103 protein-coding genes, 4 tRNA genes, 2 pseudogenes and 1 other annotated feature (2 of these 110 cut by a window edge) are annotated in these 114498 nt (G+C 62.9%); of the genes and pseudogenes, 41 read left to right on the top strand and 68 right to left on the bottom strand.

Annotated elements, in window-relative coordinates:
• The 4 genes from holA to ACAty_RS02270 all read right to left on the bottom strand — a co-directional run.
• Positions 1 to 305: the beginning of a DNA polymerase III subunit delta gene (holA, locus tag ACAty_RS02255; RefSeq protein ID WP_004870540.1), read on the bottom strand. Its footprint begins 685 nt before the window's first position; only the first 305 of its 990 coding nucleotides appear in the window; the start codon lies at positions 303 to 305; its stop codon lies off the left edge, out of view.
• Entirely contained in the window at positions 305 to 820 is a 516-nt protein-coding gene (locus tag ACAty_RS02260; protein WP_004870541.1) for an LPS-assembly lipoprotein LptE, read from the bottom strand. Before ACAty_RS02260 ends, holA begins: the two co-directional genes overlap by 1 nt.
• Positions 820 to 3291: a leucine--tRNA ligase gene (gene leuS, locus ACAty_RS02265; RefSeq protein WP_004870542.1), complete on the bottom strand. Its 2472-nt coding sequence runs from the start codon at positions 3289 to 3291 to the stop codon at positions 820 to 822. Before leuS ends, ACAty_RS02260 begins: the two co-directional genes overlap by 1 nt.
• Positions 3292 to 3379: 88 nt before the next feature.
• Positions 3380 to 3721: a YhbY family RNA-binding protein gene (locus tag ACAty_RS02270; RefSeq protein WP_004870543.1), complete on the bottom strand. Its 342-nt coding sequence runs from the start codon at positions 3719 to 3721 to the stop codon at positions 3380 to 3382.
• An 18-nt stretch (positions 3722 to 3739) separates the two neighbouring features.
• Here ACAty_RS02270 and ACAty_RS02275 point away from each other — a divergent pair, with 18 nt between their 5' ends.
• The 4 genes from ACAty_RS02275 (at position 3740) to ACAty_RS02290 (ending at position 7275) form a co-directional block, all read left to right on the top strand.
• Positions 3740 to 4441: an RlmE family RNA methyltransferase gene (locus ACAty_RS02275; protein WP_014002272.1), complete on the top strand. Its 702-nt coding sequence runs from the start codon at positions 3740 to 3742 to the stop codon at positions 4439 to 4441.
• An 88-nt stretch (positions 4442 to 4529) separates the two neighbouring features.
• Positions 4530 to 4606: transfer RNA gene (locus ACAty_RS02280), tRNA-Arg, on the top strand.
• A gap of 111 nt (positions 4607 to 4717) precedes the next feature.
• Positions 4718 to 5791 (top strand): site-specific integrase, encoded by a 1074-nt coding sequence (locus ACAty_RS02285; protein ID WP_004870545.1) that lies wholly within the window; start codon positions 4718 to 4720, stop codon positions 5789 to 5791.
• A 428-nt stretch (positions 5792 to 6219) separates the two neighbouring features.
• Positions 6220 to 7275: an IS5 family transposase gene (locus tag ACAty_RS02290; RefSeq protein WP_014002136.1), complete on the top strand. Its 1056-nt coding sequence runs from the start codon at positions 6220 to 6222 to the stop codon at positions 7273 to 7275.
• Between the two features lie 176 nt (positions 7276 to 7451).
• Here the strand turns inward: ACAty_RS02290 and ACAty_RS02295 are convergent, their stop codons facing one another.
• The 11 genes and pseudogenes from ACAty_RS02295 to ACAty_RS02330 all read right to left on the bottom strand — a co-directional run bounded on the left by ACAty_RS02295 (position 7452) and on the right by ACAty_RS02330 (position 16649).
• Positions 7452 to 8744, bottom strand: coding sequence for a DUF2130 domain-containing protein (locus ACAty_RS02295; RefSeq protein WP_004870547.1), 1293 nt, complete (start codon positions 8742 to 8744; stop codon positions 7452 to 7454).
• A 29-nt stretch (positions 8745 to 8773) separates the two neighbouring features.
• The gene (locus ACAty_RS02300; protein WP_004870548.1) at positions 8774 to 9958 is read right to left on the bottom strand and encodes a GIY-YIG nuclease family protein; all 1185 of its coding nucleotides are present in this window, start codon (positions 9956 to 9958) and stop codon (positions 8774 to 8776) included.
• A complete protein-coding gene (locus ACAty_RS16820) occupies positions 9945 to 10250 on the bottom strand; it encodes a hypothetical protein (RefSeq protein ID WP_226047704.1) in 306 nt (101 codons plus the stop codon). Before ACAty_RS16820 ends, ACAty_RS02300 begins: the two co-directional genes overlap by 14 nt.
• Positions 10166 to 11995 carry a DEAD/DEAH box helicase gene (locus ACAty_RS02305; protein WP_226824466.1) on the bottom strand — a complete coding sequence of 610 codons (1830 nt, stop codon included), beginning with the start codon at positions 11993 to 11995 and terminating at the stop codon, positions 10166 to 10168. The genes ACAty_RS16820 and ACAty_RS02305 overlap by 85 nt, the downstream gene beginning before the upstream one ends.
• A gap of 8 nt (positions 11996 to 12003) precedes the next feature.
• Complete coding sequence (locus ACAty_RS02310) at positions 12004 to 12402, bottom strand: type II toxin-antitoxin system VapC family toxin (RefSeq protein WP_004870549.1); 399 nt, start codon at positions 12400 to 12402, stop codon at positions 12004 to 12006.
• The gene (locus ACAty_RS02315; RefSeq protein WP_004870550.1) at positions 12402 to 12614 is read right to left on the bottom strand and encodes an AbrB/MazE/SpoVT family DNA-binding domain-containing protein; all 213 of its coding nucleotides are present in this window, start codon (positions 12612 to 12614) and stop codon (positions 12402 to 12404) included. Before ACAty_RS02315 ends, ACAty_RS02310 begins: the two co-directional genes overlap by 1 nt.
• Positions 12615 to 12686: 72 nt before the next feature.
• Positions 12687 to 13652 (bottom strand): type IIL restriction-modification enzyme MmeI, encoded by a 966-nt coding sequence (locus ACAty_RS16825; protein ID WP_319025229.1) that lies wholly within the window; start codon positions 13650 to 13652, stop codon positions 12687 to 12689.
• 15 nt (positions 13653 to 13667) lie between these two features.
• Positions 13668 to 14477 (bottom strand): annotated as a pseudogene (locus ACAty_RS16830) (DNA methyltransferase); the annotation flags it as partial.
• A gap of 15 nt (positions 14478 to 14492) precedes the next feature.
• Positions 14493 to 15479, bottom strand: coding sequence for a type IIL restriction-modification enzyme MmeI (locus tag ACAty_RS16835; protein WP_004870552.1), 987 nt, complete (start codon positions 15477 to 15479; stop codon positions 14493 to 14495).
• Between the two features lie 499 nt (positions 15480 to 15978).
• Positions 15979 to 16407, bottom strand: a complete 429-nt coding sequence (locus tag ACAty_RS02325) for a type II toxin-antitoxin system VapC family toxin (protein ID WP_004870553.1) — start codon at positions 16405 to 16407, stop codon at positions 15979 to 15981.
• Positions 16404 to 16649: a type II toxin-antitoxin system Phd/YefM family antitoxin gene (locus ACAty_RS02330; RefSeq protein WP_038471530.1), complete on the bottom strand. Its 246-nt coding sequence runs from the start codon at positions 16647 to 16649 to the stop codon at positions 16404 to 16406. Before ACAty_RS02330 ends, ACAty_RS02325 begins: the two co-directional genes overlap by 4 nt.
• A gap of 155 nt (positions 16650 to 16804) precedes the next feature.
• On the opposite strand from ACAty_RS02330, the pseudogene ACAty_RS02340 reads away from it, so the two are divergent.
• Together ACAty_RS02340 and ACAty_RS16610 are read left to right on the top strand one after the other, a co-directional pair.
• Positions 16805 to 18023 (top strand): annotated as a pseudogene (locus ACAty_RS02340) (IS3 family transposase).
• Positions 17083 to 17199 (top strand) — a sequence feature (AL1L pseudoknot). It overlaps the preceding pseudogene by 117 nt.
• 526 nt (positions 18024 to 18549) lie before the next feature.
• Positions 18550 to 18744 carry a DUF2256 domain-containing protein gene (locus tag ACAty_RS16610; RefSeq protein ID WP_081254410.1) on the top strand — a complete coding sequence of 65 codons (195 nt, stop codon included), beginning with the start codon at positions 18550 to 18552 and terminating at the stop codon, positions 18742 to 18744.
• An 18-nt stretch (positions 18745 to 18762) separates the two neighbouring features.
• On the opposite strand, the gene ACAty_RS02350 is transcribed toward ACAty_RS16610, so the two are convergent.
• The 9 genes from ACAty_RS02350 to ACAty_RS02390 all read right to left on the bottom strand — a co-directional run bounded on the left by ACAty_RS02350 (position 18763) and on the right by ACAty_RS02390 (position 26644).
• The gene (locus ACAty_RS02350) at positions 18763 to 20427 is read right to left on the bottom strand and encodes a cation:proton antiporter (RefSeq protein WP_004870556.1); all 1665 of its coding nucleotides are present in this window, start codon (positions 20425 to 20427) and stop codon (positions 18763 to 18765) included.
• Positions 20428 to 20595: 168 nt separating this feature from the next.
• Positions 20596 to 20853 (bottom strand): hypothetical protein, encoded by a 258-nt coding sequence (locus ACAty_RS02355; RefSeq protein ID WP_014002284.1) that lies wholly within the window; start codon positions 20851 to 20853, stop codon positions 20596 to 20598.
• An 83-nt stretch (positions 20854 to 20936) separates the two neighbouring features.
• A complete protein-coding gene (locus ACAty_RS02360) occupies positions 20937 to 21269 on the bottom strand; it encodes a hypothetical protein (protein ID WP_004870558.1) in 333 nt (110 codons plus the stop codon).
• 261 nt (positions 21270 to 21530) lie between these two features.
• A complete protein-coding gene (gene argC / locus ACAty_RS02365) occupies positions 21531 to 22565 on the bottom strand; it encodes an N-acetyl-gamma-glutamyl-phosphate reductase (RefSeq protein ID WP_004870561.1) in 1035 nt (344 codons plus the stop codon).
• 85 nt (positions 22566 to 22650) lie between these two features.
• The gene (rpsI, locus tag ACAty_RS02370; protein ID WP_004870562.1) at positions 22651 to 23037 is read right to left on the bottom strand and encodes a 30S ribosomal protein S9; all 387 of its coding nucleotides are present in this window, start codon (positions 23035 to 23037) and stop codon (positions 22651 to 22653) included.
• Positions 23038 to 23050: 13 nt separating this feature from the next.
• Entirely contained in the window at positions 23051 to 23479 is a 429-nt protein-coding gene (rplM, locus tag ACAty_RS02375) for a 50S ribosomal protein L13 (RefSeq protein ID WP_004870565.1), read from the bottom strand.
• A gap of 64 nt (positions 23480 to 23543) precedes the next feature.
• Entirely contained in the window at positions 23544 to 23894 is a 351-nt protein-coding gene (locus ACAty_RS02380) for a hypothetical protein (protein ID WP_004870567.1), read from the bottom strand.
• Between the two features lie 132 nt (positions 23895 to 24026).
• Positions 24027 to 25115 carry a cytochrome d ubiquinol oxidase subunit II gene (cydB, locus tag ACAty_RS02385; protein WP_004870568.1) on the bottom strand — a complete coding sequence of 363 codons (1089 nt, stop codon included), beginning with the start codon at positions 25113 to 25115 and terminating at the stop codon, positions 24027 to 24029.
• A gap of 71 nt (positions 25116 to 25186) precedes the next feature.
• On the bottom strand, positions 25187 to 26644 hold the full coding sequence (locus tag ACAty_RS02390; protein WP_004870570.1) for a cytochrome ubiquinol oxidase subunit I: 1458 nt from the start codon (positions 26642 to 26644) through the stop codon (positions 25187 to 25189).
• A 378-nt stretch (positions 26645 to 27022) separates the two neighbouring features.
• Here ACAty_RS02390 and pgi point away from each other — a divergent pair, with 378 nt between their 5' ends.
• The 4 genes from pgi to ACAty_RS02410 all read left to right on the top strand — a co-directional run bounded on the left by pgi (position 27023) and on the right by ACAty_RS02410 (position 32629).
• Positions 27023 to 28645 carry a glucose-6-phosphate isomerase gene (gene pgi, locus ACAty_RS02395; protein WP_004870573.1) on the top strand — a complete coding sequence of 541 codons (1623 nt, stop codon included), beginning with the start codon at positions 27023 to 27025 and terminating at the stop codon, positions 28643 to 28645.
• A gap of 94 nt (positions 28646 to 28739) precedes the next feature.
• Entirely contained in the window at positions 28740 to 29900 is a 1161-nt protein-coding gene (locus ACAty_RS02400) for a D-alanyl-D-alanine carboxypeptidase family protein (protein ID WP_004870575.1), read from the top strand.
• 62 nt (positions 29901 to 29962) lie between these two features.
• Positions 29963 to 32440 (top strand): penicillin-binding protein 1A, encoded by a 2478-nt coding sequence (locus ACAty_RS02405; protein ID WP_038471535.1) that lies wholly within the window; start codon positions 29963 to 29965, stop codon positions 32438 to 32440.
• A 9-nt stretch (positions 32441 to 32449) separates the two neighbouring features.
• A complete protein-coding gene (locus ACAty_RS02410) occupies positions 32450 to 32629 on the top strand; it encodes a hypothetical protein (RefSeq protein WP_004870580.1) in 180 nt (59 codons plus the stop codon).
• Here the strand turns inward: ACAty_RS02410 and ACAty_RS02415 are convergent.
• From ACAty_RS02415 to ACAty_RS02465, 11 genes are all read right to left on the bottom strand, one after another.
• Positions 32621 to 35662 (bottom strand): efflux RND transporter permease subunit, encoded by a 3042-nt coding sequence (locus tag ACAty_RS02415; RefSeq protein ID WP_004870582.1) that lies wholly within the window; start codon positions 35660 to 35662, stop codon positions 32621 to 32623. The two genes, ACAty_RS02410 and ACAty_RS02415, sit on opposite strands and share 9 nt — an antisense overlap.
• On the bottom strand, positions 35659 to 36714 hold the full coding sequence (locus ACAty_RS02420) for an efflux RND transporter periplasmic adaptor subunit (RefSeq protein ID WP_004870584.1): 1056 nt from the start codon (positions 36712 to 36714) through the stop codon (positions 35659 to 35661). The genes ACAty_RS02415 and ACAty_RS02420 overlap by 4 nt, the downstream gene beginning before the upstream one ends.
• Positions 36711 to 38153 (bottom strand): TolC family protein, encoded by a 1443-nt coding sequence (locus tag ACAty_RS02425; RefSeq protein ID WP_226824247.1) that lies wholly within the window; start codon positions 38151 to 38153, stop codon positions 36711 to 36713. The genes ACAty_RS02420 and ACAty_RS02425 overlap by 4 nt, the downstream gene beginning before the upstream one ends.
• Positions 38143 to 39501, bottom strand: coding sequence for an ATP-binding protein (locus tag ACAty_RS02430; RefSeq protein ID WP_004870587.1), 1359 nt, complete (start codon positions 39499 to 39501; stop codon positions 38143 to 38145). The genes ACAty_RS02425 and ACAty_RS02430 overlap by 11 nt, the downstream gene beginning before the upstream one ends.
• Positions 39498 to 40169 carry a response regulator gene (locus ACAty_RS02435; protein ID WP_004870589.1) on the bottom strand — a complete coding sequence of 224 codons (672 nt, stop codon included), beginning with the start codon at positions 40167 to 40169 and terminating at the stop codon, positions 39498 to 39500. The genes ACAty_RS02430 and ACAty_RS02435 overlap by 4 nt, the downstream gene beginning before the upstream one ends.
• A 43-nt stretch (positions 40170 to 40212) precedes the next feature.
• Positions 40213 to 40512, bottom strand: coding sequence for a PepSY domain-containing protein (locus ACAty_RS02440; RefSeq protein WP_004870591.1), 300 nt, complete (start codon positions 40510 to 40512; stop codon positions 40213 to 40215).
• A 182-nt stretch (positions 40513 to 40694) separates the two neighbouring features.
• Positions 40695 to 41642, bottom strand: a complete 948-nt coding sequence (locus tag ACAty_RS02445) for a ribose-phosphate pyrophosphokinase (protein ID WP_004870593.1) — start codon at positions 41640 to 41642, stop codon at positions 40695 to 40697.
• A gap of 46 nt (positions 41643 to 41688) precedes the next feature.
• Positions 41689 to 41763: transfer RNA gene (locus ACAty_RS02450), tRNA-Gln, on the bottom strand.
• A 4-nt stretch (positions 41764 to 41767) separates the two neighbouring features.
• The gene (ispE, locus tag ACAty_RS02455; RefSeq protein WP_004870597.1) at positions 41768 to 42616 is read right to left on the bottom strand and encodes a 4-(cytidine 5'-diphospho)-2-C-methyl-D-erythritol kinase; all 849 of its coding nucleotides are present in this window, start codon (positions 42614 to 42616) and stop codon (positions 41768 to 41770) included.
• Positions 42613 to 43224 carry a lipoprotein insertase outer membrane protein LolB gene (gene lolB / locus ACAty_RS02460; RefSeq protein WP_004870599.1) on the bottom strand — a complete coding sequence of 204 codons (612 nt, stop codon included), beginning with the start codon at positions 43222 to 43224 and terminating at the stop codon, positions 42613 to 42615. The genes ispE and lolB overlap by 4 nt, the downstream gene beginning before the upstream one ends.
• Positions 43221 to 44873 carry a tetratricopeptide repeat protein gene (locus tag ACAty_RS02465; protein ID WP_038471540.1) on the bottom strand — a complete coding sequence of 551 codons (1653 nt, stop codon included), beginning with the start codon at positions 44871 to 44873 and terminating at the stop codon, positions 43221 to 43223. Before ACAty_RS02465 ends, lolB begins: the two co-directional genes overlap by 4 nt.
• A gap of 176 nt (positions 44874 to 45049) precedes the next feature.
• Here ACAty_RS02465 and hemA point away from each other — a divergent pair, with 176 nt between their 5' ends.
• The 5 genes from hemA to ACAty_RS02490 are packed head-to-tail and all read left to right on the top strand — an operon-like array spanning position 45050 to position 51011.
• The gene (gene hemA, locus ACAty_RS02470; protein WP_004870605.1) at positions 45050 to 46258 is read left to right on the top strand and encodes a glutamyl-tRNA reductase; all 1209 of its coding nucleotides are present in this window, start codon (positions 45050 to 45052) and stop codon (positions 46256 to 46258) included.
• Positions 46255 to 47352 carry a peptide chain release factor 1 gene (gene prfA, locus ACAty_RS02475; RefSeq protein ID WP_004870606.1) on the top strand — a complete coding sequence of 366 codons (1098 nt, stop codon included), beginning with the start codon at positions 46255 to 46257 and terminating at the stop codon, positions 47350 to 47352. The genes hemA and prfA overlap by 4 nt, the downstream gene beginning before the upstream one ends.
• Positions 47352 to 48224, top strand: a complete 873-nt coding sequence (gene prmC, locus ACAty_RS02480) for a peptide chain release factor N(5)-glutamine methyltransferase (protein WP_004870608.1) — start codon at positions 47352 to 47354, stop codon at positions 48222 to 48224. Before prfA ends, prmC begins: the two co-directional genes overlap by 1 nt.
• Positions 48208 to 49020: a bifunctional DNA-formamidopyrimidine glycosylase/DNA-(apurinic or apyrimidinic site) lyase gene (gene mutM / locus ACAty_RS02485; protein WP_004870609.1), complete on the top strand. Its 813-nt coding sequence runs from the start codon at positions 48208 to 48210 to the stop codon at positions 49018 to 49020. Before prmC ends, mutM begins: the two co-directional genes overlap by 17 nt.
• A 17-nt stretch (positions 49021 to 49037) precedes the next feature.
• Positions 49038 to 51011 (top strand): dynamin family protein, encoded by a 1974-nt coding sequence (locus ACAty_RS02490; protein ID WP_004870611.1) that lies wholly within the window; start codon positions 49038 to 49040, stop codon positions 51009 to 51011.
• Between the two features lie 5 nt (positions 51012 to 51016).
• On the opposite strand, the gene ACAty_RS02495 is transcribed toward ACAty_RS02490, so the two are convergent.
• The 3 genes from ACAty_RS02495 to rsmD are packed head-to-tail and all read right to left on the bottom strand — an operon-like array spanning position 51017 to position 52468.
• Positions 51017 to 51268, bottom strand: a complete 252-nt coding sequence (locus tag ACAty_RS02495) for a YfhL family 4Fe-4S dicluster ferredoxin (RefSeq protein ID WP_004870613.1) — start codon at positions 51266 to 51268, stop codon at positions 51017 to 51019.
• A 37-nt stretch (positions 51269 to 51305) separates the two neighbouring features.
• Positions 51306 to 51836 (bottom strand): pantetheine-phosphate adenylyltransferase, encoded by a 531-nt coding sequence (gene coaD / locus ACAty_RS02500; protein WP_004870615.1) that lies wholly within the window; start codon positions 51834 to 51836, stop codon positions 51306 to 51308.
• Complete coding sequence (gene rsmD / locus ACAty_RS02505) at positions 51833 to 52468, bottom strand: 16S rRNA (guanine(966)-N(2))-methyltransferase RsmD (RefSeq protein WP_238323808.1); 636 nt, start codon at positions 52466 to 52468, stop codon at positions 51833 to 51835. The genes coaD and rsmD overlap by 4 nt, the downstream gene beginning before the upstream one ends.
• A 28-nt stretch (positions 52469 to 52496) precedes the next feature.
• Here rsmD and ftsY point away from each other — a divergent pair, with 28 nt between their 5' ends.
• The 6 genes from ftsY to ACAty_RS02535 all read left to right on the top strand — a co-directional run bounded on the left by ftsY (position 52497) and on the right by ACAty_RS02535 (position 57844).
• A complete protein-coding gene (gene ftsY, locus ACAty_RS02510; protein WP_004870620.1) occupies positions 52497 to 53708 on the top strand; it encodes a signal recognition particle-docking protein FtsY in 1212 nt (403 codons plus the stop codon).
• Complete coding sequence (gene ftsE / locus ACAty_RS02515) at positions 53705 to 54373, top strand: cell division ATP-binding protein FtsE (protein WP_004870622.1); 669 nt, start codon at positions 53705 to 53707, stop codon at positions 54371 to 54373. Before ftsY ends, ftsE begins: the two co-directional genes overlap by 4 nt.
• Positions 54370 to 55275 (top strand): permease-like cell division protein FtsX, encoded by a 906-nt coding sequence (gene ftsX / locus ACAty_RS02520; protein WP_004870624.1) that lies wholly within the window; start codon positions 54370 to 54372, stop codon positions 55273 to 55275. Before ftsE ends, ftsX begins: the two co-directional genes overlap by 4 nt.
• Positions 55276 to 55413: 138 nt before the next feature.
• Positions 55414 to 56271: an RNA polymerase sigma factor RpoH gene (rpoH, locus tag ACAty_RS02525; RefSeq protein WP_004870626.1), complete on the top strand. Its 858-nt coding sequence runs from the start codon at positions 55414 to 55416 to the stop codon at positions 56269 to 56271.
• Positions 56268 to 56600, top strand: a complete 333-nt coding sequence (locus tag ACAty_RS02530; RefSeq protein ID WP_004870628.1) for a DsrE family protein — start codon at positions 56268 to 56270, stop codon at positions 56598 to 56600. The genes rpoH and ACAty_RS02530 overlap by 4 nt, the downstream gene beginning before the upstream one ends.
• A 305-nt stretch (positions 56601 to 56905) precedes the next feature.
• On the top strand, positions 56906 to 57844 hold the full coding sequence (locus tag ACAty_RS02535) for a mechanosensitive ion channel family protein (protein WP_233444834.1): 939 nt from the start codon (positions 56906 to 56908) through the stop codon (positions 57842 to 57844).
• Positions 57845 to 57916: 72 nt separating this feature from the next.
• Here the strand turns inward: ACAty_RS02535 and hslU are convergent, their stop codons facing one another.
• From hslU to dapF, 5 genes are read right to left on the bottom strand one after another with little or no spacing between them, the layout of a single operon-like run.
• Positions 57917 to 59242, bottom strand: coding sequence for an ATP-dependent protease ATPase subunit HslU (hslU, locus tag ACAty_RS02540; RefSeq protein ID WP_014002304.1), 1326 nt, complete (start codon positions 59240 to 59242; stop codon positions 57917 to 57919).
• A 2-nt stretch (positions 59243 to 59244) separates the two neighbouring features.
• The gene (gene hslV / locus ACAty_RS02545; protein WP_004870635.1) at positions 59245 to 59787 is read right to left on the bottom strand and encodes an ATP-dependent protease subunit HslV; all 543 of its coding nucleotides are present in this window, start codon (positions 59785 to 59787) and stop codon (positions 59245 to 59247) included.
• On the bottom strand, positions 59787 to 60740 hold the full coding sequence (locus tag ACAty_RS02550) for a tyrosine recombinase XerC (protein ID WP_004870636.1): 954 nt from the start codon (positions 60738 to 60740) through the stop codon (positions 59787 to 59789). The genes hslV and ACAty_RS02550 overlap by 1 nt, the downstream gene beginning before the upstream one ends.
• Before the next feature lie 6 nt (positions 60741 to 60746).
• Positions 60747 to 61436 carry a DUF484 family protein gene (locus ACAty_RS02555; protein WP_004870639.1) on the bottom strand — a complete coding sequence of 230 codons (690 nt, stop codon included), beginning with the start codon at positions 61434 to 61436 and terminating at the stop codon, positions 60747 to 60749.
• Positions 61433 to 62305 (bottom strand): diaminopimelate epimerase, encoded by an 873-nt coding sequence (gene dapF, locus ACAty_RS02560; protein ID WP_004870641.1) that lies wholly within the window; start codon positions 62303 to 62305, stop codon positions 61433 to 61435. Before dapF ends, ACAty_RS02555 begins: the two co-directional genes overlap by 4 nt.
• A 196-nt stretch (positions 62306 to 62501) precedes the next feature.
• Here dapF and ACAty_RS02565 point away from each other — a divergent pair, with 196 nt between their 5' ends.
• On the top strand, positions 62502 to 63416 hold the full coding sequence (locus ACAty_RS02565) for an NAD(P)-dependent oxidoreductase (RefSeq protein WP_004870642.1): 915 nt from the start codon (positions 62502 to 62504) through the stop codon (positions 63414 to 63416).
• A 93-nt stretch (positions 63417 to 63509) separates the two neighbouring features.
• Positions 63510 to 64208, top strand: a complete 699-nt coding sequence (locus tag ACAty_RS02570) for an SDR family oxidoreductase (protein ID WP_004870645.1) — start codon at positions 63510 to 63512, stop codon at positions 64206 to 64208.
• A 12-nt stretch (positions 64209 to 64220) separates the two neighbouring features.
• Here the strand turns inward: ACAty_RS02570 and ACAty_RS02575 are convergent, their stop codons facing one another.
• Together ACAty_RS02575 and ACAty_RS02580 are read right to left on the bottom strand one after the other, a co-directional pair.
• Positions 64221 to 64454: a hypothetical protein gene (locus ACAty_RS02575; RefSeq protein ID WP_004870646.1), complete on the bottom strand. Its 234-nt coding sequence runs from the start codon at positions 64452 to 64454 to the stop codon at positions 64221 to 64223.
• 132 nt (positions 64455 to 64586) lie between these two features.
• Positions 64587 to 64660, bottom strand: a tRNA-Gln gene (locus tag ACAty_RS02580).
• 264 nt (positions 64661 to 64924) lie between these two features.
• Between ACAty_RS02580 and ACAty_RS02585 the strand changes: the two genes are divergently transcribed.
• Entirely contained in the window at positions 64925 to 66160 is a 1236-nt protein-coding gene (locus ACAty_RS02585) for a porin (RefSeq protein ID WP_038471548.1), read from the top strand.
• Positions 66161 to 66430: 270 nt separating this feature from the next.
• Entirely contained in the window at positions 66431 to 69208 is a 2778-nt protein-coding gene (locus ACAty_RS02590) for a PilZ domain-containing protein (protein ID WP_038471551.1), read from the top strand.
• A gap of 78 nt (positions 69209 to 69286) precedes the next feature.
• On the opposite strand, the gene bcsZ is transcribed toward ACAty_RS02590, so the two are convergent.
• From bcsZ to ACAty_RS02620, 6 genes are all read right to left on the bottom strand, one after another.
• A complete protein-coding gene (gene bcsZ / locus ACAty_RS02595) occupies positions 69287 to 70393 on the bottom strand; it encodes a cellulose synthase complex periplasmic endoglucanase BcsZ (RefSeq protein ID WP_004870661.1) in 1107 nt (368 codons plus the stop codon).
• Between the two features lie 34 nt (positions 70394 to 70427).
• Positions 70428 to 71153 (bottom strand): cellulose biosynthesis protein BcsS, encoded by a 726-nt coding sequence (gene bcsS, locus ACAty_RS02600; protein WP_004870663.1) that lies wholly within the window; start codon positions 71151 to 71153, stop codon positions 70428 to 70430.
• 16 nt (positions 71154 to 71169) lie between these two features.
• Complete coding sequence (locus ACAty_RS02605; protein WP_004870664.1) at positions 71170 to 73707, bottom strand: cellulose biosynthesis cyclic di-GMP-binding regulatory protein BcsB; 2538 nt, start codon at positions 73705 to 73707, stop codon at positions 71170 to 71172.
• Positions 73704 to 75959, bottom strand: coding sequence for a UDP-forming cellulose synthase catalytic subunit (gene bcsA / locus ACAty_RS02610; RefSeq protein WP_169737308.1), 2256 nt, complete (start codon positions 75957 to 75959; stop codon positions 73704 to 73706). The genes ACAty_RS02605 and bcsA overlap by 4 nt, the downstream gene beginning before the upstream one ends.
• A gap of 236 nt (positions 75960 to 76195) precedes the next feature.
• A tRNA-Arg gene (locus tag ACAty_RS02615) sits at positions 76196 to 76271 on the bottom strand.
• Positions 76272 to 76324: 53 nt separating this feature from the next.
• A complete protein-coding gene (locus tag ACAty_RS02620; protein ID WP_004870667.1) occupies positions 76325 to 77332 on the bottom strand; it encodes a sodium:calcium antiporter in 1008 nt (335 codons plus the stop codon).
• A gap of 74 nt (positions 77333 to 77406) precedes the next feature.
• On the opposite strand from ACAty_RS02620, the gene ACAty_RS02625 reads away from it, so the two are divergent.
• Complete coding sequence (locus tag ACAty_RS02625) at positions 77407 to 78126, top strand: MBL fold metallo-hydrolase (RefSeq protein WP_004870668.1); 720 nt, start codon at positions 77407 to 77409, stop codon at positions 78124 to 78126.
• A gap of 79 nt (positions 78127 to 78205) precedes the next feature.
• The gene (locus tag ACAty_RS02630; RefSeq protein WP_038471554.1) at positions 78206 to 80044 is read left to right on the top strand and encodes a DEAD/DEAH box helicase; all 1839 of its coding nucleotides are present in this window, start codon (positions 78206 to 78208) and stop codon (positions 80042 to 80044) included.
• A 159-nt stretch (positions 80045 to 80203) separates the two neighbouring features.
• Here ACAty_RS02630 and ACAty_RS02635 read toward each other — a convergent pair whose 3' ends face one another.
• Positions 80204 to 80407: a cold-shock protein gene (locus tag ACAty_RS02635; protein ID WP_014002322.1), complete on the bottom strand. Its 204-nt coding sequence runs from the start codon at positions 80405 to 80407 to the stop codon at positions 80204 to 80206.
• Positions 80408 to 80740: 333 nt separating this feature from the next.
• On the opposite strand from ACAty_RS02635, the gene ACAty_RS02640 reads away from it, so the two are divergent.
• The gene (locus tag ACAty_RS02640; protein WP_038471557.1) at positions 80741 to 81808 is read left to right on the top strand and encodes a transporter; all 1068 of its coding nucleotides are present in this window, start codon (positions 80741 to 80743) and stop codon (positions 81806 to 81808) included.
• 81 nt (positions 81809 to 81889) lie between these two features.
• Here the strand turns inward: ACAty_RS02640 and ACAty_RS02645 are convergent, their stop codons facing one another.
• The 13 genes from ACAty_RS02645 to ACAty_RS02700 form a co-directional block, all read right to left on the bottom strand.
• Positions 81890 to 83341 (bottom strand): hypothetical protein, encoded by a 1452-nt coding sequence (locus ACAty_RS02645; RefSeq protein WP_004867981.1) that lies wholly within the window; start codon positions 83339 to 83341, stop codon positions 81890 to 81892.
• The gene (locus ACAty_RS02650) at positions 83338 to 84621 is read right to left on the bottom strand and encodes a glycosyltransferase family 2 protein (protein ID WP_238323809.1); all 1284 of its coding nucleotides are present in this window, start codon (positions 84619 to 84621) and stop codon (positions 83338 to 83340) included. The genes ACAty_RS02645 and ACAty_RS02650 overlap by 4 nt, the downstream gene beginning before the upstream one ends.
• 260 nt (positions 84622 to 84881) lie before the next feature.
• Entirely contained in the window at positions 84882 to 85574 is a 693-nt protein-coding gene (locus tag ACAty_RS02655) for a hypothetical protein (RefSeq protein WP_141738584.1), read from the bottom strand.
• An 87-nt stretch (positions 85575 to 85661) separates the two neighbouring features.
• Positions 85662 to 86372 carry a C39 family peptidase gene (locus tag ACAty_RS02660; RefSeq protein ID WP_004867971.1) on the bottom strand — a complete coding sequence of 237 codons (711 nt, stop codon included), beginning with the start codon at positions 86370 to 86372 and terminating at the stop codon, positions 85662 to 85664.
• Between the two features lie 65 nt (positions 86373 to 86437).
• Positions 86438 to 87769, bottom strand: a complete 1332-nt coding sequence (locus ACAty_RS14800) for a hypothetical protein (RefSeq protein WP_004867968.1) — start codon at positions 87767 to 87769, stop codon at positions 86438 to 86440.
• 53 nt (positions 87770 to 87822) lie between these two features.
• The gene (locus ACAty_RS15750) at positions 87823 to 87969 is read right to left on the bottom strand and encodes a hypothetical protein (protein ID WP_153801796.1); all 147 of its coding nucleotides are present in this window, start codon (positions 87967 to 87969) and stop codon (positions 87823 to 87825) included.
• A gap of 5 nt (positions 87970 to 87974) precedes the next feature.
• Entirely contained in the window at positions 87975 to 88874 is a 900-nt protein-coding gene (locus tag ACAty_RS02670) for an IS1595 family transposase (protein WP_014002140.1), read from the bottom strand.
• Positions 88875 to 88897: 23 nt separating this feature from the next.
• Positions 88898 to 89434 carry a hypothetical protein gene (locus tag ACAty_RS02675; RefSeq protein WP_004867966.1) on the bottom strand — a complete coding sequence of 179 codons (537 nt, stop codon included), beginning with the start codon at positions 89432 to 89434 and terminating at the stop codon, positions 88898 to 88900.
• 30 nt (positions 89435 to 89464) lie between these two features.
• On the bottom strand, positions 89465 to 89773 hold the full coding sequence (locus tag ACAty_RS02680; RefSeq protein ID WP_004867963.1) for a hypothetical protein: 309 nt from the start codon (positions 89771 to 89773) through the stop codon (positions 89465 to 89467).
• Positions 89774 to 90077: 304 nt separating this feature from the next.
• Positions 90078 to 91478: a sigma-54 interaction domain-containing protein gene (locus tag ACAty_RS02685; RefSeq protein WP_004867962.1), complete on the bottom strand. Its 1401-nt coding sequence runs from the start codon at positions 91476 to 91478 to the stop codon at positions 90078 to 90080.
• Positions 91479 to 91571: 93 nt separating this feature from the next.
• Positions 91572 to 93785, bottom strand: a complete 2214-nt coding sequence (locus ACAty_RS02690) for a primosomal protein N' (RefSeq protein WP_082179234.1) — start codon at positions 93783 to 93785, stop codon at positions 91572 to 91574.
• Between the two features lie 139 nt (positions 93786 to 93924).
• Positions 93925 to 94785 (bottom strand): 4-hydroxybenzoate octaprenyltransferase, encoded by an 861-nt coding sequence (gene ubiA, locus ACAty_RS02695; RefSeq protein ID WP_004870671.1) that lies wholly within the window; start codon positions 94783 to 94785, stop codon positions 93925 to 93927.
• Positions 94786 to 94787: 2 nt separating this feature from the next.
• Positions 94788 to 95306, bottom strand: a complete 519-nt coding sequence (locus ACAty_RS02700; RefSeq protein WP_038471562.1) for a chorismate--pyruvate lyase family protein — start codon at positions 95304 to 95306, stop codon at positions 94788 to 94790.
• Positions 95307 to 95450: 144 nt separating this feature from the next.
• On the opposite strand from ACAty_RS02700, the gene ACAty_RS02705 reads away from it, so the two are divergent.
• On the top strand, positions 95451 to 96428 hold the full coding sequence (locus tag ACAty_RS02705) for a cation diffusion facilitator family transporter (RefSeq protein ID WP_226824171.1): 978 nt from the start codon (positions 95451 to 95453) through the stop codon (positions 96426 to 96428).
• On the opposite strand, the gene ACAty_RS02710 is transcribed toward ACAty_RS02705, so the two are convergent.
• A complete protein-coding gene (locus ACAty_RS02710) occupies positions 96409 to 96990 on the bottom strand; it encodes a class I SAM-dependent methyltransferase (RefSeq protein WP_004870674.1) in 582 nt (193 codons plus the stop codon). The genes ACAty_RS02705 and ACAty_RS02710 overlap by 20 nt on opposite strands.
• A 230-nt stretch (positions 96991 to 97220) precedes the next feature.
• Between ACAty_RS02710 and glgC the strand changes: the two genes are divergently transcribed.
• From glgC to murI, 5 genes are all read left to right on the top strand, one after another.
• Positions 97221 to 98531 (top strand): glucose-1-phosphate adenylyltransferase, encoded by a 1311-nt coding sequence (gene glgC / locus ACAty_RS02715; RefSeq protein ID WP_004870675.1) that lies wholly within the window; start codon positions 97221 to 97223, stop codon positions 98529 to 98531.
• Between the two features lie 3 nt (positions 98532 to 98534).
• Positions 98535 to 100241, top strand: coding sequence for a glycoside hydrolase family 57 protein (locus tag ACAty_RS02720; protein WP_004870676.1), 1707 nt, complete (start codon positions 98535 to 98537; stop codon positions 100239 to 100241).
• Entirely contained in the window at positions 100242 to 102251 is a 2010-nt protein-coding gene (locus tag ACAty_RS02725; protein ID WP_004870677.1) for an alpha-amylase/4-alpha-glucanotransferase domain-containing protein, read from the top strand.
• Positions 102241 to 103188 carry an ROK family protein gene (locus ACAty_RS02730; protein WP_004870678.1) on the top strand — a complete coding sequence of 316 codons (948 nt, stop codon included), beginning with the start codon at positions 102241 to 102243 and terminating at the stop codon, positions 103186 to 103188. The genes ACAty_RS02725 and ACAty_RS02730 overlap by 11 nt, the downstream gene beginning before the upstream one ends.
• A gap of 108 nt (positions 103189 to 103296) precedes the next feature.
• Complete coding sequence (gene murI, locus ACAty_RS02735) at positions 103297 to 104121, top strand: glutamate racemase (protein WP_004870679.1); 825 nt, start codon at positions 103297 to 103299, stop codon at positions 104119 to 104121.
• Here murI and ACAty_RS02740 read toward each other — a convergent pair.
• Both ACAty_RS02740 and ACAty_RS02745 read right to left on the bottom strand, forming a co-directional pair.
• Positions 104108 to 104434, bottom strand: coding sequence for a hypothetical protein (locus ACAty_RS02740; RefSeq protein ID WP_004870680.1), 327 nt, complete (start codon positions 104432 to 104434; stop codon positions 104108 to 104110). The genes murI and ACAty_RS02740 overlap by 14 nt on opposite strands.
• Positions 104435 to 104632: 198 nt before the next feature.
• Entirely contained in the window at positions 104633 to 105922 is a 1290-nt protein-coding gene (locus ACAty_RS02745; protein WP_004870681.1) for a DUF445 domain-containing protein, read from the bottom strand.
• Positions 105923 to 106235: 313 nt separating this feature from the next.
• Here ACAty_RS02745 and ACAty_RS02750 point away from each other — a divergent pair, with 313 nt between their 5' ends.
• The 7 genes from ACAty_RS02750 to ACAty_RS02780 form a co-directional block, all read left to right on the top strand.
• Entirely contained in the window at positions 106236 to 107747 is a 1512-nt protein-coding gene (locus ACAty_RS02750) for a protein adenylyltransferase SelO (protein ID WP_004870682.1), read from the top strand.
• Positions 107748 to 107828: 81 nt separating this feature from the next.
• Complete coding sequence (gene miaB / locus ACAty_RS02755) at positions 107829 to 109178, top strand: tRNA (N6-isopentenyl adenosine(37)-C2)-methylthiotransferase MiaB (protein WP_077272691.1); 1350 nt, start codon at positions 107829 to 107831, stop codon at positions 109176 to 109178.
• On the top strand, positions 109178 to 110170 hold the full coding sequence (locus tag ACAty_RS02760) for a PhoH family protein (protein ID WP_038471570.1): 993 nt from the start codon (positions 109178 to 109180) through the stop codon (positions 110168 to 110170). Before miaB ends, ACAty_RS02760 begins: the two co-directional genes overlap by 1 nt.
• Positions 110167 to 110676, top strand: a complete 510-nt coding sequence (gene ybeY, locus ACAty_RS02765; protein WP_004870685.1) for an rRNA maturation RNase YbeY — start codon at positions 110167 to 110169, stop codon at positions 110674 to 110676. The genes ACAty_RS02760 and ybeY overlap by 4 nt, the downstream gene beginning before the upstream one ends.
• A complete protein-coding gene (locus tag ACAty_RS02770) occupies positions 110669 to 111547 on the top strand; it encodes an HlyC/CorC family transporter (RefSeq protein WP_004870686.1) in 879 nt (292 codons plus the stop codon). Before ybeY ends, ACAty_RS02770 begins: the two co-directional genes overlap by 8 nt.
• Before the next feature lie 46 nt (positions 111548 to 111593).
• Positions 111594 to 113120: an apolipoprotein N-acyltransferase gene (gene lnt / locus ACAty_RS02775; protein WP_004870687.1), complete on the top strand. Its 1527-nt coding sequence runs from the start codon at positions 111594 to 111596 to the stop codon at positions 113118 to 113120.
• 242 nt (positions 113121 to 113362) lie between these two features.
• Positions 113363 to 114498, top strand: partial view of a hypothetical protein gene (locus ACAty_RS02780; protein ID WP_238323810.1) — the 5' portion only. The gene runs 94 nt beyond the window's last position; only the first 1136 of its 1230 coding nucleotides appear in the window; the start codon lies at positions 113363 to 113365; the stop codon falls past the right edge of the window.

Below are 114498 nucleotides of genomic sequence, written 5' to 3' on the forward strand. Positions count from 1 at the left end.
GGGGCGGCGAGCCAGTGCGCCAGGGCATTGGTAGCGGCCCGGGACAATTTCAGCTGGTCCATCTGCAGGATCAGACAGCGTTTCTCGGCAAAGAGCGTGAGGGCGTCGCGCTCGTCGCGCAGCCGCTCCCAGGGTTCATCCTGTTGATAGAGCCGCTCGCGCGCGCTGAAGCCTTGGGTGTCGGCCGCCTTCAGGTAGTCTGCCAGGGCCTCCTCGCGCAAGAGGATCTCGTCGCTGAAGATGGCGGCAACGGCGGGTAAAGACCGCTGCAGGTGGGCCGACCACGTATCGCCTTTGACGCGCATCAGTGCCCGTCGCGCAGACCCTTGTCGTAGAGGATGCGACGCAGGATATCGCGGGCCGCCTCCCGGAACAGCAGGCGCTGGTCTTCCTCCTGCTGCACATTGGTGGCAAGGGGGTTGGAGCTACTGTAGCTGAAGCTGTGCTCCAACAGCAGGGGCTCGGGAGGGAGCAGTACCCGGTCGCCCTGGCGCAGACTGATCTCGGCGTGCAGGGTGTTGAGAAACTCCAGGGCGACGCCCGTACTCGGGCTGATACTGATGATGCGCTGGCTGACGTAGGCGTTGCGGATATCGAGGACGGGCGCCGTGGGCGAACTCCGATTGCCGTCCAAGGCAAGCTCCCGCTCCACCGCCGTGGCCAGGGATCCTCCCGCCGGTCCCGAGGCAAGAACCTGCAGACCCTGCAGGCGCGGCGGGATCGTGCTGCCCGTGGGCAGATGGAAGCCGCAGGCGCTGAGGCTCATCCCCAGCAACGTCACCGCAAGCCGCAGCGCCCAAGCCCAAGGCAAGCGTTGCATCAGGAGAGCACCAGATTGACGAGACGGCCAGGGACGACGATGACTCGCCGCAATTCCTTGCCCTCCATGTGTTTCTGGACCTGGGGATGCGCCAGGGTCAGAGACCGTATTTCCGCCTCATCGGCGCTGGCGGGGAAGTCCAGGCGCTCCCGCAGCTTGCCGTTTACCTGCACCACCAGGGTCAGGGTGTCGGCAACCAAGGCCTCGGGGTCTACCGTGGGCCAGGGGGTGTGTGCCAGAGCCGTTTTTCCCCCCAGCGCCATCCAGCAGGCCTCGGCCAGGTGGGGAGTGAAGGGTGCGAGCATCCGAACCAGAGCGCTCAGACCCTCGCCCAGGACTGCACGGAGTTCGGGATCCTTTCCGTCCACCCGCGCCAAGGTGTTGGTCAGCTCCATGCACGCCGCTATGGCCACATTGAAGTGGTGGCGCTCTTCGAGGTTGAAGGTTACGCGCTCTATACATTGGTGGATGGCGCGGCGCAGGTCCCGGGCAGCGCCCGAAAGTTTGGCGGGCAGGGGGGTGGGCTCGCCATCGTAGTCCTGCACCAGGCGCCAGACGCGCTGCAGGAAGCGGTAGGCTCCCTCGACGGCGCTGTCCGACCATTCCAGAGACTGCTCGGGGGGCGCGGCAAAAAGGATGAAGAGCCGCGCCGTATCGGCTCCATAGCGGTCCAGCAGCTCCTGCGGATCGACGGTGTTGCCCTTGGATTTGCTCATCTTGGCACCGTCCTTGAGGACCATGCCCTGGGTGAGGAGGCGACGGAAGGGCTCATCGAAGCGACCATCGGCGGGCAAGAGCCCGAAGTCGCGCAGCAAGCGATTGAAGAAACGCGCGTAGAGCAGGTGCAGGACGGCGTGCTCGACACCACCGACGTACTGGTCCACGGGCATCCAGGACCAAGCGCGGGCATCCAGCATGCTGGCAGCGTCGGGACAGGTGAAGCGGGCAAAATACCAGGAACTCTCGACGAAAGTGTCCATGGTATCCGTCTCGCGCTGCGCCGGGGCGCCGCACTGGGGGCAGGGGACGTCCCGGAAGCTTGGATCGTCCAGCAGCGGTGAGCGCGGATCGCGCAACTGGTAATGGGTCGGCAGAACCACCGGCAGCTCCGCCTCGGGCACGGGCACGACGCCGCAGTGCGGGCAGTGGATCATGGGAATTGGGGTGCCCCAGTAACGCTGACGCGAGATGCCCCAGTCGCGCAGGCGCCAGTTCACGGTCTTACGGCCGAGACCGCGGGCTTCCAGGGCCGCAGTGATGCGGCTTTTCGCCTCCACCGAATCCAGGCCATCAAAGGGCCCGGAATTATAGAGGCGCCCGGGGCCCGTGTAGGCGGCGTCTACGGTGCCCGCATTCTCTGCCTGGGCGGGCTGGATCACCGGGCGAATGGGCAGGCCATACTTCTGGGCAAACTCGAAGTCGCGCTGATCGTGGGCCGGCACGGCCATGACCGCACCTTCGCCATAGCCCATGAGCACGAAATTGGCCGCCCAAACCGGCAGGGTCTCTCCCGTCAGGGGATGGCGCACGGAGATCCCCAGGGGGCGGCCGGCTTTTTCCTGGGTCTCCACGGTGGCTTCGGATACGGCCACGTGTTTGCAGTCCTCGACGAAGGCAGCGAGGTCCGAATCGGCACGGGCACGGGCCAATACCAGAGGATGCTCCGGGGCGAGGGCCAGATAGGTGGCTCCCATCAGGGTATCCGGACGGGTACTGAAGACCTTGATCACCCCATCCTCGTCCACCAGCGGAAAATGGATCTCCGCGCCCTCGGAACGGCCAATCCAGTTGCGTTGCATGGTCAGCACCTGATCTGGCCACTGTCCCTGCAACTGCTCGAGACCCTGCAGCAGTTCGTCGGCGTAGGCGGTGATGCGCAAGAACCACTGGCGAATTTCGCGGCGTTCCACCAGCGCGCCCGAGCGCCAGCCGCGGCCATCCACCACCTGTTCGTTGGCGAGCACAGTCTGATCCACGGGGTCCCAGTTGACCGTACTTTCCTTCTGGTAGACGAGACCCCTTTCCCACAGTTTCAGGAATAGCCACTGCTCCCAGCGATAGTACTCCGGGGTGCAGGTGGCAAACTCCCGCGTCCAGTCGTAGGACAGACCCAGGCGTTTCAACTGGCCGCGCATGTGGGCGATGTTCTCGAAGGTCCACTGCGCCGGAGCGACTCCGTGTTTCAACGCCGCGTTCTCGGCGGGCAGACCGAAGGCGTCCCAGCCCATGGGGTGGAGCACGCTCTTGCCGCGCATGCGCTGATAGCGGGCGATGGCGTCGACGATGCTGTAGTTGCGGACGTGCCCCATGTGCAACTGCCCCGAGGGATAGGGGAACATGGCCAGGACGTAATATTTTTCACCCTCGGGCGTGGCTGGGGCGCGATGATCCTTGCGCTCTTCCCAAAATTTCTGGATTTCCGCCTCGAGGGTCTGGGGCTGATAGGATCGCTCGTTCAGGGTGTCACTCATGGTGTACTGGACTTCCGTCTCGGATAGGGTTGCCTGCTTGCGCGGCAGGAAGCTGTTCTGGAAAACGTGACGTGGATTGCGCCACGACTCAGTGTCGTGTCCGCCGCGCCGCCACCTTTCGGGCAGGTACCGGCGTGGCTGCACTGGCCAAGGTGCCGGGCTCGGGTGGGCGCGGACGGTAAAGAATGAGGATACGACCGATACGGGCAATGGCTTCGGCACCACTGGTGGCCAGGATCTCGGCCACCATGGCATCCCGAAGCTCGCGCTCCACAGCGGGCAGGCGCACCTTGATGAGCTCGTGGTGGAGCAGAACCCGATCCAGTTCCTCCATCAGTGCCGGACCGAGGCCTGCGCTGCCCACCAGGAGCACGGGCTGCAGCGGATGGGCGCGCGCCTTCAGGGCCTGTCTTTCTTTGCTGCTCAACATGCTATGCTTCCCCGACGGATGAGTGTGGAGAGTGTACGGCCCAGCCTGCGGGTGGTCAAAGTCGCGGGCCTTGGTGTGTTGTCCTGGGGAGAGCCGGTGGCGCGCAGTAAATCCAGTAAGCAATGGTTACGCGAACATTTTCAGGATCCCTTCGTGCAGCGGGCGGCGCGGGAGGGCTATCGTTCCCGGGCCAGCTACAAGTTATTGGAAATCCAGGAAAAGGACGGCCTCTTGCGGCGTGGGCAGCGGGTTCTGGATCTGGGCGCAGCACCGGGTGGCTGGACTCAGGTGGCCGCAGCCATCGTCGGATCTGAGGGACGTATCGTCGCCGTGGATCGTCTGGCCATGGATCCCGTCCCCGGAGCCTTGGTGATCCAGGGAGACATTTACGACGAAGCCGTCATCGCCCAATGCCGTGCCGCCTTTCCCGAGGGCGTTGATCTCATCCTCAGCGACATGGCGCCAAACCTCTCGGGCATTGCCAGCGCCGATCAGGCACGGGCCGTGGCCCTGTGCGAACTCGCCCTGGACTTGGCGCGGGAATGGCTGGTGCCCGGTGGCAAGCTGCTCATGAAAGTGTTCATGGGGGCCGGAGCGCAGGAGCTGCGCCGCGAACTGCAGGGTTCCTTTCGGCGCATCGTCGTGCGCAAGCCCGAGGCCTCGCGCGCCCGTTCGGCAGAGCAGTACTGGTTAGCCCTGGATTATCGGCCCCCATCGTGACGCTCCTGCCCACACGGTCCACCCAGCTCGCCTTGATCCCGGTGTCCCGTGGACAGGCTCCGTTGCTCCGCCCTATAATGCGGTTCAAGCGCGGTTAGCTCAGCTGGATAGAGCGTTGGCCTCCGAAGCCAAAGGCCAGAGGTTCGAATCCTCTACCGCGCACCAAGTAAATCAAGGCTCTAGGTAATGGTCTAGGGCCTTTTTCTTTGCCAGATTGATTTTCCGCGACACTGGCGCGACACTCCCAGAAGAGCGAGGGCTTTTCTGGGGTCCGGTATGGCAACCATCTCTCCACGGTACGATGACCAAAATATCCGCATCGGCTGGCAGGTGCGCATCCGCAAGCGGGGCTTTCCGCAGCAGGTCAGAACATTTCGCACCAAGGCTGAAGCCGAAGCCTGGGCACGGTCCATCGAGGCGGAGATGGATCGGGGCGTCTGGCAAGACCGCAGCGAAGCCGAGCGGACCACGGTAGGCGAGCTGCTGGATCGGTACGCAAGGGAAGTCTTGGCAGACAAGAAACACTGCACACCGGAGCTTTCCCGCCTCAAGACGCTCGATGATGCTTTTGGCCGCGTTGCTGTGGCCCGCCTCACGTCGAGCGCCATCGCTTCCTTTAGAGATAAGAGGCTCCGAGATGAGGGACGAGGCGGAAAGCCAGTCTCAGGTCAGACCGTCAAACACGAGATTGGGCTGCTGCATCGTGTGCTGAAGAAGGCAGAACGTGAATGGGGTATTGCGCTACCCATGGGCTTGCCGACAGAGAAGGTGCAGGCTCCAAAACTCCCCCAGGGCCGGGACCGTCGGTTACAGGGTAACGAGGAAGAAAGGCTCTTGGCCGCGTGCGCCAGGGCGCGCAATCCCTGGCTCCTGCCGTTGACCCGGTTCGCCATAGAAACCGCCATGCGGGCCGGTGAGATGCTGGAAACGAAGGGCACGGCAGACCCAGAGACCGGCGAGCGGCCCATCCAGACAACCGGCCTGCTCTGGAAGCATGTTGACCTCAAAAAGCGCACGGCCACGCTTCCCATGACGAAGAACGGCACGGCGCGGGTGGTGCCCCTGTCGAGTGTGGCGGTGGAGATTCTGCGAGGCCTGCCGCGAAGCATGGATGGTCGGGTGTTCGGGACGACCTACGAAGCCATCCACTTGAGCTTCACGAGGGCCTGCAAGCGCGCTGGCATCGAAGACTTGCGGTTCCACGACCTGCGGCATGAGGCCACGTCCAGGCTCTTTGAAAGGGACCTCAATCCCATGCAGGTAGCCGCCATCACGGGCCACAAGACTTTGCAGATGTTGAAGCGGTACACGCACCTCCGAGCCGAGGACTTGGCGAGGCTTCTAGGATGAAAATTTTTAACTCACCACTCCGATGCAGAGGCGACGTATTCATTCGTCCACCCCATGAATTATACCGTGAAAGGATCTACGGGCGGCCGTTGGGCTCAGGGCAGGGTATCCGCCAGCCTCCTTATGGCGGGATGCGGAACTGGCGTGTCCTTGGCAGAGGAGGTGCCATTGAACAATCCTCCCTCCTCGACGGCATAGCCAGGAGATTGATGGCCGAGCCAACCAGTCAGAGCGAAGGCCAGGATCAGCAACCCTGGCCATTGGCACTTTTTGAGCAGTGTTGCATTCGTTGCCTGCACGGTGAAAGCCCCCAAGACGATTACTGTACATTTATACAGTAATAGTTCGGCCCAGCGCAGTTCCCATTAGGAAGCTGCTGAAAAAGTCGGTGGTATACTGGGCAAAATGGTGCAGCGGGGGGTGGAAAGATGCGTGGAGCCAAGGTAGAGACTCAAGGGTTATTCAGCTACGTTTCCCCGGAGCAACGGGTGCCCCAGGACCATCCGCTGAGAGCGATCCGGGCTATCGTGGAGCGGTCCCTAGCGGAGATGGATAGCCACTTCAGCACGATGTACTCGAGCTACGGTCGCCCCTCCATTCCCCCGGAGTTTCTCCTGCGCGCACTGCTCCTGCAGGTCTTCTACAGCATCCGCTCGGAACGGCAGCTGATGGAGCAACTCAACTACAACCTGCTGTTCCGCTGGTTTGTCGGTTTGGGAATGGACGACGAGGTCTGGGTGCCCACGGTCTTTACTAAGAATCGCGATCGGTTGCTGGATCACGGGACGGTACGGGAATTCTTCCGATCCGTACTGGAACAGGCTCGCGGCCAGAATCTGCTCTCCGAAGAGCATTTCTCCGTCGATGGTACGCTGTTGGAGGCCTGGGCCTCGCAGAAATCCTTTCAGCCCAAGGATCCCGAAGATCGTAGCGGTGATGGCTCCGACTTCCGGGGCCAGGAGCGCAGCAATGAGACCCACGCATCGGTGACGGACCCCGATGCCCGGCTGTACAAGAAGGCTCCCGGAGAGGCGTCCCGTCTGGCCTACCTGGGTCATGTGCTCATGGATAATCGGCATGGATTGATTGCCGGGGAACAGGTGACCACCGCCGATGGCACGGCAGAAGTGGATGCCGCTACCCAATTGGTGGATGATCTGGGCGGGAACCAGCGCATCACCCTCGGTGCCGACAAGGGCTATGACCGTCACGGCTTTGTTCAGGATCTCCGGGACCGGAATGTGACCCCTCATGTAGCCCGCAAGCGGAAAGGCTCGGCCATCGATGCCCGGACTACTCGCCACCGGGGCTATGCCATGAGCATCCACGTCCGGCGGCGGATAGAATCCATCTTCGGCTGGATGAAGACTGTGGGAGGGATGCGGAAAACCCGATTCCGTGGTTTGGAACGGGTCGGTCTGCACTTCTCCTTGGCGGCCACCGCGTACAACCTCGTGCGGATGGCGCGACTGGCAGTGGCTTGATGGGATTCGTGCGTCCGGAATCCGTCCAAGGGCTACCAAAAGCTCAGAAAAACAACAAAACAGCTGCGCCCGCGCCTGTTTCCCGGGGTTTTGTGACCGAATATCCCAATCAAAAGAGATTTTTCAATATTTTTTCAGCGACCTCTTAGAGGGGCGCCCCTCCCCTGTTTGCTGACCTATTTCGACAGCTCATCAAACTTTGCCTTCATGGTTGGGTTGCCTCGGGTTAGGCGCTTGATGGTGACGTTCTGGGCCTTGTCGTTGGCCAGACGTAGGTTGCGATCGGCACCCAGGAGGGCGTCCTTGGTTTTCTGCAGGTGATCTATCGACTTGTCGATCTCGTCGATGGCGGTTTGGAATCGCCGGGCCGCCAGATCGTAGTTTTTGGCAAAAGCGTCCTTGAAGCCTTCCAGTTCGGCCTCGAAATTGGTGATGTCGATGTTCTGCGCCTTGACCAGGGCCAGCTCCTGCCGATAGCGCAGGCTGTTCAGCGCCGCATTGCGCAACAGGGTGATCATGGGGAGGAAGAACTGCGGCCGGATGACGTACATCTTGGGGTATCGGTGCGAGACGTCGACGATGCCGGTGTTGTACAGCTCGTTATCGGATTCCAGGAGTGAGACCAGCACCGCGTACTCGCAGCCCTTCTCGGTGCGGTCCTTGTCGAGCTCCTTGAAGAAATCCTCGTTGCGCTTCTTCGTGGTCGTGGTGTCTGCCTCGTTCTTCATCTCAAACATGATGGACACGATCTCGATGGGATTGGCGGGATCGGTGTGGTCGAAGTCACGGAAGATATAATCCCCTTTGCTCCCGGTGCGGGCGTCGGTGTCCTTCTCGAAGTAGGCATTGGGGAAGGCGGTAGCGCGAATTTGGTTGAAAGTGACCTCACAGTGCTGTTCCAGCGTCTCACCCAGCATCTTGGTGGAGAGGCGCGCCTTCATATCGCGTAGTCGCTCGATGGCCTCGTCGCGGTCGCGGATCTGGGTTTGGTATTTTTCGATCAAGGCTTTTTCAGCCAACTCTTTTTCCAGCGCGGCTCGGTCCAAGGCTGCGCGTAGGGCATCGCGTTCCTGCTGCACGCTCTCGATAGACTCCCGGATGGCCAGGGCCTTGCTCGTGTCGTGGGCCTGGACCTGGGCCTGGAGCTTCTGGATCTCGGCGTCCTTTTCGGCAGCGACCCGCTGGAGCTGGTTCAAGAGCTTGGCCTCGGACAGTTCGGATAGCGAAGCAATCTGGGCCTGGAGCCTCGCGATTACTGCCTCTTTATCGGCCACCGACTGTTGGCGCTCCTGCTCCCATTGCGCGCGGGCGAGCTGCAAGGCCGTCTCCTTGTCGTGCTCCGCCAGTGCTAGACGCTCGGTCACTTGCTTGTTGAACTCCTTATCGCGGACCTGTCGCAGTATTTCGGCATAGCCGGATTCATCGACTTGAAAGGCCGTATGGCAATGAGGGCAGACGATTTCTGGCATGGTATGGCTCCTTGGCGAACGCGGACTTTCTAAGGAAGGGGCTTCAGGCTGGCCGACTCCCGATCGTAGATATAGTGGGTGATACTGCCATCTTTGATGCGCTCCACCGCTTCGTCGATAACGAATAAGGGCACCAAAAACCATTCCTCAGGTTGTACCGGATGACCGAAGCGGTCATGGATGGTGATATCGAGGCGCGCGGGCGCGAACAGCCGGTGCATGAGGTTTTCCAGACGGGTCCGCTGGATGCCCGCGAGTTTATACGTGGCCACCACCTCGACCTTGGCAAGGAGATAGGTGGCCTCGTGTTCGGCGTTGGCGATGCGGCTTTCCACCTTGCCTCGCGTTACGCCGATCTTGTGGATGAGCTCGCGGTGGGCGGCGATATAGGGATCGCTCGACAGCGACCGCAAGACGTAGATGGTGCCGCTTTCCACGTCATCGGCATCGAACTCCCCGTCGAGGGCGAGCTGCCCGGTTTCGGGGGAAGCCAAGCGCCGGGCGGCAGGGTCATTGTAGAAGGCCCGCTGCAGGGAGCGCAGTAATAGATTGCTCTCCGTTCCGTTGGAGTAGATAACCCGTAGACGGCGGTCGATCTCCCCAGCAGTGGTTTTCAGAGGCTCCCCTACCTCGGCGATATAGAGGGTGAGCCCGCCCAGAACAAAAAAATCCCCGACCTCAATACCCCGGCGTCCCGCCTCTATGGGCTGGGACTGCCGCATACCCGTTTGGATATCGGTTTGTACCCGTTCGAAGAGCGGCCGAAAGGTCTCAAAGTCCTTGCACGGTGTGCGATCCGCGATTTCCTCTGCAGCGCGTTTCTCGGCACTGGCACGTACGTGGCGGAGCACCGTGATATCGTTGGTTTCCGTTACTTCCGACAGTTCCGCGGCCAGATCCTCGATATCTGGAGTTTCCACTGCCATCCGATCCTCGGGCGTGCCCGAGAGCAAGCCCTGATGATCCAGCGGCCGCAGCAGCTCCCGGCATTCTGGCAGGGCACGCAAGCGATCCAGGCGCACGGCATAGAGGCGTTCAAAGATATCCCGATCCTCCCCATGCTGCGGCACCCGCCCGTGGGTGGTGACAAAGCGTTGGATATCCTCAAATCCAGCAATGATGCGTTCTTCTCTGGCCGTCCTTCCTGCTTTTTTCTCGGGCGGCGCGAAGTCCGCGAGTTCTGCGGCTAGATCCTCGAGTTCACTGCTCGACATAGCGGCCCTCTGCCCTGAAGCGCATGAACGCCGTGGCACCCTCGGCCATGCGACGCTCCCAAGGATCGTGAGCCGTGAGCGCCGGCACCCGTCCCCGCTCTTTTTTGAAAAGCACAGCGCGGACGGCCAGTTCCTTCGCTTCCTCCGGCGTCAAGCTCGTGCGTTTCGCCGTAATGGCCGCCGCTACCTGCTTCAGACTCTCCTCACTCATGGCCTTGGCAAGAATGGCATAGGCCTCCCCGAAGGGATTGATGCGATCGATGAGGTCGATGTCCAGCTCCCGTACGTCCATGGTAAAGCGGCGGACTCCGTGAAGTAGGGCGGTGTTGGCGTTTTCCTTTGCTCACTCTCGTTGGTGATCCGCTTGGCCTGCTGAGTCAGGTTCAATGCGGCAATGGCGTGCTGACGCACTGCCTCTTGATTTTGGGTGTCGAGTTCGGGGTATTTTTCCTTGATGATCCTGCCCAAACGCAGCTGGGTCAGTTCTTCCGGTACCAGGTCTTCATCAAAGAGCCCGCGCTCGATGCTGGGCTTGTCCTGCACAAAGGCAGCGATTACCTCGTTCAGATCCTCCCGGCAGATACGCGCCGCCTCCGGGCTCTTGGGCTCGGCCAGGCCCTTGATCTCGATCTGGTAGGTTCCCGTCTGTTCGTTGACTCCGACATTGCAGCGATCGGGAAGGTAGCCACCCTCGCCATAGTCAAAGCCCGGTGTTGGGCCATTGTCGGGGTGCTTGGCCTTGAACTCTAAGCGTGGGGCCAGGACCTGTTCCATCAGGAGGCTCGCGGCGATGGCCTTCAGGGTATCGTTGACGGCCTCGGTGACGGCGGCTTCTGCCGCATCCGGCTCAGCAATGAGGTTGGTGAAACGCGCCCGGGTCTTGCCCGGCGCGTCGCGGGTGGCGCGGCCAATGATCTGCACGATCTCGGTAAGACTTGCCCGGTAGCCTACGGTCAGAGCGTGTTCGCACCAGATCCAGTCGAAACCCTCCTTGGCCATCCCCAGCGCGATGATGATATCCACGTGGTCGCGATGGTGTTTCTGCGCCGGATCTTTGAGTGCGGCGGCGACCCGGTCGCGTTTGCTGGCATCGTCGTCCACCAGATCGGCAATCCGTAAAATCCGCCCATCTGGGCGTCGGACCAGCTGGAAGCCCGTTGCGGGATCGACGCCTTGCCATTGCCCCAGGGCCTCGATGATGTGCTCCACCTCGCGCATCTTGTCCTTGGTGCTCTCGCGGGAGTTGACGTTGGGAATGTGCAGGATGGTTTTTTCGTTGGGGTCGAGCACCTGGAGGATCTCTTCGACGTAGGCTCCACTGTAAAAGTAGTAGCCGATGTCGAGCTGCTTCAGGTAGACGTAGCCGTTCAGTTGCTCATAATAGGTGTAGGTAACGGACTCGAACTTGGCCTCGTCGATGGGTGCCAGAACGGACTCGGCGTCGCCCCGAAAGTAGGAACCAGTCATGGCGACGATGTGCGCCTTGCCCCGCTCGATGAGTGCGCCCAAATGGGTGCCGAGCTTGTTGTCGGGATTGGCGGAAACGTGGTGAAACTCATCGATGGCGATGAGACGGTCATCGAAGGCCTCGATCCCGTAGGCATCGACGGCAAAACGGAAAGTCGCGTGGGTGCAGACCAACACCCGATCCCCACTCTCCAAGAAGGCGCCAACGGCTTTGACCTTCCCGCCATTGTCGTTACCCGGCGCATTGCAGAGGTTCCATCTGGGTTCCACCCGCCAGTCCGCCCAAAAGCCGTGCTGAGACAGCGGTTCGTCATGGAAGCTCGCACCAATGGCCTTTTCCGGGACGACGACGATGGCCTGTTTGAGGCCCTGGTTCATGAGTTTGTCGAGGGCGATGAACATGAGCGCTCGGCTCTTGCCCGAGGCCGGTGGCGACTTGATGAGGAGATACTGCTCACCGCGCTTTTCATAGGCTCGCTCCTGCATGGGGCGCATCCCCAAGGCATTGGCCTTGGTGGAGCTGCCGTTTTGCGCGTAGGTAACGGAAACGGAAGGGACGCTTTGGGTCATGCTGCGCTTCAATCCTTCGGACCAGTCTTGGCCAAGAATGTCACATGGGGTAGCCCCTGAAAATGCGCATCGCAGGTCAGCAGGGTCGCGCCGTGGTGGCGTGCCGTGGCGTAGACGATGGCGTCGGCAGTGGCCAGTTTGTATTCCCGGTGCATCTCAACGGCCAGGAGTGCGATGCGCGTATCCAGGGGCACGACGACGCACTTTTGCGAAAAGGCGATCACCTGATCGGCCTTATCCTCCCCCACCTCGCGCAGCAACCACTTGGAGAGCTCGAATTGCACCAGGGTCGGCACGATCCAGCGCGACTTGTCCGGAAAGTGCTCAGCCACTTGTGCACCCAGCGTGGTACCGGCCAACCACTCCACCCAGGCCGAGGTGTCCACCACACAGGGCGTAGCGGTCATCAGACTCGATCCGTCCGGTCACGCAGCGCCTCAGTACGTGCCCCTTTTGCGATGCCAGCGAGCTCCGCCGCCTCGGGCACGGGCATCACCAGCACACCCTTGCCCTTGGGAATGAAAACGAACTCTTGCCCGGCCTGCCAGTGCTGCTCTTCGCGCACCGCCTTGGGGATGGAGATCTGGTATTTGCTGGATAAGGTCGCCGTTGCCGTCATGGATCCTACTCCGTAAAAATCGATCAGCTGAAAGTAAGAATAGTCGATTCTGCCGTGACCTGCCAAAGCTCCTCAATGGTCCCTTACCTTCCTCCCGCGCTTACCCTTTACCGGCGTCGCCGCAGCGGTCATCTTGGTGTAGAGGTCGAAGAGCTTTTCCAGCCGCTCGGTGTCGTTCTTGAAGCGGCGGCCGATGTAGATGCGCTCCAGCACCTCGTCGTTGTGCTCGTGGGCGGCGCGCAGGTCGTCCGGCATGTTTGCGGGGTCGTAGAGCTCGGCGATGGTCGCCGGGAAATGATGCTCCCGCGCCAGCAGGATGTCCTCGGCGCAGCGGGTGAGATCGGCCTTGTTTTTCTCGGTCAGCGTCGGCACCGGGAAGGTATTCCAGCCAAGGGTGTTGGAGTAGGAAAAATCGGTTCGCATCCGGACACACACCGTGCCAATCCAGACCCAGTGTAGGCGCGAGGCAATGAGCGCCATGTTCCAGAGCGGGGTATCGTAAAGAGCAAAGTTCCGGTCTCCGATGATGGTTTGTCCATCCTCTAGGCCGACGGGCAAATATTCGCGGTTTTCCGAACTTACACGGGCTACGACCAAGGAGTAATTCTTAGCAATCGACTGAATTTGGCGAAAGCGATGCGGGAAAGCAGCAGCAGGGCGCGTTTCTTCCGCCTTGCTTTCCGCACGCATCCTTGCGACCGCCTCAATGCGACGTTTCAGCTCGGGAATCTTTTCAGCATCGCCTCGCTCTGCATTTTCGATCCATATGCAATATCGTTGTTCCCCACGGATGAGCTCCTGAGCACCAAGAAATCGTTTGATGAAAAGATCCGCCTCCGGAAATTCCCGCAAAACGGTATCCCGCTCATGAGGGGTCAGAAAGAGATTACCGCCGTCTGTTGGTTTGTTGCCCCATTCCATCAGGCCGCGTCCATCTGTCGGCCTCGGTATTGGCGAGACGATGACATCCCATCCTGGAACCAGGTAGGCGTTGATGAACTCGACCTGTTTCTCAATCGTCGAACCATCATCGGCCACTGAAAACAGCCTCCGTGATTTGGCTGGGTGATTGCAAATAGCCACGATAATTACCGTAACACCCGCATTATGGCTGGCGAGATTCGCCCACTTGAACGAGGTGTGGGCAAACGCAATCTGATTGCCCGTGGCAAATATCAGCGGCCACAGAATCGGCACTTGCTGACCTTGGCAAATAGAGTTGGTGGACACGAACGCGGCAGTGGTTGGTGTGTGTGTGCCGTAATCAGCGGCTTTCATGAACCAGCCGGCTACGTAATCCAGCGATTTCCAGGTTTTGCAGCGGTTGCCAAAAATCGCTTTGAGGTCGTCTTTTTGCTCGGCGGATTGCCAAGTACTGCCCAGATAAGGCGGGTTGCCACAGATGTACGTCTCACCGCCTTCGTTCTCGAAGTCGATCTCTGCCTGATCGAGCGGAGAACCGAACAAGTCGTCGGCCTGCACTTTCACGCCGGTGCCGGTTGGTGGGCAAATGCTCAACCAGTCGATTCGCAGCGCATTGCCGCAGGTAATCCAGTTCTCTTGGCGCAGGGGGAGAAATTCGGCTAGAGCCAGCTTCGGCCCCCGGTGCAGCACGTCGCATTGATACTCGGCAATGACCAGCGCCAGGCGGGCTATCTCTGCCGGAAAGTCACGCAGCTCTATGCCCCGGAAGTTCGTCAGGGGAATATCCGAGCGGCGATCTGATTCTCCCCGTCGTTGGTTGATCTCCGCCTCGATGGCGCGCATTTCTTTGTAGGCAATCACCAGGAAATTGCCGGAACCACAGGCAGGGTCAAACACCCGGATCCTTGCCATGCGCTTGCGCAGATTGAGCAACAGGCGGGGGTTGTCTCCCGCCTAGACAAGTTTCGTCCGCAGGTCATCCAGGAAAAGCGGATTCAATACCTTGAGGATATTGGGAACACTGGTGTAGTGCATCCCCAGCTCGCCCCTTTCCTCGTCTTCGGCGATGGCCTGGATCATGGAACCGAAGATATCGGGGTTGATCTTGGTCCAGTCCAAACCACCGACGTGCAGGAGATAGGATCGGTCGATCTTGCTGAACCTCGGCACATCCAAACTGCCCGAGAATAAACCGCCATTGACGTAGGGAAAGTCGCGACTGGCAGCCCAGCGTGGAATATTGGCTGTAGCCCGGTGATCGATAGGGGTGTTCATGGACAGAAACAGTTCGCCGATCACCTCATGGACATTGGCGGCGTCTTGGGTACTCATCTGCTGAATCGTCTCAGTAAACCGGCCTTGGCCACCAAAGATACCCGTATCCTCGGCAAAGAAGCAGAAGATCAATCGTGCCATGAAATGGTTCATGTCGTGGCGGCGCTCTGCCACCGCCCACTCGGGATTGTCCTTGAGTAGCTCCACATAGAGCCGATTCAGGCGCTTGGTGGCGCCGATGTCGAAGGCGTTCTCGCTGATCTGGCGGACGGTGCTGATGCCGGCCAGTGGCAGGAAGAAACCAAAATGGACCGGGAGGTCCGTGTAGGAGCAGGCGATGGTCTCGCCGCTCATGAGGTCTTCTGCTTCGATGTCCACGCCATCCGTGGCAAGGATGAACTTGGCCTTGGCCCTGGCCGTAGCAGGGCTCGCTCGTAGGGCCGTCATTGCCGACGGGATTTGTCCATCTGCGCATGTAAGGATGTGGATATTGTTGATCTGGAGCACACCGCCCAGGTCGGATTTGTTGGTCGCGCCACTGCGCAGGCGCTGGATAGTCGTGGTTTTGTTGCCGAAGGCTTCCAGAAACGCATAAGGAAACTCGGCCGGGTCAAAAGGCTGCCCGGCTAGGTCAGTAATGGCTTGTTCGATTTCTACAGCATTCATTCGACTGCAACACCGTTTCCTGCCGGGACGTTGTGGGTAGGGTGAGTATCGAATTTTCGGCAGAGAGCGAGGCCGTTGCGATCAGAATTTCCGTACCCGGGGCAGTTGGCCGGACCAAAGCACCGCCAAGACTTTGGGCGGATCAGTGTGGAGCTGGAATGCACTTTGGACGGTGCCGGGATGCAAGCGGAATTCACTGAGGGATGGGGCATGGATAGATGACTCCAGCTCGGCCACTTGATACCGCAGTGCATGGTTTGTCTTTTTTCCCTCCACCATTTGAGAGCTGACATTGTGGCCGAAAAGGCTGCCACCGGAAAGTCTGCTAGCCTGACAGGGTATTCACGACGGTGTTTGTGGTCATGAGGAAAGTTCCCTCTGTCGAAAGTCTGGTGGACCCCGAAAGGCCGGACGTCTAGTCGACTCGCACCGATGTAGATGTCCAGTAGGGTGCCCCACAGGCGTGCTAAAGGGTCCTTGTTGTCCACAGCAACGCACATTAGCCTTTACCGATGGAGGTGCTGATGCCTACCTTACTGGTCGCCTCCGCCAGGTCAGCATCGAGAGTTGCCAGTGGCAGCCCTTCGCGGAGGGCCAATTCCAGGTAGGCAGCATCGTAAACAGACAATCGGTGGCGGCGGGCTAGGTTAAGGGTATCCCCCGTGGCCTGCTTAGCGGTCGCTGAGTCTACCACGATGTTGAGTTGGCCCAGCAGAGCTAGATAACGCTGTGAATCCGCCTCGGTAAGTTGACCTTTCCCCTCCAGCTTGCAGATGACATTGCCCACCTCGAGAAAGAACAGGGAAGGCACCACGGAACGCCCCTCTTTCAGTTGCTCCAGAACGCCCTGGGCGTAGGGCACGCCAGCAGGCTGGGTACTCGGGATCAGCCAGAGAAGAGCGACGGAGGCATCCAGAACAAAGTTCATGCTCGCCCCTCGTCCCTGAGCGCACGGATATCGACCGTTGCTTTGGAGGGGCGCGACGCCATGAAAGACAACATTTCTTCTGCGGCCCTACTAAAGACGGCCTGATGGCACGTTTCTGCCGGAACCAGCTCGGCTATTGGCTCTCCTCGCAGAGTAATCGTGTAGCGCTTGCCAGTTTGTATACCCCGCAGCAACTCGGGTAGCTTTGTCTTCGCCTCATAGGATCCAACCTCGATATTCATCGCGCACTCCTCAGCCTAGTCGCTACAGACTAGCATACAGACTGGACTAGTTTATTCAAGGGGCCTACGAAACCGAAGCCTTCTCCGGAGCAGGACTGAATCCCCCCGGTTTTCGTGGAGGCTCTGGAGTGTGAAAAAATGGAGCCATGGATACCATGAAATCGAGTCAAAAGGTTCCGCGGGAAGTACAGTCTCGCGCAGTGCGATTGGTGGAGGAGCATCGAGAGGAGTATCCCTCCCTTGCGGCTGCGCTGCAGTCGATTGCGCCGAAGATTGGTTGCACCCCCAAGACGTTGCGGGTGTGGGTGAATCAAGCCGCAGTAGAGGCCGGCAGCCGGCCCGGGATGCCAGCGTCGGAACGACAGCGCATCCAGGAACTGGAGCGGGAGGTCAAGGCGCTGCGGCGAGCCAATGAGATCCTGAAGCTGGCCAGCGCGTTTTTTGCCCAGGCGGAGCTCGACCGCCGATGCAAGCGCTGAGGAGTTTTGTCGACCAACACCGCCGGTCCTATGGGGTCGAGCCTATCTGCCGGGTCTTGCAGATAGCTCCATCGGGATACCGCCGCGCCGTGGCGTGCCAGAAACATCCCGAATGGAGAAGCCGGCGAGCCAGGCGAGATGAGGAGCTCTTATCCGCTATCCGCTCGGTCTGGGAAGGGAGCCGGCGGGTCTATGGAGCCGTCAAGGTTTGGCACAAACTGCGCAAGGAGGCACGGTGGCACGCTGTACCGTCGAGCGCCTGATGCGCTCTCAAGGTTGGCAGGGGGTCCGACGCGGCAAGCGGCAAAAGACGACGATTGCTGACCAACAGCAGCCCTGTCCGCAGGATTTGGTGCAGCGAGATTTTCGTGCCGAGCGGCCCAACCAGCTCTGGGTGGCAGACTTCACCTATGTGTCGACCTGGGAAGGGTGGACCTACGTGGCCTTCATCATTGATGTTTTCTCCCGCAGGATCGTCGGTTGGCAAACCAGCACCACCATGCACACGGACTTTGTTCTGGATGCTCTGGAGCAGGCCATCCACTCCCGGCGCCCCGGCCAAGGACTCACGCACCATTCTGACCGAGGCTCACAGTACCTTAGCATTCGCTATTCGGAGCGGTTAGAAGAAGCGGGTATTGCGGCTTCCGTGGGCAGCAAGGGGGACTCCTACGACAACGCCTTGGCCGAGACCGTCAATGGTCTCTACAAAGCCGAAGTCATCCATCACCGCGGTCCCTGGAAGAACCGGACATCTGTGGAGTGGGCCACCTTGGAATGGGTCCACTGGTACAACACGGATCGGTTGTATGGACCCTTGGGATACATCAGCCCAGCAGAAGCAGAGGAGAACTACTATGCTCAGTTGAAACTGTCCACCTCAAAAGCAGCATGAGGAACGAATAAAGCCCTCCACAAAACTCGGGGGGATTCAGGGTGGCTTGAAGTCCGCCATGCTTGGCGGCACCCCGCTACGTCTATACTAGTATCTTTCCGTGAGTTTGCAAGTAGGCTTCGTGGGTGTCACGCGGCTGGCGTGGGTGCTCTGAAAGTCATATTATACGGGCGATGCAGGCGAATCCGGCGCGACACTTGCGCGACAGCGCGGAAGTGACGAGAGATGATTTAGGATGACGGGGAATGATAGTGTAGTGTTCAAATTATTGATATTGATGATGTCAGGAAAAGCGACGAATGGCGGGCATGGGGCAAAAATGGGCTACGTTGGACTCCGAATCCAAAGTTCACTGGTTCGAATCCAGTATCGCGCACCAATTACATCAAGGCTCCGGGAGGCATCCTGGGGCTTTTTTCTTTGCCGATTTGATTTTCCGCGATTCTGCCGATAGTAGAGAAAACCTCGGAGGATTTTCCCGTGTCCGGGTCTCTGACGAGTCTTCTAGACGGCCTCGGTTTTCGTCATGGTAGGGTCAGCCGCCGTGCACAAAGGTAACAAACAATCGCTACCCACCAAGATTTGCGCGCATTGCGGGCGGCCCATGACCTGGCGTCGGGCCTGGGCTCGCTGCTGGGACGAGGTGCGTTATTGCAGTGAGGCCTGTCGTCGGCGAGCGCGGCAAGGTCGCGCTGAAACGCCACCCTCGGGGAAGCGTTGACCGAGACCCTGCGCCGACCTATTCCGCGGACGGATCCGTGCCGCTTTCGGGGGACCGGGCAGCCGCAGCAGCGCCCGCCTCGCTTTCCTGGGTACGTAGCTCCTCGAGCCAACGTTCTCGCAGTGCGCGCGGCTGCGATTCCAGATCCAGGGTTTCCGCATCGAGATCGGCGCGCAGTTCGTCGAAGGTTCGCTGGCTGATGAGTCCCGCCTGCTGGGCGTCCAGGAGTCGCTTTTTCTGGCGCGCCAAAAGGCGCTGGTACAGGCGCGTAAAATCCCCCTGAAGGCGTTTGGCTGGGTCAAAGTCGAGGTTGCCGAGACTCGCCCGCGAGCTTTCCTGGATGGCGACAAAATGCTTGCGGATGAGTTCGACCGCTTCCTCGGAGTAGAACTCCTCGCGCCGCAGACGCTCCAGATCGTCCAGGGTCCCCTGGGCGAGGCGCAGGCGCATGCGGCGGGCCTCCAGAACACTCCAGCGATCGTTGGGATCGATGATGCCGAGGCTCTTGGCGATGGGAGTCATGGTCAGGCCCTGGATGAGGATGGTCAGCAAGACGACGCCGAAGACCAGATTGACGAGGATCTCGCGGTAGGGGAAATGGGGCGGTAGGCTGAGCACCAGAACCATGGACAGCGCACCGCGCACCCCACCCCAGAGGAGGATGAAATGCCAGATCCAGGGGATGTGCGAGCGGGTCTTGCTGAGCAAGGCGCCGACGCCATAGACCACGCTGGCGCGGGCAAGGGTGATGGCGACGTAGGCGGCGAGAATGAGCGGCCAGACCCGGAAAAGCTCCGGCAGGTGAATGGTAAAGCCCACCAGCAGGAATACCAGGGAATTGAGGACAAAACCCAGATACTCCCAGAAGGTGTTCACGGCCAGACTGACGCTAGGGGCCATGCCTTGACGAATGCCCGTTGCGCCGCAGACGAGGCCCGCGGCCACGGTGCTGATGACCCCCGAATACCCCAGCTGATCGGCAGCCAGAAAACTGCCGTAGGCGGCCAGGATCGTGAGGGTGATCTCCACCATGGCGTCGTCCACGCGCTTGATCCACTCTGCCGCCAACCAACCGATGAAGCCGCCAACCAGAATACCGCCGCCGACGATCTCCAAAAAACTGGTGGCCAGAGACGTCCAGTGGGCGGAGGAGCCCATGGCAATGCCGAGAAAAAGCGTGAAAAAGACAATGGCGGTACCGTCGTTGAGCAGGCTTTCGCTCTCCACGAGCAGGGTGAGGCGGGCGGGCGCCTGCAATTGCCGAAAGATGGCGACCACGGAAATGGGGTCCGTTGCCGCGACCATAGCCCCAAAAACCAGGGCAATGCCGAAGGGCATGACCACTCCCTCCAGGTCGCCCAGAAAGTGGCTGCTCCAAACGAAGACGGCGGCAGTCAGAACGATGGAGAGAAGCACTCCCGGCACCGCCAGACCAAAGATGGCAAGGCGGTCGCGCCAGAGGGCCGAAGCGGGAAGGTGATAGGCCGACTCAAAGATCAAGCCCGGCAGAACCACATTGAAAAGGAGATCCTGGCTCAGCACCGGCGCCTGAAAAAGCTTCAAGGACCCCAATAGCAGGCCGCCGAGGACGAGCGCCACCACATAGGGTATGCGCACCCGATTGGCGATGACGGCCAGGAGCGATGCGCAGACGAAGAGGATCAGAAGGGTTTCCGGATTCATGCTGAGGCCCTAACCCATTAGGTCGTTGGTGACGCTCAGGATACCGGAAATGGACGCGGGACGCCCGTCAGGCAGCGCCGGCGGCAGTTCACAAACGAAGAGCCCACACGTTGCCGACCGCGCAGGTGCAGGCTCTCCAGCGGCAGGAACCGCGCCGGGATAGTAGCCCTATTGGCCGTTGAGGGTTCTTTCGATACTGGGCAGTGCGGCCCCCACACCGGCGCCAACGGCGCCGCCAACGGCCGCGCCAAGCGCCGGATTACCGCCAGCGACGGCGCCCAGCACCGCACCGCCCGTGGCACCAATGGCACCGCCACTCAGGGCGCGTTGGCCCGTGGGGCTCATGTTTGCGCACCCGGCAAGACCGAGCACCGCCAGAGCCAGAATGCCCGCTCGCAGTATCGTTACGGGGTTATGCGTCGTCATAGTAGTCCTCTCTTCTCTATCCATATGCGAACTTGGACCTGGGGTCATTCCGAAGATTCCCAAGGCGGAATCGGAGTGTAAAGTCAATCGTCGTCCCAGTGACCCCAGTGCCCCTCGTGATGCCAGCGACCGGCCCAGGGCGGCGGACCATGCCGCTTCCAGCGACGCCCTTCCGGGACCACGTAGTATCCAGGCGCCGGAGGAGCTACGTAGTACACTGGGCGCGGCGGCGCCACCACCACCGGCGGGGCGTAGTAATAGCGTGGGGCTTGGCCCAGATACAGGCTCGCCCCGGGGATCGCCACACCCAGAGAAAAATCGTCCGCCCGCGCGCTCTGGCTGGCTACCGTGGCCAGCACCGCGCTGCTAAGCATCAGGCCGAGAATGACCGCACGGTACCCTCTGTGTGCTTTCATAGGTCTTGCTCCGTTAGAATCCTCAATATCAACATAAGCATAAACCATGCCATGCTGCACGGCGCCGTACCACGGGTGCTTTTTCGTACCTGTCGCCGCAAAGACTGTGGCAAGACGTCGACAATTCTCGTCGGAAAAGCTCAATATATTGAATATAATGAAAAATTATTGTCGCTAGGGAGATTCTCCCAGACCCTGGCCGGACACGAAAGCCCGTCCCCTTGCACCCATCACCCGGGGGGAGCGGTTTTCGCGCTGGTCTCAGGGAAGCAAGGCGATTGGTTCCAGACCGAGGGTCTCAGGAAAATCAAAAAGCAGGTTCATGTTCTGCAGGGCCTGGCCAGCGGCACCTTTGACCAGATTGTCGATGACCGAGAGGACGACCACCTGGCCCGGTCGCGGCTGGTGTATGGCGATGCGGCAGACGTTGGCGCCACGCACGGAGCGGGTTGCCGGATGGGAGCCCCAGGGCAGTACATCGACGAAGGGCTCCTGCGCGTAGCGGTGCACATACGTGTCCTGCAGCTCGGTATCGGCCACGGATCGATTCAGGCGAGCGTAAAGGGTTGCGTGGATGCCGCGGATCATGGGCATGAGGTGAGGGCTGAACTGCAGCTCCAGTTCCTGTCCGCTGCTGCGACGTAGCACCGACTCGATCTCGGGCCGGTGGCGGTGCCCACTGATGCCGTACGCCTGAACATTGTCGGCCGTCTCGGCGAGGATGAGCCCCAGACGCGCCGTTCGGCCTGCGCCACTGGCACCGGATTTGCAGTCGGCAATGAGACTGTCCGTGTGCAGGAGACCTGCCTGCAGGAGCGGATGCAGGCCGAGGATGACCGCCGTCGGATAACAGCCGGGGTTGGCCACCAGGCGACTATTCCGGATCTCCTCGCGAAAGAGCTCCGGTAGGCCGTAGCTGGCCTCAGCCAGAATATCGGTGGCGCTGTGGGCGAGGCCGTACCAGTGCTCGTAGCTGGCGGGGTCTTTCAGACGGAAATCGGCGCCGAGGTCGATGACCCGAACCCCTGCAGCAAGGAGTTCGGGTGCCATGTCCATGGCAACGCCGTGAGGCGTGGCGAAAAAGACGAGGTCGAGCCCGCGCAGGCGGGCGAGGTTCGGCTCCTCGTAACACAGCGTGGTGTGTCCGCGCAGGTTGGGGAAGTGATCGGCGAGGCTCTGCCCTGCCTCGGCGCGGGAGGTGACGATTTCCAGGCGTACCTTCGGGTGCCCCAGCAGGAGCCGTACCAGCTCAACACCCGTATAACCCGTACCGCCGACAATCCCGACTCGAATCATGGTGCCCACCTAAAAGCCTGCCAATCCGTCTACTGCCAATGAAAAAGCCGCCCTGGGGCGGCTTTCGGCTAGCGGCAATCCACCATCAGCGTTTGGAGAACTGATGGCTACGCCGTGCCTTGTGCTTGCCCACTTTCTTGCGTTCCACTTCGCGCGCGTCGCGGGTAACGAACCCGGCGCTGCGTAGCGGGCGACGCAGGGTTTCGTCGTAACGCATGAGGGCGCGGGTAATTCCGTGACGGATGGCGCCCGCCTGACCACTGGCACCACCGCCGCTGACGTTGACCAGAATGTCGAACTGGCTGCCGTGCCCCGTGAGTTCCAGAGGCTGGAGGACGATCATGCGCGAGGTCTCGCGGCCAAAGTACTCTTCAAGGCTACGCTTGTTGATGACGATCTTGCCCGAACCACGCCGCAGGTAGACGCGCGCCGTGGCACTCTTGCGTCGTCCGGTACCGTAATACTGTTCCATGGATTTCTTCGCCTTAAATGTCGAGAGGGCGGGGCTGTTGGGCCGAATGCGGATGCTCGGCACCGGCGTATACCTTGAGCTTGCGGTACATGGCCCGACCCAAGGGATTCTTGGGCAGCATACCCTTGACCGCGATCTCGATGACGCGCTCCGGATGCGTTTCCATCATCTTCTCGAAGGATGCGCTCTTGAGGTTGCCGACATAACCGGTGTGGCGATAGTACATCTTGTCCTTGGCCTTGTTGCCGGTGACGGCGACCTTGGCGGCGTTGACGACGACGATGTAGTCTCCGATGTCCGCATGCGGCGTGAACTCTGGCTTGTGCTTGCCGCGCAAACGACGGGCCAGCTCCGCGGACAGGCGACCAAGCACCTTGTCGGTAGCGTCAACAACGAACCAGTCCCCTTGTACCTCGTGGGACTTGGCGGAATAGGTTTTCATCGGGAAACTCCGGTTAGGGGTTCTTTGCCAAGGGTGCAGATACTACCCATCCGGCGAAGCCCTGTCAACGTAAGCTCTGATCCACCCTGGTGCTTCCTTCCTCCGCGCGGCGCTTGCTGGCGGCCTCGCGGACATCGGATGGCGCCGACGCTCCTTTGCTGGTGACGCGCAGGTTGGCGCGCAGCAGGGTCCAGAAGCGCCGGTAGCGTGCCCTTTCCTCATCCAGGGCGAGCAGGCGGCTGGTGATTTCCGCCGGCGAGGCTTCGGGCAAGGACTGGATGATGCTCTGCCACTGTCGCTCCAGCACGCTCTGACGCTCCGAGATGGCGGCGAGTACCTCGGCAAGGTCCGGCGTCCCCGGACTCTGACTGGTGTGGCAACGGCTCAGTCGACTGAGAAGGTGTATGGCGCTCACGGTGGGTCCTTTCAAGCAGGTCTTGCGGCAATATCTTTATGGTGGGTAGACCAGAGGAAGGCCATAAAGTTGCGTCGGAGGAAACGAAAAAGGGGCCACGCGGGCCCCGATGCGTTTTGCTCTGGACGATTACTAGTGTCCGCCGTAGACGCTCTTCTTGGTGAAGCGACCGCGGAAGACCCAGATCTGGTACCAGTTGTACATGATCATCACCGGCACGAATCCCGTCATGAACAGGGTGAACACCGCCAGTGAGTTGGCCGGGTTGGCTGCCGCCTCGATGGTCCAGGTGTTGGGCACGATGTAGGGGTACATGCTTGCCCACATGGCGGCCCAGAGGGAAACCACGACCGCCTCCCCCCAGAGCAGGGCAGTGAAGTCGTGACCGCTGCTGTGGTTGGTCATGGATTGATAGGCGAAGGAGAGGGTCAGCAACAGCCAGCCTGCCCAGATGTACCAGTAAGGGCCGGTCCACTTGGCAGCCGCCCAGGGGAAGACGGCGTAGGACCAGACGATGGTGACCACGATGGCGGCCAGTGCCAGGAGCGAAAAGACACTGGTCCAGGTCTTGGCCCGCTCGTGGATGACATCCCCGGGAACGAACCGGGCACAGAGATAGAGTCCGCCGGCAAGCCCCGCCGCTATGACCGCTCCCACCCCCGTCCACAGGGAGAATGGGCTGAGCCAGTGCATGGCCGTGCCGGAAAAGTGCAGGACCGGAGTGGTGTAGTTGCCGCTGTCCACCCCCCCGATGGCGAGGCCCGACGCCATGGGGAAGCCCTGCAGGGTGGCGCCCAGGGCGACCCCAGCAAAGAAGGTCGCAATGAGGCTGCCCAGCGCGAAGAACCAGCCCCAGATCTTGCGGCTGCTGCGTGCGTGGATATGGAACTCGAAGGCCACGGCGCGCATGATGATGGCCCACAGCGCCAGCATCAGCGGAACCATCAGGTAGTTGAAGGCAGAGCCGTAGACGAGGGGAAAGGCGCCGAAAAGGACACCGCCAGCCACCACGAGCCAGGTCTCGTTACCGTCCCAGAAGCCGGCCATGGACGCCATGATGGCGCCGCGCTCGTCCTCATCCTTGGAAAAGAGGGCAAAGATGCCCGCTCCAAGATCCGCCCCGTCCAGGGCAATGTAAAACAGAAACATCAGACCCAGCAGCAGCCACCACCAGGTGGATAGGGCAGAACTGATGTTTAGTATGTCGTGGCTTAATTCCATGATGGCGCTCCTTGTTTCTCACGGCGGGGCCGGCGCCGTGCCGACCCCGCTGCCGGGTTTCCGTTACGGCCTCAGCGATTCCGTTCCAGGACGGGCTTGGCGAAGCTCGGCCGCGCATGACCACCGCCAGCGTGGCTTTCGTCCTCTTCCGTGTGGTGGAACAGGGTATCCGAGGGAGCGATATCGTCCACACCCTTGGCAATGACCCGGGTGAAGAAGTACCAGGCGCCTGCCCAGACCACGAGTTCGAAGACGATGTAGCCCGCGAACCAAGCGATTTCCTGGGCCACGCTCATGTGACTCACGCCTTCATAGGTGCGCATCATGCCGTACACGAGCCAAGGCTGGCGACCGATCTCACGCACCCACCAGCCGGTCCAGATGGCCAGGTAGGGCAGGAGGCTCGACAGCACCAGGGCACGTAGGAACCAGGGACGCTTCTGCAACTCCCGCGCCGTGAGCTTGCCCCGCAGGCGCAGCCAGTTGCCCCACAGGGCCACGAAGAAGAGGAAGAAGCCGATGGCTACCATGACCCGGAAGGCATAGAAGGGTACCCAGACATCCGGGCGATCCTTGGCCGGGAACTGATCCAGACCTTTCACCACGCCGTTCCAGGTGTGGGTCTCCAAGAGGCTCAGGACGTGGGGGATGCCGATCGCAAAGACGTTGCCATCGTTCTGGGCATTGGGGATGGCGATGAGGTTCCAGGAGGTATTGGGGCTGCCATCGGGCAGGTAGGTGTGGTAATGCCCCTCCATGGCCGCCAGGGAGGTCGGCTGCGTGTCCGCCACATCCTTGCCGACACTGTCACCGATATAGATCTGGATAGGGGTGACGATGAGCAGCGCCAGGAGCGTGGGCTTCAGCAACTTGGTGAAGAGGTCGGCGTTGCGGTTCTTCAGGATGAACCAGCCTGCCACTCCGGCAAACACGAACAGGGACAACTCGACGGTCGCCACCCACATGTGTGGGAAGCCCCAGACGAAGTTGTCATTGAAAATGGCGTGCCACCAGTTGGTCACCTGGAAGAGGCCGTCCTTGAGCACCACGCCGTTGGGCGTCTGCATCCAGGAGTTGGCCATCAGGATCCACATGGCCGACAGGCTCGAGGACAGGCCCACGTTGAAGGTCGCAAAGGCGTGCATGGCCTTGCTCACCTTACCCCAGCCGAAGACCATGAGGCCGATGAAGCCCGCCTCGTACATGAAGGCAGTGATGGTCTCAAAGCCCAGGATGTTGCCGAAGAAGGGCCCTGCAGCCTGGGAAAAAGGCCCGTAGAGGATGCCGAAGGCCATCTCCATGGTCACACCGGTGGCCACACCGGCACCGAAGTTGATGATGAAGATCTTTTCGAAAAAGCGGTTGAGCTTGTACCAGCGCTCGTCACCGGTCTTGAGCCAGGCTATCTCCAAAGCGAAGAGCAGCCAGGACATACCGATGGTCAGCGGCGTCCAGAGGATATGCATGGTGGTGATCCAGGCAAAGTCCAGACGGCTGAGCAGGACCGGCAAGCTGTTTTCAATGATCATGATAGGTACCCCCCAGGTTACTTTTGACTTTTATCCAATTGAACCCATTACAAAAATTTCCGGACAGACAGGAGCAATCGCTGTGCCACGCTTTGGTGCAAGGCAAGGACCTGTAAAATCAGGAGATGGTAATATTCGGCGGGGTAGGTTTGTTCAAAAGCACCGGTATGTCGGTTCAAAAGACCCACCATCGAGCAAATCACCCAATATAATCATATATCAAGACCAACATGTCCTGATAATCCCCGCTTTTTTCCACGGGGTATCCCAGGTTGGCTTGCGCTTTTTTCTTGCCGCTACGCCGTGCCTCACCTAAGCTCAAGAAGACCCGCCCGGCAGTCCCGGTCGCGTCACCCCCGGAATCGGAAGAGGTGAGGTATGACGGAAAAAACTTTGGTAGATCTGGCCACTTGGCAGGATTTGCACAAGCAGGCGGCGGCGTGGCGCGGACGCCATCTGAAGGATCTGTTCGCCGAGGATCCGCAGCGTGGCGAGCGGTATCGCGCCGAGGCCTGCGGACTATACCTCGACTATTCCAAGAACTGGTTGGACGAGGCGGCTCTGGCTGGCCTCTTCAAGCTTGCCGAGGAGCGGGGTTTGGCGGCGCGGCGCGATGCCATGTTCGCCGGCGAGCATATCAACGTCACCGAGGACCGTGCTGTCCTGCATGTCGCCCTACGCCTGCCGGCCTCGGCGCACTGCGTGGTGGACGGCGCGGACGTCGTACCCGAGGTGCAGGCCGTACTCCAGCGCATGGCGGACTTCAGCGCCCGCGTGCGCGACGGCAGCTGGCTCGGGGCCAGCGGCAAGCCGATCCGGACGGTCATCAACTTGGGTATCGGCGGCTCTTACCTCGGCCCGGAGATGGCTTACCTAGCTCTGCGCCGCTTCCGCCATCCGCGTATCGAAGTGCGTTTTGTGGCTAATGTGGACGGCGCCGCCCTGGAGCAGGCCCTTGCCCGCCTCGATCCGGCGGAGACCCTCTTCATCGTCGCCTCCAAGACCTTCACGACCCTGGAGACCATGACCAACGCCCGCGCCGCCCGCCAGTGGCTGGTGGCAACCTTGGGAGAAGCGGCGGTCGCCCAGCATTTCGTCGCCGTCTCCACCAACGCCGAGGCAGTGCGGGCCTTTGGCATGGACACCGAGCACATGTTCGGTTTCTGGGACTGGGTGGGCGGCCGCTATTCCATGGATTCGGCCATCGGCTTGTCCACCATGATCGCGGTGGGCGCCGAGGCCTTTTTTGACCTGCTCGCCGGTTTCCATGCCATGGACGAGCATTTTCGAACTAGCCCCCTTCGGCAGAATCTGCCGGTGCTGCACGGCCTCATCTCCGTCTGGTACAACAACTTCTTCGGCGCCCAGAGCCAGGCCGTACTCCCCTATGCTCAGGATCTGCGCCGTCTGCCGGCCTACCTGCAACAGTTGCAGATGGAGAGCAATGGCAAGTCCGTCGATCTTCAGGGCCGACCCCTGCCCGTGGACAGCGGCATGGTCATCTGGGGCGAGCCGGGTACCGACGGCCAGCACTCCTTTTACCAGCTCCTGCACCAGGGTACCCGTCTCATTCCCTGCGATCTCATTGGCTTTCTGGAGCCTTTGGCGGAATCTGGCGCACAGCACGATCTGCTCATGGCCAACCTCATTGCCCAGGCAGAAGCGCTGGCCTTTGGCAGGACTGCCGAACAGTTGCGGGAGGAGGGCGCAGCGCCGGCGCAAATACCCTTTCGCGTCTGCCCCGGTAACCGCCCCAGTAATATCCTGCTGCTGGAGGCGCTGACGCCGCGGGCCCTGGGCATCCTGGTGGCCTTCTATGAGCACAGTGTGTTCACCCAGGGGGCCATCTGGGGTATCGACTCCTTCGACCAGTGGGGCGTGGAGCTCGGCAAGGTGCTGGCGCTGCGTGTCCTCGAAGATATCCAGGGCAAGGCGCAGCACGCCCACGACAGCTCCACCCAACAGATCCTCGCCCGCTATCGGGCAGCACGCAAGGGTTAGGCTCCCCGGGGCGCTGGCGCCCCAGGGCCGGGAACTTTCGGGCGGCTTCCGCCTTCCAAGGGACATTCCGACAAGCCGAATGTGCCGCACGACCATGAAGCCATCCCTGCCCGTTTTGGGTCTAGCCACGCTTTTTTCCACGCAGATTGCCCTGGGCGGTGTACCGCCCCTGCCCAGCCCACCGCCGCCACCGCCCATGCCAGCTCCGCAGATTTCCGGGGTGCAGGCGGCCGTGCTGTTGGATGTGCAGACGGATCAGGTGCTCATGGATGAGCACGGCAATCGTCCCCTCAACCCTTCGGGGCTCGTCAAACTGATGACGGCCTACCTGCTCCTGCAGGCGGAGCACCAGGGGCTGGTGCGTCCGGACCAGAACGTGCAGGTGTCGGATCGTGCGTGGCATGCCCAGGGTTCGCGGATGTTCATCCAGCCGGGCCTGCCGGTGACCGTGGCGCAGCTCGAACGGGGTCTGCTCATCGATGGCGGCAACGACGCCGCCATCGTCATTGCCCAAACCGTGGCCGGGAGTGTGTCGGGTTTCGTGGATCTCATGAATCGCGACGCCGCCGAGATGGGGCTGAAGCACACCCACTTTGCCAATCCCGATGGTCTGCCAGCGCCGGATCAGCGCAGCACGGCTCTGGACGTCGCGCGTCTTGCGCGGATCCTCATCGAGAATCACCCTTCGGTGCTGCAGGTGGCGGGGCAGCCCAAGTACACCTACAACCACATCACCCAGTACAACTACAATCCGTTGGCGGGTGAGAAAGGCATCAACGGTCTCGGTGTGGGGCTTGCATCCAGCAAGCATTGGGATCTGGCGGTGAGTGCCAGCCGCGACGGTCGCAGCCTCGTGGCAGTGGTCCTTGGAGCAGCCTCCCGCAGCAGTGCTGGAGCCGATGCCAGCGCCTTGCTGCACTACGGTTTTCACGGCTGGCAGCAGCACACCGTCTACGCCGCTGGGGCCCGGGTGGGAGAGATTCGCCACCTTTCCTGGAGTCCCGAGACCCTGGCGGTGACTACACCCAAGGCCATCGAGGTGGCGGTCCCGCGGGGCGGTATGGGTAAATTGAGCAGCCAGTTCGTTCCGGCGCCGGGACTCGCCTTGCCCATACGGGCCAGGGAAGTGGTGGGTCAACTGGAGCTGCGCTGGCAGGGGCGACTGCTGAAATCGGTGCCTGTGCAGGCGGCGCAATCCGTGCACCCTGCTGGTCTCGTCACCCGGCTCTGGCATCGCGTGCGGGCTTGGCTGTGAGATGGGTGCTGGACTGCAGATGCAGATTCTGATGCGTGGCCGCGTGGTGAGGGCGCTGGGGCATGGGTTCCGGCGTGCGTAGGCTGCGGCCTTGGCTCCTGTGGGGTCTGCTTTCCCTCGTCCCTCTATTTCTGTTGGTGTTGGCGGGCTTGGGGGTGTGGACCTACCGCCTCTGGGAGAGCCTGCCCGCCGTGCATCAGCTGGAGGACTGGCATCCGCAGGAGCCGCTGCGCATCTATGCCGATAATGGTCAACTGCTCGAGGTCATCGGTCCGCAGTTGCGTTATGCTCTGCCGCTGCAAAAGATTCCCCGCCACCTGCAGGAGGCCTTCATCGCCGCCGAGGATGCGAGCTTCTATAGTTCCAATCCCTTCTACTATCCGGTGAGCTTTCCCGGTATTGCGCGGGCCGCCTGGGTGGATCTCACGCACCTTGCGCCGGTGCAGGGGGCGAGCACCATTCCGGAGCAGGTGGCCCGGGATTTTTACCTGAGTCCCAAGAAGACGGTGACGCGCAAGGTGGCGCAAATCCTCCTGGCCTATAAACTGGCGGCGCACCTCGATCGCCAGCAGATTCTCGATCTCTATCTGAACAAGATCTATCTTGGTGAAGGTGCCTATGGGGTGCAGGCCGCCGCCAAGACCTATTATGGCAAATCGGTGGATCAGCTGACGTTGGGCGAGATGGCCACCCTGGCGGGTCTGCCGGCCGCACCCTCGGCCTTCAATCCCATTGCCTCGCCGGCGGCTGCCAAGGCACGCCGCGACTACGTCCTGCGCCGCATGGCCCGACTTGGCTTCATCACCGCAGCTCAGGCACGGGCGGCTAGCGCCGAGCCGATCCGCGCGCGCTATCATGCCCCCGCCAGCAATGTGGCGCCCTATGCCACGGCCTGGATACGGCACTGGCTGGAGTCCCATTTCGGCGCCGATTTCACCTATCGCAGTGGTCTGCGTGTCTACACCAGTATCAATCCCGTGGATCAGCGGGCGGCGGATCGCGACATGGCAACGGGTCTGGAGAATTACGCCATGGGTCTGGACAGCATGGACCCCAAGGCCTGGCACGGGCCCATCGCCCAGTTGCACGGCGCAGCACTGGCCAGCGCCGTACACGGCACCCGACCGCCCTTGCTGCCCGAACACGATCCGGCCAATCTCCACTGGGCAGTGGTGCTGAAGGCCTCGGCCCGGAGTGCAGAGCTTTCCCTGCAAGGACGTCAGCGGGTGACGCTCAGCCTGCGCGATGTGCGCTGGGTGCGCTTGCCTCCCAGTGGGCGGGCGCCACAGGCGGTCGATCAGGTATTGCAGCGGGGCGACCTGGTCTGGCTGCGTCACTATGTGGCCGCGGCGACGGCGGGGACGGGCAACCCAGTCTGGGGTAGCAAGGTCTGGCATTCCGTACCCCACGGGGGGTGGCAGCTCACCCAGATTCCCCACGTGCAGGGGGCCTTGGTCTCTCTGAATAGTCACAGCGGGGGCATCCTCGCCCTGATGGGCGGCTTCAGCTACGAACTCAGCCATTTTGATCGTGCCCTCTACGCCTATCGCCAGCCGGGCTCGGGTTTCAAGCCCTTCGTCTATGCTGCGGCCATCGATGCGCCGGCGCTTCTGGCCAGCGGTCACCGGGGCTACTTCACGCCGGTATCCCTCATTGCCGATACGCCGCTCGTCATCCATCTGGCCAACGGGCAGATCTATGCGCCCACCAACTACAGTCGAACGTTCTCGAAGACCCCCTTCCCCATCTGGGAGGATCTTGCGGACTCGCACAATGTGCCCAGCGTCCGTCTCCTCATGGATGTGGGCATACCCTACGCCCGCGCTTACGTGGAGCGTTTTGGCATACCGGCAAAACAGATTCCCGCCAGTCCGTCCATGGTCCTCGGTTCCGGCGACTTCACGCCCTTGCAGATTGCACGGGCCTACGCCACCTTCTCCAGCGGTGGCTTCCTGCCCCATCCCTACCTGATCCGCAAGATTCTGACCCGCAATGGAACCCAGGTGTCCTTACTGGATTGCCCGCTGGGCTACCGCCCACCGCCCAAGGATACGGTGATCCCTCCCGGAGTGGCCTATCTGCTCACGCGGATGATGGAACGGGTGATTCGGGAAGGCACCGGGGTGGCGGCGCAGATCCTGCATCGTCACGATCTGGCCGGCAAGACGGGTACCACCAACCACGAGGACAATGCCTGGTTCAATGGCTACAACCCCGACGTCACCACCTCCGTCTGGGTGGGTTACGACGACAATCACAGCATGGGCACCTGGGCGGCCGGCGCCCGCGAGGCTCTGCCCATTTGGATCCGCTACATGCACACGGCCCTCAAGCCCTATCCGGATATCGGCTTTTTCCAGCCACCGGATGTCGTGACCGCTCGTTACGATCCCAAGACCGGTACCCTGGTGTCCAAGGACGATCCCAAGCGCGGCAGCAAAATCGGCTATTTCCTGGCGGGCTACCTGCCGCCCTCGGCCAAGGCCGAGCGACGTTCGCAGCTGCGCAGCTTCATCCACGCCCTGATGCATATTTTCTAGGAGCTTCCCGTGACCGATCCGCGCGCAGAGTATTCCCGGCAACCGTCATCGCGTGGCCGCGAGATTCTGGCCGTGGTCGTCCTTCTGCTGGTTTTCGCCCTGGCCTATATGCTTCTTCACGCCTGGCTGGTGCAGGTCCCCGATCACCCCGACCCGCACCCTTTGCACGTCATCGCTCCGTCACGCTGAAGTCCTTTTCCCGAAGGCTTTGGTAAGGAGCGCATACATCGCGGGCATTACCAGCAGTACCAGCGGTATCTCGAACACCAGGCCAGCGATGATGGCTACGGCCAGGGGGGCCTGCATCTGGGCACCGGCGCCGATCCCCAGAGCCAGGGGCAAGAGCGCCAGGATGGCGATGAGCGCGGTCATGAGCACCGGCCGCAGGCGCACCTGTCCCGCCCGGATGAGTTCTTCGGGACGGTCGTTGCGCAGCTCGGCAAAGTAGAAAATGGCGGTTTCGGTAACGATGCCGACGATCATGGTCATGCCGATCATGGCCGTGAGATTGCGCTCGATTCCCGTAAGCCACAGGCCGATGAAGGTGGCGCCCAGGGCCAGCAGATCGGTGGCGAGGATGGCCAGGACCACGGAGAAGCGCTCGTAGAGAAAAAGCAGGAGCAAGGCGACGAGCAGTATGGCCGCCAGGAGCACCAGGGCCAGTTGCTGCATGGCACGCTGTTGCTCGGCATACAGACCGCCGTAGACCACCTGCACGCCCGCGGGCAGGCTCAGGCCGCGTACCACCCCTTTGACATCGGCCATGGTGCTGCCCAGGCTGCGTCCTTCGATGCGGGCGGTAACGGCCACCATGGGCTTGAGGTTTTCCGAGCGCAGTTCCGCCTGACCCGGCGCCACCCGGATGTCGGCCACATCGCGCAACTGGAAGTAGTGCCCGTCGGGGGCGAGGATGGGCAGGCGGCCGAGATCGTGGATGCGCTGCCACAGGGCGTGGGGGCCACGCAGGCGGATGCCGATGGTCTCTTCCGGCAACGGTATCCGGCTGGCGATCTTGCCATCCATCAGCACCTGCAGCTGACCCGTGATCTGTCCCGGGGACATGCCTTGAATCGCTGCGCGCACGGGATCGATGCGGATATCGACGCCGTCGCCCACCACCGTCACGCCATCGAAAATCTCCGTGACACCGGGCACGCGGGCAATGGCCTTGGCCACCCGCGGCGCAGTCCGCTCCAGCACCGCGGGGTCACTGCCAAAGAGCTTGATCTCGACGGGCTGCGGCACCGCGGTGAGGTCGCCGATCAGATCCTCCATGAGTTGACCCGTTTCTACCCGCAGGCCAGGCACGCGATCGTGGATCTCTTGGCGCAGGCTCGCCATGATCTGCCAGATGTCGCGCTGACGATGCTCCTTGAGGCGGATGAAAAAATCGCCGGTGTTGGCCTCGGTGAGACCGCCGCCCAACTGCAGGCCGGTGCGGCGCGAATAGCTGGCCACCTCGGGCGTATGGGCGAGGATGTCCTGCACCTGGTTCAATAACCGGTCGGTCTCGGCCAGAGAGGTTCCGGGTGGAGCGGTGTAGTCCAGGACGAAACCGCCCTCGTCCATCTCGGGCATGAAGCCACTGCCCACCTGGCTGTAGGCAAGGAGGGAGAGGACCAGGAGGGTGCCCACCGTGGGCAGGAGCAGCAGGGGACGGCGTAGGAGGGCGCCGATGCCCCGGCGGTACCAGCGCCCCAGGCTTTTCTGGAAACGGCCTTCGTGCTCCACCGCTTCGGCGTCGCGCTGACGCAGCAAGAGCTCGGCAAGCAGTGGCACGGCGATGAAGGCGACCAGGAAGGACACCACCAGTGCTGAGGCGATGGCGATGGCCAAAGCCTGGAAGAACGCGCCGGAAACGCCGGAGAGAAAGGCCAGCGGCGTGAAGATCACGATGGTGGCGGCGGAGGAACCGGCCAGGGGCCGGGCAAGTTCCAGCGCCGTCGGCAGGATGGGCAGGGGTCGTCCGGCCTCGCTGAAGCGGTGCATCAGATGCTCCAGCATCACCACGGCGTCGTCGATGATGAGGCCCACTGCCGCGGCCATGCCGCCCAGGGTCATGATGTTGAAGCTCATGTGAAAGACGTAGAGCATGAGCACGCTGGCCAGCAGTACGGCGGGCAGGGTGATGGCGACGATGAAGGTCAGCCGCAGATTGCGCAGGAATGCGAGCAGGACCAGGGCGGCCAGCACGGCGCCGATGAGGATGGCATCGCGCACACTGCCGGCGGCGGCGGTGATGAGTTGGCTCTGATCGTACCAGGTGTGAATCTGTACCCCGGCGGGCACGTGCAGATCGGGAGAGGCCAGGGCTGCGCGCAGGGCGCGGTCGATGGCTACGGTATTGCCGCCCATCTGCTGACGGATGTTGAGGAGCACGGCATTCTTGCCGTTGGCCGTGACCGTGGTCCACTGGGGCACCGTATTTGCCTCGACCCGCGCCACATCGCCAATATTCACCACGCCATTGGGACCGCTCTTGAGGATGATGGCGGCGATGGCCTGGCGACTGCGCACCGGACTTTCGCTGAGGATCTGGTACAGTCGGTAGTGGCGCTGCAGGCGGCCCACGGCAGTGATGACGTTGCCCTCCGCCAGGGCCTTTTCCACATCGCTGGGGGTCAAGCCGTAGGCCTGCAGGCGCATGGGATCCACCACGACTTGATATTCGCGCTGCTCTCCGCCCTGGACATCGACGCCTGCGACGCCCTTCAGGGCCAGCAGGCGCGGGCGCAGACTGTAGTAGGCCCAGTGCCTCAGGGCTACGGGATCCAGGTCCTTGGAGGTGAGGGAGATACCCAGCACCGGGAAAACCGTAGGATCCATGCGCTGGGCGTGGTAGGTGGTGTCTGGCGGCAGTTTGGGCAAGGTCTGATTGATGGCCGCCTCCGCCTGCAGGAGGGCTTCGTTCATGGGCGCGCCCCAGGCAAACTGGACGGAGATCTCGGCGGCGCCGCGGCTGGTGGTGGCACGGATCTTCTCGACCCCCGGCACGCCGCGCAGCGCCTGTTCCAGGGGCAGGGTGAGGGCCGTCTGGGTCTCGGCAATGGGCATGTTGCCGCTATCGGCAGACACCACGATGCGTGGGAAGGTGATCTGCGGGAACAGGGCGACGGGCAGGCGCAAGGCCGTGAAGGCACCGCCCAGGACCAGCAGCGCGAGCAGAAACAGCAGCGAGCGGCGGTGTTGCAGCAGCCACTCCCCGAGGGCTGCGTGCTTCATGGCTGGCCATCCGTGCGCAGCAACATGTGCTCGTGCAGCTCGTAATTGCCGAGCGTGACGACGGCCTCACCGACCTGGAGACCGCTGCGTATCCCTTGCCAGTGACCGTCCCGAGGGCCAAGCTCGAGCCAGCGCCGCTGGGCCCGGCCGTGTACGGCGATGAAGGCGTATGGCCGCCCCTTGTCGGTGAGGACGGCGCTATCCGGCACGGCCGGCATGCGCAGGGAGCGCAGGCGGATCTGCGCCGATACCATGCTGCCGGGCAGGAAGGGGCTATCTGCGGGCAGACTCACCACAGCTTGGGCCAGGTGGGTGCGTGGATCCACCTGCGCGTATATCTGGCGGATCTTGCCCGCGATCACGGCACTACCCCGCTCTAGACTCTGCACCCGCACATCGTCGCCAACGTGCACCCGGGCAAGATCTTCGGCTTCGATGCCCAGCACCACCCGCATCTGCCGACCTTTTTGCAGCTGGATCAGGGCCTGCCCGGCAGGAACGAGATCGCCGGCCTTGGCAAAGACCTGGGTGATGACGCCATTGCCCGGGGCACGCAGTACCCCGCCCTGCAGGGGCGCCAGGCGCGTGGCCAGGGCGTGGTAGTCCGCCGCTGCCTTGTCGCGGTTTTGCCGGGCGGTGGCCAGCTGGGCGTTGGTGGCCAGTTGTCGGGAGAGTAGGGATTCGGTGCGGTGCAGATCTTCTTCGGCAAAGCGCAGATTGATTCGGGCCTGTTCCAGCATTTGCCGATCGTTACTGGACGGATTCAAGCGCAGCAGGCCCTCGCCTTTGCGCACCTCTTGCCCAGGGGCCACCAGAACCTGCTGGATGAGGGCTTCCGCCTGCAGGCTCAGGGTCTGGGCTCCCTGGGGATCGAATTCCACTGTGCCGTAGGCGCGCAGATCCTCATGTAGCTCGTGGACCGCAACATCCTGGAGCTGGACTTTGGCGGAGACTTCCGCCGCTGCCGTGTTGGGAAGGCTAAGGGCAAGCCAGGGTGCGAGTACTAGGGTCGTGGCAAAGCGTTGCAGGTAGCGATGGCGAGGCTGGGTCATGGCGTTTTCCAGGTGGACCAGGGAGAACCGACGGCAAGCTCCAGGGCAACTTCCTGCTCGGCAAAGCTCTGCTCCAGGGCTGCCAGCTGCAGGGATTTGCTCAGGGCCTGACCGCGCAGGGTTTCGTAATCGAGGAGGGTGACGTTACCTTCGTTGAGGGCGGCGTCCAGGCGCTGGGCTTCTGCCTGCAGGGCCGGAACCTGCTCGCGCAGCAACTGGATTTCCCGACGCAGGCGTTGTAGATCGGCGACCAGGGCGTGGATGTCGGCGCGGGTCTGGAATAGGCGCGCCGTGTAGTCCGCGTGGAGCTTTGCCCGGGTGGCTTCGGCCTCGGCGATGACGCCCCGGTTAGCATTGAAAAGCGGCAGCGTGAGGCTCACGTTGGGTCCCCAGGTCTGGACGTTGGAGGTATCGGCGGCACGGGTCAGGCCGATGGACAGTCCCGGATACTGGCCAAGAATGGCGCGGCGCAGGCGCGCATCCTGGGCGCTGTAGCCAGCGCGCAGGGCAGCGAGGTCTAGGCGGTGGCGCAGGGCCAGACGATCCAGCATTTCGGTGGCGGGAATCGTCTCCCGCAATCGCGGGGGAGCGAGCTGCAAGTGCGCGTCGGGTGGTAGCCCCAGCGTTTGCAGGAGTTGGGCGCGTGCCTTGGTCACCTGCCGGGCCAAGGCCAGGGCGCGGTCCTCGCTATCGACGTAAGCAGCGCGCCGCAGGGCCGCCGTGGCCAGATCCAGATCTCCGCGCGCGAGCTCCGCCTCACTCTGCCGCCAGACCTTGCCGGTCAGTTGTGCAGCATCCCGGGCGATGGCCTCTTGCCGTTCCAGGTAGTACAGGCTGCGGGCCTGAAGACGCGCTTGTCCTGCCACGAGCCACTCGCGCCAGGCCACATCGTACCGCACCGAGCGGGCGTTGGCGCGCGCCGCCCGCAGATCCAGAGGGCGGGTGAAGAGACTGCCGATGCTCCAGTTGAGGCTCAGGTTGTAGGCGGTAAAGAGCTGTCCGTTGCCATTGCTGGGGAAGTCTGCGGCCAGGGAGATCTGCGGATCGGGCAGGAGTCCGGCCTGAAAGACCTGCGCCTCTGCCAGGCCCTTTTCCTTGCGCAAGGCGCGCAGGTCCGGGTTGAGGAGTACGGCAATCTGGGCGATCGCCTCACCGCTCAGGGGTGCGGCAAAGTCGATACCCTGGGTCTTCAGGGGCAATTGCGGAAGGGCCTGTGCCAGTTCGCGGTGCAGGCTGGCATCGCTGGGCGGGGCCTTGGCCAGGGGCAGGGCGGTGTAGTGGGCACAGCCGCCGAGGCCAAGGGCCAGGAGCAGCACGGGGAAAAGACCGCCGATCCGAAGCCGCCGGGGGGCTGCGGTTGGCGCCAGGGTGGCGGTAATGCCCGTATCGCGCCCAATCGGTCGCGACCTAAGACGGTGGTAGTCGAATCTAGGGGGCATGGCGGGTCTCCACTGCCGGGGCGGTTCCCCTGGGATGACGGTAAATGAGGCGCAGGCCGCGTCCCTGGGCACCATCGGCCAGTTCGATGGTGCCGCCCAGGCGTGCGGCGGCAGCTCGGATGATGGCAAGGCCGAGGCCGCTGCCCTCGCCCGGACTCTCCGGCAGGCGGAAAAAGGGATCGAAGACCCGCTGGCGCAGCGGCCCGGGAATCCCGGGGCCTTCGTCTTCCACCACGAACTCCAGGGCCGTGTCCGACTCGACGACGCGCAAGGTAACCTGGCTCATCGGCGGACCGTATTGCAGGGCATTGTCCAGGGCATTGGCCAGCAAGGTTTCCAGGGCGATGGGATCGGCGTCTAATGAGAGGCCAGCCGGTGCCGCGAGGCCAAGGTCAATGCGGCGGGCTTCGGCAATGGGTCCGCGCTCGGCAAGCAATCGGTGCAGGAAGGGCTCCAGGGCAAAGTGCTGCCAGATCGTGGCCCGCGATTCCTGCCGCTCGAGACTCAGCAATTGATCGAGCAGGTGGCGGGCGCGCTCCAGCCCCTTATCCACCTGCTCCAGGCGCTGACGGCAGAGGCCAATAGCTTGGGCATTGCGGGCGTTGTCCAACTGTAGGGACAGGGCCGCCAAAGGGGTGCGCAGCTGGTGGGCAGCATCGGCGACAAAGCGGCGTTCGCGCTGGCGCAGTTCGCCGATGCGCTGCAAAAGGTGGGAGATGGCATCGAGAAAAGGTCGCAGCTCCGCCGGCACCCGCCGTTGTGGCCAGTGTAGCGGTGCTTCCGCCGGCTGGCGCTCGAGGTAGTCGGCCATCTCCCGCAGCGGCGCCAGGGCGCGATCCACCAGCAGCCAGGACACCAGCACCAGAAAGGGCAGGAGGATGAGGAAGGGCCAGAGCGTGCGCTCGGCGCCATCTTCGGCCGCTTCGGCCCGCAGCTGGGTCGGCTGCAGGACCGCGAGACCCACTCCTTCGGGATTTGGCCGGACGAAAACCCGCCAGTGGCGCTCGCCGAGTTTCAGGGTATGAAAACCCGGGCCCAGGGATGCGGGCAGGGGGTGGGGCGAGTTCGGGTCGCCCAGGCGTTCCACCAGGAGGCGATTGTCCCGATCGATATCGCCGTAGAGGCGCTCCGGACTCGGGCTGGCGGCGGCGGCCAGGGAAACGTAGCGCGCCGTCTGTGCCAGGACATTATCCTGCATCTCCTGGGCGTCGCGATAGGCGAGCAGATAGGAGGCAACGGCCGCAAGGACACCAGCCCCTAAAATCCAGACGACGAGGGCCCAGGACAGGCGGCGGCGCAGGGAGAAATCGCCGGAACGCAAAGCGTCACGTCCGGTTTTGGTGCTCACCCGCGCCGCTCCACCAGCCAGCCGGCACCGCGGATGTTCTGGATGGCATCGCTACCCAGTTTGCGCCGCAGGCTGTGGATGAGAAAGTCTATGCTGTTGCTCTCCACCTCTTCCCCCCAGGGGTAGAGGCGCGTCTCCAGCTCTTGACGGCTGAAGATGACGCCGGGGCGGGACAGTAAGGTGGAGAGTAGGGCAAATTCCCGCTGGCCGAGGCGCTGTCGTTGCTCCTCTTGCCCCTCCCGCCAGGCTTCGAAGCTCGCCGGATCCATATGGATCTTGCCGTTGCTGAGGATGGCCTGACCGCTGCCGCCCTGGCGCCGCTGCAGCACGCGCAGGCGCGCTAGTAGCTCGCTGCTGGCGAAGGGTTTTACGAGGTAGTCGTCGGCACCGCTGTCCAGACCCTCGATGCGGGTTTCCAGGGCATCGCGGGCGCTCAAGATGATGACGGGCAGGGAGCTACCGCGCTCGCGCAGTTCCCGCAAGAGGTCCAGGCCCTCCCCATCGGGAAGGCCCAGATCCAGCAACAGAACCTCGTGTTCCGGGGGGTTCAGGGCGGTGCGCGCCGTCCTGGCGCTGCGCAGCCAGTCGACGGCATGACCGCCTTCGCGCAGGGCAATGACCAGGGCCTCACCCAGCATGACGTCGTCCTCGATCAGCAGAAGCCGCACGACCCCTCTCTCCCGGTTGTCATCCAGTGCCCAAGGACGAAACTCAGTCCTTGCCGTCGTCCACGGAGTTCTCGAGGAGCTTGCCAGTTATGGCATCCACCCCCACCTCGTGCACGACTTTACCGTTGCGGATGTCAAAAGAGTAGCGCAAGCCACTGCCACCCGCCTCCTTCTCCAGCTCCACATCTTCGATCTGGCCCGGGAAGGTCTTCAGGGCGGTGGCCTTGGCCTGCTCCAGCGAGACCTTGGCCTCCTTGCTGAATTGCTCGCCCTTGAAGGCCATGGCGGTACCACTGACCACGAGGCCGGCGAGGACGACACCAACAACAAGCGCTTTTTTCATGACAGACTCCTGCAGTTTTGGGAACGCCCCATGCGTTCACGAAGCAGAGTGTGCCGGTCGGAACTTAGGAGAAAATTAGCGCCGCCGCCCCCAAGTGGGCGTTGGAAGAACGGGAGGCGGGCGTACTGCCCATGGGCTTGGGGCAGTAGGCGGTGAAGGCAGTTACTGCGCGGTCTCGCCCCTCAGTCCATGAACAGGGAGCTGACGGAGTCTTCTTCGGCGATGCGGCGGATGGTTTCGGCCAAAAGCTCCGCAACGGACAGGACCCGGATCTTGCTGCAGTTGGCGGCGTCTTCCCGCAGCGGGATGGTGTCGGTGACGACGAGCTCGTCCAGATCCGAGGCGGCGATGCGGGCGGTGGCAGAGCCGGAAAGGACGGGATGGGTACAATAGGCGGAGACGCGCAGGGCGCCCCGTTCCTTGAGGGCGTGGGCGGCCTCGCAGAGGGTGTTGGCGGTGTCGACCATATCGTCCACGAGTACGCAACTGCGCCCGCGGACATCGCCGATGATGTTCATGACCACGGACTCATTGGGCCGGGGACGGCGCTTGTCGATGATGGCGAGATCCACCTCCAGACGCTTGGCGATGGCGCGCGCCCGCACCACGCCGCCGACGTCCGGCGAAACCACCATGAGGTCGGGATAATTCTGGCGCCAGATATCGCCCAGGAGAATGGGCGAGGCGTAGATGTTATCCACGGGCACATCGAAGAACCCCTGGATCTGGTCGGCGTGCAGATCCATGGTGAGGACGCGATTGGCCCCGGCGCGGGCGATGAGATCGGCCACCAGCTTGGCCGTGATGGCGGTGCGGGAGCGGGACTTGCGGTCCTGTCGCGCGTAGCCATAGTAGGGGATCACCGCCGTGATGCGATTGGCGGAAGCGCGTTTGAACGCGTCGATCAGGGTCAGCAGTTCCATGAGGTGGTCGTTGGTGGGCGCGCAGGTGGGCTGAATGGCGAAGACATCGCGTCCACGGACGTTTTCGAGAATCTCGACGAAGACCTCGCCATCGCTGAAGGTGCTGACGTCGGCCCGACCCAGGGGAATTTGCAGGAAGCGCGCCACCTGGGTCGCGAGGCGGGGATTGGCGTTCCCGCTGAAGACCATGAGATTACCGTGGGACATGCTGGAAGACTTCCTTTGACTCGGCCTCAGGGCGCGACAATGCAAATGGCTGGGGCGCCAGGATTCGAACCTGGGAATGCCGGAATCAAAATCCGGTGCCTTACCGCTTGGCTACGCCCCAAAAATCAATCCTCGACCAGGTGCTGCAGCGGGTGGATATTGCGGCCCTGAACCACCCACGCCCGCCAGCCCGACGGTAACTCGGCTTGGAGAGCTTCCGGCTCCACCGTGCCACCAAGTTGGCCGAAACAGCATGCACCACTGCCCGTTAGCATGGGCTCATGAAGACCCGCCGCCGACATCCAGCGCAGGCATTCGTCCACCGCCGGATACAACTGCCGTACCAGTGCCTCGAGGGTATTGGTCGGGGCCTCGGCCAAGAACGCCGATATTGTGATGGGGGGGTGTCGACGTGTCAATCGAGGGTGCTGGAACACGGCGGCCGTGTGCACGGAGACGCCCGGATGGATGAGGAAAAAGCGCGGTTCGGAAAGCTCTGGAAGGGCCTGTAGGCGCTCACCGATGCCCTCGGCCCAGGCGCTGCGGCCAAAGAGGAATACGGGCACGTCCGCACCGAGGCGTAGACCGAGCTCCATGAGGTCCGGGCGCTTCAATCCACAGCCCCAGAGCCGGTTGAGGACGAGCAGCGTGGTGGCGGCATCGGAAGATCCTCCACCCAGACCACCGCCCATGGGCAGCGTCTTGTCCAGGGTGATGGCAACGCCTTCACGGCAGCCCGTTTCCTCTGCGAGCAGGCGAGCGGCGCGCAGACAGAGATCCTGCTCCTCGGGGACCTGGGCGATCTTGGGGAAACGGCGAAACTGCCCGGCAGGAAGGGAGCGGAATTGCAGGGTATCGGCCAGATCCAGATACTGAAAAACCGTTTGCAGCAGGTGGTAGCCGTCTTCGCGTCGGCCCACCACCCGCAGCATGCGGTTGATCTTGGCGGGGGCGGGGAAGGTATCGCCGCTCACGAGTCGGCTCCCAATTGCCAGCGGGTCACCGCCAGGCGCAGGCGCACACCGTCCGGTCCGTCGGCCTGCAGCAGGCTCGGCATCTGTAATCCACCCACGGCCGCATAGCGCAGGTAATGAATGTCCCAGGCGCCCCGGCTCAGAGTTTCGGGCAGGCCCTGGGCATCGCGGTGCACGGCACTGGCGCCGTTGGTAAGGCCCAACATCCACAGGGGTAGTTCCCGGGCCGGCAGCTGCACGTGCAGAACGTCGTCGAGGAGGACCTCCAGACTCTCCGCCTTTTCCCGTTTGCCGTCGATGGTCTGCAGTTCGGCACCGTCCGGGCTGGCCGTCAGACGGGCAACGGTGCGCCCCAGGGGATCGTAGATGGAGAGTTCCTGGTGGGATGGACTTTGCCGCCAGCGATAGGAGAAGCTCTCGCTGCCCTGGGGCGTCTGGATCGAGGCCGAGCCGCTCGCCTGCCACTCCTTGAGGCTCTGCAAGACCTGGGTGCGCTCTTCGCTGGGCAGGGTCAGGGTGGGTTCGACCTTTGGCGGCGTCAGACTGGCGCAGGCATCCAATAGGAGCGGCAGGAAGAGCGCCAGCAGCAGAGTGCGGTAGTGCCTCACTGGTGCAGCGCCCTCTTCAGCGTGGCATTGTCGGGGTGGGCGCGCAGGGCTTCACGCCAAATGGCCCGCGCCTCGGTCTTGCGTCCAAGATCCCAGAGAACCCGACCCAGGTGCTCACCCACCTCGGCATCGGGGTGCAGCTGCCGCCAGGCCTCCTGCAGGTAGGGCAGGGCCTCCTTGTCCTTTCCCTGCCGGTGGAAGAGCCAGCCGACGCTATCCAGTATGGCCGGATCCTTGGGCGAGAGCTGCAGCGCTTTTTGGAGCAGGGTCGCGGCACGCTCCAGGTGCTGGTTCCGCTCCAGCAGGCTGTAGCCCAGAAAATTGTAGGCAGCGGCATCGTCCGGTTTAAGGCGGATGACCTCCGTCATGGCCTGCTCCATGGCGGGATAATCCTTGGCGAGTTCGGCCTGAACGCCCGCCTCGAACCACAGCCCGGCGTCCTCGGGGTGCTTGGCCAACGCCCCCTGCAGGACTTTGCGGGCGGCAGCGCGGGCCCCCGAATCGGCCAGCAGCTGGGCCTGAAAAAGCGCGATCTGGGTATTGTCCGGATGTTCTCGGGCGAGGCTGTCCAGATCCGCCAGGGCTTTTTCCCGCCGTCCCAGCCGGTACTCGGCCTGGGCGATATGCAGGCGCAGTTCCAGCGCTAGGGCAGAATCCTGGATCCTTTGGAAATATTGCAGTGCGGTGTTCCAGCGTGCCTGGGCCTCCGCTAGAAGTCCAAGATAATACAGAGGGATGGGGGACTGGGGGGCAAGCTCGCGGGCACGCTCGAGGGCGTTCTGGGCCACCTTCCATTGGGAGTTCTGCAGGGCAACGGCACCCAGGGAAACCCAGAGTTCCGGATTTTCCGAATCGTCGCGCGTCAGTTTTTGCAGGACGCGCATGGCCTGTTCCTGCCCCCCTACCTGCAGATACAGGGCAGCCAGGTAGCGTTGGGCATCGAGATCGCCGGGATGATGCGCCGTGAAGGCCTGGATACTCTGCAGGGCCGCCGTTGGACCCTGCTGCTGGCGCAGGGCCTCGGCCAGAGCGATGGCGATGTGCCCATCATCGGGTTGCAGCGTGCTGGCGCGGCGCAGGGCGGTGATGGCTTCCTGGGGACGATTCTCGGTGAGGTAGACCCGGCCGAGGTTGAAGTACGCGCTGGCCGAGTCCGGGTGATGCTGGACGAAGTCCTGTAGCAGCCGTTCGGCGTCACCACGGCGGCCGTGCTCCGCGAGCAAGGCGGCCAGTTGCTCGGTCACCGTGGCGTCCTCGGGGAAGCGAGCGAGGGTGGCCTGCAACAAGGCGATGGCTTTCTGATCCTCTCCCTCTGCTAGCAGGAGCGCCGCCTCGAAGCGGGCAGCCTCGGGATCGTCCGGCGCCGTTTCGCGCCACAAGCGTGCCCAGCGCAGGGCGTCGGAACGGTCGCCAAAACGTGTCGCCGCCTTGGTAGCAGCGGCGAGGACATTGGCTTGTGGAGCAAGCTCGACGGCCTTCTGCCAGGCTGGCAGGGCGACCTCCGCAACTCCCTGGGTAGTCGCGAACTCCGCCGTCAGAAGGTAGTAGAGGGTCTCGCCCCCAAGTGCTGGCGGTGGGGTGGCGGCACATCCGGAGAGGGGGAGGAGCAGCGCCAGTCCCAACGTCAGCGTCCACCAGCCCTTACCCATGGTCCTCTTTCCCCAGCCTCTGCGATGTCGGCACGATAGCGCCTCCCTCCACGGCTTGCAATCGGCCCAGGCCTTCGCGACAATCCGCGGATCGGTGAATTACGCAGCGGACGGGATCGGTTATTTACTGCTTCGGCATCAGTCATCACGGCGCACCCATCGAACTGCGCGAGAAAGTGGCCTTTTCTCCCGAGCAGTTGCCTCTCGCCCATCGCGACATCCTGGACCGGCAGCTGGCACGTGAGGTGCTCATCCTCTCCACCTGCAACCGTACCGAGATCTATGCGCACGGCCTCACCGGGGGTGGGCCCGAGATCCTGCGCGACTGGCTGCGCACCTTTCATGGTCTCGATGCCTCGGTGCTCGCCGGGCAGGGTTTCCAGTATCGCGGTGCGGAAGTCGCGCGTCACCTTTTCCGGGTGGCGTGTGGTCTGGATTCCATGATCATCGGTGAGCCGCAGATCCTGGGTCAGGTCAAGGATGCCTACCAGATTGCGGCGGACGTGGGAGCCACCGGTCCCGTCCTCAACCGCCTTCTGCACTGGGCCTTCCGCGTGGCCAAGCGGGTACGGACGGAGACGGCCGTCGGTGCGGCCCCGGTCAGCGTGGCCTATGCGGCCGTGAGTCTGGCCAAGCAGGTGCTGGGCACGTTGGAGGGCCGGCGGATATTGCTCATCGGCGCCGGCGAAACCATCGAACTCGTGGCTACCCATCTGCGTGAGCATGAGGTGGGCGGCTTTCGGGTGGCGAATCGCAGCCGGGAGCGGGCGGATGCCCTGGCCGAAAAGTTCGGCGCCAGTGCCCACGGGCTGGAGGAAATCCCAACGCTGTTGAAAGAGGCGGACCTGGTGGTCAGTTGCACGGCCAGCACGGAACCGGTTCTGCCCGAATCCCTGGTGGCCCAGATCCTGGGTGAGCGGGACGGACGCCATCTCCTCCTCCTCGACCTCGCGGTGCCGCGGGATATTGCCGCCGGGGTTGGTCAGCTGGACGGCTGTTTTCTGTACAGCCTGGACGATCTCAACGACATCGCCCAGGCGGGGATTCGGGCGCGGCGAGAGGCAGCCGACGCGGCGGAAGCCATCATCCACGACGAAGTGGCCGACTTTCAGCGCTGGCGCGACAGCCTGGACGTGGTCCCGGCCATTCGCCGCCTGCGTGAGCACGTCGAACAGGCGCGCCAGGACGAACTCAAACGTTTCTACCACTACCTGGATCAGGGGCAAGATCCGAAGCTGGTGCTGGAGTCCTTTTCCAAGGCGCTGATGAACAAGGTCTTGCACGACCCCATTTCCACCCTGCGTCAGCCCTGCCAGGAGGCTACCAGCGAGGCCCTGGTGGCCTCCCTGGATATCCTCTTTCACCTTAGCGACGCCGAGGGATGAGCCTCAGTCCTCGTCTGGAAGCTCAGCTGGAGCAGCTGGCCGAGCGTGCCGAAGAATTGCAAAAGGCCTTGGCGAGCCCCGAGATCGTGCAGGACAACGCCCGCTTTCAGGCCTTTTCCCGGGAGCTTGGTGAAATCCAGCCCATCCTCGAACTGTTGCAGGCACACGAAGAGCAGCGGCAACGGTGGGATGAGGCGCGTGAGCTCCTCCTGGCGGAGCGCGATCCGGAACTGCGCGCATTGGCCGAGGAAGACCAGCGCGAGGCCGAGGCGGAGCTTGCCCGCATCGAGGAATCCCTGCAGGTGCGTCTGCTGCCCCGCGATCCCAACGATGAGCGCAATGTCTTCTTAGAGATCCGCGCGGGAACGGGTGGGGAGGAGGCGGCCCTTTTCGCGGCGGACCTCGCGCGCATGTACACCCGCTATGCCGAAGGTCGGGGTTTCGGTGTGACGGTCCTATCCAGCACCGAATCGGAGCGCGGCGGGTACAAGGAGATCGTCCTCGAGATCAGTGGCCGCGGGGCCTATTCGCGGTTGAAGTTCGAGTCGGGTGGGCATCGGGTGCAGCGGGTACCCGAGACCGAATCCCAAGGCCGTATCCACACCTCTGCCTGTACCGTCGCGGTGCTGCCGGAGGTGGACGCCGTCCATGAGATCCACATCCAGCCCAGCGATCTGCGTATCGATACCTATCGGGCCAGCGGTGCCGGCGGTCAGCACGTCAACAAGACCGACTCGGCCATTCGCATCACCCATCTGCCTACAGGGCTCGTGGTCGCCTGCCAGGAGGACCGCTCGCAGCACAAGAATCGTGCCCGAGCCATGGCTCTGCTGCAGGCGCGCCTCTTGGAGATGGTGCGGGAGCAGCAGGAGAGTTCCACAGCCGCCACGCGGCGTTCGCTGATCGGCTCGGGGGATCGCTCCGAGCGCATTCGGACCTACAACTTCCCCCAAGGGCGGATCACCGACCACCGCATCAATCTCACCATCTACCGTCTGGAGGCCGTGCTGGCGGGTGAACTGGATGCCCTCATCGACCCGCTCATCCGCGAACATCAGGCAGAGCTCCTGGCGCAGAGTGCTGGCTTGAGTTGATGGCCGTACCCCAAAGCTCGGTGCGTATAGCCGATGTGCAGCGCGATCTGGCGCAGGCCCTGGCGAAGGTCAGCGACCAGGCGCGAGCGGAGGCGCGCTGGCTTCTGGAGGCCGTGCTGGGATGGGATGCCGCTACGCTTCTGCGCCGTGCCGACGAGGCTCTGCCGGCAGCCGCCGCAGTTGCGCTTGACGCGCTCCTCTCCCGCCGCCTGTCTGGGGAGCCGCTGGCCTACTGTCTGGGTACTGCGCCTTTTCTCGACTTCGAACTGGCGGTATCACCAGCGGTGCTCATCCCCCGGGCCGACACCGAGGTGTTGGTGCAGGCGGCGCTGGAGCGCATGCCTCTCTACGGGCGGCAAAAGGTGCTGGATCTCGGCACGGGCTCCGGCGCCATCGCCTTGGCACTGGCCCGCAGCCGACCCACGGCCGAGATTACCGGCGTCGATCTGAGCAGCGACGCCCTTGCCCTCGCCCGGGCCAATGCCAAGGCTCTGGGGCTTGTGGTGGATTGGCAGCAGGGGCATTGGTGTCGCGCCCTTGCACCGGGGCAACGCTTCGACCTCATCGTCAGCAATCCGCCCTATCTTGCCGCCGATGATCCTCACCTGGCGGAACTGCAGCACGAGCCCGCTCTTGCCCTCGTGGCGGGCCCTACGGGCTACGAGGCCTTCACGGAAATTCTGGAAGCCGTCCGAGATAGGCTGAATCCGGGTGCCTGGCTGCTTTTCGAGCACGGCTGGGACCAGGGGCCAGCGCTTCGGGAAAGGCTCACGGCCAGCGGTTTTCGGGCGGTCTTTGGGCAGCGAGACGGCGCTGGGCGGGAGCGGGTCAGCGGCGGTCGATGGGGAGGGACAGATGCCGGAATTGCCTGAGGTGGAGGTCACCCGCCTGGCCCTCGCGCCCCACCTGGAGGGACAGACCCTGACCGGCGCGGTGGTGCGCCAGAAAAAGCTGCGCCAGTGGGTGCCCCCGGATCTCGATAGCCGGTTACGGGGACGCGTGCTGAACCGCCTGGATCGGCGCGGCAAGTATCTGCTGGCGGATTTTGTCCACGGCCAGCTCCTGCTGCATCTGGGGATGAGCGGCAGTTTGCGCCTGCTGCCTCAGGACATGGCAGCAACGGTCCACGATCACGTCGATATCCTCCTCGGCGATGGTCGCTGTCTGCGCTTTCGCGATCCCCGGCGTTTTGGCCTGATCCTGTGGAATACCGAGGGTGCAGCCCACCCACTGCTGCGGGACCTGGGGCCGGAGCCGCTGGCGGAAAATTTTTCCGGCCAAGTGCTGTATCGGCGCAGTCGCGGCCGGCAACAGGCGGTCAAGAGCTTCCTCATGGACAGCCACACGGTGGTGGGCGTTGGTAACATCTACGCTACCGAAAGCCTGTTCCGGGCGGGGATCGACCCGCGTCGAGCAGCAGGCCGCATCTCTGCGGCACGCTACGACGATCTCGCAATGGTCATTCGCACGGTGCTGCGTGAGGCCATCGCCCAAGGCGGTACGACCTTGCGCGACTTTTTCCAGCCCGATGGCGGTAACGGCTATTTTCGACTATCTCTACAGGCCTACGGCAGAGAGGGGGAGCCCTGCATACGCTGTGGTGGGACTCTGCGCGGCCAGCGTCTCGGCGGACGTGCCACGGTCTTTTGTCCGTACTGTCAACATTAGTCGCACAGGAGCGTTCGGTGGACCCAAAATCCTTGCAATCCTCCCCTATTCTTCAGGGAATCGAGGACCTCAACGCTTGGCGAAGTGCGGTGGTGGAGCAGCTGCACGGGCTCTCCAACCTGACCAGCGAACTCGGTCTGTTACCGGGCAGCGTCATCCTGCATCTGGAGACCCTGGCCTTCGAGATCGAGCGGGATAGTCTGCGTCTCGCTCTGGTGGGCGAGTTTTCGCGGGGCAAGACCGAACTCATCAACGCCCTGTTCTTTGCCGATCAGGGTACCCGCCTGCTGCCCTCGGGCACGGGTCAGACGACCATGTGTCCGGTGGAGATTCGCGGAGCACCCCAGGGCCGCCCCGGTTTGCAGCTGCTGCCCATCGCCAGTCGGGCCATGGATGTCAGCATCGAGAAACTGAAACGGGCCGGCAGTGCCTGGGTGCGCTTGGCCTACGATTCGGCGCAGCAAGCCCATGAGCGCAGCGCCATGCTCAAGAGCCTCACGGAAACCACCTGTGTGGCCATCGAGGAGGCCCGTCGACTGGGGCTGTGTCCGCCGCTGAATCGCACGCCCAAGGATCGGGAGCGGAGCATCTGTCCCTCCTGCGGTCTGGGCAAGGTGCTCATTCCGCGCTGGCGCCATGCCCAATTGTTTCTGCCTCATCCCATCCTGGACGCGGGTCTGACCATACTCGATACCCCGGGCCTCAATGCCATCGGTGCCGAACCCGAGCTGACCTTTGGCATGCTTGCCGACGCAGATGCCGTCCTCTTCGTCCTGGGCATCGACACGGGCGTGACGCAGAGCGACCTCACCATCTGGGATCAATACCTGCGGCGCAACAAGGAGCAGCCGCAGCTGGTGCTCCTCAACAAGATCGACACGCTCTGGGACGAGCTGCGCGATCCCTTCGAGATCGAGGACGAGATCAGCATGCAGGTGGAAAAAACGGCGCAACGGCTCGGCATCGACGCGGAGCGGGTGCTTCCCGTATCTGGGCAGAAGGCCCTGTTGGCGCGTATCCGCGGCGATGCCCACCTACTGGAGAAGAGTGGTCTGCCGCAACTGGAGGCGAGCATCGCCCGCCTGCTGATCCCGGCGCGCCGCGCGGTCTTGCAGGAGCGTTGTACCGCCCTGGTGGAGCGCGTGCAGCGCGACCAGCAACAGCTCTTGCAGGAGCAGGACCGTGCCATCGCCGTACAGATGGAGAGCATCCAGGCTCTGAAGGAGCGCACCAGTGAGAAGGTCCCCCGCCTCGTCGCTCAGCACAAGGCCATGCTGGCCAGTTTCGATCAGGACCGGCAGCGCTTCGAGGCGCGCAAGGCGGACTTTCGCGCCGCAGTGGACCGGGCCCTGTTGGCGCCCCTGTCCCCCGATCGCTTCGATGCCCGGATCGGGGCGGCGCGTAGCGAGATGCTCGCCGCTTGGACCACAGCCGGCATCGTCGAACGCTTTCGCAGTTTTTTTGCCGAGGCCATCGCCCATTTCGATACGGCCCTGCGTGGCTCCGCCGAGGTCAATGCGCAGATTGCCGGGGAATATGCCGCCCTCCAGGAGCGCTATCGGCTGCCGTCCCTGAGTACCATTCCCTACGCCATCATGCCCCGTCGTGCCGAGCTTCTGGCCATGGCCGAGAACTACGAGCGCTTCGGCATGATGCTGGAGATTGCGGTCAACACCCAGAGTGCCGTGGTGCGCAAGGCCTTTCTCACCGTGGCTGGCAAGGTACGCGATTTCATCGTCGAAACGCGCCGCGACGCCGAGGGTTGGGTGGACGAGATGATGGCGGTGATGAACCGCCAGCTGGAACTCTACCGGCAAAAGGCAGAGGAAGAACTGGATGCCCTGGAGAACATCGCCGTCGCCATGGGCAACATCGATACCCGTCTCCAGCAACTGCGGGCCAATCGCGCGGCGCTTGCCGAGCGTAGTGCGGCCCTGGAACAGATCGCCAACCGACTGCACCGGGCCTTGCAGGGAAAATCTCTGGACTGAGACGCTCAGGCCTGGCCGGTCAGGTGCAGAAATTTCTCCTGCAGTTGCTCCGGGGTCTCCGGGTGTTCTGGATCGAGATCGATGCAGTCCACGGGACAAACCTCCCGACACTGGGGCGTATCGTAGTGGCCGACGCACTCGGTGCAGTGGTCGGGGTCGATGACGTAGATCGTCGGCCCCATGGAGATGGCACCATTGGGACACTCAGGCTCACACACGTCACAGTTGATGCAGTTTTCGTCAATACGCAGGGACACGGCGCTCCCCTCACGATTTGTCCTTGGGCCCGCTAGTCTACGACTTCTCGCCGTTGTGATCCAAGCCTTGAGGCCCGTGCGCAAAACGTTGCTGCAGAGCCGCCGCCACCGGTGCTTGCACGAAGGCGCTGACATCCCCACCCAGTCGGCTGATCTCGCGCACGAGACTGGACGAGAGGAAGGTGTAGGCGTCGGAGGTCATCAAAAACAGGGTTTCGATGTGGGCATCCATGCGGCGATTGATGGAGGCGAGCTGAAACTCGTGCTCGAAGTCCGAAATGGCGCGCAGGCCGCGCAGGAGGATGGGAGTCTGTTCCTCGGCCAGCAGATGGACCAGCAGGCCATCGAAGGCACGCACCCGCACCTTGTCGATCCGGCCCAGGGTAGCCTCAGCCAGGGCGACGCGCTCCGCCAGGGGGAAAATGGTTTTCTTGGGTGTCTGTGCCGCTACCGCCACCACCACTTCGTCGAAGAGGGCGGCGGCGCGGCGTGCCAGGTCCTCGTGCCCCAGAGTCACCGGGTCAAAGGTGCCCGGGTAGATGATGCGGCGGTTTGGGCAGGGACTCATGGGCTCACCTCGTGACGGTGGTATAGGTGGTAGTGGCTGTCGCCGCAGTGACCGTGGCGATGCAGGGACCAGTCTTGGGGCAGGCTATCCTCTGGCCAGACCTCGTCCACGGCACTTTCCAGATAGAGCCACCGGGCCTGCGCGAGTGCGGGGCTCGCGAACAGGCTTGCTTGCACGCGCCGCGGCCAATCCTGGTGAAACGGCGGATCCAGCAGGACGATGTCGAAGCCTTGCCGGCACTGTTTGAGGAAAACCAGGGCATCGTGACCACAGAGGGCGGACTCGGGGCAGGCGCAGGCGGCAAGATTGGCGCGAAGCAGATCGCGGTGGCGTGGCAGCTTTTCCACGAGGCACACCTGTGCCGCTCCACGGGACCAGGCCTCCAGGGCCAGGGCGCCCGTGCCGGCGAAGAGGTCCAGTACCCGCGCCCCCTGCACGGCAGCACCCAGCCAGTTGAAGAGGCGCTCGCGCACGATCCCCGGTGTCGGTCGCACGGACGTCCCCGGGGGCGTCCGCAGCACCCGCCCGCGGTGTCTACCGCCGACGATACGCAGGCTCAAGATCGGGCGTGCGCTGCCGCAAGACAGCTTCCCGGATTGTCGCAACTGCGCCGAGGGGGGATAATGCCCCACACCATTCCCAAACCTCCCCCTGGAAAACATGGTCTTTAATTGGTTCAAGCGTAACAAAGGCAAGGCAGAAGAGGAAAGCGGCGACACCAGCGCGTCGGTGCCCGAATCGCAGGTCGAGCCCGCGCCGCCGACGCCAACGCCACAGCAGGGCGAGAGCGCCGCTCCGCCGGAGGAGACCCCCGTCACCGAAGCGGCCCTCACGCCGGCTGGCACCATCGCCAGTGCGTCGGACCATGCGCCGGTGGCACCGTCCTCCACGAAGCCCGATGACGACACGCGCGGCGCGCGGTCGGAGGCGGACGCGGAGGCTCCACGTCGGGGGCTCTTTGGACGCTTGCGGGAAGGGCTGCGCCGCAGCCGGGAGCAGATCAGCGCCAGTGTCGAGCAACTGGTACTCGGTAAGAAGGTCATTGATGACGAGCTCTTGGAGGATTTGGAGGCCATCCTCCTGCAAGCCGACATGGGCGTGGCCGCGACCCGGGACATCATGGATCGGGTGACACAAAGGGTGCGCCGCAACGAGCTGAAAGATCCCGCGGCTCTGCGCGCCGCCATCCGTCAGGCCTTGCTGGATATTCTCCAGCCCCGGGCGCAGCCGTGGACGCCCGCCAAAGGGCAAACGCAGGTGCTGATGATGGTGGGTATCAATGGTGCCGGCAAGACCACGACCATCGGCAAGCTCGCGGCACGCTGGAAGGCCGAGGGCTATTCCATCCTCTTGGGCGCCGGCGATACCTTCCGCGCCGCCGCCGTCGAGCAGCTCACGGGTTGGGCCGAGCGGGTCCAGGTACCCGTCATTGCCCAGGGTGCCGGCGCCGATAGCGCTTCCGTCCTGTACGATGCCTATGCGGCGGCGCGCGCACGCGGCATCGACCTCGTCATTGCCGACACCGCCGGACGTCTGCACACCCAGGGTCACCTCATGGAAGAGCTGAAGAAGGTCAAGCGGGTGCTAGCCAAGCAGGATCCCGGCGCGCCGCATCAGATCTGGCTGGTGCTCGATGCCGGTACCGGGCAGAATGCCCTCCAGCAGGTACGGCAATTCCACGAGGCGGTGGGTTTGACGGGCATCTGCATCACCAAACTCGACGGCACCGCCAAGGGTGGCGTGGTGGCGGCGGTGGCCAAGGCCCTGCCCCTGCCCATTCGCTTCATCGGCGTCGGTGAAGGGGTGGAGGATTTACGGCCTTTCTCGGCGGAGGCCTTTGTCGACGCCCTCGTTGCGGAGACCGGATCGTGATCGAGTTCATCAATGTCACCAAACACTACCCGGGACGGCGGCACGTCCTGCGCGAGATCAATCTACGCTTGCCCAAGGGCGAGATGGCGCTGCTCACCGGACCTTCGGGTGCGGGCAAGAGCACCCTGTTGAAGCTCCTCACCCGTCTGGAAGACGTCAGCCACGGCACCCTGATGGTGGGTGGCGTGGATCTCGCCACCCTCAAGCGTCGCCACATCCCCGCCTATCGTCGGCGCGTCGGGGTGGTCTTCCAGGATCACAAGCTGCTCATGGATCGGGACGTCTACAGCAATGTCGCCCTCACCCTGCAAGTGGCCGGGGTGCCCCCCCGGCAGATCGAGAGCCGGGTACGGGCGGCACTGGAAAAGGTCGGCCTCGGTGACCGTCTGCGCGAGCTGCCGGCGACTCTGTCCGGTGGCGAGCAACAGCGGGTCGGCATCGCTCGGGCTATCGTCCACACCCCGGAAATTCTGCTGGCGGACGAACCCACGGGTAACCTCGACCCGGCCCTGAGCGATGAGATCCTCGATCTTTTCCGGGATTTTCATCGCCACGGCACAACGGTCCTCGTCGCCACCCACGACGCCCGACAGATAGCGCGACTCGGCCTGCCGGCCCTGCACCTGGAGCAAGGCCGCCTGCATGCTCCCAAGGAGTTCTCATGAACCTGCACCTGCGCCTGGATGCCCTGCGCAATGCCCGCGACACACTCCTGCGGCAACCCCTGGCGACCCTACTGACGGTATTGGCCCTGGCCATCGTGCTGGCGCTGCCCGTGGGCCTTTTCACCGCCTTGAACAATCTGCAGCTGCTCCTCGGCCAGTGGCGTGATCAGGCGCAGATTTCCCTGTACCTCCACAAGGATGCCAGTGCCGCCGAGGTGGCCAAGCTGCGCGATCGCGTCGCCCGTGGCGCGGGGGTGGTGGCCGTACACTACATCAGTCGGGAAGAGGCGCTGGCGGATTTCGAGCGCAGCGCCGGTATGCAGGCCGCCGTGGATGTTCTGGGCGAAAATCCGCTTCCGGCCTCTCTGGTGGTGGAAATCAATCCCCTGGCCCAGAGTTCCGCCGATCTCGATGCTCAGGTACGTTCCTGGGCCAAGGAGCCCATCGTTGCCAGTGCTCAGTCGGATCTCCATTGGGTCGCCCGTCTGCAGGCGATATTGGCGCTGGGTACACGGGCAGTGTGGATCCTCGCGCTGCTTCTGGCCCTGGGGGCAGTACTCGTCATGGGCAATACCATCCGTCTGCACATCGCCCAACGGCGCGATGAGATCGATATCGCCTCCCTGGTGGGGGCGACGCGCAGTTTCATCCGTCGTCCCTTTCTCTACCAGGGACTGATTCAGGGCCTCCTGGCGGGAGCTCTGGCCTGGGCGGTGGTGGCCATCGCCATCCTGAGCCTGCAGGGGCCCGTCGATCGCTTGGCGGCCCTGTATGGCACCCACTTCAGCTTGGTGGGTCTGCGTCCGGCCCAGGGTTTCGCACTCATCGCCATCAGCGCATTCCTGGGTTGGCTCGGCTCGCGCATTGCCGTCGGTCGGCACCTCGACCATACTTTCTCTTGAAAGCCTGGCGGCGCGTCCCCATATCCCAAAAGCGTTATTGGGTGGGCGGATTCCGGACCTGGTGTCGGAGAAAGGCCGGAAAACTATCGGTCGCTGCAGGGGTCTAAAGCGCGTGAGCGATTTGGGAGGAACGGATTCATGAACGATTTGGTAATGACGCAGCGCGATCTGGCAACCGTCGACGGGATGGCGGCCTATCTGCGTTTCGTCCACGCGCAGCCCGTATTGAGCGTGGAGGAGGAGCGCAGACTCGCCCGTCGTCTGCGCGATGAGGACGATGTGGATGCGGCCAAGCAGCTGGTGCTCAGCCACCTGCGCTTCGTGGTGCGGGTGGCACGGGCCTATCGGGGCTATGGCCTGCCCGAGGCGGACCTCATTCAGGAAGGCAACATCGGCCTCATGAAGGCGGTCAAACGGTTCGATCCGGAGCAGGGGGTACGCCTCGTCTCCTTTGCGGTGCACTGGATCAAGGCGGAGATGCACGAGTTCATTCTGCGAAACTGGCGCATCGTCAAAGTCGCCACGACCAAGGCCCAGCGCAAGTTGTTCTTCAACCTGCGCTCGGCGCGTCAGAGCAGTGGATGGCTGGGCCAGGAAGAGAGCGCAGCCATAGCCGAAGATCTGGGTGTGTCGCAGGAAGCCGTGCTGGAGATGGAAGGGCGCATGGCCGGGCAGGATTATTCCCTCCAGTACGAAAGCGACGATGAGGAGGGGCACGGTCGCACGCTGGAACTGGAGGATCCTGGCGAGTCCTCCGTCGAGGCGCTCATCGATCGCGACTGGGACCAGCAGCGGCAACGGGGTTTGCGGGCAGCACTCCAGAGTCTTAGTGAACGGGACCGGTACATCATTCAGAACCGGTGGCTCAGTGACGATCCCAAGACCCTGCAAGCTCTGGGAGAAGAGTTGGGGGTATCGGCCGAGCGGGTACGCCAGCTGGAAAAAAGCGGTATGGAAAAACTGCGTAGTCGCCTGCTGGAATACGTTCCGGCATGAGCGCGGGTTTGCTCTTCCACATCGATGAGCCGGGCCGCTGGCCCCAGCTCTTCGCGAATCTGCGCAACGCTCGGGCAGCCGATCCCGATGTGTCCTTGCAGGTGGTTGCTAACGTGTCCGCGCCGGTGGCGCTCTGGGCCATGGGGCGCTGGCGCGACGAGTGCGAAGTCCTGGCCCGTGGTGGGGTGGACTTTGCTTTTTGCCAAAACAGCCTCGACGCCCTCGGCCTCGACTCGCAGACCCTGCCCGCGGGTACGCGCGTCGTCGCAGCCGGGGTGCTTGCCCTGGCGCAGGCCCAGCAACGGGGCTGGAGCTACCTCAAACCCTGATTCCACGCCCTATTTCCGAGCCGTGTCGCGCGTATTTCGCTGCGCGGCACCGCTTTTTGCCGATCGCAGCGCGACTATTGGCACCGGGCGGGTCTTTGGTTGGACAAAAAAGCACCGCGCGTGTTAGTATCTATCCCTGAAAAAACAGGGAGATAGTCGTTATCATGCCGATATCCTTGGTGCAATCGGGTATTATTATCCTTGTTTCTGTCGTGCTGCTTGTGCTGATCCAATGGGCGATACGCAGAAGCAGCGCCACGAAAATAGGGCGCTGGTTGGGCGGACTCCTGCAGGTCGTGGTCGTCGTGGCTGCTGCACTTAGTCTTGCCATGGTCTGGCATCTCTTGCCGCAACGCTTTCTGGGCCTTGCGGAGAAGTACTTCATCGACGGTTTCACGGTCAGCGGCGTGCAGGTCAATCCGCTGCACATCGTCATCGCTGCCGTCCTGCTGGTGATCCTGTTTCGGGTCATCGATCGCCTGGTGGCACGGCTCGACAGTTTCCTCGGGATATTCGCCCTGGATTCGGGAGCGCGCTATTCCTTGGTCATGCTCACCAAGTACGTCGCCATCATTCTCAGCGTGGCCATCTGTCTTGCCATTGCAGGCATCCCCCTGGGCAAGTTTGCTCTCATTGCCAGCGCCCTTTCGGTGGGCGTGGGCTTTGGCCTGCAGACCATGGTCAACAATTTCGTTTCGGGCATCATCCTCATCTTTGAACGTCCCATCAAGGTGGGCGACTGGATAAAAGTGGGGAGCGCCGAGGGTTACGTCAAGAAGATCAGCATCCGCTATACCCTAATCATGACCTTCGACCGTACCGAAGTGTTCGTGCCCAACTCCGAAATCATCTCGGGACAGGTGACGAACTGGATGTATTCCAACAGCGTCCTGCGCCTCATGCTGCCCTTTACGGTGAAGCACGATGCGGACTTGCCGAGGGTGAAGGAAATCCTGGTGGACGTGGCGCGCAAGCATCCGGACGTGATGCAGGACGACCCCAGCATCATTCCGCCGTCGGCCCTCATACTGGACGTCAATACCAACGGCGTCATGGTCTATCTGCGTGTCTACATACAAGATTGCAACAAGTCCTTCAATGTGCAGACGGACTTGCGCGCGGCGGTGGTGGAGGCGTTGCTGGCAAACGGAGTTCCTCTGGCGCACCAGCAACAGGATATCCACATGGTCAGCTCGCAGCTCGAGCCCTATCCGGGCCTGCAGGCTCCGTCGGCCGCCGCCTGAGCGCGGCCCGATCCCTCGCGGCCGCGGGCGAAGCGCAGGCCCATGGCCGTCTGGGCGAGGGGGGTCGCCCGGTCACAGAATGTAGCGGGAGAGATCCTCGTCGGCGGCGAGATCGCCCAGGCGCGCGTTGACGTAGTCGGTATCGATGGTGATCTCGCCGATGCCAGCGTCGGGCGCGCGAAAGGCGAGGTCTTCCAGAAGACGCTCCATAACCGTGTGCAGGCGGCGCGCGCCGATATTTTCCACACCTTCGTTCACCTGCTGGGCAATCTCGGCAATGCGGCGGATGCCGTCGTCGGTGAAGCGCAGTTCGACCTCGTCCGCCGCGAGCAGGGCGGTGTACTGACGCACCAGAGCGTTTTCGGGTTCGCGCAGTATGCGCTCCAGGTCTGCGGCACTCAGGGCCTGAAGCTCGACGCGGATGGGTAGCCGCCCCTGAAGTTCCGGGATGAGATCCGAGGGCTTGCTCAGGTGAAACGCTCCCGAGGCTATGAACAGAATGTGATCGGTCTTGACTACGCCATAACGGGTGCTCACATTGGACCCTTCCACCAGCGGGAGCAGATCCCGCTGCACCCCCTCACGGGAGATGTCCGGGCCGCTCTGGGCGTTGTTACGGGAGGTAACCTTGTCGATTTCGTCGATGAAGACGATGCCGTCCGCCTGCAGACGTTCCAAGGCCGTACTGCGGACCTCGTCCTCGTTCACCAGTTTGGCGGCTTCCTCATCGCGCAGCAGCGTCCGTGCTTCGGCAACGCTCACCTTGCGCCGTTGCGTATTGTGCGGCGCCATACGCGCAAATAGATCGCGCAGTTGTGCTCCCATTTCCTCCATCCCTGGGGGCGCCATGAACTCGACACCGGGCCCTTTACTGGCGCGGATCTCGATGTCGATTTCCTTGTCGTCCAGCTTGCCTTCGCGCAGCATCTTGCGGAATTTCTGCCGGGTATTCTCGTCCTGACGCGGCAGGCTGGCATCGCGCGGACCCGGCAGAAGCGCATCGAGGATACGTTCCTCGGCCAACTCCTCGGCGCGCAGGCCCACTGCCTGCTGGCGCTCGTTGCGCACCAGATTGACCGCAATTTCAGCAAGATCGCGGATGATGGACTCCACATCCTTGCCCACGTAGCCCACCTCGGTGAATTTAGTGGCCTCGACCTTGATGAAGGGCGCCTTGGCCAGCTGGGCCAGGCGTCGCGCAATCTCGGTCTTGCCAACGCCCGTGGGGCCGATCATGAGGATATTCTTGGGCGTGATCTCCGCGCGCAGATCCCCGCTCACCTGCGCGCGCCGCCAGCGGTTGCGCAGGGCGACGGCCACCGCTCGCTTCGCCTCATCTTGGCCGACGATGTACTTGTCCAGCTCCTGGACGATCTCCCGCGGAGTCATTTCACGCATGCTCACGACAACTCCTCGACACTGTGTTGCTGATTGGTGTAGATGCAGATGTCGGCGGCGATGACCAGAGCCCGCTCGGCAATCGCGCGCGCCGACAGCTCGCTGTGTTCCAGTAGCGCCCTGGCAGCGGCAAGGGCATAGGGCCCGCCGGAACCGATGGCGATGATGCCGTATTCCGGCTCCAGGACGTCTCCCTGACCAGTCAGAATCAGGCTCTGCTGTCGATCCGCCACGGCCAGCATGGCCTCCAGGCGGCGCAACACCCGATCGGTACGCCACTCTTTGGCAAGCTCCACTGCCGCCTTGGCCAGCTGCCCAGGATGCGCCTTGAGCTTGGCCTCGAAGCGCTCCAACAGGGTAAAGGCATCGGCCGTGGCGCCGGCAAAGCCCACCAGAACGTCGGCTTCCAGACGCCGCACCTTACGGGCATTAGCCTTCATCACCGTATTGCCAAAGGTCACCTGTCCGTCTCCCGCCATCACCACGTTCTGCCCGCGGCGCACGGACAGGATGGTGGTTCCGTGCAGATCCAAATTCTGAGACATCAGCGGTCCTCCTTGGGATTTTGCCGGGGTGGGGCGCGATGGGCGCGCGGGTGGGCGCTGTCGTAGACCGCCGCCAGGTGTTGGTGATCCAGGTGGGTGTAGATGGCCGTCGTGGCAATACCTGCGTGACCCAAAAAATCCTGGACGGCGCGCAGATCGCCACTGGACTGCAGCAGATGACTGGCGGCACTGTGGCGGAGGGTGTGGGGATGCAGCGCCTGTCCCAGTCTGTCGCGCCCCCAGCCATCGACGATGCGTTGGACGCTGCGCACCGACAGGCGACCACCGCGCTGGTTGAGAAAGAGGGCCTTGACCTCGGCGGCCGCCACGGCCGCGCGAGCCGGCAGATAGGTCCGCAGCGCGGTCAGCGCCACCTGGCCCACCGGCACCATCCGTTCCTTGCCGCCCTTGCCGAAAACCCGCAACCAGGAGCCGGCCAGATCCAGATGGTCCAGATCGATGGCGACCAGTTCGGACACGCGCAGGGCGCTGGAGTAAAGCAGTTCCATCATGGCGCGGTCGCGGGTCATGGCGAAGTGGGTCTGCGCAGTGGCCGGTTGGGCGGGGCCACCGTCGGACGACGTCGGCCCATCCAGTAATTGTTGCGCCTGATCCACCGTCAGCCAGTCTGGAAAATGCTGTTCGAGTTTTGGCAGACGCAAGTAACGACTGGGGTCCGGCAGTTGCGGATGTTGGCGCTGCAGGTGTCGGTAGAGTGCGCGCAGCGCCGCAAAACGTCGCCGCAGGCTGCGTATGGCCACGCCTCGCGCGCGCTCACGGCGGATAAAGTGACGCAGATGCTCCGCTTGTACCGACTCGATGTGATCGATGCCCTGTTCCGCCAGAAACTCCTGCCACAGGTGGAGGTCCGCGCGATAGGCCGAGGCGCTGGCGGGCCGATAGGCCTGGGTCAGAACCGTGTCAAAGTCGGCAATGATCTCGGCTACGCGCACGCTGGGCTACCCACCTTCCGCCTTGGGCAGGGTGCAGCGGTCCAGGGCCGCACTCACCAGCCGGCCAATCTGCTCCAGCAGGTCACTACCCGCATCTGCCCCGTAGCGGTCCGGGTGCTGACTGCCCAGAACGATGCCGCCGCTCAGACAGCTCCCGTCCAGCGGGATGATGGCAAAGGAGCGCAGACCAGCGCCAGGCGCCTCGAAGAGTCGCCGCCGCAGATCCGGGTGCAGTTCGAGACCCGTCCGCGCCCCGGCGATGGCCATGGCCAGCAGCGGCCGACTCCGTTCCGCTTCCAGTGCCACTGCCCCCGTCACCGGAAAATCGCTGTGCGCCACGAGCCAGGCTTGCTGCTCCACCTGAAAGACCTCACTCAGGTGACGCCGGGTGAGTTCCACCACGGCGATACAGTCCTGGGCCCGCAGGAGGGCCATGGCGAGGTCACTGAGGTGACGCGCCAGCACGGCATTTTGCTGTGCCGCGCCCAGGAGCGCGGCGATGCGCTGCTGCAGCAGGAGGTTTTCCTGGCGCAGCGCCTGCACCTGCCGCTCCAGGAGGGAACTGGCCGAACCGAGGCCGAGGTGGGGCAAGGTGATCTCCGTCAAAAGCTCCTCTTCGGTCCAGAGGAACTCGGGATGCTTGCGTAAAAAGGCACGTACCTGCTGCGCGTCGTCGTCTCGCGGAGTTTCGCTCATATGGACTCCAGGCCTTGCCAGACCCCGTCGAAGACTACTCGCGCCGGCCCCGTCATCCGCAGGTGCTGCCCGGGGCCCGGCCAATGGATCTCCAGGGAGCCGCCCGGCAGTTCGACGCGCACCCGCTCCCTGAGAGCACCCCAGCCGCGCCCGGCCACCACCGCCGCACAGGCGTTGCTGCCGCAGGCGAGGGTCTCGCCGGCGCCCCGCTCCCAAGTGCGCAGACGCAGCGCATGTGGGCTGACGATTTCCATGAAGCCGACATTGGTGCGTTCGGGGAAGGCCGGGTGGTGCTCCAGGAGCGGTCCAATCTCTGCCACCGGCGCTCCCCGCACGTCCTCGACCCGTAGCAGGGCGTGGGGATTGCCCATGCCCACGGCGGCGAGTTCGATATGGTCCTGCCCGAGGTCCAAACGGTAGTTGTTGGCCGCTGCCGGCGCGCGGAAGGGAATGTCTGCGGGATCCAGACGGGGTACCCCCATATCCACGGTAACGGTGCCGTCGTCGTGCACCTGCAGTTCCAGCGGGCCCGAAGCGGTTTCCACCCGGATGCTGCGCTTGTCCGTCAGTCCGGCGCGGCGGACGAATAGCGCAAAGCAGCGGGCGCCATTGCCGCATTGTCCCACCTCGCCGCCGTCGGCGTTGAAGATGCGGTAGCGGAAGTCGCAGTCTGGGCTGGAAGCGGGTTCCACCAGCAGGATCTGATCGCAGCCTATACCGTAGTGGCGATGGGCAATACGCTGGCAGGTCTCGGGATCCAGCAGAAAATTCCGACGCACACCGTCCAGCACCACGAAGTCGTTCCCAAGCCCCTCCATTTTGGTGAAGGGCCAGCGGCATTCCAGAAGGCGTGGAGAGGCGTCGGACATGCCTGGAGTCTAGCAACGTCCTGCGCATCTGCCCAGAGTCCGTTGGCGCGGGCGCGGTAGATGGCGTTGCCCGTGCCGGCTCGAATCTTGCGGGAGCGAGACCCCTGGTCTGGCTTGCCTTGATCCCACGGACGCTCTGGCCTAAGGTTAAAACCGACTAGACGGTATTTCTTGAGCTCTGGCACTGGAGGCAATCGTGAAAACCGGTTTTCTGGGACTGGGACGGATGGGGGCAGGAATGGCCGCGCGTCTCCTTGCGGTGGCGCCGGACCTGAAGGTGTACAATCGCAGCGCGCAGGCCACCCGTGTGTTGGCGGAGCAGGGTGCGACCGTCGCCCGAGAGGTTGCCGATTTTGCCGATTGCGATCTGGTTTTTACCATGGTGGCGGACGATGCGGCCGAGCGCGATCTCACCCTGGGGCCAGGGGGCCTGGCCGAAACCCTTCCCGCGGGGGCCATCCACGTAGCCTGTAGCACCATCGGCGTGGACTGCGCGCGGGCCTTGGATGCGGCCCATCGCCAACAGGGTCAGTCCTATCTGTCCATGCCGGTCTTCGGTCGACCCGACGCTGCAGCAGCGGGCAAACTTTTTCTCGTGGCGGCGGGGCCAGCGGCAGTCTTCGATGCCATTGCTCCGCACCGCGAGCGCCTCGGACAGCGGAGCTTCTTGCTGGGAGCGCAGCCGGAGCAGGCCAACCTCGCGAAGCTCAGCGGCAACTACCTCATTGCCACCGTCATCGAATCCCTCGGCGAGGCCATGGCCCTGGTGGAAAAGGGCGGCATCGATCGCCACGCCTACTTGGAGTTGCTCACCAGCACGCTGTTCGACGCGCCGGTTTACCGCAACTACGGCAAGCTCATTGCCGACCGCCAGCAGCGACCGGCGGGCTTCGCCCTCCCCCTGGCGCAGAAGGATCTGCGCCTGGTCCTCGCCGCGGCGGAAGCGCTGGCGGTGCCGCTACCTTTCAGTGGGCCGCTGCGCGACCGCTTCTTGCACCTCGCCGCCCAAGGTTACGGGGATCTGGACTGGTCCGCTCTGGGTGTGGCTGCCGCCGAGGCCGCTGGCCTGCCCCATGCCCTGGACCCGCGGCCCGGACCGGGAAATGCCTAAGGCCAGGAATCCCGAACGTCAACACATCGATCATCCCAGCCAATGGAGGATTCGTCCATGCACATGCAAGATCTCACAGGAAAGGTTGCGGTAGTGACCGGAGCATCCAGCGGTATCGGTGTGGCAGCCGCGCGTCTGCTAGTGGCCGAAGGAGTGCGGGTGGTGCTGGCGGCGCGACGGCGCGATCGCCTGGAGGCCCTGGCCCGTGAGCTGGGTGACGCGGCGCTGGTCGTGCCCACGGACGTCCGTGATCCCAAGGCCATCGAGCAGCTCTTTGCCACGGTCCAGCAGCGGTACGGTGGCCTCGATCTCCTCTTCAACAATGCTGGCCTCGGCTACAACGGTCCCTTTGCCGAAAGCCTCCCGGAAGAGTGGCGGGAGACCATAGAAGTGAACCTCTACGGTGTATTGCACTGCACCCAGGCCGCCATCCCCCTGCTCCGCGGGCGTCCCGGCGCCATGATATCGACGGTGTCCAGTGTGGGGGGGCGTTATGGTCTACCCGGCTGGTCCGTCTACAACGCCACCAAGTTCGCCGTGGTGGGTTTTCACGACGCCTTGCGCAAGGAACTGGGACCCGAGGGCATCCGCGTGGCCCTCATCGAGCCCGGCGCCGTGTGGACGGAGTGGGGCTTCAAGGTTCCAGAGGAGGCCATGCGGCAGCGACGGCAGGAACTCGACGCCCTGCATCCCGAGGATGTGGCCCAAGCCCTGGTGTATAGCTTTGCCCAGCCGCCGCATGTGCTCGTCGAAGAGATCCTGGTGCGCCCGGTCAAGCAGATCGTTCCCTGAAGGGATGAGGGCTCACTGGCCCTCGGCAAGGCGGGCGACGGCACCGTTATGGGCATACTGGCAGGACATGGTCTTTTCCCGCTGCGGCTTCTCCCGACACCAAGCCAATTCCTTGGCCGTCTGTTCCGGATGATGCTGGTACCAACCCTGGGTTTTACCGCCATAGGGACCCTGCTTGAAAAACATGGGTGCCAGTGAAAGGGCGACGACCAGCGCAACGATGGCCGCGTAGATCCACTTTTTCATGCCATTCCCTCCACCGATTGGGTGCTCTTGCCCAGGGCTCCAGTATAGTAGGACTCCCGTCGGCAGACCTAGGCATCCCCCGAGTCAAGCCAAAGAAAAAGGCCCGGCGTGAACCGGGCCTCGCGCTCATCTTGGCTGGGGGACGTGGATTCGAACCACGGTTAGCGGAGTCAGAGTCCGCTGTCCTACCGCTAGACGATCCCCCAATGAGGGGCAGAGCATAGCCAGCGGTACCCAGATCTGTCAATCCTGTGTACGAGTCCACCCCTTGGGCACTCCTCCCTCGCCAAAGCAGTGCCACAGGTTTCTGAACCTATGCATCCTATCCAGGCAGCCCTGCTGCGGCCCGAGTGGGCGCTCGGCGCGGTGCGTTGTAAAACAGATGTTGTGAAAATGTTGCAAAAAGGTTTGGCCGGTGCTATAACTCTCACCGTTGTACTTTAACAACGGCTCATGAGGAGGAGCTTGTCATGAAGAAGAATCTCGTAGCTTTCGCGGTTGCGGCAGCCGTTCTGGTGCCCGGCGTCGCCCTGGCAGCGGATAGTTCCAACGCCGATACCGGCCCGGTGTTGTACGGCTATGCCCAGATCACCGGCAGTAATCAGTTCGGCACCCATGGTCCCGAGGGGCTCATTTTTGGCGCCCACCGTATCCGTTTGGGCGTCAAGGGCGAGGCTGTTCCCGGCGTGTCCTACAACTTCCAGTACAAGTGGGATGGTGCCTGGATGAGCGGTGGCTCCCTCGCTGGTGCCGCTTCGGCATTTCCGGGTGTAGACGGTCAGTCTGGTGTTCAGGAAGCGGAGATCAACTTCGGCTTCGTTCCCGCACTTCAGCTTGAGGTGGGTAAGTTCCGTGTGCCCGTGGGCCTGGAGCGTACCCAGTTCAGCGGTAACAACCTTTGGTTCATTCAGCGCTCCATGAATCAGTCCCTGGGTGCCGATCGAAGTGCTGGTGCCGCTTTCCACAGTCCTAACGTCATGGGTACCGGTATCTACTACAAGATCGGCATTTTTGACAACCATTCCTTGGATGGTAGCAACGCCTTCAGTGATTTTGGAACGAATGCTCTCAACGCTAAAAACGTAGGGTATCCCTTCGGTTCCGGGCAGACCCGGGTTGGCGGCGTCCTGACCAATGGCAGCGGCAAGTATCTTTTCGCTGGCATGCTTGGGTACAAAATGAGCCCGCTGTTGAACGTGGAACTGTCCGGCGCTCGTGCCGATACGAATTTGTCCGGTCCCGGCTACGCCAACCAGATTGATGCTTGGAACCTGGGTGTCAACGGTGGGTTGATGGGTATCAAGTACATGGCGGAGTACAGCCGTGTGAATAGCTACGGAGGTATCGAGGGCTTGCGTGGCAGCGATTGGTATGTAGCCCTTGCCGCCAACCTGCACGAGATGACCCTCACCCCGGATTGGCTGGATATCGAGCCGGCGGTGCGTTTTGAACGCTTTGACTATAGGGGTACCGTCGGCAGTGGCGTCCCCGGCAATATCAATGGTGCGTACCTCAATAACACCACCATTGGTGTCAACTATTACGTTAACCCCAACAATCCTCACGCGGCCGAGGTGCAGTTGAATTACATTGTTCCTACTGGTGCATCTGGCTATCGAGCACAACTGGCGGCGGGTAAGAACTACGCCCCGGCAAATGCCTATCTTTACAACACCCTCGCCCTGCAGTTCCAGGCCGGCTTCTGACTTCATTCAGAGAAGCTTGGGTGTGATCCTGGGTGCACCAGCACCCTCAACCGCCCCCTTCGGGGGCGGTTTTCTTTTGTCGATCCCGCTCATTCGGGCTACATCGGCTGGAGTCGTGACTGGTGCTGGGTTATATTGTTTGTCATCTTTTTTGCTGCTCATCGCCGTGGGGAGGCCATGTTCTGCGGTCGTAACCTAGTGGTCCGCGCAAGGATCGACGAGTACAGCCCGTCGCTTCCCCATTTGTGGGGTAGAGTCAGTCCCTAGCCCATGGCGGAAAACCCTCGATTTCAGCCGCTGCGGGATTTTTTGCCGAGCCGCTCCGGTTTGCACTTGGTGGACTTCCAGAATGTGTTTCTCGGTGATACCGAAAAATACTCGGCCCGTGAACCGCTGGATCTGTGTCGGGACGTTCCCGCCGATACCATTCTATTTTCCGCAGATCCCGACGACGATGGCCGTGGTTACCTTTTTACCCGCTGCGAGGATAGCGGCCTTTTCTTCCTGCCGATGCAGGAGCTTTCGGATGCCATGGAAGGCCAGGCTCTGGCCTTCATTGATGGCCACACCCATATTTCTACCTTTTTCGCAGAGATTCTGGGCGGTGGCGGGAGCCTCGTGCATACGACTTTGCCGCACCTGGTGTATTGGCGAAAAAAACGTTTCCGCGCCCGCTTGCCCCTGGACCAGCGTATGGTTCTGGGACGCCGCGATGGCAAGCGCACGCCCACGCGCCTCATCAACTTCAGCACGGGTGGCGTCGGTTTTCTCACGGATATCGGGGATCTCCAGCCCGGCGAACTGGTCCTGATGGTCCTGGACCTGGCTGCCTGCGGCTCCTGGGAGGTTCTCGGTGTCATCGTTCGTACCGAACCCAATCTCGATGCGCAGTACCGTTTCTACGCCGCTGCACGTTTTCAGTTGTTACGCGCGCAGTACGGTGAACTGGAACGCATCTACCGCTGCCTCAGCGGCGCCGAAACGGCGCCTTCCAGGGGGGTAGAGGCACCTGCTGCGTACGCGGAGCAGTTCCCGAGGGTGTCACCAGAACCGTCCATTGCGCCCAACGTGCAGCCACCTGCGGACAATGTCGCAGCAGAGGTCCGCGAACTACCCATCCCAATGGCTAGCACGGACCAAGGAACGTCCCCTCCAACGGATTTGGTGCCGCCAAGCCCGACTTTGTCTGCCGACCATGGATCCACAGCGGAAGCCATACAGGAATCGGCTTCGACCGCTACCCCGGGTCATGCCTTGGACCCGGAAGAGGAACTTCAGAGCGGCGCACCGCCGCTCACGCTCCGTGCACGCCTGGCAATGCAGGGGGTATACCAGGTGAATTATTCCGCCTCGGTGACGGCTACAAAGGAACCTGCGGAAACCCTGGAACCGCAGCAACTCCCGGAATTATCCTTGCATTCCGACAGCGCTCTGCCACCATCTGCAGAGCCAGAGCCAGAGCCAGAGCCAGAGCCAGAGCCAGAGCCAGAGCCAGAGCCAGAGCCAGAGCCAGAGCCAGAGCCAGAGCCAGAGCCAGAGCCAGAGCCAGAGCCAGAGCCAGAGCCAGAGCCAGAGCCCATACCGCGACAGGCAGGAGCGGAGAGTTCCGTGCTGCCGCTGAAGGACGTGGGTGTACAATGGACGGGGAATGCCGGCCCGGCACCCGCACCAACGCTTATCGAACTCCCGGACGATCACGACAGCAGCGAGGAAGGCATGAGCGAGACAGAACAGAACGGATCACAGCAGAACGTGGCCATGGGACCGGAGGGGATGGATCGATCCCCGGAACAACCGGATTTCTCTCACGTAGGGACGCAAGCCACCCACCAGGGCTCAGCCGCTGCGACGGCCGTGCCCTCGCCGATGATCGCACAGGGCGGCGTGCTCGCGGCGGAGCTTGCCGAGGCGCTCGTCCTCAAGGGCACTCTGCAGTCGCGGGCACTCAGCCGCCGGGCAGCACTCGCCGACTTTGACCAGGCAGCTTCTCTGCTGCACCGGGCAACGGAGTCGTCGGCGACACCCAGCCCACTGTCCATCCAGAACAGCCTGGTGCAGCTGCATCTTGCCGCAGCGCGCACCCTGTTTGATCTGGGTCGGCTGGATGAGGCCGAGACCCGGCTGAACCAGTCCCTGGCGATTCTGGACGGTCCGAACGGCGCTGCGCTTTCCGATCTTCCGCAATGGCGGAAGCATCGTGCCGAGACCCTGGTTCTACGCGCGCGGTTGCAGAGCGAGTCCCACCCCGAGGCGGCTGCAGAGGATTTTCGGGCCGCCATCTCCATCTACGCCGATCTTGCCGCAGATCTGGGTGACGAATGTGGTCCGGCATTGCGCCTGCGCTGGTCCGAAGCAGAGATCGCACTGGCGCAGCTTTATCTCGATCTGAATCAGACTGCCGCCGCTTTGCAATCGGTGACGGCGGCGCAGACTGCACTGGCACTGGACCGACTGGAACCGGATTCCCGCGACTTACCCGACTGGCGCATGCAGGAACTTTTGATCGACCTGCGTCGCTGCCAGATCGAACTGCGGCAGGGGATGGCCCGCTCGGCGCTGGATGCCCTGCGGCAGATGGCCGGACGGTTGGAGCAACTCCAAGAGAGCGGTGGGGAGCAGGCACAGGACGTTTGCCTGGTGGAATTGCGGGCCGACTACGCAGTGGCTGTGGCGCAGGCCACCGATCTCCTTGGCCATTCCGGTGAGTCTCAGACCGTTCTCGGTGATGCGCTATCTACTTTGGACGACCTGCAAAGACGGCATGGGGAGGATGTTGGGCCGTGGCTTCGGCGCAGTCTGGCCCGGATATACTATCGCCGGGCCATTGTCGAGTTCGGCCGCAACCAGTTGCAGGCGGCGCAGGAGGCGTGTTCCCGCGGTCTTGCCGCCCTCGAAGATCTCGCGCGCAACGACGCTTTTGCCCGGCTCACGGGCCTGCTTCGCGATCTAGCCGAAAGCCACATTCTGCTGGCAAAGATTCACGCGGCTCGCGGCGCTCACGAGCTGGCCATGGAGTCCTTGAATCGAGCCCTGGTCTTGCAGCAGTGAGGCGGTTTTGTGACCGGACCCGCGCCTTCGGTTAAAGCCGGAGACGGTGCTGGCGGCTGAATGGGTGAGCGGCGTGCTTCAGGGTTTGGCCCAGAAAACCCATAGCGTGCCGTCCGCATGGAAACGGTATAGCCCATCCATGTAGCCCAGAGCGAAAAGGGCAAGGGCGTTGTCGTAGTAGTGTGGCCCAAAACGGTTCTCCGAGGGGTTCCAGGCGGCGTAGATCCGGTCGGACAGGCGCTCTCGTGCCGAGGTGTCGCCAAGCTGGCGCAGGTAGGGCAAGAGCGCGGCGGCGAAGCCCGGCGGGCCATGGCCCGAGGTCTTCCCGTCGAGGGTATCGACCTGTTCGGGTACGGGGGCACCTTTTTCCACGAGCATTGCCATGCCCCTGAGGGCGTGGAGTATGGCCAGGTTCACGGCATCCCGCGCGCTCATTCCCGCCCACAGGTAGCAACGGATGGCGTTATAACTTCCTTCAGGGCCCTGGGGGGCGACCGCAAAGCCTCCGTGATTGCGAAGCACGAACCAGTCGGGCGCGAAACCATGCGGGTCGGCAAAGGTAAAAAGACGCGGTAGACCACCGTAGATGGCCGACCATGGTCCCGCCCGATCCCAATGGGCAAGTCCAGCCAGGACAAAGGGGGGAAGATAACTCGGGTTGACGACGAATCCATCGTCCACGCGCCAATAGGGGCCGTCTCCCGGCGTGAGGACGGGCCCCCACCCGTTCAGGTGGACGACTTCGTGCCGCTCTATCTGCCGCAGCAGTCCTTGGGCAATCGTGGCATAATGCGGGTCGTGCCAGAGTGAGGCCGCCGAGAGCAGCGTGTATGCCAGCCACAGATCGGCGTCGCTGGCCGATTCCGAGCTCAGTGGACCCCAATGACCATCCGCGGCGCGTCCCCAGCGCCAGATGGGCAGGTGCCGAGATAAATCTCCGCGAGCCAGGTTGTTCTGGGTCCACTGGAGAATCCGCTGGAACAGTACGCGGTCATTGGCCACCAGGGCAAAGAAGAGACCATAGGCCTGTCCCTCGGAAGTCGTGATGCCGCCGTCCAGAGGATCGATGACACGACCCTGGGTATCCATGAAATGGTTTTGGAATCCGTGCCAGAGATTCGTCCACGTGGGTGGTCCGGCGCGGGCGTCCATGCTGCAGGACAGGAGCAGCAGGCCGATCAGCACGACTCGTCGTATCACCGCCGGCGTGCGCGGGTGATCAAAAGCTCTTGCTGAAAGACAGTCCAGCGTAGCCACTGTTGGCAAGGCCAGATTGGAAACTCACTCCGCCGGCTAGTCCCAGTTGCCAGCCGGAAAAAGGCCCGATTTGCGCAAACAGGCCAACCTGGTGGATCCGATAATTCGGACCACCCTGAATGATCCCCTCCGGGCCGAGTTCGAGGCTTGGGCCAAGGCGCCATTTCCCGCGCCAATCCGTCCAAAAAGACGCTTGGCCGAAGCTGTAGCTGTCTATTCCCGCCACGGACCACCGCCGGCTCAGGCGGAAATCCCACTGCAATTGTGGGGTGAAGGTCCAGACCGCGCCCTGAGGTTTGGGGCGCGCGGCTCCAACCACCGAACTGGGTTGGGCGTTGAAATTGGCGTAGCCCACGGCGCCAGACAGGCTCCAACCCAGGTTTCCGAGGACGCTGGCGTAACCGATACCTAGGTTGCCGCCAGGCGCCTGGGTCGTGACATCCTGGGCAGGGAAGCCCGTGGTGTAGCGATAGCGAAGGTAACTGACAAAACCCGAGACGTACCATCCTTGGCCCAGACGGGCGCCGGGCAGGGGTTGAATGCCGCCGAGGTAACTATAGCTGCTGTAGGCTCCCCACTGCGTGCCGCCCAGCAAGAGGGTGTCGGAACCTGCCTGGGCGAGACCGGGCACAGCCCAGAAAGCAGCGAGGACGAGGGCAAGGCGGGGGGCCGAGCGGGGCGTTGGCATGAAACAGGACTCCTCATCAGCTCCAGTAGGGGTAGGGTGCTGCGTCCCGGGCTTCTGTGCGGCGCCGGGGATACACGCGTCGATATCGCGGATCCTCGACGGCGGCGTGCCAGCCTCCAGAGGCCGCGCGGGTACGGAAAGTCTGTTGGTAGAGTAGGGCCGTCGAGCAGGTTGGTGCCCCACTGCCGCGCACATCCGTTAAAGGTTCAGATACCGGAATCGCTTGGCTCTGCGCGGAAGGCGCAGTAGTGAGCGGGGGTGTCTGTAGGGAGCGTACGTTTTCTGCTGCCAGCGGCTCGGCCTCTGCCATTTCTGCGCGTTGACGCCGCCGCGCGTACTGACGTAACGCAGAGCGTGAGGCCAGGACGAAAAGCAGGCCGAAGAACAGCAGCACGGCAAGACTGATCCAGGGGTGCCGGGAGACCCAAAGGGCAAGACCGCCGCGTACGCCAAAGGTGCGGAATGGGGTCTCGCTCAGACCCAGGGTAAAGATGCGGTCGCTGCCGACGCGCCACCAGGCCAGGTTGCCCTTGAGTTGGGCCCACGGGCCGTACTGAACCAGAGTCTGGGTCGCCTGCTGGAGCTTTTGCGGATCCCCTGCGGTGAGCAGCACGCGGGTCTTGGCTCCCGTCCGCCAAATGCGCAAGAAGGCTAGGTCACCATTATCCTCCGCATCCCAGTGTATGCGGGCGTGCGCTCTTCGGGCGGGCACCGGTTCTTGCAAAAACGCCAGCAAGCTGTGCTCGGGATGGACGCTGGCCACCTCAGGCTCCTCCTGAAACAAGGCGTCACGACCACCGGGGATCCGGTCCCAGGCCCCCTTTCCCTGGAGCGTTCCGACGTAAATGTCTGCAGTGGGCAAGGGTTTCGACTGGGCAACGAAGCGTGCCGGCAGCGGGCGCCCCGCCGCCTGGGCGAGCTTGCCCAGCAGGGTCATGGCTGCGGAGACATTGGCGGCACGCAGGCTCGAGCCCTGCACGGTCAGCTGCTGGCCTTGCCCATTGAAGGGATAGGCAGCCTGGGCGAGGGGAGCGAGATCTGGCTGGCGCGCCCGCAGTCCACCCCCCATCCACTGGAAGACGGAATCGCCGTAGACGGTGACCCAGAGATTGCCCAAGAAGAAGGGCCGACAGTCGCCACCATTGCTCTGAGGTACGAGCACGGGTTCCAGGTGGATGGCGTTCCAACCCGGATGCAGGATGGTAGGCGGAAGGGTGACGGTATAATCGCTGTAACGCCCCCCCTGGGGGTTGTTCAACGGGATGGAATCCAGGGCGTTGCCGTTGACCACGACGTTGAGTGCCGATTGCGGCGACATGCCCGCAGCGTAGGCCAAGTGCAGACGCAACTGTGCCTTGCGCTGCCAGCCACCATTCCAGAGGCGCAAATCGAAGGATGCTGGATCGTAGCCCGTACGCGTCTGGGTCGTAAAACCGAGGTCACTAAGGGCGAAGGCATCGTCGGAGAACTCCGCCACCCCCTTCGGCGGTAGTAAGTTCTTGCCGGGCGGAAAGCGGACATCGTGCACACTGGCCTGCGTCAGCGGTGGCCAGAGAACGGCGGGATCGGCGAAGGCGTGAGCGAGCTCCACCAGGGGCTTCCCTTGCCCTACAAGGGCCACACCCACGTGGTGCGGGTGGCCTGGCCAGCGCAGGATACGCAACGCCGGCACGTCGGTGGATACCCGTACCTGCGCCGAGCGCAGCAGCGGCTCCAGCGTGTTCGGGTTACCCACGAACAAGGCCGTTTGCATGGTCGTTGCCGGCTCCTGCAACCATGCCTGCAGGTGTTCTGCGCTGAAGCTCTGCGCACGCACGTCCACGGGAAGATACTGGTAGCGCAGTGCCGCACCTTCCACGGCCAGGACTGTGGCCTCCCAGTACCCAGGATGGTTGTCATCGGTATAGAAGAGCCGAAGGTGCCCATTAGCCGTCGTCTGCGCTGGGTCAAAGATCTGGCCGAGATCGGAGAGATTCGGCTGCCATACCGTCGGTGTCAGTTTCAGGGTCAGACTCGAGTCCTTCAATTGGACCTGACTCCAGATCTGTGGTGCGATGGGGTGCTCGCAACGCAAGGTGTAGTGCTGTGCAGCGCGTAACTCGATCGTATTGAATCCTGAATGAAATAACGTCCCATCCAAAGCCAGCTTCTGGAAAATGGGACCTCGGTTACCCGCGAGGGAAAACTGGCCGGCGACCTGTCCGTTGACGAGGACTACCATCCAGGATTGCGCGTTCAGCGCTGCTGAGGGGGTTACGTGGAGCTGCAGGTCGGCTCCCACGACCTTCTGTCCGTATCCCAGAGGCACTGGGATGTCCAGGTGCGTATCGGTGTAGCGCAGTGTCGCCTCTGCGCGCCCCCCGAGAAAGTAGGCGAGGGAATGCCGCACGGTCTGACCAGTTTGCGCAGCATCGGCAACCTCGGCCGCTGGCGCCTTGCCCGCAGTGCTGGGGCTCTCGGCAGCAAGCAGGAAAGATGGCTGGACGGCCAAACCGAGGCCCAGGAGCAGTACCAGTATGTGCAGCAGAGTGCCCCGTCTTCCCCGAAGATTCACGTGAGTTCCTTTGTCTTGCCATGGCGGAGCGTTCTGCCCATCGCGCCGTATGCCAAATCCCAGAGGTTTCGCAGTTGCCACCACAGGTTTTTCGATCCCTCGATCACGGCAAGTACGGCAATGTGTGCCAAAGCTCCCAGAATACTCTTTCCCTGGTGACGGCGGTCCAGGTTTTCCTGCAGTCGAGCGCTGTCGCCAAAGGCGAGATCGACGGCGTAGCGCTCATCTTGAATGTTGGCAAACCGGTATGCTAGGCCGAGATGCAGGTGTTGCTTGCGGGGTCCCCACTGCCGATTTTCGATCCGTGCCTGGAGCACCTTGCCGTCGGCAAACCGGAGGGTAACGATGGCAGCTTGGTGAAAAAGGTCCAGGGCCCGCCGGCGCGTTGCTGCGTCCAGCTCCGAAAAGCCAATGTCGACGCCGATACCCAAGCGAGAACCGTCACTGGCACGGGCCCGAAAGGGACGACCTTCCACCCACAGCACCAGTTCCTCGTCGAGCCACGCTCGCGGTTCGCTGCGTCGTTGTGGCTTTTCATAGAGGACACCAAGAGCCGCAAGGAGAAAGAGGAGGTCCAGCGTCGCCCAGATCATGACAAAGGCAATCGCGCCGTGCATGGAGGGACTGGCTTGCCAGCGCCAAACCCCGGCCACGAGGCTCGCCGTCGTGATCGCCAGCAAAAGATAAAAGGGCCGGGATAAGGAAGAAATGAAATGGCTGTCCAGACGTTCACCCTTGGGCGTGACCTGGAAGGAGGGCGAGCGCGGGCGCCTCAAGACCCGGAAGATCCCCTGGGTGACATAGATACTTTGGATGGTCTCGTACACCTGCGAGATGAAAGGCCAACGCACCTCGCGATAGTAGAATTGGGTGCTCACCAGGGAGGCCAGATAGTAGGGACCAGCGTAGGCCAGCAGTTGGCCGGCGGTGGTATCGCAGAGGTCGAGTCCGAAAATGAGATAGGCCGGCGGGGCGAAAAAGAGCAGGAGCCGGGCTACGGCAAAACCCCAGTAGGTCGCAAAATTCGTATACAGGAGCCGCTGCACGAAGTGCAGATTCTTCTGTAGCCACGGATTTTTCAGGAGAAATATCTGCAGCATGCCCTGACCCCAGCGTACCCGCTGGACGATGAGACCGGAATAGGTCTCGGGCTGCAGCCCAGAGACCATGGGACGGTTGAGGTAGGCCGTGCGATAGCCAAGACCAATGGCATCGAGGGTGGTTTCGGCATCCTCCGTAATGGTCTGGCCAGCAATGCCGCCGACCCGGTCCAGAGCTTCTCGCCGCAGCACGGCAGCGGAACCACAGAAGAAGGAAGTCCCCCAGAAGTCTAGGCCAGGCTGCATGACGGTATAGAACAGCTCGTTTTCGGCGGGGGTCTCCCGAAAGATCTTGAGGTTTCGCTCGACGGGGTCTGGCGTGACAAAGTTGTGGGGTGTCTGGAGCAGAAAAAGTTTGGGATCGTTCCGGAAGAAAGGTACCGTATTCACCAGGAAGTCGCGTGTGGGAATGTGATCGCAGTCGAGCACCAGAACCAGGGTGCCGCTGGTTTTGGTCAGGGCATGGTTGAGGTTCCCCGCCTTGGCGTGCTCGTTGCGGGCGCGGGTGAGGTAGCGGGCGCCCAGTTCCGCCGCCATGTCCTGGAGTTCGCGGGCGCGGCGGTGCGCCGCGGCGGCTTTGACGGGATCCTTGTCCTTGCATTTCTGTTCCGTACCACCGTCGTCCAGGATCCAGACGGTAAAGCGATCTTTGGGGTAGAGCATCTGCGTTGCCGCCAAGATGGTGGGCCGCAGAACCGAAGGATCCTCGTTGTAGGTGGGTACGAAGACGTCCACCGTCGGCAGGGCGGGGTCTGCCAGATCGCAGGGCAAGGGCGTCCGCTGCAAGGGTTGCGCGTTGATGAAATGGCCAAAGACAAAGGTAACGAAGCCGTAGATTTCCACGGCAAACAGAAGCAGTCCAGCGAGGCTGGAAGCTAGACCGTAGCCAAAAGGAAGCGTCTCGGTGGCACGCCAGTAGAAATAACGCAGGGCCAGGGCAAGACTAGTGAACACCAGGAAAAGGCGCAGCCAGGGAAGCAGTACCGAATCCTTGGGCAGGCGAAGCCGCCAGAAGTAGCTGAGAGACAGGGCTCCCAGCAGGGCAAAAGCGATGGTGGTCTGACCCTCCTCCGAAAGAGGAAGGCTGACGAAGATGGCAAGAGGAAGCAGGCTCAGCAGCCACCAGAAGCCGGAAGGCCAAGCACTTGCCAAGGTCTGCTGGGCGGACCCCAAATCCCTACCCACCGGCGTCAAGACGACATCGGCTTGCCAAGGTGGGAATCCGTTGCACCTCGTCCCAACGGATACCGGCACTGCGCCAACCCCATGTCTGCCCGTATCTCAACCATCGCTCCCGTCGGTTATCGCTGATGATGTAATTGGCGGTCCTACCCGCCGGTACGAGGACCCTGTGCCAGCCGCGCAGAGCACTGGGTGCATCGAGTCAATGGTGCCCCGAACAGGAATCGAACCTGTGACCTACCGCTTAGGAGGCGGTTGCTCTATCCACTGAGCTACCGAGGCCTGGGGCAAAGTCTATCCGAATTTTCATGGCCATAGAAAGGGTTTGGGAAGGTTTACACCGTCAGCACGGCGAACACCGCGTAAAGTAGGCCAAAGATCAGAAATTGCCGAGGGCGCAAGGCCTGTCCACGGCCGATGAGCCAGGCAAGATATAGCGCTGCCATCAGGGTCACGGTGACGCTGACGATGACCTGGCTCGAAGGACGCCAGTCCGTCAGGGCTATGCCCAAAGCCGGTAGGAGCGATCCCTGAAAGACCATGGCGCCGGTGATGTTGGCAAAAGCCAGCGTGTCCTTGCCGCGCCGTATCCAGAGGATACTGTTGATTTTCTCCGGGAGCTCCGTGGCCAGTGGGACGATGAGCATGGATAGGACCAGGGCAGAGATCCCGAGCCAGTGGGATAGATGCTCGACGCCGCGCACGAAGAGTTCCGCACCGAAAACGATAGCCGCCAGACCCACGGCGAGTTGGAGAAGGATGCTGGGCAGTCGTTCTCCCAGCCTGAGGCGCTGCAGGTAAAGGGGCGCGCCGGCTTCGGTGTCGTGGCCGCAAGCGACGAGGGCAGCGGAGGCACGGACGGTCTGGAGGACGTAGAGGAAGTAACAGACAACGAGAACCAGGGCGACGCCAAGGCGCAGTAGACTCCAGTGGGCCGGCAGGAACAGCGTTCCGACACCCAGGCCGAAGCAGAGGATGAACCACGAACTGTCCCGCCGGAGACCGCTTTTTTCGGGCTGCAATGTGCCGCTCCAGCCTCGCTTACCGGCAGCGAACAGGGCCATGAGAAAGAGTGCGAGGGTGGACAGCATCAGCGGCGCGCCGAGAATCGCCCCGACGCCCACATCGGACCCCAGGGCGACGTTACCGCTGGCCGCACCAGCGAGGATGGCAACGACGGGGACCATGGTCTCGGGCAAGGCCGTGCCCACGGCGGCGAAGACGGAGCCCGTGACCCCCTCAGATATGCCCATGCGTTCGCCGAGATGCTCCAGGGCGTTGGTAAAAAGTTCTGCCCCCACGAGGATGACCAGCAGCGCTGCCAGCAATAATACAAAGTCCAAGGAACGCTCCCAAAGCTGTATGTGGTAAGGATGCTTATGGACGCATCATTGCCGATCCAAGGAAGCAAGGCAATATGCAACGTGCGTGTCGCGATCGTTCCCTTGCGGCGCGCATCGCGGCGTCTGCCATTTTACGCTATGCTGCACGGAGTGATGGCAAGGCAGGACTGGGCATGCTGGAGCTCTGTAGCTTCTTCGATCGCAAGATTTTCTACCTCGAGGGAGGTAGCGAGACGCCTGCCGTCTTCTACATTGCAGACCGCGATGCCGGTGGCGTTCTCATCAATGCCCCGCGCCACGATCCGAATTTGCTGGCGCGGTTGGAGCAGTTGGCGCCCTTAAAGGTGCTCTTTTTGCCGAGTCGCTTTGGTGCGCAGGATGTGGACGCCTGGCGAGCTGCGGGAGCGCGCCTGGTGGCCCAGCCGGCGGAGGCGCGTAGCCTCGGCATCGAGTTGGACGTGCCCCTCGACAGCAAGCTGCGCCTGACGCGCACCATCGACTTCCTGCCCATGGCCGGGCGCACCGCCGGGAGTTGCGCTCTGCGCCTGCGCAACAAGCCCGGAGTCGTCTTCTTTGGACCAATCCTCGAAAATGACGAGCCCGATGCCTGGCCCACGCTCGTGCCGCACGACGACGATCAGTCCTGGGAAAATCGCCTGTTTGGCAGTCTCGGACTGCAGGATATCGCCTTTGAGTACGCCTTCACCGACCGTTTCCAGCCCCATCGCAGCCCCTTCGGTCCCGGTGCCGATCGGGCCATTGGCGCACGACTGGCACAGCTGCTGGAAGACTAGTTGCGCGGCCGCGCTGCATTTTTGGGCGTAGATCGCGTATAGTGCGGACCGGATTCCTCCCTAGGGACAGGTGTTTTTCATGGGTACCGAGACTGCGCTGAGTTTTTCCGATTTTGCCTTGGCCGAGCCCCTGCAGCGGGCAGTGCGAGAGATTGGCTACGAGCAACCCTCTCCCATCCAGGCGCAGAGCATTCCGCCGCTCCTGGCTGGGCGCGATGTCATCGGCCTTGCCCAGACCGGCACCGGCAAGACTGCCGCCTTTGCGCTGCCGCTCCTCAGCCGGGTGGATCTGTCCCTGCGCTTCCCTCAGATTCTGGTGCTGGCCCCCACGCGCGAGCTGGCCATCCAGGTTGCCGAGGCCATGCAGAGCTACGCCAAGTTTCTGCCCGGTTTTCACGTCCTGCCCATCTACGGCGGTCAGTCCATGGGTCTGCAGCTCAAGCAGCTGCAGCGCGGAGTGCAGGTGGTCGTGGGCACACCCGGGCGTATTCAGGACCATCTGCGCCGTGAGACTTTGAAGCTCGATCGCCTGCAGGCGGTGGTTCTCGATGAGGCCGACGAAATGTTGCGCATGGGCTTCATCGACGCCGTGGAGGAGATCCTCAAACACACGCCGACGCAGCGCCAGGTGGCCCTTTTTTCGGCCACCATGCCCGAGGCCATCCGCCGCATCGCCCGTACCTACCTGCGCGACCCTCTGGAAATCCGCATCAAGAGTACCACCAGCACCGTGGCAGCCATTCGCCAGCGCTACTGGCTGGTGAGCGGTACCCACAAGCTCGATGCCCTTACCCGTATTCTCGAGGTGGAGGACAGCAACGCCTGGATCATTTTTGTGCGGACCAAAACCGCCACGGTAGAGCTGGCGGAACGCCTCGAGGCGCGCGGTTATGCCTGCGGTGCCCTCAATGGCGACATGACCCAGGCCATGCGCGAGCAGACCATCGAGCGGGTCAAATCCGGTAGCCTCGATATCGTCGTCGCCACCGATGTGGCCGCCCGCGGACTGGATGTGGAGCGGATCACCCACGTCATCAACTACGATATTCCCAACGATACGGAAGCCTACGTCCACCGCATCGGACGCACGGGGCGTGCCGGGCGCAAGGGTGAAGCCATTCTCTTCGTGGCGCCGCGCGAGCGTTACCTCTTGAAGGCCATCGAAAGGGCCACGGGCCAGCCCATCGAGCCCATGCATCTGCCGAGTCTGGAGGACGTGGCGGATCGGCGCACGAGCCAGTTCAAGGAACAACTGACCACCGTCCTGGAAACGGAAGACCTGGATCGCTTCGCGTCCCTGGTGGCGGAATACCAGAGCGAGCAGGAGGTATCCTTGGAGCGCATTGCCGCCGCCCTCGCTTTTCTGGCCCAGCGCGACAGGCCGCTGGTGCCCGATGCGCCGCCCGCCGTACCGAGTCTCGACAAGGCCCCTGGCCCGCGTGGTGCGCGTCGCCTGGAAGAGCGCAAGGAAAGGGCACCCAGAGAGCGGGCTGCGGCGGGAGAAAACCGTCCAGACGATACGCCCATGATCCTCTATCGCCTTGCCGTGGGGGAGAGCCATGGGGCGCAGGTCAAGAACATCGTCGGCGCCATTGCCAATGAATCGGGACTGCCCAGTCGCCTGATCCGCAAGGTCCAGGTACACGACGATTACAGCACGGTTGAGCTACCGGCGGACTTGGATCGCGGTATTCTGGAGCACTTGCAGAAGGTCTGGGTGGCGGGACGTCCTCTGCAGATTGCCGTCGTCGGTACGGCGGAGCGGGCACGGACCTCGTCGACCAGGCGCAGCGTTAGCCCAAAGGCCGATGCAAGACCCGTGTTGTCGGTGCGCAAGAGCACCCCTGAAGATGGCAGGACGGACGGCAGGGAGGTCAAAAAACCTTCGCGGCGCAAGCAGGAGCGGGACAAGCGCTGAGACCTGGCAAGGGCGACTGTGATGGCAGGCGGGGAGCGTCGTGTGGCGGGCTAAGGACAAATAAAAACCGGCCAGCCAAAGCACAACCGGTAAAGCAACTGCAGTTCCAACTGTGTTCCCCTGAGGGGGAGGGCGGCAAGCGCCGCCCTGCACGGATTCTTAGGCCCGGCGTACCTTCTCAGCCTGCAGACCCTTGGGGCCGCGGGTCACTTCAAAACTCACCCGCTCACCCTCGGCGAGGGTCTTGAACCCAGTGCCCTCGATGGCGGAGTGATGCACGAAGACATCTTCCTTGCCATCTTCCGGCGTGATGAACCCAAACCCCTTGCTGTCATTGAACCACTTCACTGTACCAACCGCCATGTTACACCCCAGATAATCAAAGATGGCCGAACTGGCCATGGACAAGCATGGCACAGCGAGCCCGGCGAAGCAAGGAAATGTCTGCATTCACCACGCTCCGGCGCAGCGATCCTAGACACCCGCCGCCATCTGCAGTCGTGCGATGCTGCGGTCCACATCGCGCGTGTACCGTCTACCACTTTTACATCGGGATTGACGCGCGCAACTCAGGATTTTGCCTCCTGGTAGCGGCTTGGCCTATCGCTGCCATCGGGACGTGAAGGCAAAACCACTATGTGCTGCCTATGCTGCCTGTGCTATCCTCGCGCGAGGATCATAAAGGAGAAATTGCACATGCTTACGTCTCGCAAGCAGCAACTGGGAGTGTTGCTGATATCTTCGTCGCTGATGATCTGGACTCAGGCCTACGCCGATGACGGCACAACCCTCAAGGCGCCGCCGGAGTCGGCCAGCAAGAAGGCCATCCTGCAACAGAATACGGATTTTTTCTATAACAAGATTACCCTGCAATCCAGTGCGTCTTACGCCTATTCCGATTCCAATACCATCAACCTCAACGGCTTCCTGGCCCTGGGAGCGATCTTTCTCGGTAATATCAACGTCTCCAAAGTCAAATCGAGTATCTATACCTTTACGGAATCTGCTTATTATCCCATCAACAATCGCCTGCAGTTGGTGCTGAACGTTCCCATCGTCTACCGCCAGAGTACCTACGAGATCGGCGGTGTGAACTTTGCCTCGAATACTCAGAGCGAGGCGACGGTCACCTCGGGTGGTCCCCGCCTGGGCGACGTCAGTTTTGGTGGATATTACCAACTCCTCAACGAGAGCAAGCACTGGCCGAGCCTCACCGCGAGCCTGTTGGTCACCGCTCCGAGTGGTGTCAGCCCGTACGGTATCAAGGTCTATCAGCCGGATCCGAACAACACCAATCTGCAGGTACCCACCAAACTACCCACGGGTAATGGCGTCTGGACCATCACTCCGGGGCTCTCTTTCGTCTCCACCTCGGACCCGGCCATTTTCTTTGGCAGTATCAACTACTATTACAACCTGCAGAAAACCTTTTCCGATATCAGCACACAGCAGGGTGTGGTGCAACCGGGCCAGGTGCGTCTGGGTAACGCCTTTCAGTACAGCCTGGGTGTGGCCTACGCCCTCAACGACCGTCTGAGTATCAGCACTTCTTTTGCGGATCGTATCCAGGACCAAACCGAAGTGCGTGCGCTGGGAGGAGCTTTCACCCCCATCGTCGGCAGCGGTGCCAATGTGGCCGTCGCTAATTTTGGTCTCACCTACGCCTTTACCCAGAATACTTCCTTGATCATGAACCTGGGCATTGGACTAACCAGCAGTGCTCCCAATTTTCAGTTGACGGCGACCATCCCCTATAACCTGTGACCCGCCTCGCGCAACGGTGGTGCTCCGAGCGTATGGCGGGGCACCGCCGTCGCACGCATTCCATCCTGTCGGGGAGCGGGCCTAGAAGGGGATGGACAGATTGGCCTCGATGTAGCTTCGGTGATATCCCGGGCCGCCGCCGTAGGCGTTGGCGATCTGGCTGTAGCCACCCGTCAGACTCACGGCGCAGTACGGTGCGACCAGGCCACTCAGGGTGCCGAAGAAATCGCGGACGCCGGAGGTGGTACCGTCTATGGTTTGGGAGCCGAAGCCAGAGTAGAAGCGCAGTGTCCAGTAGGGCGAAAATTTCTGCACGTAAACCAGATAGCCGATGGCCTCGCGGTAGTTACGCGGATTGAAATAGCCGTCGTACGGGACCACGCCGCTATGGTACTGACGATAGTAGCCTTGGATACCCAGACTCACCGGCCAGCGCCCGAGGCTCAGGAACTCGGGCGTCGCTTTGATGACGACGCCGTCGCGCTGATTGCCATCGGAGAAGGCCTGATGAAAATAATCGGCCCCGACGGTACCGACATTCCGTAGCCGATAAAATCCGCCTGCATCTACAGTGTTCACCAGGATATGGTTCTGAACCGCCGTAAAGGTGCGGATGGGCTGACGATCCACGCCAAGATTCAGGCCCCAGCTGTCCGCCGGCGTGTAATAGAGTTGGGAGTCCACCGTCCCATAGGTCCAGTGTCCCGATGTGCCGATACCGGCGTTGACGCTGTATTGCCAATTGCGATTCAGCGTGCTGCTCCAGCCGCCGCGGATCGCGCTCAGGCCGACTTGTCCCGCCGTATCCGTGATCTGCGTCTGCTGATAGCCCAGTTGCCAGAAGGTTGGATTCAACTGGGGATCGCTCAACAGCTTGCCGGGCCAGAGGACGTCCGCAGAGTAGATCTGATTGATGTTGTGGTCGATATCGCTGCTGTAGTGGATACCCACGTTTACCTTGGGGGCAAGGCCATACTGCACATAGCTGTGGGCGTAGCGATAGAGTGCCTTGAGCCAGTCGGGGCCGGGATACGCGCCATCCGGCGCCGCGTCTTTGAGATCCTCTGCGCCCAGCACATTCCAGCCCAAAAGGTTGGCGGCAATGGCAGCCTGCAGCGCGGCTTCGTGACTGATATTGCGGTAGGGTGCGGCGGTATCGTAGGCCTCGCGCGGTCGTCCCACACCAATAAGGGCACGGGTGAGTCCGACGGCCATGGTTTTCCGGTCGGCCTCCGAGTGCGCGATGGCCAATCCTTTGCGATAGCTGTACTCGGCCTGGTGCTCATTACCCAGCCACAGCGCCGCGTAGCCCTTGCCGGCGAGGGCGGCGACCCGATCGGAATCGTAGCGCGTGGGGTCGACAGCGATCTCATCCAGGGCGCGCTGGAAAGCCTTGAGGGCTTCTTGCGGGTGATTGGCATCGAGGGCAGTGCGACCCGCACGGATGGAATGGGCGGGATCCGCTGCTGCCACGGCAGTGGTCGCCATCAACAGAGCCCCCAAAAGCAATTCACGTGGGAGCCGGGTGTTCATTTGGTCCCCCAGGTCTTACCCAGACGCAGCACCTCCGAGGCGTAGCCGGCGATGGAGGCCGGACTCATCAGCAGCTGCGATAAGAATACATAGAGAAACATGCCGCGAAGGTTCTTGCGTACCTTCAGGCCACGCTCCTTGAACATGCGCCTTTGGACGATGAAGATGACGAGATTATTGAGACCAGCTAGAGGAATGAGCAAAAGCGTAATGGGCCCGGCGATGAGAAAGAAACCAAAGAGTGCGGCGATGACCCCGGGTACGAAGAACAACAGATAGCTCACGTCCAGAAAGGGGAAGAGCAGATTGACCAGGACGAATTGCAGGGTGATGCGGGGCGTCAGGAGGATTTCTGGGTGCGCGCGTAGCGCCTCGAACATTCCGCGCGCCCAGCGGCGCCGCTGGCGAAAGAGTTGGCGATAGGTTTCGGGGACATTGGTGAAGACGACCGCATTTTCGGCATAGCCGATCCGGTACCCCTTGCTCAGCATACCCCAGGACAGGACGATATCCTCGCCCACCACCGGCGCCCAGCCACCCAGCTCGAGAAGGACCGATTTCTCGTAGAGGGAAAATGCGCCCTGAGCCACCAAAGTGCCCTGATATAGGCTCTGGATGCGTTTGACGATGGCAATACCGTGGAAATAGTCCCACTCCTGCAGCCGCGTGATCCAGCTTTTGCGGGAGTTGCGCACGGCGATGGCGCCGGCGACGGCAGCGGTGTTGGAGGGATCGCAGAGGTAACGTCCCACCAGATAGCGCAGGGCGTCCTTATACAGAAAGGTGTCCGCATCCACGGTGATCACGAGATCGTGGCGGGCGTGGTGCAGGCCGGTGTTTAGGGCGCTGGCCTTGCCGCCATTGACGGGTTGGCGCACCAGCCGCAGGCGTGGATCCACCACGGCCTCTACTTGCGCCGCTGTCTGATCCTGGGAGCCATCGTCGATGACGATCACTTCCAGGTCGCCTTGGTAGGACTGGGACAGCACCGAGCGCAGGGTGTCGGTAATGGTGTGTTCCTCGTTGTAGGCGGCAATGAGTATGCTGACCGGAGGGTAGTGGGCGATTTCAGCCAGTGCCGGCCTGCGATCCAGAAGGGTGCTGAAAAACACGAAGCTCGATATGTAGCCCGGCAGAATGGCCACCCCCAGAATGATGAGGATGGTCAGGACCGGCCCGATGACGTTATCCAGATTGTCTATCCAGGGTAGGGCGATCCAGAAACTGAACAGCACCCAGAGCACTGCACCAATCTGGGCAAGCACGAACTTGATCGTCACGGGTATGTATAGGGGTGGCTTGCGTTCATGGATCTGAGTGCCACCGGGGGCCCTCCGATCGCTATCCATCGCAAGAGACCTGGAACCGGCCGGTTCTGCTGTCCAGGCGTGCGCTCCCTCTCCCAGTCGTGTAGAACTCTCGTTATTCATGATAGTAATTCCTTATATTATGACGTAACGCTTCTCCCATGCAGTGAAAGCCCCACGGGGGGCTTTCAGACGACACCTGGGATGACGCGGTATCCGCGATTACCTTGCCATCAGGGTTGTGGCACCTGCGGCATGAGCGCCGGCGCCAACTGGGCGATATTGATACTCGGGGTTTTGGCTGGGTCCACACCCAAGGTGAGCTTCATGCTATTCTGGATGGCATTGAGGTTGCTCTGTACCTGAGCCATCTGGAAAATGCCATTGCTGCCAATACCCTGCTGGATGGTGTTGGCACCATTGCCCACGAGCATGGAGAGCTGACCGGGTGCGACGGTCATGGTGACATTGCCCGTTTGGGTCGTGCCGTAGTTGCTCATGACGTTTACTCCAGCCGGGGGCGCGCTGGTGGAGGGCGCGCCCTTGATCACGTTGAGACTCATGCCGTTCTGGACGGAATTGTCGTTGCCACCGATCTGAATGGCCTGGGTTACACCCTGAATGTTCTGCAGGCCGGAGCCGTCCATGTGGCTGGCCGGATTAGCTACCTGCCCCGGTATGGTGCCCTGGGTGCTGTAGGTTATGGTGGGCATGAAGGTCGTACCGTTGCTATTGAGGGCAACGTTGAGGTTGCTGCTCATGCTCATGGGTGTTTTGCCAGCGGTACTGGTCCAGTTGGTCTGCATCTCCACCCCAAAATACACGATCTTGCCGCCGATGACGCCCTTACCCACGACCTTGGCGAGCACGGGATCCGGAACAGTAGGACCAGCGATGGGGCTTCCGGGCACCAGAGTCTGAGCCAAGGCAGCGCCAGTGGGAAGCAAACACAGACCAGTCACAACGAGAGACGATTTCCAGCTTAAAGTGTGCATGATGGCTTCCTCGATATATCAAAAGTATTTGGCGACATCGTAACCAAAATGAGCAGGTTGCAGCGGAACTTTGGGTAATTGACCATGCAAAAGGCGCATGGCACTGGGTGCTTCTACCGGGGTCAACAACACGGAGTTGGGCTCAAAGCCCTTTCCAAATACGGCAAAGACGATCTTGTTCCAATCCTTCAGGAACTGCGCCTTGGGCATGACCCGATTGCCCAGGGCGGGATCGGCCAGGTAGACGTGCTCCGGGCCGGTTTTCTCCAGTACTACAAAATGCTTATAGCCCCCAAGATCCAGCAAGACGATGACGGGGATGTGAATGTTTTCTAGTTCTGCGGGCGTTACCACATAGCCCTCGCCTTTTAGTCCGATTTTTTCCACGTAGCGTTTCAAATCCAACAAGGAAAAGCCGACTTTCTTGACCTCCTCGGGATTGCTGACGGTGAATAGTCCCTTCATCACCGACTCTTCCGTCACATCCTGGCCAAAGCCGTACTTGAGGATGGTGGCAAGGGATGCCGCGCCACAGGAAAAATCCGTGTGCTGGCGCACCACGTGGATGAAGTGCATTCCCACCATGCTGCGTATGGGAATGTTCAGCACGCCGGCACCGGGGATGACGTTGCCGAAGGGTGCTGCGAATAGGGGGGAACTCTGCAGCATCAAAGTCGCCGCAATACTGCCGGCGCCCAGGATCTGAAAAATGGTAGACCGTAATACCATGGCAGGCTCCCGTCGATCAAAACCGAAAACTGCCACCCCCGCGGGGGTGGCAGAGACCAAGTGGATTACTTGGTCGCGCTGGCGATGGCCAGGGTGTTGACCTGCTGGTTGCCGTTGCCGGTAGCCACGTTCAGGCCGATGTTGCCGGAAGCGCCGGCGAGGGCGTTACCACTGACTTCGCTGTTGTACATGGAGCCGACGGTCTCACCGCCATTGTAGTAAGCCACCTGCTGGACAGGAGCGGAGGCGTTGCCCATGGCCTTGGGCGAGGCGATGGAGGCCATGGCCAGACCGTTCTCCTGCTGGTTCTGCGCACCGGCCACCACGTTGATGGCGATGTTGCCAGAGGCATTCTGGGCGGCGTTGCCATTGACAGTCGCGCTATCCTGCACGCCGGTGTCCATGGTGCCGTTGCCAGCAGCCAGCTGGTTGGCACCGGCCGTCGCGTCGGCGTAGTCGGTGGTGCTGTTCTTGGCGTTGCTGGTGGCGCTCAGAGCGGTGTTGTTGCTCTGCTGGTTACTGTTGCCGGAGGCCATGTTGGCGCCGATGTTACCGGAGGCACCTTCCAGCGCGTTGCTGCCCAAGCCAGCCGCGTTGTTGACGTAGGACCAATTCCACCAGTAGTGGCTACCCTGGGTGGTACCATCCAGAGCCATGGTCTGGGTCGCGCTCACATTGGCCGTGGAGCCGATGGGATAGCCCTCGCTGTCGTCATTGGCCGCAGTGGCAATGGCCAGGCTGTTGCTCTGCTGGTTGCTGATGCCCGCTGCTTCATTGACGCCGATGTTGCCACTGGCATTGCTCAGGACGTTGCCGTAGAGGCCCGTCTCATTGCTGCCGCGAACCTCGTAACCGTAATTCAAGTTGCTGTGGTTGCTGTTCAGCATGGAGGTTTGCCCAGCGTTTACTCCGGCATTGGCGTAGTCGGAGTACTTGGCAGAAGACGCCGCCATGTTGTTGCCCTGCTGGTTGAAGATGCCAGAGGTCATGTTGACGCCGATGTTGCCAGAGGCACCCTGGAGGGCGTTACCGATGAAGTCAACGGCATTGGCACCGTTCATCACCTGCCAAGCATAATCCAGAATCTCAGCCTGACCGGCAGTGACGTTGGCATTGGAGGCGGCCGCGTCGTCGATGTTGGTGTTGGAGGACAGGGCGCCGGCATTGGCCTGCTGGTTCTGAGAGCCGGTGGCGATGTTGAAGCCGATGTTGCCGCTGGCGTTCTGGCCCGCATTGTCCGTGAGGACGGCATTGCCGGTGGCGTTGAACATGGAGCCTTGGTAGTTCATAGCGCTGGTCTGACCATTGCTGACACTCGCGCCAGCGAAAGCCAAGGGGGCGGCCACGAGGGCAGCGACGGCGATGGCGATGGGGCTTAACTTACGGATGCTGTTCATGGTACTCTCCTATGGTGAGGTATGGACTGACGGTTCAACTACTTCACTGCTTGCTACTGCAACGCTCCGGGCGCGACCCCGAGAGCGAAACTGTTTGCCGAGGCATTGCCTGAACCCGATACCTGGTTCACCTGGGCAATGCCTCCGGCGCCTTTGAAGGCGGTCGCTGCGACCGCAACGCTGGTGACTTCTTCCTTCATGCCTGTTAACCTTTCTCAGCAACAAGCCGGACCGGGATATGTTCCATACAGGCATTGAGCAACCTCAGGGGCAGTTCTGGCTCCCAGAAACGGCGATTGAAGCGATAGACAAACTCGTTCAGATATTCCTGCAGATATTTGCCGGATACCCCATGGAATGTGCCCAAAAGAAAGGCCTTGAGGTTACCAATGGCGATGTGTACCCACGGCAACCACTCGTCCACCTGATGCGGTTTGGTCACGCGCCCCTCATGCTCTTGGCTCTCTCCGAGAACTCGCAGCGCTATTAAGCCGTCGGTGCGGGTAGGTTGCTTGGGGCGCAAGCGTCGCCGCGCGAATTCGCGAATCCGGTCGGCAGAGACCGAAGGCGTCGTCTCGATGGCAATAAAGCCCGCCTTCTTGCCCCGGTTTTCCACGGCAACCAAGATCGGTGTTTTGCCTTCGGCCCCTCGACCGCTCTTCCCCCCAGACCGGCGTCCACCGACAAAGGCATCGTCCAACTCTACCAGCCCTTCCAAGCGATACAGACTGTCGCGATCGCCCATGGCGCGGCGCATGCGGCGCAACATCCGGTGAGCCGTGATCCAGGAGACCCCAATCTGCTTCGACAGCCGCAGGGCGGACAATCCGCCCTTGTCGCTCGCCATCAAATAGATGGCCAGGAACCATTGCACCAGGGGCACATTGGACGAATGAAAAATTGTGCCGGCCGTCACCGAGGTCTGATGGCGACAGTGCCCGCACTGAAAGAGTTTTCGTCCGGCGATCCAGTATCCGCGGTCATGGCCGCATTTCGGACATCGAAACCCCTCGGGCCAGCGCTTTTGTTTCAGCGCCTCCAAGCAGGCCTCTTCCGTGCCAAACCGCGCTTGCCACTGCAAGAGGTTCGTCGCTTCAGCTTTCATCTCAGACCTCCTTTCTCTATGCCTCACAGAGAGTTAGAGCTTGATTGCTGAGAATGATTCAGAGGCATGTCTTCCTTTGTGGTCTTGTTCAGGGTGCTGCCCGAGATGCTGGGCAGGCTGGTGGCTAGCACCGCGTTGGTCACAGGCTGTGACGCGCCGAGGACGATGCCGAGCTGATTGCTCTCGCGGTTGGCGGAACCTGCAGCCTGATTGATGGCGAGGATGCCCGTCGCATTGTTGAGGGCGTTGCCGGTGATCTGCGTGCTCTGGCTGGTCACGGACGGGCTGCCAGACTTGACTTGGTTCTTCTGCACGACGGCATCCGGTGCGTTCACACCCTGGCCGTTGGGGCTCATGATGACGCTGGCGACGTTCGCTTGCAGGTTATCGTTGCCCGCAGCCAGATTGGCCATGGTTGCGCCGCGCACGTTGCTCATGGCGTTGTCGGAGATGATGGAGCTCAGGGAATTGCCCAGTACCGCTGGAGCAGCGTAGAGCATGGGGCTCACCGACCCGGACAGCAGGGCGATGGCGATTCCGATAAAGCGTTGGCTGGACATGAATCGTTCTCCCGGATGTGTGCGGAAACCCTATTGACCGACGCGCATGGAGGCACTTTGCAGGTTGGCGCCGCCACTTTGCATACTGATGCTGTTACCCCCCTTACCTTGAAGCTCATCCCAGAGCACGACACCGTTGCCGTTTTGGTGGATGAGTTTGGGGAGGTTCACGGGGATCCCTTTACCGTTGACTTGGGCCAGGTGCTGGTTGTTGAGCGCTTCGGCCTGGATTCCCGGGAGTGCCGGGGCGGCGACGCTGGCGATGCTCCAACAGGCGGTACTGGCGGCGGCTAGGAGCATCCACAGTCGGCTTCTGGAACGGTGCATCTGGAGCAGCATGGCGAAGTCCTCAAGATGGTTCGCCACTACCTTAGCAAGCGCCGTGCCAAAGGGATAAGGTGCTGAAAATTCTGGTGTAGAGCCTCGTCTCCCGGGTGCGGGGACGCCGTGGGGGTTTCATTTTTGAGACGTCGCCGTGGCGCGGCGTGCGCTCAGGCTCCGCAAAGCGATGGTTTTCCTTTGGGAATCCATCGGATAGCAAGCGGCAGTCGGTGTTTGTAAAGCATGCGATACAAATGCCGCCTCTCGCCGCTAAGTGCTTATATGGAAGAGAACTTGCACTTGTACAGGCGGGGTGGATGGTTCAGCTTTTCTGGGTCGGCGGGGTGATGCCGTGCTTTTCCATCAATCGGTACAGCGAGACCCGGGAGATCTGCAGTTGTTCGGCGGCGCGGGTGACGCTGCCCAAGTTGTCCGCCAGGGCCGAGCGGATGGCGTCGCGCTCCGCCAGGTCGCGCGCTTGGTTGAGGGAAACGCGAATGCGGGAATTGCGGCGCCGTTCCAGGCCAAGGTCGGCGGCGGTGATGAGGAACTTGTCGCACATGACCATGGCGCGGCGCACGCGGTTGATGAGCTCGCGGATGTTTCCGGGCCAGTCGTAGTTGGCCATGATCTGCAGGGCATCTTCGCTGAAGCCCTTGACGCGCTGGCCGCGCTCGTCGGCAAAGCGGTTGAAGACGTACTGGGCGAGCAGGGGTATGTCGCCCTCGCGATCGCGCAGCGGCGGCATCCGGATCTGCAGGACATTGAGGCGGTAATAGAGGTCTTGCCGGAAGTTGCCCAGCTGTATGGCTTTTTCGAGATCGACGTGGGTAGCGGCCAGCACGCGCACGTCCACCGCGATGTCTTCGCGCCCGCCCACGCGCTGAATGGTCTGCTCCTGCAGGAAACGCAGCAGATTGACCTGCAGGTCCAGGGGAAGGTCGCCGATCTCGTCCAGGAAGAGGGTACCGCCCGAGGCGCTTTCGATGCGCCCGATCTTGCGCTCGTGGGCACCGGTGAAGGAGCCCTTCTCGTGGCCGAAAAGCTCGGAGTGGATGAGATTGGCGGGCAGCGCGCCGCAGTTGACGGCAACGAAGGGGCCGTCCTTGCGGCTGGAGCGCTCATGAATGGCCTGGGCGGCCAGTTCCTTGCCGGTGCCGCTCTCGCCCGTAATGAGTACCGGGGCATCGGTGGAGGCGACCTTGCGTATGTCCTGGTAGATCTGCTGCATCACCGGGCTTGCGCCCACCATCTCCACTTCCTTGCTGGCGCCGGGTTCGTGTGGCGCTATATACAGGGCGTCCTCGGCAATCTCGGCCATCCCTGCAGCGTGGCCCAGGATCACCAGGAGCCGGGCGGTGTTGATGGGCTGCGTGTGATAGTCGTAAAAGGCACTGCCGATGAGCTTGCGGATGCTGGTGTCTTCCAGGGCCTTGCGCGGCAGCAGCGCAATCCAGCGCAGGTGGGGGTGGTGGGCGATGATGGACTCGATCTTCTGACCGCTGGTGAGGAGATCCTTTTCATCGAAGCCGATGACGGCGGCGGCTGGCCGGATTTTGCTCAGGGCGCCAGGGGCGTCGTCGATGTGGGCGGCGAAGGACATGCCCCAGCCCGCGGATTCCAGCTCGGCCAGGGAGCTGGCGATGATGGCGCGGGGACCGACGTAGAGGAGGCTGCGGGCAACTGCGGTGGATTGCGCGCGGGGACTCCGTTTTGCTGCCATTACGACTCCTTTGGCCCTTGTCCTTGTCGCGCTAGATTAGTCGAAAAGGTCACCGTCGACAAAGGAGTGCGAGCGGTCTTCGGGATCTGCAGGTCAGAAGTTGAGGGGATCGACGTCCACGACCCAACGCACACGCCGACTCTCGGGGCGGGTGCCAAGCTGCGGCAGCCAGTGTTTCAGGGCGCGCTGGAGCTCGCTGCGACGGGCTGCCTCGAGCCAGAGCTCGGCGCGATGAAAGCCGGCACGGCGTTCGAGGAGGCTCGGAAAGGGACCGCTGATCTCGAGCCCGGACGGTGCCCGCTCAGCCGCGGCCGCCAAGAAGCTCTGTACGCGATCGAGGCGATGGGCTTCGGCACGTAACAATGCCAAGGCACGAAAGGGCGGCAGCCGGGCCACGCGGCGTTCTTCGAGCAGGTGCTGGGCGATGGCGGTGTAATCGCCAGCCTGCAGGAGCGCCAGCAGCGGATGCTCGGGGACGTGGCTCTGGAGCAGGGCCCGACCAGGCACACTGCCGCGTCCGGCACGTCCTGCCACTTGCAGGACGGTCTGGGCCAGTCGTTCGGTGGCCCGAAAGTCGGCACTGAAAAGGCTCTGGTCGACGTTGACGATGCCCACCAGAGTCACCCTGGGAAAATGGTGTCCCTTGGCGAGCATCTGGGTGCCGATAAGGATGGCCGGGCCGCTGTGATGGACCTGGGCCAGCACTGCCTCCAACTGACCAGTCTGGGTAATGCAGTCGCGATCGATGCGTAACACCGGGACCCCCGGGAAGCGTTGCCCCAGGTAATCCTCCAGCTGCTCGGTACCGGCACCCACGGGGCGCAGGTCGACGCTGGCGCACTGGGGACACTGATGGGGATGCCCCTCTTCATGCCCACAGTGGTGGCAGCGCAGGCGGCCGGCTTGGCGATGCCAGGTCATGGGGGCGCTGCAACGTGGGCAGAACAGGGCGCTGCCGCAATCGTGGCACAGGAGTGCCGGGGCGTAGCCGCGCCGGTTCAGAAAAAGCAGGACCTGATGCCCGGCTTCCAGGGTCTGGGTACAGGCCTGCAGCAGATCCACGGATAGGCCAGCCTGCAGGAGGCGCCGCCGCATGGGCAGGATGGTCATGGGGGGCAGGTTCATGGCGGTGGCGCGTTGACGCAGCCTCAGGTGCCTATACTTGCCGATGTGAGCGTTATGCAGGCTTTCCAGTGAAGGTGTGGCAGAGCCGAGGACGATGGGTATGGACTCCAGCTGTGCGCGCCGGATGGCCAGATCCCGAGCCGAGTAGAGCCAACCGCTCTGCTGCTTGAAGGAGGGGTCGTGCTCTTCGTCGACGACGATGAGGGCGGGTCGGGCCAGCGGCAGGAAGAGTGCGGACCGGGTGCCGACGATGAGACGGATCCGACCGCTGCGCGCGCCCTGCCAGACGCGCAGGCGTTGCGCCTCACTCTGGCCGGAGTGGTAGCTAGCCACTACCGCGGAGCCGAACCGGGCGCGGCAGCGTTCCAAAAGCTGCGGCGTCAGACCGATCTCCGGCACCAAAAAAAGCACTTGCTGACCTGCTTCTAGATGGGAGCGGGCCGTTTCCAGATAGACCTCGGTCTTACCGCTGCCCGTCACCCCGTCCAGCAGAAAGACGGAAAAATCGCGGGCAGCGCGCAGCGCGGTCACGGCGTCGCGCTGTTCGGGGTGGAGCGCATGGGGTGAGGACTGCAGGTCGAGGACCGGTGCCGGCGCATCCTCCGCGCGCAGCCAGCCGCGGGCGAGCAAACTCGGCAGGGCCGGGCGCAGTGCTGCCGGGAGCTCCTGTCGGCCCAGCGGTCCCGCCTCCCGTAGTAGCTGCAGCAGAGCCGTCTGGCGCGGCCCCAGGCGCGTCGCGGCGTCCGGGCTGGGTTCGTTGCAGGCGTACCTGGGAGCTTCCCCGCTGGTCAGCGGACGCCCGCGGCAGAGCAATGCCGGCAGTGCCGTGGCCCAGACCTCCCCCAGAGGGTGCTGATAGTAGCTGGCGCCAAAGTGCAGAAGGCTTTGGAGGGCGGGAGTCAGCAGGGGTTCGTCGTCGAGGATGGCATCGATGTCCTTGAGCGTCGTCCCGGCGGGCTCGAGGCCGTAGCCCACGACGATGCCGATGCGGTGACCGCGACCAAAGGGTACGCGTACCCGCGTGCCCGTGGGCGGCGGCGGTGTCTTGCAGCGGTAGGAGAAGGTTTGCCGCAGCGGCGCAAAGACGGCGACCTCCAGCGTGCAATCCGTTTGCGTGATGGTCTGTGTGCAGAGCCGTGACAAAGGGCGAAAGTCATTGTCATCCTTGAGCTTGCTTGCCATGCCTAAAAAATAGGCAGAGATAACTCATTGAAAAACCGATAGTAAAAAATTTCCCTTGGCGGATCAGCAGGATCGACGGTGGAGACTTCCAGGCAAACGAGACTGTGTATAAGTTTCCGTTCATGAACGGCCCTTCCGTTCAGTGCGCGAGACCGGCGCTGATGCCCCAGAAGATCACCAGCCCGACCCAGTTGTTGTGGAGAAAGGCGCGCAGGGCGGCGTCGCGATCGCCGTCGAGCCAGCGCTGCTGAAAGGCCATGAGCAGGGCCGCTGCGCTGAGCCCGACCCAGAAGGGCCAGTGCAGGTTTTGGTGCAGGCCGATGGCGGCAAGGATGACGATTGCCGCCGCATCGAAGAGTGCGATGGCCAGCCAGTCGAAGCGGCCGAAAAGAATGGCGGTGGAGCGCACACCGGCCTTGAGGTCGTCCGGGCGGTCGGACATGGCGTAGGCGGTATCGTAGGCCATGACCCAACAGAAGTTGGCAAGCATGAGCCACCAGGCAAGGCTCGGTACCCGATCCAGGACCGCGGCGAAGGCCATGGGAATACCGAAGGAAAAGGCGATACCCAGGAAGGCCTGGGGCAGGTGCGTGAAACGCTTGAACAGGGGATAGGCGATGCTGATGGCTACCGCCGGCAGTGCCAGGAGGATGGTGAGGCGATTGAGAAAGGGCAGGAGTGCTGCGGCCAGAAGCAGGAGCAGGATGAACAGCACCAAGGCCTCACGCCGGGTGATCTGGCCAGCGGCAAGGGGGCGCTGGCAGGTGCGGGCCACCTGACGGTCAAAATCGCGATCGAAAAAGTCGTTGATCACGCAGCCTGCGGCACGCATGAGCCAGGTACCCATCGTGAAAATCAGAAAAAGTCCAAGGGGGGGATTGCCGCCGGCAGCGAGCCACAGGGCCCAGTAGGTTGGCCAGAGCAGCAGGAGCACGCCTATGGGGCGATCGATACGCATCAGGGCGGCGTAGGCGCGCAGTTTGTCGGGGTGGGCAAGCATCGTCAGTTCCTTCCCCGCCCACGCCAGGTGGGCAGATCCGGCAGGAAGTGCTCTATGACCAGTACCCGGGTATTGCCGCGCCACAACAGGGAGTGGCGCCACCAACGCCGGTTCTGGCCCCAGGCCGGGGTACAGTGGATGTGCAAGGGCCCCCGGCGCAGGCGCCGGTGACGGAAGAGGGTGTTGCCGATGGGGCGGCTGCCGTGTCGCGTCAGCGGTCGCAGACCCCGCCCAATGGCGTTCAGCGCAAAGCAGGTACGTGCGCGGATGGCGGGGTGCCGTGGATCGGGACCGTGCAGCAGGACCTCCCGCCAGAAGACGGCACTCCGCCGACCGAGGCCCAGCCATCTGGCCTCCGCAGGGCTAGGGCGACTGCGACCGCTGGCCAGCAGCTGCGCGCGCGGCCAGTGCGGGTCCGAGCCATAGGCGCGACGCAGGGCGGCGGTGAGGGAGGCGGGCAAGGCAAGCCAAGGCCAGAGCCCTCGGGGTCCGTAGCGGCGGGGTTGGAGACGCGATCGCATGGGCTCGGATATTCCAGACTTTTGTCCACAGGGTCAATCGTGGACCGCTTCCGTGCTCGGCTCTGGCGCGATGGTGCGCGAGGGGCGAGAATAGGCAGAAATCGCAGGGTTCTGGGGGCATCCGTGGTCCATTCCAGCACGTCCATGACATCGACGAAGGCGCAGCCCGTCGGCAGCCTTGGGCACCCCCATGGGCACGACCATCACCAGCACCGCCATGGGCACAATGTGGCCGGCGGTGGGCGCGCTCTGCTCTGGAGCCTTCTGCTCATTCTCAGCTACGCACTCATCGAAGCCGTGGCTGGCTGGCGTGCCGACTCCATGGCGCTCCTCGGCGATGCCGGACACATGCTCACCGATGGCGTGGCGCTGGGCCTGGCGGCTCTGGCGGCGCGCCTGGGACAGCGTCCCCCATCGCCGCGCCACAGTTTTGGTCTGGGACGCGTGGAGGTGCTGGCGGCGGTTTTCAACGTGCTACTGATGTTGGGTATCGTCTCGGCCATCGGTGTCGAGGCCGTGCGCCGTCTGCTGTACCCAGAGGCGGTGGATGGACCCGTGGTCATCGGCGTTGCCGCCTTCGGTTTTCTCCTGAACCTTGCCATCGCCCTCCTGCTCATGAAGGAGGCGCACTCCTTCAACCAGCGTGCGGCCCTGTTGCACGTACTCGGAGATCTTTTGGGTTCCTTGGCTGCCATCGTCGCCGGTGTGGTCATCGTCAGCACCGGCTGGGATCCCATCGACCCCATCCTGTCGCTCTTCATCGGCGCACTGATCCTCTTTTCCAGTTTGCGGCTGCTGCGCGAGACCATCCACGTGCTTCTGGAGGGGACGCCACGCGGTGTGCAGTTGGAGGCGGTGGGTAAGGCCATGGCGGCGGTGCCCGGGGTGGAATCCGTGCACGATCTGCACATCTGGGCCATCGCCAGTGACCGCCTGGCCCTGTCGGCGCACCTACAGTTGCGAGAGCTTGCGCTCTGGCCGGATATCCTCAGTCGGGAGCAGGAGCTCTTGGCGGAGCACTTTGGTATCGCCCACGTCACCCTGCAGCCGGAGCTGGACCAACACCCGCTGCGGCGCTGGGCCGAGGCTCCGACCGACCTGCTCAGGCGTCCGGATGCCTGAGGGAAAAGCGGTCTACCCGTGCCGGCGGTAGATTGCGCCAGATGAAGTGGCGGCCATCGTGCACGAACACCTGTGGGATTATCGCCTGACAGGAGCTTCTGGAGTGGTAGGTGAACTGGATGAACACGGTGCCGGCGCGGCCGATGGCGGGGAACTGGTCCAGAATCTGCTGCACCAGGGAGCTTGGCATACTGCGCAGCGGCAGGCTGGAAACGATGGCGCGGGCAGGGCCGCGCTGGTGGAGGTAGTCGCCAAGGCGCGCAGCGTCGCCCTCGATGACCTCGACCCCCGGGAAGCGCTGGCGCAGGTGGGCGACCATGCGAGGGGAGCGTTCCACGAGAACGAGGTCCGCTGGCGCGATACCGCGTTCCAGGAGCGCGCGGGTCACGGGCCCAAGGCCGGGCCCGAGCTCCAGCACCAGGCCTTCACCCTCGGGGACCAGGGCCGCCATCTTGCGGGCGAGGTAGGGGGAGCTGGGAAAAACGGCGCCGATGGCGCGGGGGTCGCGCAAGAATTCGCGGGTGAAATGCCAGAAGCCGGGTCTGCTGGGGGTCGTGCTCATGCGGTTCCTCGTCTTCGGACCCGCCGCTGCGGGAGTCTGTTGAGACTAGCACGGCGGCGCCCAGGCGTCTTCATTCTGGCCTTGCCAGCCTCGCTGTCCTTCGGTTAACGTCAGCGTGGGCGCTCAGGCGTTTGGCCAGGCCTAGCCGGGGGGTTGCCGCTGAGAATAGGCAGCACAGGCTATACTGTGTTCAGAAGCTTGCATTGGGACGCAATGGGAGGAGGGCTGCCATGTCTGAGGATGGAATCACCGGTGTCGCCAACTCCCCGCGCTTCGTCAGTAATCTGACCAAGAACTCCCTGGCGCTGGTCCTCGCCGGGGGGCGCGGCAGTCGTCTGGGACCGCTCACGGACTGGCGTGCCAAGCCGGCGGTACCTTTCGGCGGCAAGTTCCGTATCATCGATTTCTGTCTGTCCAACTGCATCAACTCCGGCATCCGCCGGGTGGGTGTCCTGACCCAATACAAGGCGCACAGCCTCATCCGCCACCTGCAGCTCGGCTGGGGTTTCTTGCGCGGCGAATTCAGTGAATTCATCGAGATTCTGCCCGCCCAGCAGCGTATGAACACCGGCTGGTACAAAGGTACTGCCGACGCCATCTTCCAGAACATCGACATCCTGCGCGCGCACCGGCCCCGCTATGTGGTGATTCTGGCGGGCGATCACATCTATCGCATGGATTACGGGCAGATGTTGGCCGAGCACGTGCAGACCCAGGCGGATATGACCGTAGCCTGTATCGAGGTGGGTCTAGAGGAGGCGCGCAGTTTTGGGGTGATGTCCGTCAATCATGAGGATCGGGTGGTGGCCTTCACGGAGAAACCTGCCGAACCCGTCCCCATTCCCGGGCAGTCCGATCGCGCCCTGGCCAGTATGGGCATCTACGTCTTCAATACGGATTTCCTGTACGAGCAGTTGATCCGCGATGCCGACGATCCGCAATCCAGCCACGACTTTGGTCACGACCTCATTCCCTACATGGTGCCGCGCTATCGGGTGATTGCCCACCGCTTTCGCCACAGCTGCATTTCCAGCGCCGGCAGTGGCAACCCGCAGCGCTGTTATTGGCGGGATGTGGGTACCATCGATGCCTACTGGGCGGCGAACATCGATCTCGTGCACGTCACACCCGATCTCGACCTCTACGACAGCCGCTGGCCCATCTGGACTTATCAGGAGCAGTTGCCGCCCGCCAAGTTCGTCTTCGACGACGAGGGCAGACGCGGTGTGGCCCTGGACAGTCTGGTGTCGGGAGGCTGCATCATCAGTGGTGCCACCGTCCGGCGCTCCCTGCTCTTTTCCAACGTGCGCGTCAACGATGGCAATACCCTGGTGGAGGATTCGGTGATCCTGCCCAACGTGCGCATGGGGGAGGGCGCACGGCTACGCAAGGTGGTGGTGGAGAAAGGCGCCATCATTCCACCGGGGCTCGTGGTGGGTGAGGACCCGGTGGAGGATGCCCGGCGTTTTCATCGGACTCCCGGTGGCGTCACCCTCATTACCCCGGAATCTCTGGGGCAACAACTGCACTTCGTGAGATAAGCCATGCCACCGGCCCGGGCCTTGCACGTCATACTCTGCTGGCACATGCATCAGCCCGACTACCGGGATGGCCATGGCGAGTACCGGTACCCGTGGACCTATCTGCACGCCTGCAAGGACTACACCGATATGGTGGCGCACCTGGAGGAGAACCCCGCGGCGCGGGCGGTCTTCAACTTCGTCCCGGTGCTGGTGGAGCAGTTGCAGGATTATGTCGAGCAGTTTGCCGAGGGCCGCTTCCGTGACCCACTGCTTCGCGTCCTGGCCAGCGAAGATCTCGAGAACCTGGCGGCGGATGTCCGCCACTACCTGCTGGAGCAGTGTTTTCGGCTGGATCGAGAGCACATGCTCAATCCCTTTCCGGGCTTTCGCCGCCTATACGAGCTTTGGCAGTTCATTCGCCAGGACGCCAGCGAAATGGTGGATTACCTGTCGGTGCAGTATGTGGCCGACCTGGTGGTCTGGTATCACCTGGCCTGGACCGGCGAGACCGTGCGGCGGCAGACACCCCTGATTCAGGAACTCATGGCCAAGGGCTCGGGCTATAGCTGGGAAGATCGGCAGAACCTGCTGCGCTGCATCGGCGATCTCCTCGCGGGTCTCTTGCCCCGCTACCGGGCGCTGGTAGCCAGTGGCCGCATCGAGATCTCCACGACCCCCTACGAGCACCCCATTGCTCCTCTGCTGCTGGATTTTGCCGCTGCCCGGGATGGTGAGCCCGATGCCCAGCTGCCCAACTGTCCAGCCTATCCCGGTGGTGAAGCGCGCGTGCATTGGCAGGTGGATGCGGCTCTCGACCGGCACCGTCAGGATTTTGGGATGCCGCCACAGGGCCTGTGGCCGGCGGAGGGCGGTATCTCTGCCCCCTTCGTGGAGATTCTGGCGGGCAAGGGTCTGCAATGGACCGCCACCGGCGAGGGGATTCTCGCCCGCAGCCTAAGTCGCAGCGAGGCCGGCGATGCGCCCGCCCGGGAACGTCACGACTATCTTTACCGTCCCTACCGCCTGCGTGGCGAGGGACCGTGGATATTCTTCCGCGACGATGCCCTGTCCGATGCCATCGGCTTCGACTACAAAAGCTGGTTTGGCCACGATGCCGTCACCGATTTCGTCCAGCGTCTGGAAGCCATCTGGCGGGCCACGGAAAATCAGGCCTTCCCGGTGGTGAGCATCATCCTGGACGGAGAGAATGCCTGGGAGTACTACCCCTACAACGGCTACTACTTCCTCTCCGAACTCTACCGCGCCCTGGCCAATCACCCCCACCTGCAACTCTGCACCTTCCGCGATTTTGTGCGCGATCATCCCGAGGCCTACGCGGTTCTGCCGCAGCTGGCCGCTGGCAGCTGGGTCTACGGCAGTTTTTCCACCTGGATTGGTGATCCTGCCAAAAACCGCGCCTGGGATCTGCTCTGCAGTGCGAAGAAGGCCGTGGACGAGCACCTCCCGGCCCTTGCGCCGGAACAGCAGAACCGAGTACGCAAGCAACTGGCCCTGTGCGAGGGCTCGGACTGGTTCTGGTGGTTTGGGGATTACAATCCCGCGGAGTCCGTGCGCGATTTCGATCGCCTCTATCGCGCGCATCTGCGCGAGCTGTATCGCCTTCTTGGCCTCGCCGCGCCGGCGGAGTTGGATCAGCCCATCAGCCAGGGTGGAGCGCCGGCGGAAGCGGGAGGCACCATGCGCCGAAGCCACCATCAAGGAGACTGAATGCCCTCTGCGACCCCCCTGCTCCTGGGAGTACATGCCCACCAGCCCATCGGCAATTTCCCCGAGGTCATCGACGATGCCGTGGCGCGCTGTTATCACCCCTTTCTCGAGGTCTTGTCGCGCTACCCGGAGTTCCCCTTCGCCGTGCACATCAGCGGCTGGTTGCTGGGCTACCTGCTGGAGCACCACCCGGCCACCACGGCGCTGCTGGCGGACATGGTGGCGCGCGGCCAGACGGAGCTGGTGGGCGCCGGCGATACGGAACCGGTGCTGGCGGCCATCCCCTACGTGGACCGAGTGGAACAGGTGGAGGCCATGAGCGAGCGTCTGGAGCAGGCCTTTGGGGTGCGCCCCCGTGGTGCCTGGCTGACGGAGCGGGTGTGGGACCCCAGTGTGGTGCCGGCTCTGGTGGACGCCGGCATCCACTACGTGATGGTGGACGATTACCACTTCCTCTGCGCCGGGGTGGCGCCCGAGGCCCTGGGCGGCTTCTATCGCACGGAAGAAAACGGCCAGGCCATCGACGTATTTCCCATTGCCGAGCGCCTGCGCTACCTGCTGCCTTTTTCCGAGGCGAGTCAGGCCGTGGCCGAGATCGGCGGGCGTGCCGGGCAGGCGGCCATCTATTTCGATGACATCGAAAAATTTGGTCTCTGGCCCGAGACCCACGACTGGGTCTATGGTCGCGGCTGGCTCGAGCAGTTCATCCAGGGTGCCCTTGCCCACGAGGGTATCGTCCCCATGCACTACAGCGATTTTCTGGCGCAGCAACGACCCATGGGGATCGTCTATCTGCCTACGGTGTCCTACTCCGAGATGAACGCCTGGACCCTGCCGGCGGCGACAGCGCGCCAGTATGAAGCCCTCCTTGCGCAGGAGCGCGACGCCGGCCGTCTGGGTGCGCGCAAGGCCCTGATTCGTGGCGGCATCTGGAAGAATTTCCTGAGTCGCTATCCCGAAGGCAACTGGATGCACAAGCGGATGCTACAGCTGTCGGCGCGTTTTCACGCGCTGCCCAGGCGGCGTCAAAGCCCGGTCATGCGCGCTGCCCTACACGCGGCTCAGGCCAACGATGCCTATTGGCATGGACTGTTTGGCGGCATCTACCTGCCCCATCTGCGCCGGGCGGTCTATCACGCCCTGCTGACCCTGGAGTCGGCTTTGGATGGGGTGCGGAAACGACCGACCCTCACGGCCCTCGACATCGATCTGGATGGTCGCGAAGAGTGGCTCTGCCACGATGCCGAAGCCCAGATCATCGTTGCCCCGGAGCCCTTCGCCAGCATCGTCGAGTGGGACCATTACGGCCGTCGCCACAACTTTGCCGATACCCTGGCGCGGCGGGACGAGGCCTACTATGAGAAGATCCGCCAGGGTGCGAGCACGGTGGCGCCGGAGCACGGAGGTATCGTCTCCGCCCACGACCGGGTGAGCTTCAAGACCCAGATCGGTGCCGAGGATCTCGTTTTCGACGATATCCCCTGTCAGAGTTTCATCGACAGCCTGGGGGATGTCCGTCTGGAGTACCGCATGGACGGTGAGAACAAGGGGCTGCGTTTTGTTGCAAGCCGCGCTCCGAGTCACCTGGTGCACAAGGCCTACCAACTGCGCCGGGGGGTCCTGCAGGTGGATTATCGACTCACGCCGCAGGACGCGGGCACGGGGGAAACGCGCTTCGCCACCCGACTCTATCTGGCCATGCCCAGTTGCGACGGCCCCGGCGGACGGCTGCTGGTGGACGACATCTTGCAGGGCGGTCTGGGCAGCCCGGCTGCGGGGGCTTCTGCAAGCCGTATCGTTCTGGAGGACGACGTCCTGGGTGGGCATCTGGAATTACGGATCGACCGACCCGTTACCTGGCAGGCTCGCCCGCACTGGACCATCTCCCAGTCCGAGGCCGGTTTCGAGCGTATCATGCAGGCGCTGATACTGGATTTGCACTGGCCAGTGGCGCTGGGTCAGGAGTGGACCTGCGTGTTGACGGGGAGGGTGGAAGGTCATGGCGGATAATCTGTGTATCGGCGTCGACGTTGGCGGCACCAACCTGCGCTTCGGGGTTTTCCGTGGGGCGGAGTGCCTGCGTTGTGTGCGACGCGAGGTCGATCTGCGCCAGCGCTGCGCGGCGGCCAGCGATGCCGAGGCCGCCCGGGAAATCGTGCTCACGGCCCTTGGCGAGGGCATTCACGAGCTCCTGCCGGATTTTCCCGAGGTGGCGCGGGTGGGGCTAGCCTTTCCGGGCTTCGTCGATCACGACGGGGTGCTGCTCAAATCTCCAAATATTCCCCAGTTGGAGAATTTTGCGCTGCAAAGGGAACTGGGGGAGCGTCTTGGTCTGCGGGTCGTTGCCGAGAACGACGCCAACGCTGCGGCCTACGGGGAGTTCTGGGAAGAGCGGCAGGTGCATCCGGAGTTGCAGGACCTCCTTTACGTGGGTTTGGGTACGGGTGTGGGAGGCGGCTGGGTGCATCACTGTCGGCCCTGGCGCGGTGCGCACGGGGCGGCCATGGAGATTGGTCACCTCATCGTGGTCCCGGGGGGACGACGCTGCGGTTGCGGTAATCAGGGTTGCCTCGAGCAATACGCCTCGGCGCGCGGCGTGCAGGCCAGTTACGTGGAGGCCACGGGCACCGCGCCGGAACCCGCCGTCATCGCTCAGATGGCGCGTGACGGGCATGCCGAGGCCCGCGCGGCCTTTGCCTTGGCTGGGCAGTGTCTGGGACAGGCCCTGGCCCACGTCCTCAAGGTGGCCGATATCGGGCTGCTGCGCGTGGGTGGCGGGCTCAGTGCGGCCTGGGACTGTTTTGCCGAGGATTTTCTGGCCCGTCTCGATCAGGACCTGATCCCGGCCTTGCGCGGGTCCGTCGAGGTCAAGCGCGGCAATAACGACGACCTGGCGGGCATGCGCGGCGCGGCACTGCTGGCCAACGACGACCCCCGCCGCCCCTAAAACGATGACGCTTAGAACGATGACGCTGGCGGTCTTACTCCCATCGCCCCTGCGCTTGGTCCCCGGGGTCGCAGATCCCGGTGCTGTGGGGGGTGCTGCGTCCTGACGGTGCGTATCGGTGTCTTCGATTCCGGTCTGGGTGGACTGAGCACACTGCTCGCCTGCCTGCGTTATCTACCCTCGGCGGAATACCGGTTTTTTGGCGATGTGGCCCACGCCCCCTATGGTGACAAGGATCCCCAAGTGGTGCGCCGGTGGACGGCCGAAGCCTATGAGCGATTCCTGGCGGCCGGAGTGGATGCCGTGGTGCTCGCCTGCAACACCGCCACCAGCGCGGCTGCCGCACCGCTGCGGGAGCAGTCGCCGGTGCCCATCCTGGGGCTCGAGCCGGCCATCAAAAAAGCCCTGGATGTGGAGAGCGGGCCCATCCTGCTGCTGGCAACGACCCTGACGGTTCGGGGGGATAAGCTGCGCGCCCTGCTGCAGCGCATGGATGGGGCCCAGCAGCGGGTGCGTGCCGTGGCCTGCCCCGGCCTGATGGAGATCGTCGAGGCACAGACGACCGACTGGCGGGCTCAGGCCGAAAGCTACTGGCGGGAGCGCCTGCTACCGCACTTCGTGGAGTTGCGACCCAAGGGCCTGGTTCTGGGTTGCACCCATTATTGTTGGTTGGAGGATGCGTTTCGGGATTGGGTGGGACCCGGCTGTCGGGTGTACGACGGGAACGATGGTCTCGCCCGCCATCTGTGGCGACGCCTGTACGGCACCGAGGCACCTGCCCCCGGTGCGCTTCCCCAGGTTGCTCGGGTCCAGCTGGAGTTCAGTGCCAAGCGGGAGGAAAAGACCCAGCAGGCCAGCGCTTGGCTAGCTAGCCGCGGAGTGCTGGTGGAGCGGGCAGGGATGGCCCGCCCGCGTCCCCTCACTCGAGGCTGACCCCCTCCTTGGTGAGACGGACACCGTATTTCTTCGCCTGCGACTCACCCTGCTCGTAGGCCAGTTCGGCAAGCTTCTGCGCGTGCTCGGCCTTGGCCACGGCCTCGTCGTACTTGCCGGCCTTGTACGCTGCCTCGGCCGCTTCCAGGAGCTTGGGCGTGGCAAGCCACTGGTAGTGGATGGCCTCGGTCTTGGCCATGGCGGCCTTGGCGCTGTTGATGGCCTGCTGCGCCTGTGCCGCCGTGGCGGCCACGGCGTCCATACCCCACAGCAGGGCACCGGAAGCGAGCAGAGCGAGCATGAGACGTTTCATGTGAACCTCCTTTTTACGGGGACGATAGGCTGCCTTGTGCGGCGACCCTGCAGGAATCGTTCCCGACCGGGCTGTCTCGCAGATCCGCGTAGCGATAGCCCTTGTCTTCACGTGCAAGGGGGATTCTGGCCGAATCCGTCCAGTTTCCACCGCCTATTTCGGCCCCCTCGGGGCAAGCATCGCGATGCGGTGGGGGTGTCATGGGATTCCCCCCATGACCAATACGGCCGTAGCGTGGATGAGCACGCCAACGCACCCCCCCACCAACGTGCCGTTGATGCGGATGTACTGCAGGTCGCTACCGATTCCGTCCTCCAGCAGCCGCACCATATCCGCCGTCGGCCAGGCGTCGATGGTGGCGATGATGTGCTGCTGCAGGTTTTCCTGAACCGCGGGTGCCAGTGAACGGGCGCTGTCGAGGAGATAGGCATCCAGTGCAGCGCATAGGCTGCTCTGCGTATCCAGCCAGTGTGCGACCTGTCCGAGAAAGCCGACGATGGCGCGCCGCAGCCGGGAATTGGGTGAGGCGAGATCGTCACCCAGCCAATGCCAGAGATCCGCGACGATGGCGTCGACATAGCTCAGCACGGCCGGATCGCTCAGGATGCGTTCTTGCCAACGCTGGATGTCCGCCTGCCAGTCCGGATCCTGCTGGAGGCGCATTGCCGTGCGCCCGACCCAGGCATCAAAGGCCAATCTTCGGGGGTGCTCCGGGTCGACACTGATCTCCGTCAGGAGTTCGTGCAGGGCGCGCACCAGGTTGCGGGATAGATTGTGGGACAGGCTGCTCGGGTCGACCACGCTGCCCAGCCACGAGAACAGGGTGGGATAGGCCCGCTCCAGCAGCGTTTCGATCTGCTCGGCGAGTTGTTCCTGTACCGACGCGCGGGAGAGCCAGTCTTGCAGCTGATGGATGCCCTCGTCCAGCAGTTCCTGGTGGCGACCTCGGGCGGTCAGCATCTGCATCAGCTTGCCGAGCCAGGGACCGAGATCCAGGGTCTGCAGCTGGCGACCAATGGACCCGCGCAGGGCGCTGCGAAAAGGCTCGACACTGCCCGTGTCCAGACTGCGCTGGAGCAGGGACAGCAGTTGCTGGGCCACGAGGTGCCGATGACGCGGGCTGTGTAACCAGCGCGCCAGGCGCGCAGCCGGATTCTGTCGCGCAAGCATCTGGACCAGCGCCTCCGTCTGCAGAAATTGACTGCGGATGAAGGTGGCTAGACGACGGCTGAGACGCTCACGCTGGCGGGGCAAGATCGCCGTGTGCGGTATGGGCAAGCCCAAGGGATGGCGAAACAGGGCGACCACGGCAAACCAGTCTGCCAGGCCGCCAACCATGGCGGCCTCGGCAAAAGCCCCCGTCCAGGCAAAGGGACCCTGCATGCCACGCCAGGCCGAGAAGAGAAAGAGCAAGGTAGCCGCCAGCAGGAGAGCCAGGGCAATGCGACGGCTGCGGCGTAGCGGCGTCGGTGACGGCGCCGCGTTCATGGGTGATCCTGCGCGGGTATCCGGGGCGGACGGATCCAACGCCACAGGGCTCGATGGCTGCGGCAGGTGCAGGCGGTCGCACAGCCACGTCTGTGCAGCCGCTGTGGATTGGCCCGAAGACGGTCATTCATGGCGCTAGCATAGCACTGCCGCTCGGGCGGCAGTATTCGTCCAGCGAACTGGGTACGCATGGCGCTGTGCCGAGGATGGACGCGGCCACTGCAGCGGTCCGCGGCGGGATCCTGCCCCAGCAGCGCGAACCCCTTGTGCGCCAGGCCTCATCTCTGTCATGGTTGAGGAGCCCTGTGTTTGCGTGAGTCTTTTTGTCATGCCCGTAGCCGGTCTTCCCTGGCCCGTCCCCTTTGAGCACAGTTTTGCCGAGCGTCTGCCGGGTTGCTACCAGCCTTGGCAGCCCGCTCCCGTGCCGGCGCCGCGCCTCGTGCTGTTCAACCGAGCCCTGGCAGAGCAGCTGGGACTTGGTGATGTCGCGACGCCGCTCCTGGCCGAATTCCTCTCGGGCCGGCAGCTACCACCGGGGGCCCGACCCATCGCCCTGGCCTACGCCGGACACCAGTTCGGTCATTTCAATCCGCAGTTGGGGGACGGTCGCGCCTTGCTCCTGGGGGAGATTCGCGATACCAGCGGCCGATTGTGGGATCTCCACCTCAAGGGTTCCGGAGCAACCCCCTTTGCCCGCGGCGGCGATGGCAAGGCCGCGCTCGGGCCGATGCTGCGCGAATACCTCATGGGCGAGGCCATGACGGCCCTTGGCATCCCCAGCACCCGGGCTTTGGCCGTAGTGGCCACCGGCGAGGCTGTACAGAGGGAACGCCCCCTACCGGGCGCCGTGCTCAGTCGGGTGGCGAGCAGCCACATCCGGGTCGGTACCTTCCAGTTTCTGGCCGTACGGGACGACCTCGCGAAACTCCGCGATCTGGCGGACTACACCATCCAGCGCCACTATCCGCAATTGCGCGCCGAGGCCAATCCCTATCTTGCCCTGCTGCGGCGGGTACTGGAGGGCCAGGCGGAACTCATCGCCCGGTGGCAGGCCGTGGGCTTCATCCACGGTGTGATGAATACGGACAATATGAGTATTGCCGCAGAGACCATCGATTACGGTCCCTGCGCCTTCATGGACCGATACGACCCCGCTACGGTGTTCAGTTCCATCGACCACGGTGGCCGCTATGCCTATGGCGAGCAGCCGCGCATCGCCCAGTGGAATCTGGTGCGGCTGGCCGAGTGTCTGGTGCCCTTGGTGGACGATACGGACGAGGAGCATGCCATTGCCCTGCTCACGGAGGAACTCAACCGCTTCCCGGACGTCTTTGCCCGGCATTGGCAGCGGATCTTTGCCGCCAAACTCGGTCTGCGCCCATCGTCAGCGGGTGTGGACGAGGTCACGGTGTCCCTGATTCACCGCTTTCTGGAGCTCCTGCAGAAAGAAGCCGAGGACTTCACCTTGGCTTTTCGGCGTCTGGCGAGTCATCTGCGCGGGACGGACGAGCGCGACTTGGGCCTGGAGCCCATACCGGCCACCTGGGATCCGTGGCTGCAAGACTGGCAGCGCCACATCGATGCGACGGGGGAAGATCGGCGACGAGTGGCAGCGCGCATGGACGCCTGCAATCCCATCTACATTCCGCGCAACCATCTGGTGGAGGAGGCGTTGGCGGCGGCGCAGTTCGCTGGGGACCTCGGACCCCTGCAGGCATTGCTCGCACGCCTCGAGGATCCCTACACTGCCCGTGCCGACAGTATTCGCTACAGTCAGCCCATGCCGACGGACTGGGGACCCTACCGGACCTTCTGCGGTACCTGAGCCTGGACACCGGGGCCCGCCCTTGTCAAGCATCGGCACGCCCCCTATCATCTGTCCTCGGGTAGCGGCGTGAGACGAGCATTGCAGCACTTATATATCAAGACCTTCGGTTGCCAGATGAACGAGTACGACTCGGAGCGCATTGGCGAGCTCCTGGCGGCGAGTCACGGTCTACAGCTGGTCGACGATCCCGCTCGCGCCGACGTACTGGTGCTCAACACCTGTTCCATCCGCGAAAAGGCCGAGGACAAGGTCTACACCCAGCTGGGTTTCTGGCGGCCCTTCAAGGAAAGTCGTCCCGAGGTGATCATTGCCGTGGGAGGCTGCGTGGCCAGTCAGGAGGGAGAATCCCTGCGTCGGCGCGCGCCCTTCGTCGACATCGTCTTCGGTCCCCAGACCCTGCATCGCTTGGCGGATATGCTCGATGCCTGCCGTGCCCAGCGCCAGCCGCAGGTGGATCTGCGCTTCCCCGAGCTCGAAAAATTCGATCGCCTGCCCCAGCGTCCCGGGCGCGAGGGTCCGACGGCCTTCGTCACGGTGCAAGAGGGCTGCGACAAATTCTGTACGTTCTGTGTGGTGCCGCATACCCGCGGGCGCGAGTTCAGCCGGCCCATGCCCGATATCCTGCGCGAGGTGCGCCAGCTGGTGGATCAGGGGGTGCGCGAGGTTACCCTGCTGGGGCAGAACGTCAATGCCTATCGCGGGGCCACCGGCCTCATTGGCGAGGGTGACCTTGCCGAACTGCTGGAGCGTCTGGCGCGCATCCCCGATCTCCTGCGTCTGCGCTACACCACCTCCCATCCCAATAACCTGGACGATCGCCTCATCGCCGCCCATCGCGACATCCCCATACTTGCCGCCCACCTGCACCTGCCGGTGCAGAGCGGTTCCGATCGGATTCTGCGGCGCATGCACCGCAAGCACAGCGTCGCCAGTTACCTGGACAAGATTGCGCGGTTGCGGGCGGCGCGCAGTGACATCCGCATCTCCTCGGATTTCATCGTCGGCTTCCCGGGTGAGACGGATGCCGATTTTGCCGCGACCCTGGAGCTCATCGAGGCGGTGCGCTTCGATCAATCCTTTTCCTTCAAGTACAGTCCGCGCCCCAATACGCCGGCGCTGAAGCTCAAGGACAGCGTTCCCGAAGGCGTCAAGGACGAGCGGCTGGCGATATTGCAGGGGCGGATCCATGGCCTTGCCCGGGCCTACAGCGAAGCCCTGGTGGGCACAGTCCAGGACGTGCTCGTCACCGGTCCCTCGCGCCGGGATCCGTGCGAGTGGACGGGCAAGACCTCCTGCAATCGTTCCGTCAACTTTGCCGGACCCGCCAACCTCAGCGGCCAGATGCTGCCCATACGGATAACCGCTGCCCTGGCCAACAGTCTGCGGGGCGAATGGGAGCCCTCGGCGGCTGTCCGTCGGGCAGGCTGATGGCAGCAACGGAGCCCCCCAGTAGCGGCGCCACGACCCAGGCAGAGTTCATCGCCGACCTCGCCACCTCGACGCAGTTGGCGGAGATGGCGGGGCAGCTGGACAGCCATCTGAAGCAGATCGAGGCGCAGTTGGGGGTGATCGTCCTTCCCCGAGGCAGTCACTTTCACATCAGTGGACCCGCCGAAGCCGTGCAGGCCGCCCAGCAGGTCTTGTTGCAACTCTATCAACAGGCGCGCCAAGGACGCAGTCTCAGCGCCCAGTGGGTACACCACAGTATCCAGGGTGCGCGCCTCGACGCCGAGGCAGTCCAGGCTGGAGACGTCGGTGCCGGCGTGCAGACGCGCAGGGGCGTCGTCCACGGTCGGGGCGTGCGCCAGCGCCGCTATCTCGATGCCATCCGCCGCAACGACCTCACCTTTGGCATCGGCCCGGCGGGCACGGGCAAGACCTATCTGGCCGTGGCGGCTGCCGTGGAAGCACTGAGTCAGGAGTCGGTACAGCGTCTGTTGCTGGTGCGCCCGGCGGTGGAGGCCGGGGAGCGCCTGGGCTTTCTGCCCGGCAGCCTCAGCGAGAAGGTCGACCCCTACCTGCGTCCCCTCTACGACGCCCTCTACGAGATGCTCGGTTTCGAGAAGGTCAGCAAGCTCCTGGAGCGTCAGGTCATCGAAGTGGCACCCCTGGCCTACATGCGCGGGCGCACCCTCAACGAGGCCTTCGTGATCCTGGACGAAGCCCAGAACACGACGCCCGAACAGATGAAAATGTTCCTGACGCGTATGGGCTTTGGCGCCAAGGTGGTGGTCACCGGCGACGTCACCCAGGTGGATCTGCCCCGCGGCCAGCCCTCGGGACTCGTTCAGGCCGTCGAGATCCTACGGGGTATGGCCGGGGTGGAGATGATCTTCTTCCAGAGCGCGGATGTCGTCCGCCATCCCCTGGTGGCCCGCATCGTCGAGGCCTACGACCGCACTGTCGAGACGGCCTCGTGACGCCCGCCCTGCGCCTCTACCGCCGCGTGGACGAGAGCCTCGAGCCGGATCTGCCGCCACCGCCGGGGCAGCGCCTCTGTCGCACCGCCATTGCCGCGGCCTTGACCGTGCCCTCGCCGCGGCTGGCCAACGGCGACGGAGTCCGCATTGGGCTCAGTCTCGCCTTTGTGGGTGCCGCCGCCATGGCCGAACTCAATGGCCAGTTCCGGCAGCGGCCCTATCCCACCAACTGCCTGTCCTTCCCGACACCATCCGGCGCGGGCCCCTATCGTCAGGACTTTCTGGGCGATATCGTCCTCGCCCCCGCCATCGTGCTGCGGGAAGCGGTAGAGCAGGGCAAGCGGCCTGCGGACCACTATCGTCACCTGCTCATCCACAGCACCCTTCATCTCCTCGGCTTCGATCACGAAGAGGCGGCAGAGGCCGCCGAGATGGAAGCGCTGGAAACCCACTTGCTGGCCCAAATGGGTGTGGCCGACCCGTATCAGAACCCCGACCATGAGTGAAGACCGAAGTAGCCCCGAGCGCTCGCGCAGTTGGTGGGCGCGTTTTACCCAATCCCTGCGCGGGAACGTGGAAGATCAGGACACCTTGCTGGATCTGATCCGTGAAGCCGGCGAGCGTCAGGTCATTGATGCCGAGGCGGCGCGGATGGTGGATGGCATTTTCCGCATGGGTGAACTCAGCGTGCGCGATGTGATGATCCCACGCGCCCAGATGGAAGTCATCGAGTTGGACCTGCCCATCCCCGAGATCATCGCGCGGGTGGTGGAGGTGGGGCACTCCCGTTTTCCGGTGGTGGGCAACGATCGCGACGATGTGCGCGGCATTCTGCTGGCCAAGGATCTCTTGCGCGCCTGCGGTCAGGGGCAGGAGCCGCCCCGGCTGACGGAGTTACTGCGGCCCGCCACCTTCATCCCCGAGAGCAAGCATCTGGATCATCTGCTCTACGAGTTCCGCACGGGTCGTCACCACATGGCGCTGGTGGTGGATGAGTACGGTGGCGTTGCCGGACTGATCACCATCGAGGATGTGCTGGAGATCATCGTCGGCGAGATCGAGGACGAGTACGACATTGAAGAAGACGTGATGGTGGTGCCCCGTGAGGATGGCGATTTTCTCGTCAACGCCGTGATCACCCTGCCGGAGTTCAACACCCAGTTCCATACCAACCTGGACGACGAGTATGCCGATACCTTGGGTGGCTGGCTGAGCAACCGCCTGGGGCATGTACCGCGGGTCGGTGAGGTGGTGATGGTGGACGGCCTGCGCCTGGAGGTCCTGCGGGCCGATCGTAAGCGGGTTCAGATCCTGCGTTTGAGCCTCCCGCGCGCAGCACGTGAGGTGGAGGTGATGGCGCCTGCGGAACCTTCCTGATGGCCGATTATCGGAGAGAGTGGCACAACCGGGAGACGGGATTCGGATGGCGGCATCGGGAAGCGTGACGGTACAGACCAAGGCGCGACCAGGCACGGCCTGGCGCGTGCTTTTGGCGATGTTCATGGGCGCGCTCTGGCCCTTGGCCTTTGCCCCCTTCGATTATGCCTTTCTGGCCTTCGTGCTTCTGGCGGGATTGTTCCTGGTGAGTGCCCATGCCCGCAGCGCCAGGGCCGCAGCGGGCATGGGCTACGCCTTCGGCTTTGCTGCCTTTGCGGCGGGAACCTACTGGATCGCCATCACCCTGCACAATTTTGCCCACATGAGTTGGGTGCTTGCGGGCGCTCTGGTGGCGCTGCTGGCGGCGTACTGTGCCATCTATCCGGCTTTGGCCTTGGGGCTTGCCCAGCGCTTCTTTCCCGGAGCGACGCGCTGGCTGGCGTTGCCGGTGCTTTGGGTCCTTGCGGAGTGGGCCCGGGCCCGGTTCGCCACGGGCTTCCCCTGGCTTGCCACCGGCTACACCCAGACGCACGGTTTTCTCGGCGGTCTTGCCCCCTGGTTGGGACAATATGGGGTTGGGCTTGCCACGGCCTCGGTCGCGGTAGCGGCTGCCTGGGCCTGGACGCGCCGTCGCGACGCCCGCGCGCTGTGGACGGCCACCTCCATCGTGCTGCTGATCTTTGCCCTGGCCCTCTTCGCGGGCACGGTTCGCTTTACCCATCCCCAAGGCACGGCGCTCAAATTCCGGCTCCTCCAGGGCAACATCCCCATCTCCGAAAAGTGGAACCCAAAGCGGATAGACGCCATCCTCACCCGCTACGCCCGGCTCATTGCCGCGTCACCGCCGGGCACGCAGCTCATCGCCCTGCCGGAAACGGCCTTTCCCATCTTCCAGACTGAGATACCTGGCCTCATCGCCCATCTTCAGGACTGGTCGGCACAGCATCACGCCACGCTCATCATTGGGATTCCCGAGGCCAGCCACGGCAAATACTACAATGCCGCCATGGAAATCCGCGGGCACGAGCCAATGCGCTGGTACCGCAAGCAGCATCTGGTGCCTTTTGGCGAATACATCCCCTTCCCAACCATTCTCGGTCCCATCGTCCACGACTTCCTGCCGGGGCTCGGCAGCTTCACTCCGGGGGATGGCAGCTCGGTCCTGCCCGTGGACGGGCAGAAGGCGGGTATGAGCATCTGCTATGAGGAATCCTTCTCCCGCGATGTGCGCAAGGGTGTGGTGGAAGGTGCGAACTTTCTGCTGAATATCAGCGACTACGCCTGGTATGGCCACAGCATTGCCTCTGCCCAAAGCCTGCAGATGGCAGCCATGCAGGCGCGGCAAGAGCAAAAACCCGACCTGCGGGCCACCAACACCGGCATCACCGCCGTCATCGCCCCCAACGGCCGCGTCCTGGCGAGTCTGCCCCAGTTCGTCGAGGCGGGACTCGATGGTGTCGTGCAGCCCATGGCGGGTACCACCCCCTACGGGCGTTTCGGTTCACGGCCTTTTCTCGCGCTATCCTTCGCCATCTTGGCGCTGGCGTGGTGGCGAAGGCGTCCGAGCTCCTGAGCCTGGTGGAGCTTTGGACGGCGGCGCCTGGATCGGCGCCATTGGCAAAGATCGACTAAATTATCCCTATCCATGCCGTGGTGGTGGAGCCGCTGAGTGCATGGGGGCTTGTCCGCACGGCGGGCATGTGCCGCAGCTTGGGATGAGGTCTCTGGGACCGCATTCTGCGCCGTCCTCGCGCGGCGGCCGTGGCCAGTGTCCGGGGGCAAGGAACCGGTAGCTGACCTCACAGGGGAGGTGGCGTGGCTCTGTTCGGTTTCGGGAAAAAGAAATCGCGCGCGACGGAGCGCGCTGCCGGGCGTGGCGTCGACCATCCCGCAGACCGCGCTGCAGCGCCGTCCGTGCCAACCTCCGCCTCCGTCGCCCCCAGTGCAACCGTGACGATGCCGGCGGTCCCCCAGGAAAATGTCGAGATCTCCGTCGAGGATTTGCTTGCCGAGGCCGATGTCTACTGGACCTACGGTCGCTTCTCCGAAGCCCTGCCCCTGTATCGCTGGTGGCTGGAGACCACGGGTGCCGGAACGCCTTTCCATGAGGGAAAATCCCTGCAACTGAAGGTAGCCCGCAACGCCGTGGATGCCGCCACCCAGGCCCAGGACTTCGCGCAGAGCGTGCAGATCCTGAAGCACCTGCAAGCAGCGGGATATCCCGAAAGCTTTCTGGCAGGCTGGGGGTTGATGGCTCTGCGCATGGATCCGGGTAATTTCGAGCTCATCGGCTTTTGTAACCAGTTCGAAGGAATCGGCGACGATATCCAAGGCATCATCAAAAAGGAAGAGCTGCGCAAGGAAAGCGCTGCCGAGAAACGCGCCCGGCTATGGAAACGCAATCAACTGGATGCAAATCGCGCTGTCGTGCAGAAAGGCGGCAGGTTATCTCGTCTGACCTGGGATTTTGTCGACCGCGGAAGAGACCTGCTGGCTGCGGCCGTAGCCCAGATCGACGATCCCGAGCGCGCCATGGCCCTGGCGGCCATCGCCATGACACCGGTCCAGATGAATCCCGAAGAACGGCAAGTGCTTGCCACCATGGGTGGTGCTGGCCTCCTGGAGGACGATGCGGGTGGACTCGACCCCGCCTTCAATGCCGAAGCCTTTGCCGCACTCTATGAGCGCATGGTGGCCGAGGTCCTCAGTCATCCCCGCAATCTCGGCGTGCAGTCCGAGCTGCTGCGTATCCTGCACGACGAAGGGCTGTTGCAGGATTACGCCCGCTGGCTGCTCTACCTCTTTCTGGTACTCTTTGCCTCGGGCAACGCCGGCCGGGATTTGCGCACCCGCTTACTTGCCGCAGGTAAACTGCTGGGACCACACCCACTCTGGGATCTATTGGCCAGTCGTCCAAACTGGGAACAATTAGAGGCGTGGCGCTGCCAATA

It is taken from the genome of Acidithiobacillus caldus ATCC 51756 (genome assembly GCF_000175575.2).
GTDB lineage: Bacteria > Pseudomonadota > Gammaproteobacteria > Acidithiobacillales > Acidithiobacillaceae > Acidithiobacillus_A > Acidithiobacillus_A caldus.

Excerpts from the sequence above, each read along its gene's own strand:
- ACAty_RS02260 (WP_004870541.1), bottom strand. The coding sequence starts at position 820 with ATGCAACGCTTGCCTTGGGCTTGGGCGCTGCGGCTTGCGGTGACGTTG.
- leuS (WP_004870542.1), bottom strand. The coding sequence starts at position 3,291 with ATGAGTGACACCCTGAACGAGCGATCCTATCAGCCCCAGACCCTCGAG.
- ACAty_RS02270 (WP_004870543.1), bottom strand. The coding sequence starts at position 3,721 with ATGTTGAGCAGCAAAGAAAGACAGGCCCTGAAGGCGCGCGCCCATCCG.
- ACAty_RS02275 (WP_014002272.1), top strand. The coding sequence starts at position 3,740 with ATGAGTGTGGAGAGTGTACGGCCCAGCCTGCGGGTGGTCAAAGTCGCG.
- ACAty_RS02285 (WP_004870545.1), top strand. The coding sequence starts at position 4,718 with ATGGCAACCATCTCTCCACGGTACGATGACCAAAATATCCGCATCGGC.
- ACAty_RS02290 (WP_014002136.1), top strand. The coding sequence starts at position 6,220 with ATGCGTGGAGCCAAGGTAGAGACTCAAGGGTTATTCAGCTACGTTTCC.
- ACAty_RS02295 (WP_004870547.1), bottom strand. The coding sequence starts at position 8,744 with ATGCCAGAAATCGTCTGCCCTCATTGCCATACGGCCTTTCAAGTCGAT.
- ACAty_RS02300 (WP_004870548.1), bottom strand. The coding sequence starts at position 9,958 with ATGTCGAGCAGTGAACTCGAGGATCTAGCCGCAGAACTCGCGGACTTC.
- ACAty_RS16820 (WP_226047704.1), bottom strand. The coding sequence starts at position 10,250 with ATGGACGTACGGGAGCTGGACATCGACCTCATCGATCGCATCAATCCC.
- ACAty_RS02305 (WP_226824466.1), bottom strand. The coding sequence starts at position 11,995 with ATGACCCAAAGCGTCCCTTCCGTTTCCGTTACCTACGCGCAAAACGGC.
- ACAty_RS02310 (WP_004870549.1), bottom strand. The coding sequence starts at position 12,402 with ATGACCGCTACGCCCTGTGTGGTGGACACCTCGGCCTGGGTGGAGTGG.
- ACAty_RS02315 (WP_004870550.1), bottom strand. The coding sequence starts at position 12,614 with ATGACGGCAACGGCGACCTTATCCAGCAAATACCAGATCTCCATCCCC.
- ACAty_RS16835 (WP_004870552.1), bottom strand. The coding sequence starts at position 15,479 with ATGAATGCTGTAGAAATCGAACAAGCCATTACTGACCTAGCCGGGCAG.
- ACAty_RS02325 (WP_004870553.1), bottom strand. The coding sequence starts at position 16,407 with ATGAACTTTGTTCTGGATGCCTCCGTCGCTCTTCTCTGGCTGATCCCG.
- ACAty_RS02330 (WP_038471530.1), bottom strand. The coding sequence starts at position 16,649 with ATGAATATCGAGGTTGGATCCTATGAGGCGAAGACAAAGCTACCCGAG.
- ACAty_RS16610 (WP_081254410.1), top strand. The coding sequence starts at position 18,550 with ATGGTAGGGTCAGCCGCCGTGCACAAAGGTAACAAACAATCGCTACCC.
- ACAty_RS02350 (WP_004870556.1), bottom strand. The coding sequence starts at position 20,427 with ATGAATCCGGAAACCCTTCTGATCCTCTTCGTCTGCGCATCGCTCCTG.
- ACAty_RS02355 (WP_014002284.1), bottom strand. The coding sequence starts at position 20,853 with ATGACGACGCATAACCCCGTAACGATACTGCGAGCGGGCATTCTGGCT.
- ACAty_RS02360 (WP_004870558.1), bottom strand. The coding sequence starts at position 21,269 with ATGAAAGCACACAGAGGGTACCGTGCGGTCATTCTCGGCCTGATGCTT.
- argC (WP_004870561.1), bottom strand. The coding sequence starts at position 22,565 with ATGATTCGAGTCGGGATTGTCGGCGGTACGGGTTATACGGGTGTTGAG.
- rpsI (WP_004870562.1), bottom strand. The coding sequence starts at position 23,037 with ATGGAACAGTATTACGGTACCGGACGACGCAAGAGTGCCACGGCGCGC.
- rplM (WP_004870565.1), bottom strand. The coding sequence starts at position 23,479 with ATGAAAACCTATTCCGCCAAGTCCCACGAGGTACAAGGGGACTGGTTC.
- cydB (WP_004870568.1), bottom strand. The coding sequence starts at position 25,115 with ATGGAATTAAGCCACGACATACTAAACATCAGTTCTGCCCTATCCACC.
- ACAty_RS02390 (WP_004870570.1), bottom strand. The coding sequence starts at position 26,644 with ATGATCATTGAAAACAGCTTGCCGGTCCTGCTCAGCCGTCTGGACTTT.
- pgi (WP_004870573.1), top strand. The coding sequence starts at position 27,023 with ATGACGGAAAAAACTTTGGTAGATCTGGCCACTTGGCAGGATTTGCAC.
- ACAty_RS02400 (WP_004870575.1), top strand. The coding sequence starts at position 28,740 with ATGAAGCCATCCCTGCCCGTTTTGGGTCTAGCCACGCTTTTTTCCACG.
- ACAty_RS02405 (WP_038471535.1), top strand. The coding sequence starts at position 29,963 with ATGGGTTCCGGCGTGCGTAGGCTGCGGCCTTGGCTCCTGTGGGGTCTG.
- ACAty_RS02415 (WP_004870582.1), bottom strand. The coding sequence starts at position 35,662 with ATGAAGCACGCAGCCCTCGGGGAGTGGCTGCTGCAACACCGCCGCTCG.
- ACAty_RS02420 (WP_004870584.1), bottom strand. The coding sequence starts at position 36,714 with ATGACCCAGCCTCGCCATCGCTACCTGCAACGCTTTGCCACGACCCTA.
- ACAty_RS02425 (WP_226824247.1), bottom strand. The coding sequence starts at position 38,153 with ATGCCCCCTAGATTCGACTACCACCGTCTTAGGTCGCGACCGATTGGG.
- ACAty_RS02440 (WP_004870591.1), bottom strand. The coding sequence starts at position 40,512 with ATGAAAAAAGCGCTTGTTGTTGGTGTCGTCCTCGCCGGCCTCGTGGTC.
- ACAty_RS02445 (WP_004870593.1), bottom strand. The coding sequence starts at position 41,642 with ATGTCCCACGGTAATCTCATGGTCTTCAGCGGGAACGCCAATCCCCGC.
- ACAty_RS02465 (WP_038471540.1), bottom strand. The coding sequence starts at position 44,873 with ATGGGTAAGGGCTGGTGGACGCTGACGTTGGGACTGGCGCTGCTCCTC.
- prfA (WP_004870606.1), top strand. The coding sequence starts at position 46,255 with ATGAGCCTCAGTCCTCGTCTGGAAGCTCAGCTGGAGCAGCTGGCCGAG.
- prmC (WP_004870608.1), top strand. The coding sequence starts at position 47,352 with ATGGCCGTACCCCAAAGCTCGGTGCGTATAGCCGATGTGCAGCGCGAT.
- mutM (WP_004870609.1), top strand. The coding sequence starts at position 48,208 with ATGCCGGAATTGCCTGAGGTGGAGGTCACCCGCCTGGCCCTCGCGCCC.
- coaD (WP_004870615.1), bottom strand. The coding sequence starts at position 51,836 with ATGAGTCCCTGCCCAAACCGCCGCATCATCTACCCGGGCACCTTTGAC.
- ftsY (WP_004870620.1), top strand. The coding sequence starts at position 52,497 with ATGGTCTTTAATTGGTTCAAGCGTAACAAAGGCAAGGCAGAAGAGGAA.
- ftsX (WP_004870624.1), top strand. The coding sequence starts at position 54,370 with ATGAACCTGCACCTGCGCCTGGATGCCCTGCGCAATGCCCGCGACACA.
- rpoH (WP_004870626.1), top strand. The coding sequence starts at position 55,414 with ATGAACGATTTGGTAATGACGCAGCGCGATCTGGCAACCGTCGACGGG.
- ACAty_RS02530 (WP_004870628.1), top strand. The coding sequence starts at position 56,268 with ATGAGCGCGGGTTTGCTCTTCCACATCGATGAGCCGGGCCGCTGGCCC.
- hslU (WP_014002304.1), bottom strand. The coding sequence starts at position 59,242 with ATGCGTGAAATGACTCCGCGGGAGATCGTCCAGGAGCTGGACAAGTAC.
- hslV (WP_004870635.1), bottom strand. The coding sequence starts at position 59,787 with ATGTCTCAGAATTTGGATCTGCACGGAACCACCATCCTGTCCGTGCGC.
- ACAty_RS02555 (WP_004870639.1), bottom strand. The coding sequence starts at position 61,436 with ATGAGCGAAACTCCGCGAGACGACGACGCGCAGCAGGTACGTGCCTTT.
- dapF (WP_004870641.1), bottom strand. The coding sequence starts at position 62,305 with ATGTCCGACGCCTCTCCACGCCTTCTGGAATGCCGCTGGCCCTTCACC.
- ACAty_RS02575 (WP_004870646.1), bottom strand. The coding sequence starts at position 64,454 with ATGAAAAAGTGGATCTACGCGGCCATCGTTGCGCTGGTCGTCGCCCTT.
- ACAty_RS02585 (WP_038471548.1), top strand. The coding sequence starts at position 64,925 with ATGAAGAAGAATCTCGTAGCTTTCGCGGTTGCGGCAGCCGTTCTGGTG.
- ACAty_RS02590 (WP_038471551.1), top strand. The coding sequence starts at position 66,431 with ATGGCGGAAAACCCTCGATTTCAGCCGCTGCGGGATTTTTTGCCGAGC.
- bcsS (WP_004870663.1), bottom strand. The coding sequence starts at position 71,153 with ATGCCAACGCCCCGCTCGGCCCCCCGCCTTGCCCTCGTCCTCGCTGCT.
- ACAty_RS02625 (WP_004870668.1), top strand. The coding sequence starts at position 77,407 with ATGCAACGTGCGTGTCGCGATCGTTCCCTTGCGGCGCGCATCGCGGCG.
- ACAty_RS02630 (WP_038471554.1), top strand. The coding sequence starts at position 78,206 with ATGGGTACCGAGACTGCGCTGAGTTTTTCCGATTTTGCCTTGGCCGAG.
- ACAty_RS02635 (WP_014002322.1), bottom strand. The coding sequence starts at position 80,407 with ATGGCGGTTGGTACAGTGAAGTGGTTCAATGACAGCAAGGGGTTTGGG.
- ACAty_RS02640 (WP_038471557.1), top strand. The coding sequence starts at position 80,741 with ATGCTTACGTCTCGCAAGCAGCAACTGGGAGTGTTGCTGATATCTTCG.
- ACAty_RS02645 (WP_004867981.1), bottom strand. The coding sequence starts at position 83,341 with ATGAACACCCGGCTCCCACGTGAATTGCTTTTGGGGGCTCTGTTGATG.
- ACAty_RS02660 (WP_004867971.1), bottom strand. The coding sequence starts at position 86,372 with ATGGTATTACGGTCTACCATTTTTCAGATCCTGGGCGCCGGCAGTATT.
- ACAty_RS14800 (WP_004867968.1), bottom strand. The coding sequence starts at position 87,769 with ATGAACAGCATCCGTAAGTTAAGCCCCATCGCCATCGCCGTCGCTGCC.
- ACAty_RS15750 (WP_153801796.1), bottom strand. The coding sequence starts at position 87,969 with ATGAAGGAAGAAGTCACCAGCGTTGCGGTCGCAGCGACCGCCTTCAAA.
- ACAty_RS02670 (WP_014002140.1), bottom strand. The coding sequence starts at position 88,874 with ATGAAAGCTGAAGCGACGAACCTCTTGCAGTGGCAAGCGCGGTTTGGC.
- ACAty_RS02675 (WP_004867966.1), bottom strand. The coding sequence starts at position 89,434 with ATGTCCAGCCAACGCTTTATCGGAATCGCCATCGCCCTGCTGTCCGGG.
- ACAty_RS02680 (WP_004867963.1), bottom strand. The coding sequence starts at position 89,773 with ATGCTGCTCCAGATGCACCGTTCCAGAAGCCGACTGTGGATGCTCCTA.
- ACAty_RS02685 (WP_004867962.1), bottom strand. The coding sequence starts at position 91,478 with ATGGCAGCAAAACGGAGTCCCCGCGCGCAATCCACCGCAGTTGCCCGC.
- ACAty_RS02690 (WP_082179234.1), bottom strand. The coding sequence starts at position 93,785 with ATGGCAAGCAAGCTCAAGGATGACAATGACTTTCGCCCTTTGTCACGG.
- ubiA (WP_004870671.1), bottom strand. The coding sequence starts at position 94,785 with ATGCTTGCCCACCCCGACAAACTGCGCGCCTACGCCGCCCTGATGCGT.
- ACAty_RS02700 (WP_038471562.1), bottom strand. The coding sequence starts at position 95,306 with ATGCGATCGCGTCTCCAACCCCGCCGCTACGGACCCCGAGGGCTCTGG.
- ACAty_RS02705 (WP_226824171.1), top strand. The coding sequence starts at position 95,451 with ATGACATCGACGAAGGCGCAGCCCGTCGGCAGCCTTGGGCACCCCCAT.
- ACAty_RS02710 (WP_004870674.1), bottom strand. The coding sequence starts at position 96,990 with ATGAGCACGACCCCCAGCAGACCCGGCTTCTGGCATTTCACCCGCGAA.
- glgC (WP_004870675.1), top strand. The coding sequence starts at position 97,221 with ATGTCTGAGGATGGAATCACCGGTGTCGCCAACTCCCCGCGCTTCGTC.
- ACAty_RS02720 (WP_004870676.1), top strand. The coding sequence starts at position 98,535 with ATGCCACCGGCCCGGGCCTTGCACGTCATACTCTGCTGGCACATGCAT.
- ACAty_RS02725 (WP_004870677.1), top strand. The coding sequence starts at position 100,242 with ATGCCCTCTGCGACCCCCCTGCTCCTGGGAGTACATGCCCACCAGCCC.
- ACAty_RS02730 (WP_004870678.1), top strand. The coding sequence starts at position 102,241 with ATGGCGGATAATCTGTGTATCGGCGTCGACGTTGGCGGCACCAACCTG.
- ACAty_RS02740 (WP_004870680.1), bottom strand. The coding sequence starts at position 104,434 with ATGAAACGTCTCATGCTCGCTCTGCTCGCTTCCGGTGCCCTGCTGTGG.
- ACAty_RS02745 (WP_004870681.1), bottom strand. The coding sequence starts at position 105,922 with ATGAACGCGGCGCCGTCACCGACGCCGCTACGCCGCAGCCGTCGCATT.
- ACAty_RS02760 (WP_038471570.1), top strand. The coding sequence starts at position 109,178 with ATGGCAGCAACGGAGCCCCCCAGTAGCGGCGCCACGACCCAGGCAGAG.
- ACAty_RS02770 (WP_004870686.1), top strand. The coding sequence starts at position 110,669 with ATGAGTGAAGACCGAAGTAGCCCCGAGCGCTCGCGCAGTTGGTGGGCG.
- lnt (WP_004870687.1), top strand. The coding sequence starts at position 111,594 with ATGGCGGCATCGGGAAGCGTGACGGTACAGACCAAGGCGCGACCAGGC.